The sequence below is a fragment of the Chryseobacterium gossypii genome (genome assembly GCF_041361455.1).
Lineage (GTDB): Bacteria > Bacteroidota > Bacteroidia > Flavobacteriales > Weeksellaceae > Chryseobacterium > Chryseobacterium gossypii.
The window spans coordinates 346029-461371 of sequence record NZ_JBGCUR010000001.1; the positions used below are offsets into that span (position 1 = coordinate 346029).

General features: G+C 41.0%; 93 protein-coding genes, 1 tRNA gene and 1 pseudogene. 68 read left to right on the forward strand and 27 right to left on the reverse strand.

Annotated elements, in window-relative coordinates; all coding sequences use genetic code 11:
• Window positions 1-32: 32 nt before the first annotated feature.
• Window positions 33-1061 (reverse strand): LacI family DNA-binding transcriptional regulator, encoded by a 1029-nt coding sequence (locus tag ABMQ40_RS01725; protein WP_370895884.1) that lies wholly within the window; start codon window positions 1059-1061, stop codon window positions 33-35.
• A 285-nt stretch (window positions 1062-1346) separates the two neighbouring features.
• On the opposite strand from ABMQ40_RS01725, the gene ABMQ40_RS01730 reads away from it, so the two are divergent.
• The 13 genes from ABMQ40_RS01730 (at window position 1347) to ABMQ40_RS01790 (ending at window position 24100) form a co-directional block, all read left to right on the forward strand.
• A complete protein-coding gene (locus ABMQ40_RS01730) occupies window positions 1347-2726 on the forward strand; it encodes a rhamnogalacturonidase (protein ID WP_370895886.1) in 1380 nt (459 codons plus the stop codon).
• A 9-nt stretch (window positions 2727-2735) separates the two neighbouring features.
• Window positions 2736-4058: a rhamnogalacturonan acetylesterase gene (locus ABMQ40_RS01735; RefSeq protein WP_370895888.1), complete on the forward strand. Its 1323-nt coding sequence runs from the start codon at window positions 2736-2738 to the stop codon at window positions 4056-4058.
• A gap of 16 nt (window positions 4059-4074) precedes the next feature.
• Window positions 4075-6849, forward strand: a complete 2775-nt coding sequence (locus ABMQ40_RS01740; RefSeq protein ID WP_370895890.1) for a glycosyl hydrolase — start codon at window positions 4075-4077, stop codon at window positions 6847-6849.
• A gap of 71 nt (window positions 6850-6920) precedes the next feature.
• The gene (locus ABMQ40_RS01745) at window positions 6921-8795 is read left to right on the forward strand and encodes a rhamnogalacturonan lyase (RefSeq protein WP_370895892.1); all 1875 of its coding nucleotides are present in this window, start codon (window positions 6921-6923) and stop codon (window positions 8793-8795) included.
• Between the two features lie 71 nt (window positions 8796-8866).
• Window positions 8867-10027 carry a glycoside hydrolase family 88/105 protein gene (locus ABMQ40_RS01750; protein WP_370895894.1) on the forward strand — a complete coding sequence of 387 codons (1161 nt, stop codon included), beginning with the start codon at window positions 8867-8869 and terminating at the stop codon, window positions 10025-10027.
• A gap of 401 nt (window positions 10028-10428) precedes the next feature.
• Complete coding sequence (gene rhaT, locus ABMQ40_RS01755; RefSeq protein ID WP_370895896.1) at window positions 10429-11517, forward strand: L-rhamnose/proton symporter RhaT; 1089 nt, start codon at window positions 10429-10431, stop codon at window positions 11515-11517.
• Between the two features lie 338 nt (window positions 11518-11855).
• Window positions 11856-15086 (forward strand): SusC/RagA family TonB-linked outer membrane protein, encoded by a 3231-nt coding sequence (locus tag ABMQ40_RS01760; protein ID WP_370895898.1) that lies wholly within the window; start codon window positions 11856-11858, stop codon window positions 15084-15086.
• Window positions 15087-15105: 19 nt separating this feature from the next.
• A complete protein-coding gene (locus tag ABMQ40_RS01765) occupies window positions 15106-17169 on the forward strand; it encodes a RagB/SusD family nutrient uptake outer membrane protein (protein WP_370895900.1) in 2064 nt (687 codons plus the stop codon).
• A 197-nt stretch (window positions 17170-17366) separates the two neighbouring features.
• On the forward strand, window positions 17367-19469 hold the full coding sequence (locus ABMQ40_RS01770) for a bifunctional aldolase/short-chain dehydrogenase (protein WP_370895902.1): 2103 nt from the start codon (window positions 17367-17369) through the stop codon (window positions 19467-19469).
• A 161-nt stretch (window positions 19470-19630) separates the two neighbouring features.
• A complete protein-coding gene (locus ABMQ40_RS01775) occupies window positions 19631-20911 on the forward strand; it encodes a sugar isomerase (protein WP_370895904.1) in 1281 nt (426 codons plus the stop codon).
• 95 nt (window positions 20912-21006) lie between these two features.
• Complete coding sequence (locus ABMQ40_RS01780; RefSeq protein WP_370895906.1) at window positions 21007-22392, forward strand: FGGY-family carbohydrate kinase; 1386 nt, start codon at window positions 21007-21009, stop codon at window positions 22390-22392.
• Between the two features lie 3 nt (window positions 22393-22395).
• Entirely contained in the window at window positions 22396-23544 is a 1149-nt protein-coding gene (locus ABMQ40_RS01785; RefSeq protein WP_370895908.1) for an alpha-hydroxy acid oxidase, read from the forward strand.
• 115 nt (window positions 23545-23659) lie between these two features.
• Complete coding sequence (locus ABMQ40_RS01790) at window positions 23660-24100, forward strand: nuclear transport factor 2 family protein (protein WP_370895910.1); 441 nt, start codon at window positions 23660-23662, stop codon at window positions 24098-24100.
• A gap of 90 nt (window positions 24101-24190) precedes the next feature.
• Here ABMQ40_RS01790 and ABMQ40_RS01795 read toward each other — a convergent pair whose 3' ends face one another.
• The 6 genes from ABMQ40_RS01795 to ABMQ40_RS01820 form a co-directional block, all read right to left on the reverse strand.
• The gene (locus ABMQ40_RS01795) at window positions 24191-25237 is read right to left on the reverse strand and encodes a GntR family transcriptional regulator (RefSeq protein WP_370895912.1); all 1047 of its coding nucleotides are present in this window, start codon (window positions 25235-25237) and stop codon (window positions 24191-24193) included.
• Window positions 25238-25516: 279 nt separating this feature from the next.
• Window positions 25517-26611 carry a glycoside hydrolase family protein gene (locus tag ABMQ40_RS01800; protein ID WP_370895914.1) on the reverse strand — a complete coding sequence of 365 codons (1095 nt, stop codon included), beginning with the start codon at window positions 26609-26611 and terminating at the stop codon, window positions 25517-25519.
• Window positions 26612-26771: 160 nt separating this feature from the next.
• A complete protein-coding gene (locus ABMQ40_RS01805; protein WP_370895916.1) occupies window positions 26772-28181 on the reverse strand; it encodes a pectate lyase family protein in 1410 nt (469 codons plus the stop codon).
• A gap of 242 nt (window positions 28182-28423) precedes the next feature.
• Complete coding sequence (locus tag ABMQ40_RS01810) at window positions 28424-30559, reverse strand: hypothetical protein (RefSeq protein ID WP_370895918.1); 2136 nt, start codon at window positions 30557-30559, stop codon at window positions 28424-28426.
• Window positions 30560-30567: 8 nt separating this feature from the next.
• Window positions 30568-34128, reverse strand: coding sequence for a DUF4450 domain-containing protein (locus tag ABMQ40_RS01815; RefSeq protein WP_370895920.1), 3561 nt, complete (start codon window positions 34126-34128; stop codon window positions 30568-30570).
• Window positions 34129-34130: 2 nt separating this feature from the next.
• On the reverse strand, window positions 34131-35546 hold the full coding sequence (locus ABMQ40_RS01820) for a glycoside hydrolase family 28 protein (RefSeq protein ID WP_370895922.1): 1416 nt from the start codon (window positions 35544-35546) through the stop codon (window positions 34131-34133).
• A 410-nt stretch (window positions 35547-35956) separates the two neighbouring features.
• Here ABMQ40_RS01820 and ABMQ40_RS01825 point away from each other — a divergent pair.
• The 3 genes from ABMQ40_RS01825 to ABMQ40_RS01835 all read left to right on the forward strand — a co-directional run bounded on the left by ABMQ40_RS01825 (window position 35957) and on the right by ABMQ40_RS01835 (window position 37901).
• A tRNA-Asp gene (locus tag ABMQ40_RS01825) sits at window positions 35957-36030 on the forward strand.
• 324 nt (window positions 36031-36354) lie between these two features.
• Window positions 36355-37491, forward strand: a complete 1137-nt coding sequence (locus ABMQ40_RS01830; RefSeq protein WP_370895924.1) for a hypothetical protein — start codon at window positions 36355-36357, stop codon at window positions 37489-37491.
• Window positions 37491-37901 (forward strand): hypothetical protein, encoded by a 411-nt coding sequence (locus tag ABMQ40_RS01835; RefSeq protein ID WP_370895926.1) that lies wholly within the window; start codon window positions 37491-37493, stop codon window positions 37899-37901. The genes ABMQ40_RS01830 and ABMQ40_RS01835 overlap by 1 nt, the downstream gene beginning before the upstream one ends.
• An 825-nt stretch (window positions 37902-38726) precedes the next feature.
• Here ABMQ40_RS01835 and ABMQ40_RS01840 read toward each other — a convergent pair.
• The 7 genes from ABMQ40_RS01840 to ABMQ40_RS01870 form a co-directional block, all read right to left on the reverse strand.
• Entirely contained in the window at window positions 38727-39347 is a 621-nt protein-coding gene (locus ABMQ40_RS01840) for a response regulator (RefSeq protein WP_370895928.1), read from the reverse strand.
• Between the two features lie 5 nt (window positions 39348-39352).
• Entirely contained in the window at window positions 39353-41080 is a 1728-nt protein-coding gene (locus tag ABMQ40_RS01845; protein WP_370895930.1) for a sensor histidine kinase, read from the reverse strand.
• Window positions 41040-42320 carry a two-component regulator propeller domain-containing protein gene (locus tag ABMQ40_RS01850; protein ID WP_370895932.1) on the reverse strand — a complete coding sequence of 427 codons (1281 nt, stop codon included), beginning with the start codon at window positions 42318-42320 and terminating at the stop codon, window positions 41040-41042. The genes ABMQ40_RS01845 and ABMQ40_RS01850 overlap by 41 nt, the downstream gene beginning before the upstream one ends.
• A 336-nt stretch (window positions 42321-42656) precedes the next feature.
• Window positions 42657-43493, reverse strand: a complete 837-nt coding sequence (locus ABMQ40_RS01855; protein WP_370895934.1) for an oxidoreductase — start codon at window positions 43491-43493, stop codon at window positions 42657-42659.
• Between the two features lie 79 nt (window positions 43494-43572).
• Complete coding sequence (locus tag ABMQ40_RS01860; RefSeq protein ID WP_370895936.1) at window positions 43573-44472, reverse strand: helix-turn-helix domain-containing protein; 900 nt, start codon at window positions 44470-44472, stop codon at window positions 43573-43575.
• A gap of 51 nt (window positions 44473-44523) precedes the next feature.
• Window positions 44524-45786 (reverse strand): phage integrase SAM-like domain-containing protein, encoded by a 1263-nt coding sequence (locus ABMQ40_RS01865; protein ID WP_370895938.1) that lies wholly within the window; start codon window positions 45784-45786, stop codon window positions 44524-44526.
• A gap of 275 nt (window positions 45787-46061) precedes the next feature.
• Entirely contained in the window at window positions 46062-47339 is a 1278-nt protein-coding gene (locus tag ABMQ40_RS01870) for a site-specific integrase (protein ID WP_370895940.1), read from the reverse strand.
• Between the two features lie 627 nt (window positions 47340-47966).
• Between ABMQ40_RS01870 and ABMQ40_RS01875 the strand changes: the two genes are divergently transcribed.
• The 20 genes from ABMQ40_RS01875 to ABMQ40_RS01970 all read left to right on the forward strand — a co-directional run bounded on the left by ABMQ40_RS01875 (window position 47967) and on the right by ABMQ40_RS01970 (window position 68419).
• Window positions 47967-48194 (forward strand): hypothetical protein, encoded by a 228-nt coding sequence (locus ABMQ40_RS01875; protein ID WP_370895942.1) that lies wholly within the window; start codon window positions 47967-47969, stop codon window positions 48192-48194.
• Between the two features lie 135 nt (window positions 48195-48329).
• Window positions 48330-48752, forward strand: coding sequence for a transposase (locus tag ABMQ40_RS01880; protein WP_370895944.1), 423 nt, complete (start codon window positions 48330-48332; stop codon window positions 48750-48752).
• 237 nt (window positions 48753-48989) lie between these two features.
• Window positions 48990-49316 (forward strand): helix-turn-helix domain-containing protein, encoded by a 327-nt coding sequence (locus ABMQ40_RS01885; protein ID WP_370895946.1) that lies wholly within the window; start codon window positions 48990-48992, stop codon window positions 49314-49316.
• Window positions 49317-49411: 95 nt separating this feature from the next.
• Window positions 49412-51277: a phage tail-like protein gene (locus ABMQ40_RS01890; protein ID WP_370895948.1), complete on the forward strand. Its 1866-nt coding sequence runs from the start codon at window positions 49412-49414 to the stop codon at window positions 51275-51277.
• Between the two features lie 305 nt (window positions 51278-51582).
• Complete coding sequence (locus tag ABMQ40_RS01895) at window positions 51583-53754, forward strand: phage tail-like protein (protein ID WP_370895950.1); 2172 nt, start codon at window positions 51583-51585, stop codon at window positions 53752-53754.
• 226 nt (window positions 53755-53980) lie between these two features.
• Window positions 53981-54472, forward strand: coding sequence for a hypothetical protein (locus ABMQ40_RS01900; RefSeq protein ID WP_370895952.1), 492 nt, complete (start codon window positions 53981-53983; stop codon window positions 54470-54472).
• Window positions 54469-55821: a peroxiredoxin family protein gene (locus tag ABMQ40_RS01905; RefSeq protein WP_370895954.1), complete on the forward strand. Its 1353-nt coding sequence runs from the start codon at window positions 54469-54471 to the stop codon at window positions 55819-55821. Before ABMQ40_RS01900 ends, ABMQ40_RS01905 begins: the two co-directional genes overlap by 4 nt.
• 148 nt (window positions 55822-55969) lie before the next feature.
• On the forward strand, window positions 55970-56992 hold the full coding sequence (locus ABMQ40_RS01910; protein ID WP_370895956.1) for a phage tail-like protein: 1023 nt from the start codon (window positions 55970-55972) through the stop codon (window positions 56990-56992).
• 392 nt (window positions 56993-57384) lie between these two features.
• The gene (locus ABMQ40_RS01915; RefSeq protein WP_370895958.1) at window positions 57385-58143 is read left to right on the forward strand and encodes a M23 family metallopeptidase; all 759 of its coding nucleotides are present in this window, start codon (window positions 57385-57387) and stop codon (window positions 58141-58143) included.
• A 100-nt stretch (window positions 58144-58243) separates the two neighbouring features.
• Entirely contained in the window at window positions 58244-58645 is a 402-nt protein-coding gene (locus ABMQ40_RS01920; RefSeq protein WP_370895960.1) for a bactofilin family protein, read from the forward strand.
• 82 nt (window positions 58646-58727) lie between these two features.
• Complete coding sequence (locus ABMQ40_RS01925; protein ID WP_370895962.1) at window positions 58728-59519, forward strand: ParA family protein; 792 nt, start codon at window positions 58728-58730, stop codon at window positions 59517-59519.
• Window positions 59488-59838 carry a helix-turn-helix domain-containing protein gene (locus tag ABMQ40_RS01930; protein ID WP_370895964.1) on the forward strand — a complete coding sequence of 117 codons (351 nt, stop codon included), beginning with the start codon at window positions 59488-59490 and terminating at the stop codon, window positions 59836-59838. The genes ABMQ40_RS01925 and ABMQ40_RS01930 overlap by 32 nt, the downstream gene beginning before the upstream one ends.
• Before the next feature lie 174 nt (window positions 59839-60012).
• Window positions 60013-60609: a porin family protein gene (locus ABMQ40_RS01935; RefSeq protein ID WP_370895966.1), complete on the forward strand. Its 597-nt coding sequence runs from the start codon at window positions 60013-60015 to the stop codon at window positions 60607-60609.
• Window positions 60610-60720: 111 nt separating this feature from the next.
• Complete coding sequence (locus tag ABMQ40_RS01940) at window positions 60721-61614, forward strand: Dabb family protein (protein WP_370895968.1); 894 nt, start codon at window positions 60721-60723, stop codon at window positions 61612-61614.
• 192 nt (window positions 61615-61806) lie between these two features.
• The gene (locus tag ABMQ40_RS01945; protein ID WP_370895970.1) at window positions 61807-62835 is read left to right on the forward strand and encodes a phage tail-like protein; all 1029 of its coding nucleotides are present in this window, start codon (window positions 61807-61809) and stop codon (window positions 62833-62835) included.
• A 257-nt stretch (window positions 62836-63092) separates the two neighbouring features.
• A complete protein-coding gene (locus ABMQ40_RS01950; RefSeq protein ID WP_370895972.1) occupies window positions 63093-64043 on the forward strand; it encodes a glycosyltransferase family 2 protein in 951 nt (316 codons plus the stop codon).
• 107 nt (window positions 64044-64150) lie between these two features.
• The gene (locus ABMQ40_RS01955; protein WP_370895974.1) at window positions 64151-64630 is read left to right on the forward strand and encodes a hypothetical protein; all 480 of its coding nucleotides are present in this window, start codon (window positions 64151-64153) and stop codon (window positions 64628-64630) included.
• Complete coding sequence (locus ABMQ40_RS01960) at window positions 64630-65994, forward strand: M64 family metallopeptidase (RefSeq protein ID WP_370895976.1); 1365 nt, start codon at window positions 64630-64632, stop codon at window positions 65992-65994. The genes ABMQ40_RS01955 and ABMQ40_RS01960 overlap by 1 nt, the downstream gene beginning before the upstream one ends.
• A gap of 251 nt (window positions 65995-66245) precedes the next feature.
• Window positions 66246-66995: a T9SS type A sorting domain-containing protein gene (locus tag ABMQ40_RS01965; RefSeq protein ID WP_370895978.1), complete on the forward strand. Its 750-nt coding sequence runs from the start codon at window positions 66246-66248 to the stop codon at window positions 66993-66995.
• Between the two features lie 401 nt (window positions 66996-67396).
• On the forward strand, window positions 67397-68419 hold the full coding sequence (locus tag ABMQ40_RS01970; RefSeq protein WP_370895980.1) for a L,D-transpeptidase: 1023 nt from the start codon (window positions 67397-67399) through the stop codon (window positions 68417-68419).
• Here ABMQ40_RS01970 and ABMQ40_RS01975 read toward each other — a convergent pair.
• The 3 genes from ABMQ40_RS01975 to ABMQ40_RS01985 all read right to left on the reverse strand — a co-directional run bounded on the left by ABMQ40_RS01975 (window position 68416) and on the right by ABMQ40_RS01985 (window position 71012).
• Window positions 68416-68940, reverse strand: coding sequence for a hypothetical protein (locus tag ABMQ40_RS01975; RefSeq protein WP_370895982.1), 525 nt, complete (start codon window positions 68938-68940; stop codon window positions 68416-68418). The two genes, ABMQ40_RS01970 and ABMQ40_RS01975, sit on opposite strands and share 4 nt — an antisense overlap.
• Window positions 68941-68943: 3 nt before the next feature.
• Window positions 68944-70269: a PDZ domain-containing protein gene (locus ABMQ40_RS01980; protein WP_370895984.1), complete on the reverse strand. Its 1326-nt coding sequence runs from the start codon at window positions 70267-70269 to the stop codon at window positions 68944-68946.
• 104 nt (window positions 70270-70373) lie between these two features.
• Window positions 70374-71012 carry an alpha/beta hydrolase gene (locus tag ABMQ40_RS01985; RefSeq protein WP_370895985.1) on the reverse strand — a complete coding sequence of 213 codons (639 nt, stop codon included), beginning with the start codon at window positions 71010-71012 and terminating at the stop codon, window positions 70374-70376.
• Window positions 71013-71270: 258 nt separating this feature from the next.
• On the opposite strand from ABMQ40_RS01985, the gene ABMQ40_RS01990 reads away from it, so the two are divergent.
• Both ABMQ40_RS01990 and ABMQ40_RS01995 read left to right on the forward strand, forming a co-directional pair.
• Window positions 71271-71693 carry a hypothetical protein gene (locus ABMQ40_RS01990; protein WP_370895987.1) on the forward strand — a complete coding sequence of 141 codons (423 nt, stop codon included), beginning with the start codon at window positions 71271-71273 and terminating at the stop codon, window positions 71691-71693.
• A gap of 139 nt (window positions 71694-71832) precedes the next feature.
• The gene (locus ABMQ40_RS01995; RefSeq protein WP_370895989.1) at window positions 71833-73521 is read left to right on the forward strand and encodes a tetratricopeptide repeat protein; all 1689 of its coding nucleotides are present in this window, start codon (window positions 71833-71835) and stop codon (window positions 73519-73521) included.
• Window positions 73522-73545: 24 nt separating this feature from the next.
• Here the strand turns inward: ABMQ40_RS01995 and ABMQ40_RS02000 are convergent, their stop codons facing one another.
• Both ABMQ40_RS02000 and ABMQ40_RS02005 read right to left on the reverse strand, forming a co-directional pair.
• Entirely contained in the window at window positions 73546-73773 is a 228-nt protein-coding gene (locus ABMQ40_RS02000; RefSeq protein ID WP_370895991.1) for a hypothetical protein, read from the reverse strand.
• Between the two features lie 17 nt (window positions 73774-73790).
• On the reverse strand, window positions 73791-74015 hold the full coding sequence (locus tag ABMQ40_RS02005; protein WP_370895993.1) for a hypothetical protein: 225 nt from the start codon (window positions 74013-74015) through the stop codon (window positions 73791-73793).
• Between the two features lie 304 nt (window positions 74016-74319).
• Here ABMQ40_RS02005 and ABMQ40_RS02010 point away from each other — a divergent pair, with 304 nt between their 5' ends.
• Window positions 74320-75342, forward strand: a complete 1023-nt coding sequence (locus ABMQ40_RS02010; protein ID WP_370895995.1) for a T9SS type A sorting domain-containing protein — start codon at window positions 74320-74322, stop codon at window positions 75340-75342.
• 307 nt (window positions 75343-75649) lie between these two features.
• Here the strand turns inward: ABMQ40_RS02010 and tyrS are convergent, their stop codons facing one another.
• The gene (gene tyrS / locus ABMQ40_RS02015; protein WP_370895997.1) at window positions 75650-76945 is read right to left on the reverse strand and encodes a tyrosine--tRNA ligase; all 1296 of its coding nucleotides are present in this window, start codon (window positions 76943-76945) and stop codon (window positions 75650-75652) included.
• A gap of 178 nt (window positions 76946-77123) precedes the next feature.
• Here tyrS and ABMQ40_RS02020 point away from each other — a divergent pair, with 178 nt between their 5' ends.
• Entirely contained in the window at window positions 77124-77684 is a 561-nt protein-coding gene (locus tag ABMQ40_RS02020; RefSeq protein ID WP_370895999.1) for an RNA polymerase sigma factor, read from the forward strand.
• Here the strand turns inward: ABMQ40_RS02020 and ABMQ40_RS02025 are convergent, their stop codons facing one another.
• A complete protein-coding gene (locus ABMQ40_RS02025) occupies window positions 77685-78323 on the reverse strand; it encodes a hypothetical protein (protein WP_370896001.1) in 639 nt (212 codons plus the stop codon).
• Window positions 78324-78438: 115 nt separating this feature from the next.
• Here ABMQ40_RS02025 and lipA point away from each other — a divergent pair, with 115 nt between their 5' ends.
• On the forward strand, window positions 78439-79305 hold the full coding sequence (gene lipA / locus ABMQ40_RS02030) for a lipoyl synthase (RefSeq protein WP_370896003.1): 867 nt from the start codon (window positions 78439-78441) through the stop codon (window positions 79303-79305).
• 77 nt (window positions 79306-79382) lie between these two features.
• On the opposite strand, the gene ABMQ40_RS02035 is transcribed toward lipA, so the two are convergent.
• Complete coding sequence (locus tag ABMQ40_RS02035) at window positions 79383-80237, reverse strand: AraC family transcriptional regulator (protein ID WP_370896005.1); 855 nt, start codon at window positions 80235-80237, stop codon at window positions 79383-79385.
• A 158-nt stretch (window positions 80238-80395) separates the two neighbouring features.
• On the opposite strand from ABMQ40_RS02035, the gene ABMQ40_RS02040 reads away from it, so the two are divergent.
• Complete coding sequence (locus ABMQ40_RS02040) at window positions 80396-81589, forward strand: MFS transporter (RefSeq protein WP_370896007.1); 1194 nt, start codon at window positions 80396-80398, stop codon at window positions 81587-81589.
• Between the two features lie 165 nt (window positions 81590-81754).
• On the opposite strand, the gene ABMQ40_RS02045 is transcribed toward ABMQ40_RS02040, so the two are convergent.
• Window positions 81755-82135: a SpoIIAA family protein gene (locus ABMQ40_RS02045; protein ID WP_370896009.1), complete on the reverse strand. Its 381-nt coding sequence runs from the start codon at window positions 82133-82135 to the stop codon at window positions 81755-81757.
• 105 nt (window positions 82136-82240) lie between these two features.
• Here ABMQ40_RS02045 and ABMQ40_RS02050 point away from each other — a divergent pair, with 105 nt between their 5' ends.
• Entirely contained in the window at window positions 82241-83446 is a 1206-nt protein-coding gene (locus tag ABMQ40_RS02050) for an NAD(P)/FAD-dependent oxidoreductase (protein WP_370896011.1), read from the forward strand.
• Between the two features lie 49 nt (window positions 83447-83495).
• Here the strand turns inward: ABMQ40_RS02050 and ABMQ40_RS02055 are convergent, their stop codons facing one another.
• Window positions 83496-84692, reverse strand: coding sequence for a VWA domain-containing protein (locus ABMQ40_RS02055; protein WP_370896013.1), 1197 nt, complete (start codon window positions 84690-84692; stop codon window positions 83496-83498).
• A gap of 18 nt (window positions 84693-84710) precedes the next feature.
• Complete coding sequence (locus ABMQ40_RS02060; protein WP_370896015.1) at window positions 84711-85385, reverse strand: SIMPL domain-containing protein; 675 nt, start codon at window positions 85383-85385, stop codon at window positions 84711-84713.
• A 314-nt stretch (window positions 85386-85699) separates the two neighbouring features.
• On the opposite strand from ABMQ40_RS02060, the gene ABMQ40_RS02065 reads away from it, so the two are divergent.
• From ABMQ40_RS02065 to ABMQ40_RS02145, 17 genes and pseudogenes are all read left to right on the forward strand, one after another.
• The gene (locus tag ABMQ40_RS02065) at window positions 85700-87472 is read left to right on the forward strand and encodes a histidine kinase (protein ID WP_370896017.1); all 1773 of its coding nucleotides are present in this window, start codon (window positions 85700-85702) and stop codon (window positions 87470-87472) included.
• A 46-nt stretch (window positions 87473-87518) separates the two neighbouring features.
• Window positions 87519-88253: a LytR/AlgR family response regulator transcription factor gene (locus tag ABMQ40_RS02070; protein ID WP_370896019.1), complete on the forward strand. Its 735-nt coding sequence runs from the start codon at window positions 87519-87521 to the stop codon at window positions 88251-88253.
• A gap of 245 nt (window positions 88254-88498) precedes the next feature.
• Window positions 88499-88678, forward strand: a pseudogene (locus ABMQ40_RS02075) (lipocalin family protein); the annotation flags it as partial.
• Between the two features lie 103 nt (window positions 88679-88781).
• Complete coding sequence (locus ABMQ40_RS02080) at window positions 88782-88862, forward strand: hypothetical protein (RefSeq protein WP_370896141.1); 81 nt, start codon at window positions 88782-88784, stop codon at window positions 88860-88862.
• Window positions 88863-89030: 168 nt separating this feature from the next.
• Window positions 89031-90284 (forward strand): CinA family nicotinamide mononucleotide deamidase-related protein, encoded by a 1254-nt coding sequence (locus ABMQ40_RS02085; protein WP_370896021.1) that lies wholly within the window; start codon window positions 89031-89033, stop codon window positions 90282-90284.
• A gap of 171 nt (window positions 90285-90455) precedes the next feature.
• Entirely contained in the window at window positions 90456-92513 is a 2058-nt protein-coding gene (locus ABMQ40_RS02090; protein ID WP_370896023.1) for a M13 family metallopeptidase, read from the forward strand.
• 248 nt (window positions 92514-92761) lie between these two features.
• Window positions 92762-94861 carry a M13 family metallopeptidase gene (locus ABMQ40_RS02095; RefSeq protein ID WP_370896025.1) on the forward strand — a complete coding sequence of 700 codons (2100 nt, stop codon included), beginning with the start codon at window positions 92762-92764 and terminating at the stop codon, window positions 94859-94861.
• 257 nt (window positions 94862-95118) lie between these two features.
• On the forward strand, window positions 95119-95565 hold the full coding sequence (locus tag ABMQ40_RS02100; protein WP_370896027.1) for a hypothetical protein: 447 nt from the start codon (window positions 95119-95121) through the stop codon (window positions 95563-95565).
• Window positions 95566-95586: 21 nt separating this feature from the next.
• Complete coding sequence (locus tag ABMQ40_RS02105) at window positions 95587-96948, forward strand: DUF5458 family protein (protein WP_370896029.1); 1362 nt, start codon at window positions 95587-95589, stop codon at window positions 96946-96948.
• Window positions 96949-97047: 99 nt separating this feature from the next.
• Window positions 97048-97494 (forward strand): hypothetical protein, encoded by a 447-nt coding sequence (locus ABMQ40_RS02110; protein ID WP_370896031.1) that lies wholly within the window; start codon window positions 97048-97050, stop codon window positions 97492-97494.
• Between the two features lie 30 nt (window positions 97495-97524).
• Complete coding sequence (mutY, locus tag ABMQ40_RS02115) at window positions 97525-98559, forward strand: A/G-specific adenine glycosylase (RefSeq protein ID WP_370896033.1); 1035 nt, start codon at window positions 97525-97527, stop codon at window positions 98557-98559.
• 43 nt (window positions 98560-98602) lie between these two features.
• On the forward strand, window positions 98603-99160 hold the full coding sequence (gene gldD, locus ABMQ40_RS02120) for a gliding motility lipoprotein GldD (RefSeq protein ID WP_370896035.1): 558 nt from the start codon (window positions 98603-98605) through the stop codon (window positions 99158-99160).
• A gap of 25 nt (window positions 99161-99185) precedes the next feature.
• Complete coding sequence (locus tag ABMQ40_RS02125; protein WP_370896037.1) at window positions 99186-100109, forward strand: PfkB family carbohydrate kinase; 924 nt, start codon at window positions 99186-99188, stop codon at window positions 100107-100109.
• 86 nt (window positions 100110-100195) lie between these two features.
• Complete coding sequence (locus tag ABMQ40_RS02130) at window positions 100196-101563, forward strand: peptidylprolyl isomerase (RefSeq protein ID WP_370896039.1); 1368 nt, start codon at window positions 100196-100198, stop codon at window positions 101561-101563.
• A 135-nt stretch (window positions 101564-101698) separates the two neighbouring features.
• On the forward strand, window positions 101699-102646 hold the full coding sequence (locus ABMQ40_RS02135) for an NAD(P)H-dependent flavin oxidoreductase (RefSeq protein WP_370896041.1): 948 nt from the start codon (window positions 101699-101701) through the stop codon (window positions 102644-102646).
• 11 nt (window positions 102647-102657) lie between these two features.
• Window positions 102658-103296, forward strand: a complete 639-nt coding sequence (locus ABMQ40_RS02140) for an alpha/beta fold hydrolase (RefSeq protein ID WP_370896043.1) — start codon at window positions 102658-102660, stop codon at window positions 103294-103296.
• A complete protein-coding gene (locus tag ABMQ40_RS02145) occupies window positions 103239-103424 on the forward strand; it encodes an alpha/beta fold hydrolase (RefSeq protein WP_370896045.1) in 186 nt (61 codons plus the stop codon). Before ABMQ40_RS02140 ends, ABMQ40_RS02145 begins: the two co-directional genes overlap by 58 nt.
• Here ABMQ40_RS02145 and ABMQ40_RS02150 read toward each other — a convergent pair.
• Together ABMQ40_RS02150 and ABMQ40_RS02155 are read right to left on the reverse strand one after the other, a co-directional pair.
• A complete protein-coding gene (locus ABMQ40_RS02150; RefSeq protein WP_370896047.1) occupies window positions 103419-104036 on the reverse strand; it encodes an HD domain-containing protein in 618 nt (205 codons plus the stop codon). The genes ABMQ40_RS02145 and ABMQ40_RS02150 overlap by 6 nt on opposite strands.
• Before the next feature lie 26 nt (window positions 104037-104062).
• Window positions 104063-104362: a rhodanese-like domain-containing protein gene (locus tag ABMQ40_RS02155; protein WP_370896049.1), complete on the reverse strand. Its 300-nt coding sequence runs from the start codon at window positions 104360-104362 to the stop codon at window positions 104063-104065.
• A 110-nt stretch (window positions 104363-104472) separates the two neighbouring features.
• Here ABMQ40_RS02155 and queG point away from each other — a divergent pair, with 110 nt between their 5' ends.
• The 8 genes from queG to ABMQ40_RS02195 all read left to right on the forward strand — a co-directional run bounded on the left by queG (window position 104473) and on the right by ABMQ40_RS02195 (window position 114946).
• Entirely contained in the window at window positions 104473-105402 is a 930-nt protein-coding gene (gene queG, locus ABMQ40_RS02160) for a tRNA epoxyqueuosine(34) reductase QueG (protein ID WP_370896051.1), read from the forward strand.
• A 467-nt stretch (window positions 105403-105869) separates the two neighbouring features.
• Window positions 105870-106547, forward strand: coding sequence for a TIGR02117 family protein (locus tag ABMQ40_RS02165; RefSeq protein ID WP_370896053.1), 678 nt, complete (start codon window positions 105870-105872; stop codon window positions 106545-106547).
• A 17-nt stretch (window positions 106548-106564) separates the two neighbouring features.
• A complete protein-coding gene (locus tag ABMQ40_RS02170; protein ID WP_370896055.1) occupies window positions 106565-107035 on the forward strand; it encodes an SRPBCC family protein in 471 nt (156 codons plus the stop codon).
• Between the two features lie 54 nt (window positions 107036-107089).
• On the forward strand, window positions 107090-107752 hold the full coding sequence (locus ABMQ40_RS02175) for a succinate dehydrogenase cytochrome b subunit (protein WP_370896057.1): 663 nt from the start codon (window positions 107090-107092) through the stop codon (window positions 107750-107752).
• 137 nt (window positions 107753-107889) lie between these two features.
• The gene (locus tag ABMQ40_RS02180) at window positions 107890-108219 is read left to right on the forward strand and encodes a DUF6660 family protein (RefSeq protein WP_370896059.1); all 330 of its coding nucleotides are present in this window, start codon (window positions 107890-107892) and stop codon (window positions 108217-108219) included.
• Between the two features lie 157 nt (window positions 108220-108376).
• On the forward strand, window positions 108377-112741 hold the full coding sequence (locus ABMQ40_RS02185; protein ID WP_370896061.1) for a CusA/CzcA family heavy metal efflux RND transporter: 4365 nt from the start codon (window positions 108377-108379) through the stop codon (window positions 112739-112741).
• A gap of 1 nt (window position 112742) precedes the next feature.
• The gene (locus tag ABMQ40_RS02190; RefSeq protein WP_370896063.1) at window positions 112743-113987 is read left to right on the forward strand and encodes an efflux RND transporter periplasmic adaptor subunit; all 1245 of its coding nucleotides are present in this window, start codon (window positions 112743-112745) and stop codon (window positions 113985-113987) included.
• 68 nt (window positions 113988-114055) lie between these two features.
• The gene (locus ABMQ40_RS02195) at window positions 114056-114946 is read left to right on the forward strand and encodes a cation diffusion facilitator family transporter (RefSeq protein WP_370896065.1); all 891 of its coding nucleotides are present in this window, start codon (window positions 114056-114058) and stop codon (window positions 114944-114946) included.
• Window positions 114947-115343: the final 397 nt, after the last annotated feature.

Below are 115343 nucleotides of genomic sequence, written 5' to 3' on the forward strand. Positions count from 1 at the left end.
TGCTTTCCACGTTTGAGGGAAGCATTTTGCTTTTACTTCCTTTTCGACGACTTCCTGATACAGATCTGCGGTGCCAGGACCACCTTCCTTTCAATAGAAACTCCGGAACCATTTTCTTTCACACTTTCCAAAAAAACCTGTCCCGCCATTTTACCCATGGTAACCGGGGTCTGATCTACCGAGCTCATCGAAAGCTCCATGAACTGAGTGAAAGGCTCATTGGAAAATCCGATGACAGCCACTTCCTGAGGAATTTTAATCTTACGCTTTTTCAGTTCCTGGCAGGCTCCCAGCGCTGCAAAATCACTCGAAGAAAAAATGGCATCCGGAACGGATTTTTTTTCCCACAGCTTTTTGATGGCTTCAATCCCTGCATCAATGGAACTTCCGGTTGTGATGATATTTTCTTCTTTTACAGGCAGATGATGATCGGTTAAAGCCTGTTTATAACCCTTCAGACGATTCTGATAGATTTCAAGGTTCAGATCACCGGAAAAATGGCAGATATTTTTGTAGCCCTCCCTTATCAGGTGTTCGGTGGCCATATAACCGCCACGGTAGTCATCGATGGTTACCGTACTGATGCCTGCAATATCTTTCTTACGGTCGAAAAAGATAATAGGCGTATTGCTTGTATCTAAAATATTCTGAATATGTTCCGTGTCAATAGTTGTTTTTGAAACAGACATGAAAATCCCGTCAACCTGAGCGTTCAGCAAAGTGTTTAAATGTCTTTTCTCAATATTGACATCCTCATGACTCTGGCAGATAATTACATGATAACCGTGCGGAGAGAGCTCTTCTTCGATCCCGCGGATCACAGATGAAAAGAAATTCGTATTAATGTAAGGAACAATGATTCCTACGTTTTTGGTTTCTCCGCTTTTTAAGGCTTTTGCAAGCTTATTTTGCTTGTAATTCATCTCTTTCGCCGTTTTCCGCACCAGATCTTTTGTAGCCTCGCTTATTCTGGGATGGTCATTCAGGGCTCTTGAAACAGTGGCCACACTTACATTTAACTTTTTTGAGATGTCGTATATCGTGGCACTTTTCTTATTCATACTGCTTTTCTGCTGTTTTTTCTTTGAAAATGGGAGTCAACTATTATGATGTAAATTTAATCAAATAAAGTATATCCATAACGGAAAAACCACAATTTATAAGTTATCCGGATTAATTCTGTGAAAGGCCGGATTCTTCGGAAAACGGTATAAAGCCTATTCCCAGATTGGGAGCATTTAAAATAATCAGCATGAAAGTGCAGGATACCATAAGCCCTCAAAATGTATATTTTTATTTTTGTAACCGTTTAATTAAATAATTCAGCATTACTGAATAAAAAAATTATGAAATTTCAAAATACATCCGATCTTCTGTTATCCCTGCTTGTACTTCTGTTCTTTTCATCCGGAATAAAAAGCCAGGATAAGTTTCCGGACGGAACACCCGTACCAAAATGGTTTAAAGAAACCAAGCCTACGGATATCAGCAAATTAGGGAAAAAATATATTCTTACGGATTTCGGAGTGACGAATGACAGTACGGTCCTTCAGACAAAAAAGGTTCAGGCAGTCATTGACCTGGCTGCAAAAAACGGGGGCGGTGTCATCATCGTACCGAAAGGAACATTCCTGATAAGCTCTGTCTTTTTCAAGCAGGGAACCCATTTGTATTTGGAAAAGGGAGCTGTTCTCAAGGGAAGTGATGACATCAGCGATTATCCGGTAGTTACAACAAGAATGGAAGGACAGACCGTAAAATACTTCCCCGCACTCATCAATGCAGATGGGTTGGACGGATTTACCATTTCCGGGAAAGGAACGCTTAACGGGAACGGGCTTCGTTTTTGGAAAGCGTTCTGGAAAAGACGCGAATGGAATCCCAAATGTACAAACATGGATGAAATGAGACCCCGTATTATCTATATTTCAAATTCCAAAAATATTCAGATTGAAGATATTACCGTAAAAAACTCACCTTTCTGGAGTACGCATTATTATAAAAGTGAATTTGTAAAGCTGTTAAATCTTACGATCTTGGCGCCAAAGGCCCCCGTGAAAGCCCCGAGCACGGATGCTGTGGATATTGATGCGTGTACGAATTTTTTAATCAAAAACTGTTATATGTCCGTTAATGACGATGCCATTGCCCTGAAAGGAGGGAAAGGCCCGAAAGCCGATAAAGCCCCCGAAAATGGTGAAAACCGGAACATCATTATTGAAGATAACAATTTCGGGTTTTGCCATTCTGCATTGACCTGCGGAAGTGAATCTATTCACAACTACAATATCATTTTCCGCAATTCAAAGGTGAATGGTGCCTCAAGATTGCTGCACCTGAAAATGAGGCCCGACACACCGCAACATTACGAATATGTTACCATTGAAAATATTACAGGAAATGTTAAAACGTTCCTGTATGTTAAAGGCTGGAACCAGTTCTTTGATCTGAAAGGCGAAGAAAGGCCGAGAACCTCTTTAGCCAATAACATCGTTCTGAAAAATATAGACATCAGCTGTGAAACTGCTTTTGCCGTTGAAGCTTCAGATCTGTACCAGCTGACCGATTTTACATTTGAAAACCTGAAAATAAAAGCTTTAAAGCCTGAAGAACAGAATTTGAATGCCATTAAGAATCCGAAGAAAACTAATGTAAGCGTTACCAAAGTAGCGTCTCTGAACCAATCATACGACAAAAAAGACGATTCTGACAAAGCCCGAAAATGATGACTCGTTATGAAGAACTGGATAGTCTTTTTTATTTGGATAAGTTGTCCGGCACTGTTTGGCCAGCAGAACACTTTCAAGTTTGATTTTGGAGGGAACAGAACTCAGGCTGGCTATATTGCCGTTACGGAACATTCCGGATTCAACCGGGAAACCGGATACGGATTCATGGATATTTCCCGTTTAAAGACAGTGGACAGGGGAGGAAATGCCTTAACAGGAGATTTTATTACCAGTGATAAGCCTTTTTACTTTTCGGTGGCAGTTCCTGAAGGGAATTATGATATCCGGTTAATTCTGGGTGACAGCAAAGGCACTTCTGAGACGACAGTTCGCGTGGAGAACCGCCGTTTGCTGCTGAATGATCTGGAAACAAAACCTGGGGAAATTGTGGAAAAAACAATAACCGTTCACGTGAAAGACAGCATCATCCGGAACCGGAACGGAGATAAGATCGGAGTTGTAAAACTAAAGCCGAGAGAAAAAAAATACCTGCACTGGGATCATTTGCTGACGATAGAATTTAATGATAAAGCCCCGAAAGTTTGTGCATTAACCATTCAGCCCAACAAAACAGCAAAAACCATATATTTAACGGGAGATTCCACCGTTGTAGACGCCCAGTATGAACCTTGGGCGTCATGGGGGCAGATGCTGCCTTATTTTTTTATCCCCGGTGAAGTAGTGGTTGCCAATTATGCGGAAAGTGGTGAAACGCTGAAAGCCTTTGAAGACCGTCACCGGATCGATAAGATCTGGAATAGGATCAGGCCCGGAGATTATTTATTCATTCAGTTTGGGCATAATGACCAGAAATATGGGGGCAGTAACAGATCCGGATACAGAAAAAGATTAAAAGAATGGATCCGCAAGGCAAGGCAACTGGGAGCTGTTCCGGTTCTGGTTACCTCCATGAACCGCCGTGTTTTTGATGAAAATAACAAGATCGTCAATACGCTTGATGATTACCCTTCTGCCATGCGTGAAATATCAGAAGAAGAAAAAGTATCCCTGATCGATTTAAACACGATGAGCAAAAAGCTGTTTGAAGCGATGGGCCCGGAGTTATCCAAGAAAGCATTCGTATATTATCCAGCCGGGTCCTTTCCCAATCAGCCGGAAGCTTTGGCGGATGATACCCATTTTAATACCTATGGTGCCTATGAGCTGGCAAAATGTGTGATAAAAAGTATAGCGGAGCAAAACCTGCCTTTGAAGAAGTTTATTTCAAAAAACTATACCGGCTTTAATCCGGAGAAACCCGATGCTGCCGAAAAGTTTCATTGGCCCGAAAGTACCTTCATGGAAGCTTTGAAACCTGACGGAAATTAAATAAAAGACTAAAAAAATGACTATTCGATCTATCATAAAGGTAAGTGTATTTTGCTGTGTTTTCGGAAACCTGTCCGCGCAAAATCCCTGGCCGGAAATAACCAATACGGCCCGGCCCTGGACACGATGGTGGTGGATGGGGAATGCCGTGGATGAAAAAGGATTGGATAAGCAGCTTAAAACCCTTTCTGATGCAGGCTTCGGCGGGGTGGAGATCGTTCCTGTTTACGGAGCTAAAGGATTTGAAAGACAATACATCAGCTATCTTTCCCCGGAATGGATGAAAATGCTCCGGTTCACCATAAATAAGGCCAACAGCCTGAATATGGGCGTTGATATGTCTGTAGGGACAGGCTGGCCCATCGGAGGGCCTCAGGTGAATGAGCAGGATGCGGCCACAAAAATGATCGTTCAGACCTATACAATATTATCCGGTGAAAAATTAGCGGAAAAAATTTCTTTGAAAGATGAAAAGCTTAAAAAATTAAAGACGGTAAAATTAGATATCATAACTGCCTACAATGAAAAAAATGAAGCCGTTGTGTTAACCGATAAGATCACCAATGGCGGTTACCTTGACTGGAGGGCGGGCTCCGGAAAATGGACGGTTTATGCCATCTTTACAGGCAAAACCCTTCAAAAGGTGAAAAGGGCCGCTCCTGGAGGTGAAGGATTTACATTAGACCACTTCTCACCTGATGCAACGGTGGATTATCTTAAAACCTTTGATCAGGCATTTGAAAATTCAAATGGTGGTATCCGTTCTTTTTTTAATGACAGCTATGAGGTTTATAATGCAGACTGGACTCCTGATTTTAAAAGTGAATTTGAAAAAAGAAGGGGGTATGACATAAGTCCGTACATCAGATATCTGATCAGTAACGAAGAAAATGAAATAACACGAAGAATAAAATCAGACTACAGGGAAACACTGAGTGAGCTGATCTTAAATAATTTCACCGATAATTTTACCCGGTGGGCGCATTCCAGAAACTCTAAAAATACCAACCAGGCGCACGGATCACCGGGAAACCTGCTGGATTTGTATGCGGCCGTTGACATTCCTGAATCTGAAACTTTCGGAAGCACAGTTTTTAATATTCCCGGTTTACGGAGGGATAGTGCGGATGTACAGAAATCTGATCAGCCGGATATCAATATGCTGAAGTTTGCCTCATCAGCCGCGAACGTTACGGGAAAACCTCTGACTTCCAACGAAACTTTCACCTGGCTTACCGAGCATTTTAAAACCTCATGGTCGCAGTGCAAGCCGGAAGTGGAGCAGGTTTTTTTATCAGGCATCAATCATGTATTCTATCATGGCACCACCTATACCCCTGCCGAAGTTCCTTTTCCGGGCTGGCTGTTTTATGCATCAGTTAATTTTGTCCCGGAAAATAGTCTTTGGCCGCATCTGAAAGGGCTAAATTCTTACATTGCCCATACCCAGAGCGTTTTGCAAAGCGGTAAACCGGATAATGAAGTGCTGATGTACTGGCCGGTTTATGACGCCTGGTCAAACCCCAAAGGAAAGGATATGGCATTTAAAATTCATAATATAGATAAATGGCTGCATCCGACCCCGTTTTATCATAACCTGATGAAGCTGGGCAAAATGGGTTATTCCTTGGATATGGTTTCAGATAAAATGATTAACGGAGCAGGATCCGAAGATCAGAAAATTCGGATATCAAAGGAAGGATCCCTTTATCAGGTTCTCGTCATTCCTGAGTTAACTTATCTGCCGGATTCCACGCTAAGCCATATTCTGAGATTAGCCCGGAATGGCGCTTCTGTGATTTTCCAGAATGAGCCGAAAGATATTCCCGGACTCTTTGAAGCGGAAAAAAGACGGAGTCATTTAAAATCATTGTGGAATTCCATTCCATTCCATCAGGAAGGGAAGTTACAGACCGCAATATTCGGCAAAGGGAAAATTATTTTGAGCTCGGATGTGGAGAATGGGCTAGAATACCTGAAAATACAGCGGGAAAAACTGGTGGAAACCGGATTGAAGTTTATAAGGAGGCAGTTTGACGAAGGGAAATATTACTATATTGTCAATCATACCTCAAAAGATATCAATCAGCTAATCCCTTTAAATTACACAGGAAAGCAAACCATCATAATGGACCCTGAGAGTGGTGATTTTGGAACTGCGCAAACTGTGAACAATTCTGTCAGGATCCAACTGAAACCGGGACAGTCCGTCATCCTGAAAAATACGGAGACAGCGGATGATTCAGTGCCCGGATGGAAGTATACGGAAAAGACGGATACTCCCTTAATTTTAAATCAACCATGGCAGCTGACGTTTAAAGAAGGAGGACCGGAGCTCCCGAAAGCCAGGACTTTAACCCATCCGGCTCCCTGGACCGGCTTTTCAGAAGATCCAGCAACCCAAAGCTTTTCGGGGACAGGCGTGTATACAACAACATTGGCGCTGAAGAAAAAGAATGCGGACGACTATGTGCTAAAATTTGATAAGCTGTATGAAAGCGCTAAAGTGATTGTTAACGGGCAGGAAGCAGGTATTGTCTGGAGCATTCCTTTTGAGATCAGAATCGGGAAGTACCTGAAAAAAGGGAAGAACACCATTCGGATAGAAGTTTGTAATCTGATGGCCAACAGGATCAGGTACATGGATCAAAATAAGATCGGGTGGCGCAATTACCATGAGATCAATTTTGTGAATGTGGACTATAAACCCTTCGATGCTTCAGGCTGGAAAGTTCAGCCTTCCGGTCTGGAGGGGCAGGTCCAACTGGTTCCTGTGCATTTTTCAAAATAAATTAAATGCAATCAAAATGCGGAAAATTTGCGCAATCGATTGAATTACCTTAAACTTAATAATTCGGAATTATGAATATAAAATTTAACCTTATTTCAGTTATCGTTCTTTTTTCACAGATACTTCCTGCCCAGAGACAAATGGAATATCTGAAAAGAGGGATCGTGGCCGTACCTTCGGCGTCAGGGGTTTTTGTGAGCTGGCGGCTGCTGGGTACCGAGCCCCGGAATACCCGTTTCGACCTGTACCGTATTGAAAACAATATAAGTAAAAAGCTGAATGATAAGCCATTGCTGGATGAAACCAGTTTTTTAGACAAAACCGCAGATAAGGCGAAAAATTATACCTATTACGTGAAATCCGATACTCCGGATCAGGAAATTGATAAGGATTCCGCAAAATATACTGCATATCAGAAACCCTACTTCTCCATTCCTTTAAAAACGCTGGTCGGGTATACGCCTAATGATGTATCGGTAGCGGATCTGGATGGTGACGGCGAGTATGAAATCATCCTTCATCAAACGGGACAATCCCGGGACAACAGCCAGAAAGGATTTACGGATCCTCCGGTTATCCAGGCGTATAAAATGAATGGTAAGTTTCTGTGGGAGATCAATTTAGGTAAGAACATCAGAGAAGGGGCACATTACACACAATTCCTGGTGTACGATCTGGACCAGGACGGCAAAGCGGAAGTCGTGATGAAAACGGCGGACGGAAGCAGAGACGGGAAGGGAAAAATTATCGGAGATCCTACAAAAGACTGGAGGAATGAAAACGGATTTATACTTTCCGGACCTGAATATCTTACCGTTTTCAACGGACAGACAGGAGAAGAGATCCACACCGTGGATTATATTGTCCCAAGATTTCAGGGCAGCCTGAACCCTACCCCTGAACAGCTCACGGAGACTTGGGGAGATGCCAAGGGAAACCGGGTGGACCGGTTTTTGGGTGCGGTGGCTTACCTGGACGGTAAAACACCAAGTGTGGTGATGTCCAGAGGCTATTATACCCGGACAGCGATCGCGGCCTGGGATTACAAAAACAGGAAGCTGAGCCTGCGATGGCTGTTCGATACCGAAAGTTCAGAAGAAAATAAGCAATACCGGGGGCAGGGAAATCACAATCTGAGTATTGCTGATGTTGATAACGATGGAAAGGATGAAATAATCTTTGGAGCAATGACTGTTGATGATAACGGAAAGGTTCTGAACAGCACAGGATATGGTCACGGTGATGCTTTGCATGTCGGAGATCTGGACCCTTCTCTGCCGGGGCTGGAAGTTTTTGATATACAGGAGAGGTTTGATGATGCCGGAGCACATTTCAGAGCGGCGGGCACAGGGAAAGTATTATGGAAACTGCCTTCCCTGGAATATAGTAAAAAAGGGAAATTTCAGGGCCCGGGAAGAGGACTTTCATTAAATATTGATCCACGCCATGAAGGTTCGGAATGCTGGGCGGCCGGAGCCGGAGTCAAAGGTCTGTATGATGCCAAAGGAAATAAAATAAGCGAGAAAAGCCCTGCGTGCAATATGGGAATATATTGGGACGGAGATTTTTTAAGTGAGATCCTGGACGGAACGACGGTTTCAAAATGGGACTGGAAGAATTCGGAATCCCGCTTAATATTTGACGCTAAAAGTTTCCAGTGCGAATCCAATAACGGGACCAAGAAAAATCCGTCTCTGGTAGCAGACCTCTTCGGAGACTGGCGTGAAGAACTGATCTACAGAACAGCCGATAATCAGGAACTTCGGATTTTCAGCTCGGCAATTCCCACAAAACATCGTTTGTATACCCTGATGCACAATCCCCAGTACCGTTTGAGCATCGTCTGGCAAAATGTAGGCTACAATCAGCCTCCGCATACGGATTACTATCTGGATGAATCTGTTTCTGAGATCCCGAACCCGAATATAATAACTGTCAAACGTTAAAATGCCGGAATGGATTTCACAGGCTTTAGCCAAAACTTAAATTAGATTATAATAAATTATACATAAGAATTATGAAAAAGGTATTAATGGGAAATCTCGTTTTTGCACTGATCTTTGGAGTTTTATCCTCATGCACGGTTCAGAAATCTTCTGTGAAGAATACTGATCTTCCCGATAAAAAAGAAGTTCTGGAGGTTGCCCGGCATGCAAACCATTATTTTATGAACAAATGGCCGGATCCGGGAAAGGAAGTTGTAGGCAAAAAAGTCTGGCCAAGCAATCTGTGGACACGGGCCGTTTACTATGAAGGATTAATGGCACTATATAAGATTGATCCCCAAAAGGAATATTATGATTATGCCGTAGACTGGTCGCAAAAACACAATTGGGATATGATGCGCGGAACCTACACCCGCAATGCAGATAACCAGGCTTGTGGACAGACCTATTTGGATCTGTATGAAATTGACGGCAGAAAAAATCCTGAGAGGATAAAATACGTTAAGCTTTCCATGGATAGCATGATCGCATCAAAAAAGTCAGATGACTGGTGGTGGATTGATGCGCTGCAAATGGGAATGCCGATCTTTGCAAAGCTGGGAAGGATCACAGGAGAGCAGAAATATTTCGATAAGAACTATGAAATGTACGCCTATACAAAATACAGGCACGGAGGAAACGGTTTGTACAATTCTAAAGACAAGCTTTGGTGGAGAGACAAAAGCTTTGTTCCTCCCTATAAGGAGCCCAACGGTGAAGACTGCTACTGGAGCCGCGGAAACGGATGGGTAGTGGCAGCTTTGGCTCGTACGCTGGAAGAGACACCGGAATCGGATCCTCATTATCAGGAATACTTACAGGATTACAAAGATCTGCTGTCTGCCCTGCTTCCGGTTCAGAGAGAAGACGGGTTCTGGAATGTAAGTTTGCATGATCCCACGAACTTCGGAGGAAAAGAAATGACAGGAACCGCACTTTTTGTATACGGAATGGCTTACGGGATCAATAAGGGCCTGATTGATGAAAAAACCTATTTACCCGTTGTCATTAAAGCCTGGAATGCAATAGTAAAAGACTCCGTTCAGCCGAATGGATTTTTAGGCTGGGTCCAGGGAACAGGGAAGGAGCCTAAGGATGGTCAGCCTCTTGCTGTAAATAAGGAGCCGGATTTTGAAGATTATGGCTTGGGCTGTTTATTGCTTGCAGCCAGCGAAGTTTATCAGTTGAAATAAAACAGCTGAATTTATTTTAATTGATTAGAATCAGGCTTTAGCCAAATATATAAATGTTGGTTAAAGCCTGAATTTTATATGCTTACTTTCTCAGATTGCGGTTTTTAAATAACCAGGCGGAAGAATCTGTAAACAGGCTTTCATGAAGCGAATATTTTAAAGTTCATTATCCGGTCTTTCTTGTAGCCGGAATTGAATCGTATGTAATTGAAAATCTTTATATTGGTATTTTTACGGCAGTACCAGCGCCTCCGATATCTAATTAGTATTAACAGATTTAAGAAAAAGCCTTAGTTTTATTACCGAAAAATAAATAATAAAATCAAGTGCATGACACTACAAGATGCGCAATCGATTTCATAGTATTAATTTTCAAATTCAATAATCCATAAGATAAAAGTATGAATGCATTATTAGGAGTTTTTTTTCATTTCTTAGGCGGCTTTTCTTCCGGAAGCTTTTACCTGCCCTATAAAAAAGTAAAAGGGTGGTCCTGGGAAACATATTGGCTGATCGGAGGGATTTTCTCATGGATCATTGTTCCGCCATTGGCAGCTTTTATCACGATTCCTGGTTTTTGGGAAATTATTCAGGGTGAAAGCTCTTCCATATTGGGACTAACGTTTTTATTCGGTGCCTTGTGGGGCATTGGTGGCTTTACCTATGGTCTGGGGGTCCGGTACCTTGGAGTAGCATTGGGAAGCAGTATTATTCTCGGGCTTTGCATGGTATTCGGCTCGTTGGTTCCGTCAATTTATTATGAATTTTCTCCGCAAGCGGGAAAGGATAATATAGGTTTAATGCTTTCCAGCAGATGGGGCCAGATGGTCTTGCTGGGGCTGGTGGTCTGCATCATCGGAATCATCATCAGTGGAAAAGCAGGTACGATGAAGGAAAAAGAACTCCAGACCGGATCAGCGGACCCGCACGGAGTGGAAGTAAAAACGGAATATAGATTCGGATTGGGGTTAATAGTTTCCATCATTTCCGGAGTTTTAAGCGCCTGTTTTAATTTTGGGCTGGAAGCCGGAAAGCCTATGGCGATTGTGGCCAATGAATTGTGGAAGAATACCCACCCGGGACAGGGGGAATTTCTCTTTCAGAATAATGTAACCTATGTTGTGGTACTTTGGGGCGGAATGGCCACCAATCTGATAGGCTGCCTGTATTTATCGATTAAAAATAAATCTTATACGGACTATTCAAAGAAAAACGTTCCTGTTTTGGCGAATATCATTTTTTGTGCGTTAGCCGGAACAATGTGGTTTTTGCAGTTCTTCTTTTACGGTATGGGGGAAAGTAAAATGGGAAATGGCCCAAGCTCATGGATTTTGCACATGGCCTTTATCATTTTAATTGCCAACTTATGGGGTGTTATCATCAAAGAATGGAAAGGAGTATCCAGGAAAACCATTGCTACAATCATCATCGGGATGACAGTGATGTTTATTTCTATTTTGATTGTAGGGTACGGAAATTCTTTACGATAAGATAATTGCGTTTCATGTATTATTGACAATTTTTCTCAAGGGAAAATATATAGTTTGTTTTTAAAGGCACTGTTTTTCAGTGCTTTTTTTACCTGTTTGGCCATATGCTTTTCAAAATGATGGTCATAACACTGTGAAATTGATTTTTTCAGATTGAAAGCTGAACAGGGAGCTATTCAATTAAATTACTAAATTTTATGTATAATAAAGTGAATGTATCTAACGGAAATCAATATGGTTTGAGTACTCTGTAATTAGGGCAGGATATTGCAGGATGCCAAAATTTTTCTAACAGTGTACATTGTGATGTGAAATAGAATGTTACTAAAATTTAATATATGTCTTTAAAAACTACTTATAAGCCACTGTTATTACCTGTCATTTTCCTTTCAACAGGCTTGGTCTGGGGGCAGGAAGTGATAAAGGGGGTTGTTTATGACGAAAGAGGTACGCCGATCAGTAACGTTACGGTAAAGCAAAAAGGAACCGATAACACCGTGAAATCTGACTCGAATGGCGCTTATTCCATCATGCTGCAACCTGAAGGAAAACAATCTTTATTGTATTCTTTTGATGGTTATCCTACTGCAGAAGAAGCGGTATCAGGAAGGAAAGTGATCAATTACACCTATAAAAGGGCTGAAAAACAAATAGAAGAGGTAGTGGTCATCGGCTATGGAAAAGTAAAAAAATCTGATTTGACGGGATCCGTTTCTTCGGTTTCCGCAAAAGACCTGGCCGCCACACCCGCAATGAATGCCTTACAGGCATTACAGGGAAGAGCTGCGGGGCTGAATATCGTTACGGCAGGCGGGGCTCCGGGAGCCGCCGCAAACATTACAATCAGAGGAGGTTCGTCAATTACTCAAAGCTCTGATCCGCTCTATATTGTAGATGGTTTTCAGCTGGATAACGCATTAAATGTTATTAACCCTAATGATATAGAAAGCATAGACGTTTTAAAAGGAGCTTCTGCAATCGCTATTTACGGAGCACGTGGTTCTAACGGGATCATCGTGATCAAAACTAAAAGCGGGAAAAAAGGAAAAACAATCATCAATTACAATACCTTCACATCATTCGATATGCTTTCAAAGAAGCTGGATATGGTTTCCAATTCGGAGCAGTATGTGAAATATCAGTATGAGATGGCGCAGCTTCAGTCAAAGATGACGCAATGGAGCAATGTTTTTGATAACAGTTTGGGGACAGATACACCTGGGTTTTATACAGGAGCATACAAAAGGATCGCCGACCGTTACGGATCTGCCTATGCCCTGGACTGGCAGGAAAGAATGCTTGGGGGAACCGGAGTGACACAGAGCCACAACCTCAATGTTTCTGCGGGAAATGATAAGACACAGGCATTCATCAGTTACAATTACAATAAGCAGGACGGCTTGCTTCAAAACTACAGTGAAACAAGAAATTCCTTGCGCGTAAATATCAATTCAGAATTGTACAAAGGGGTAAGAGTGGATTTTAATACCATGTTCAATTCTACTTCCACCAACGGAGGAGGAGCTTATTCAGGAATGAAAAAAATCCTTCTTCAGCCTATTAACGGAGGAACATTGTTCTCACAAGACCAATTGTTCAATACCCAAACCTTCCCGGATTATTCAGCCCTGGATTCAGGTTTCGATACAGAGAACCCTTATATAGAAACACAGGCCTCAACTTCAAACAAACGCACCAGAACATTTGTAGCCAATGCGGGGATTGAATTTGATTTCCTGAAAAACTTCACATGGAGAACGGCTGGGCAGTATAGCTGGACCAACAGTAAATCGACCTCTTTTTCAGATCAGAATTCCCGGGCCTACCTTACAGATCCTGTGAATACAGGAATCAACGGAAATATCGCCAATGCCGAAACATACCGTTATCAGATCACAAATACCTTGAATTATAATAAGAATTTCGGCGAAAAACATAAGTTGAATGCTTTGATCGGAAATGAAATATGGTATGAAGAATCTGAAGGAAACAGCATGAGGCTTACCAAGTTCCCTTATCCTAATTTCGGATTGGATGACATTTCCAACGCAACAGTTGCCGATAAAAATACGGACAGGTCAAGCAGCAGCCTGCTTTCCTATTTTGCCCGTGTGAATTATAATTATGATAACCGTTATTTAATTACGGGAACCATACGTGCCGATGGCTCTTCAAAATTTGCAAAAGATGTTCGCTGGGGATATTTCCCATCGGTAGCCGGTGCGTGGCGTGTTTCTCAGGAAAGCTTCTGGCAGGATCATAAGATCAATAACATCGTTAATGATTTTAAATTAAGGATAGAATACGGGGTAACGGGTAACAACGGTATTGCCAACAACTTATGGAGAACCAATGTATTGCTTACAGACTACCCGATGAATAATACTCCGGGAAATCCGGCATATATTACAAGTACCAATTGGGGAAATCCGGACCTTCAGTGGGAGGAGCTGAGAACAACAAATATCGGTGTGGATCTGGCCTTATTTAATAACAGGGTAAAATTAACTTCCGAATGGTACAACAACAATGTCAGCAAGATGCTGTTTGAGAGTGTACTTCCGGTTTCCACAGGATATTCAAGACAGTATCAGAATATCGGCTCTATGAGAAACAGAGGGATGGAATTTACATTGAATACGATCAACTTAAAATCAGATAATTTCAGATGGACAACCGATCTTAATATTTCCTTCAATAAATCCCGTGTGCTGTCCCTGGAAAACGGGCAACTCTCAAAGCCATTTGCTGTGGGAGGCAACAGAACGGGTACAGTGACCTATTATGCAACCGTAGGAGAAGAATTGGGAGATATGTATGGATATATTTACGAGGGAATCTATACTACGGATGACTTCATCCAAAATCCGGACGGATCACTGACCTTGAAACCGGGGGTTGTAAAGCCTGCTTCGGGAACCCCAATGCCGGGAGATATCAAATTTGCTGCGGATAATGAAGCCGGAGATCAGTTCACAAGAAAAATGCAGAAAATAGGTAACGGGACCCCTGATTTTATCGGAGGAATCAGCAATAACTTCTCTTACAAAGGCTTTGATCTGGCCATTTTTATGAAATTCAGTGTCGGAAATGATATTTATAACGCCACGAAACACAGTCTGAGTCCTTTTGCATTATATCAGAACGTTCCTTCGGAATTTGGGAACAATTATTATCATTTGATTGACCCGAATACAGGACAGGCCACGACCAACCTGGTAAGGTTAAAAGAGCTTAATCCTAATGAGGGATCAAGCCTTTGGAGCCTGAGCAATACAAATACAGGATATATTACTTATCCTTCATCCTATTATGTGGAAGACGGATCTTATCTGAGAATTGCCCAGGTAACACTGGGATATTCCTTCCCAAAAGAATTTTTGAAAAAAGTGATGCTAACCAATGCCCGTATCTACTTTACAATTAATAATTTAGCAACTATTACAGGCTATTCAGGCTATGATCCGGAAGTTACAGCAGGTGGAGGGGTTACGGTTACACCCGGATATGACAGTTCTACCTATCCGCGTTCAAGGAGCTATGTTCTTGGCCTTAATCTAACTTTCTAATATGTAATATTATATGATCATGAAAAAAATATATAAAACTCCCAGGTTTATAAAAAAATTAATCATACTTCCCTCAATTTTTGCCGCTGTTCTGTTTATGAATTCATGTAGCGATGATTTCTTAGATCAGCCAGCTTATAATTCTTTGGATACGGAATCGGTATTTAACAATTTAGATACTGCGGAAATGTTTGTTTTGGGATGCTACAGAGGGATCGTTCCAACCGAAATGTATTATCAGCTAGGAGCGGGGGATACCGTAACTCATTCTGCTGAAGACGGCTCAACAAATAACTCTAAATACAATATCTGTAATTACCAGTATGATGCTTATACTCCGAATACAGTAACAGGAATCTATTCAGCCATGTATGCCGTTATTGAGAGGACTAATATCGCAGTGAGCGGATTGAGCAAAATGGAGGCCAGCGCAAAACGTGATGCCTTATTAGCTGAAGTCAAGGCAATTCGTGCATTTTGCTATTATAACCTGATCCGTGTTTATGGAGACGTTCCTTCGGTTTTTAAACCTTTGGATGAGATGGATCCTAATGACCCGAATACTTTATACCCTAAACGTGCCTCCCGTGATGAAATTTATGATCGCATTATTGCGGATATCCAGGAGTCTGTTAATAATTTGCCGGTTTCCAGCCAATCCAACGAGCGGTTGACCCGACAGGCGACCTACGCTCTGTTGGCAAGAATCTCTTTATATGCGGCAGGATATTCCCTACGCTGGGACCTCAATACCGGAGGCGGTGCCATGATGTCGCGTCGTAGTGATAATAACAGGGTTCAGCAATTGTATCAGATTGCGGACAATGCTTGTGCTGCCGTAATTAACGGCGGGACCAACAGTTTGGTGCAAAGCCAGGGCGGGAAAAGTGGTTTTGAATATCTGTGGTATAATTTCTGTCAGCGAAACTTTGGAGTAGTCAATCAGGAAATACTTTGGCATATAGCGGAATACGGACCGAATACAAACTCCTCCTTTGGAGTATATGCGCATCCGGGTTCCCGTGGAGGTACTTATGGTTCCCGTAAAGCATTGCAGTTCATGCTGCCAAGCTATTACTTATCATTTAATCCGGGAGATACCCGTAGAGACGTTTCCTGTACCTCTTACAGTATTTATTTCCTGAATAACGGGTCGGCATCAGATACGTGGGTGGATGTCGGGACCACATATTCTTGTATCATGCCGGGTAAATTCAGATTAGGGTGGTGTGTAGAGCCGCAGGCGGCAGATGGGCGTAATCTGAATATTCCTATTCTGAGATATTCCGATGTATTATTGATGTATGCGGAGACACAAAATTACCTGAACGGAGGGCCTACCGCAGCCGCAATATCCGCTCTGATGCAAGTAAGGACCCGTGCAGGAATTGGAACGCTGCAACCGCCTTCCGGGCAGGATGCATTTGAAAAAGCCATTGTTCAGGAACGTAAATGGGAATTTGCAGGAGAATTTAATCTCCGTACTGATTTGATCAGAATGAACCGCCTGGCCAGTGAAATCGCAGCAACAAAACAGGCAATGAAAAACCTATCAAACCGTACAGGAGAATTTGCGAATGTTCCGGTTTACCGTCTTTATAAATACCACAAGAATGCACAGATTTACGGAGATCCGTTTTTAGCGGTTACTTATATCGAGCTGACGGATCCGGCAGAAATTGCCGCTGTTCAGAATGTTCCTACCAATTCAGCGAATTATGCTGCTTATCAGGAAACATTGGCAGGTATAGTTACAGCCCATGGCCAAACAGTACAGCAGGGAGATAAATGGTACCCCGTGAACATGTTCCAGGCTTATACCAGCACATTTAATGGTAATGCCAGAAAAGCGGTAGGATTTACAGGAGGATTTAATACCCTTCAGATCGGAAATATCATTTATACAAAACCAACAGGCTCTTTTGAGAACGGGGGAACTTACCCCAATTGGATCGAAGGGGGCGGGGACGGCCTTTTCTACGGATTCGTACCTAATAAAACGGAATTGCTTCCTTTCGCGGCAGCTTCCGCCGGCCATCCTCTGGTCGATAACCCGAATCTTACTCAGTTACCTGGATATTAACAGATAGCCATTAAACAACACAAATTATAATTATTAATTGTAATGCCCTGAGCCGGATTATTCTGAAGATCAATTGAACTGAAAAAACTCAGACGTTAATTTATCTTTAAATAAAGCATTTAGCAGTATAGTACGGGATGCTGTAAAAAACAGAACAATCTAATTTTGGGTTAAAATTTAGAAATATAAGACAAACAATGGAAAATGTAAAGACATTCAAATACGTAGACTATTTATGGGATGAAAACAAGGCGGCATCTTTGGGGGACGATCAGGTTGCTTTATTTTTATACCGCTCAAATATACTGGGGGCAGATTTAAGGATCACCAATTATGGAGGGGGAAATACGAGCTGTAAGACCATTGAAAAAGATCCGCTGACCAACGAAAATGTTGAGGTGATGTGGGTAAAAGGGTCCGGAGGGGACATCGGAACTCTGACAAGAAAAGGAATAGCAGGATTGTACACCGAAAGGCTACGGAACTTAAAAAATGTTTATCAGGGGTTAGCCGATGAAGACAGGATGGTAGGATTATTCAACCACTGTATCTTCGATCTGGATAGCAAGGCCCCTTCTATTGATACACCTTTGCATGGTTTGCTCCCGTTCAGGCATATCGATCACCTTCATCCGGATGCGTTGATTGCGGTGGCGGCGGCAAAAGACGGCGAGAAGATCACCAAAGAGATCTGGGGCGATACCATGGGTTGGGTTCCCTGGCAGCGTCCGGGCTTTGATCTGGGATTGCAGCTGGAAAAATGCTTGAATGATAATCCCGGCATCCGGGGAATTGTGTTAGGCAGTCACGGATTGTTTACCTGGGGAGATACTTCCTATGAATGCTACGTCAACAGCCTGGAAGTAATTGAGATGGCCTCTGAGTATATCGCTAAAAAAATAGGAGAGAACGGACAGGTTTTTGGTGGTCAGAAAGTAGAGCCTCTGCCGGCTGACGAACGTAAGAATAAAGCGGCTCAGATCATGCCTTTATTGCGTGGGTTGGCTTCGTCCGAAAGCAGAATGGTGGGGCATTTTACAGACAGTGATGCGGTTTTGGAATTTATCAACAGTAATGATCTGGAACGTCTGGCACCACTGGGGACCTCTTGTCCGGACCATTTCCTGCGTACAAAAATACAGCCCTTGGTGCTAACGTTGGATAAAAATGAAAACTTAGACGATTCTAAGGCTGTTCTTGAAAAATTAACACCTCTCTTCGAAAGATACAGGGAAGAGTATAAAGAATATTACGAAACCTGCAAACATCCGGACAGTCCTGCAATGCGTGATCCTAATCCTGTAATCATCATTTATCCGGGCGTGGGCATGTTCAGTTTCTCAAAAGATAAGCAGACGGCCCGTGTGGCAAGTGAATTTTATATAAATGCGATCAACGTGATGCGTGGTGCGGAAGCCATTTCTGAATATACGTCTTTACCACGGCAGGAGGCCTTTGACATTGAATACTGGCTGCTGGAAGAAGCCAAGCTTCAGAGAATGCCTAAAGAAAAACCCCTTTCAAGAAAAATTGCGGTTATCACCGGAGCAGGAGGAGGAATCGGACAGGCCATTGCAGACAAAATGGTTCAGGAAGGGGCCGTGGTGGTTTTCACAGATGTCAATCAGGAAGCATTGACTACCGCCGTATCAAAATACAATAAAGACCAGGCTGTTGCCGTTCAGTGTGATGTAACCGATGAGCAGACCATTGCCAATGCTTTTAAAGAGACCGTTTTAGCTTTCGGTGGAGTGGATATTATTGTTCACTCAGCGGGGCTGGCCATTTCCAAATCTCTGGAAGATACTACCACCAAAGACTGGGATCTGCTGGAAGATGTTCTGGTGAAAGGCCAGTTCCTGATGATCAAAAATGGTGTTGAAATCATGAAAAAGCAAGGTTTGGGTGGAAATATCGTAAATATTGCCAGTAAAAACGGTTTGGTTGCCGGACCCAACAATGTGGCGTACGGAACAGCAAAGGCGGCCCAGCAGCATATGACGAGATTATTGGCGGCAGAGTTGGCAACGGATAAGATCCGTGTGAATGTGGTAAATCCGGACGGCGTAATTGTAGGAAGTAAGATCTGGGAAGGATCCTGGGCGGAAGGGCGTGCAAAAGCAAACGGAATTACCGTTGAAGAACTACCTGCGTTTTATGCAAAAAGAAACCTGCTGAATGAAATCATCCTTCCGGAAGATATCGCCAACGGGGTTTTTGCCTGTGTTGCCATTTTGGATAAAAGTACCGGAAATATCATCAATGTGGATGGCGGAATGGCAAACGCTTTCCCAAGATAATTTAAAACATAATTATTAAATTGGAGATCTGTCCGGGAAAATAAGCCGGGATTAGAGATTCGGAAGTAAATCAGGCTAAGCCTATTTCTTCGATGCTGTCTTCACGGCTTTAAATTAATTTCTAAGGCTGATTTCCAATTTGAAAATTTAAAGATCAGATCATGATTATAGGAAAAGATATCATTGAACAACACAATAAAGGAGAAGTTGAAAACTTTAATGCGGATTTTGATTTTCTACAAAACAAATTGACAAAATCAGGAGTAAATGTTACTGAGATTGTTGACAAAATCGCCGATTTTCAGGTGGCTATACCAAGTTGGGCCTTAGGGGCCGGGGGAACCCGTTTCGGAAGATTTTCTTATGGCGGAGAACCCGCAACATTGGAACAAAAGTTAGACGATATAGGATTAATCCATGCGCTGACCCATTCAGCCGGAGCCGTTTCATTGCATATTCCCTGGGATATTCCGGGTGATGTGAAAGCCATCAGGGAAAAAGCCGTTTCTCACGGACTTGCCTTTGATGCCATGAACTCAAATACTTTCCAGGATCAGCCCGGAGCGGAGCATTCTTATAAGTTCGGTTCCTTAAATTCCGTAAATGAAGATTCAAGGGCGTATGCCGTTGAGCATAACAAGGAGGTGATCAGGATCGGAAAGGAACTGGGATCAAAAAGCCTAACGGTTTGGCTGGCAGACGGAGCAAGCTTTCCGGGACAGCTGAATTTCCAGACAGCTTTGTCCAAAACCGAACAGAGCTTAAAGGAGATCTATGCCGGAATGCCGGAAGACTGGAAATTATTCATTGAGTATAAGCCCTATGAGCCGAATTTCTATTCGACGACCATACAGGATTGGGGAACGTCTTTCATGCTGGCGAATGCTTGCGGGGAAAGGGCCTACACGCTAGTGGATTTAGGCCATCATTTACCCAATACCAATATCGAGCAGATCGTTGCAACCCTGATGTACAAAGGGAAGCTGGGAGGATTCCATTTCAATGACAGCAAATATGGAGATGACGATCTGACGGTAGGCTCAATTAAGCCTTATGCCTTGTTCCTGATCTTCAATGAGCTGGTCTACGGAATTGAAAATAACCCTCAAAACCCTTATCCTGCATGGATGATTGACGCGAGTCATAATATCAAAGACCCGCTGGAAGACCTGATCCAGTCTTTGGAGGCCATTCTGATCGCTTATGCGCAGGCTCTTTTGGTTGACCAGAAAGCACTGAAGGCAGCACAGCTGGAAAATGATGTGACACGTGCCCAGGAGATCTTGCAGAATGCCTACAGAACAGATGTCCGGCCGTTATTAAGAGCTGCAAGATTACAAACAGGTGCAGCTTTGGATCCGATCGGAGCATACAGGAACCTGAAGGTAAGAGAAAGCCTGATTGCCGAAAGAGGCTGGGAAACCAAGGCTACGGGGCTGTGATCGTCGGTTCCTCGGCCGATCCGGATGGGTCGCTTTGCCCCGGAACAATAAAATAAACCTGAAAAATATTCATTTCATACAATTAATTCATCGGAATGTCCAAAAAAAAGGTAACCATAGTATTTGATATTGGAAAAACCAATAAAAAGTTCTTTTTATTTGATAAAAATTATAGAGAAGTAGTTCGTGAGTATACGGAATTGCCGCTCACGACGGATGAGGATGGTTATCCCACTGAAGATCTTGCAGCATTGCAAAATTGGATTAAAGATAATTTCAATGCCATTCTGGATGATGAAAATTTTGAAGTGAAAGCCATCAATTTCTCTACTTATGGAGCCAGCTTTGTACATCTGGATCAGAAAGGAAATGTCCTGACCCCTTTGTACAATTATACCAAACCGATGGATCAGGAAATTTTGGATTTATTTTACGAAAAACACGGGAGCAAACTGAAGATTGCCCGTGAAACTGCTTCTCCGCAGGCAGGGATGCTGAACTCGGGATTACAGTTATTCTGGTTGAAATACAAGCATCCGGAAGTATTCAAAAAGATTCGTTACAGCCTCCATTTACCGCAGTATTTGTCATATTTGTTCACAGGGATCTGTGTGTCGGAATTTACCTCGATAGGCTGCCACACCAATCTTTGGGATTATGACAAAGCAGATTACCACGACTGGGTCTATGAAGAAGGCATTGATGCTTTACTGGCACCGATCGTACCGACATCGGCGAGCATCAATACCTCTTACAGAAATAAAAAAATTAAAATAGGGGTTGGAATTCACGATAGCTCTTCTGCATTGCTGCCGTATATTTTAAGTAAAAAAGAACCATTTTTACTGCTTTCAACGGGAACATGGAGCATTTCTCTGAATCCTTTTAATGATGAAAGCCTTACTGACGAGGATATAGAGAATAACTGCCTGAATTATATGCGGATCGATGGTAAACGCGTAAAAGCCTCCCGTTTTTTCATGGGAAACGAATACAAAATCCAGGTTGAAAAGCTATGTGCCCATTACGGAAAAGAATATGGCTTCCACCGGGAAGTAAGGTTTGACCAGGACCTGTATCTCCGTCTGATGAAGCATAAAGCGGTATATTTCCGTTTTGAAGGCATTGCCCTGAAGCGGAAAATGATCAGTGAAACCGATTTAAATTCATTCCCCACTTTTGAAGAAGCCTATCATCAGCTGATGATAGAATTGATGGACCTGCAGATTCATACCATTAAAAATGCCATAGGAAATTCGGAAATTAAAACCATTTATATTGACGGAGGGTTTACGGACAATGATGTGTTCATGAAGCTGATGTCCCATCATTTTCAGCATTACAACGTGATGTCCACACACTCACCGTTAGGTTCTGCTCTGGGAGCGTCTATGGTCATTTCCAACAGGGAAATAGATGAAACCTTTTTGCAGCAGCATTATCAGATGAAAGTGCTTCAACCTTTAATTCTTAATTTATAAACTATGTCATTCCCATTCGATACCCGATATCCATCCCTTGAGATTTTAATTGAGAAGGCCAGGAAAAGAATGCCCCGCTTCGCTTTTGAATATCTGGATGGAGGTTGCAATGAAAATATAAACAGGGACAGGAATACAAGCGAATTGCGGGAGGTTTTGCTCCGTCCGCGCTATCTTAATAACTACGCTGAAGCTGATATGGAAACCGAATTGTTTGGCGTGAAATATTCGGCACCCTTCGGGATTTCTCCTGTCGGTTTGCAGGGCCTGATGTGGCCGAATGCTCCTGAAATTTTAGCGAAAGCAGCATTCAAACACAATATTCCTTTTATTCTGAGTACGGTAACGACGAGCAGCATTGAGAGGATTGCGGAATTAACGGAAGGTAGGGCATGGTATCAGCTATATCACCCGAGGGAAGAATGGCTACGGGACGATATTCTCAGCCGTTGTGAAGCTTCCGGCTACGATGTGCTCGTTGTTCTGGCAGACGTGCCCACTTTTGGCTACCGGGCTAAGGAGATCCGGAATGGTCTGGCAATGCCTCCCCAGCTGAATTTCAGGAATGTTTCCCAGGCTTTGGCCAAGCCGCAATGGTGTTTGGAGATGCTGAAACACGGTGTTCCCAATTTTGCCACTATGGAAAAGTACATGGATAAGAATATGAATGTGAAGCAGCTGGGGCAATTCATGAATTCCACATTTTCCGGCAGGCTGAATCCCGACAGGATAAGGGCGATCCGCGATAAATGGAAAGGAAAACTGGTGATTAAAGGTGTTGCTTCCGATGAAGACGCCGAAGAAGCAGTGAGATCAGGATTCGATGGGATGATCATTTCCAATCACGGTGGAAGGCAGCTGGATGCGGGAGAATCTACAATCGCGGTTGTGAAGGAGATCAGCGAAAAATACAAAGGTAAAATAAAAGTAATGATGGACAGCGGTATAAGAACCGGTCCCGATGTTGCCCGTGCTTTAAGCTGCGGTGCGGAATTTACCTTTATGGGAAGAACTTTTATGTATGCAGTGGGTGCTTTGGGTGACAAGGGCGGTGATCATATCATCGGTATGCTCAAAATGCAATTCAGGCAGGTAATGGAGCAGCTTTGTTGTGAAAAGCCGGAAGATCTGCAGAAATTCAGGGTAAAATAAAGCTGTTACTTCGTAATTCATCAGGAGCAGACCTCGATCCAATGACCAAAGCTCATAAAATGCGTTTAAACGAAGATCAGTAATTAAAATACATTAGTCTTAAGGAAACACGATTATGATCAGAAAAATGATTTTTGCCATAAGCTTTTTAATGGCTCTCACCGTATCCGCACAGGTGAACGATAAAGATGCAGTTGCTGCCGCAGCTGAAAAACTGAAGTTAGCCATGATCAGCGGAGACCGGCCTGCGCTGGAATCTTTGATTTTACCGGAACTGTCTTACGGACATTCAGGAGGGCATATAGACGACGCAAAAGAATTTGTTGAAAAACTGGTCAGCAAAAGATCAGATTTCGTCACTATTGATATTACCGGTCAAACCATTGATATCGTTGGGAACACGGCGGTTGTCCGTCATCATTTATATGCCACAACCGCTGATCTTGGAAAAGCGCCGGGTGATGTGGCGCTGGATATATTATTGGTTTGGGCAAAAACCGGAGACAGCTGGAAATTACTGGCCAGACAGGCCGTAAAATCTGAAAAGAAAAAATAAAGATCTATCAGACCGGCTGAATTTTTTAACGCAAGAGTTATTACAATTATGACAGGAATATCTTTGCGCGGGAAAATATAAACTGTAAGTTTAAAGGGAATCCCTCTGAATAAACTTAAAAACGTTATTCACCTGCTCCTTTTTATTTTTCAGGATCATATAGGCGGCAGATTCTCCCATAGCCTTAAAATCTGTTGTAATTACCGTAATTCCCAGTAATTCTTTAAGCGGTGTTTCGTTGTAGGAAATAATTCCTATGTCTTTTCCCAATTCCAGGTTTTTCTGTCTGATCTGCTTGACCAGGTTCACCAGATCACGTTCACGGATGGTGATGAAAATATCCTTATCCTGTAATTCCATATCGGGATAGATCTCGTCAAGAATTTCATAATCAAGTTTAAAATCCATACAGAATTTCTCAAAGCCCCGTACGATACGGAAAGGATAGGGGTGGATGGATTTATCAGGGTAAACCAGAATGATCTTTTCGTATTTCCTTATCTTGTCCAGGCCTTCCTTCAGTGCATCATAGATATCATGCTCAAAATCCTGGAAAATGGAGCCGTATTCGCCGGAAATATTGGGCTTGGTATTATCAAGGATCAATAACTTATTTTTAGGAATCTTTTCGATGATCTCTATAACTTCTTTCGTTGAGCTCGTGTGCTTGGACTGCTCATCTCGAAAATGGGGCATGATCACATAATAATCAAATCCTCCCAGATTCTTTTTAAGGGAATTGATGAACAGCGTTTCGTCACAGTGATAAATATACATTTCAACATTTCCCTTGGTACCGATTGCATTGACAAAATAATTGTAGATCATCATTTTATACGTGCTCGGTTTATTGATGAGAAAGAAGATATTAATGACATCATTTTTATTAAAACGTGAAATATAATAACCTTTCCCCTTTACAGACTCAATGATCTGCCTTTTCCGAAGTTCCTTATAAGCCTTTTCTACGGTATCTCTTGAAAGAAAGCAGGACTCGCTGAGCTCATTTATGGATGGGATCTTTTCTCCGATCTTAATTTCTCCACTGTCAATCCCATTGAGAATAGAATCTACGATCTGTTTGTACTTAGGGACTCTGGAGTGCTCATTTATAATTATTTCGAATGTTTCTGCCATGATATTAGATAGAAGATATTATTTCAGTTAAAAAAAATCAGGATCACTAAGGAGATGAGACAAGTTACAAAAAATTTATGATAACTTGTTCCTGTTCTTTTTAACAGTTAAAACACATTAAAATTTTATTTTCAACGGATTATTCTTGCAATTATTTTGATCAGAGCTGCAAGAAACAATATAAATTTTAATATGACGGTATTCACTTTAAGAACCGGATCCGGCTCATGACCGGTAAAAGGTGCTGTATATTCGAAAATGAATGATGGGTTAAAGGATTTAAGTTCCGGTACTTATAATTTCAAACAGGAAAGGTGTGGAAGTTTCATATTTTCCTCCCTGGGTCGCTCCGAATAGGAATTTAGGTGTTTGGCTGTCCTTATCCATCAGGATCATTGGGCGTTCCAGCCTTCCGAACCGGTTCAAATGTTTGGGCGGGGCGGGCTCTTTAATGTAACTTCTCATATCAAGATAGGCGATTTCCGGTTTTGACCAGCTTAGACCGTCTTTAGAAGTTAAATGTAAGCCGTATTCATGGTTGAAAAACCCCATATCGCGTGCTATGATGTGAAATTTGTTATTTTGTTCCCAGATAAAAGCATCTTCCAACTGGGCATTGCCGGGTAACGATGAAAAATCGATCACAGGATTGGCCGTTATTTTTTCGTAAGGTCCTGAAGGGTGATCTGCCTTGGCCAGCCCGTATTTCCGGTTCCCTCTTATAGGTCCTTTCTGAGTTTCATATTCTTCTGTATTCCAGGATTTATAAAAAAGCCAGAATTTGCCGTCATTTCCTTTTACAAAGGCAGGATTTGTGGTGCAATGGTCATCCCAGGAGCCTTTTTCTCCGGGAAGCAGCAGAGGAGCGTCAGGCCTGGTCCAGTCTCCGTCAAGACTTTTGGACGTGGCAAGTCCGATTCTTTTGGTATTTGTTTTTCCGTTGCAATTCCCCATATAAAACAGGTAGTAACGGTCTTCTACCCTGGTGATCAAAGGATTATGGCAGGTGGTGGCATCCCAGAACCCGATACCTCTGGGAGCAAGGATGATCTGCTTATGCCGGAAATTATGGAAGGGAGATTCCGCTTCCGCACGGCAAATTTCAGAACCATTGAGCCAGCCGCCCATTCCTTTTTCTTTTTTCCATCTGGAATAAAAGAGATGAACCTTTCCATCCTCTCCCCAGATCGGAGAACTGCACCAGATATAGTAACCCTCCAATGAGAACGGTCTTCCGATTGGTTTTAAGTTGAAATATGGCCGATCAGAGAAAGAGGGAACGCTTGTAAATGACAACCCCAGAGCTGCAGCTGCAATTCCCAGGGCTGAGGTCTGTAAAAAATCTTTACGGGTGATAGATCCGGATTTGTCCATAATATAGATTTACTGCTAATTTAGTATGAACAGATAGATTAAGTATCCTGTACTTTCGGTTTATTCCTGATTGGGTACAGAAATGAAAAAAGCACTTGATATCAGTGCTTTTTTCCTGCTTTGGGCGGATATGAATGTCAATTAACGGTATGTATTAAGATTAATTCATTATATTGTTGATGTAGACCTCAATATTCAGATAATTTTTGCAATATTTATTCACTTTTAAAGCATCTGTGGCATCGCGGGGGTTGAGTCCCATCTTTATCTCAACACTGTCCGGTATTCCATCCGAATCACTGTCGCGGGCAACCTGATAGGCAGGGTAATTACCCAATCCGTTATTGGCAAGTGGAAGATCGTTTTCAGTATAGACGTATAATCCCTGTGTTCCCTTTGAGCTCACCTCGGAAATGATGAGGTCATCTACCTGGTCCCGGTGCGGGAAATTGGCGCCGGCGTTTTGGAGAACGTGATAAAAAGCCTGGGCGGCAGACAAACTAGGGGTAGAGAAAGGATATGCGAATGGAGCATTCATGAACTGAACCGGGGTATTTCCCGGAAATGCTGTAGTGTTCTGTGGAACCAGGCTTCCGTCCAGGGCCCCGTTTTTATTGTTATCATAATAATTACCCGACTGATACAGGTGGAATGTGCTGGTCCCCCTGCTGAAAGGAGTTGCCTGGTTATCAACATTCAATGGTCCGGCTACAAAATAGTTATTAATAATATTTACCTGGGATTCTCCGGCAGAATCACCCATGATATAGCCGTCTCCGGAGACCGTATGCCCATAGGTATTCCCCTGGTTACCGTAATTGTAGATAACATTATTGACGAACTCGTTCCTCCCTTTTACTTTAGGGTTTCTGGTCTTATTGCTTTCATACAGGGATTTTAAAATACTGATATGCCCGTTGGTTGTCTGGATCAGGCCGCCTGCCGAATGGTTATGCCGGTGTAAACCTTGCGCGATGATGGAATTCTGGATAGTGATGCTGTCAGGTTCAAAGCCTTTGTTATCCCAATTGATGGAAAAAACCTCATCCAGCCCCCATGAAAAAGACATATGATCCAGCATAATATGTTTACCATTGGCAATTCCTGAAGCATCTGTATTTTTGGATAGATTACTGGAATTTCCCAATCTGATTCTGAAATATCTTGCTATTGTATTATTGGCACCTGTAAATGAAACTTTCTGACCATAGAGCACGATTCCTTTTCCGGGTGCTGTTTGCCCGGCTATCGTAAGATTAGGCGAAATGGAAACAGGAGACTGCAAATTGATAATACCGCTTACGGAAAAAACAACAAATCTGCCCGGTTGGCTCACCGCATCACGAAAAGAGCCGGGGCCGCTGTCATTCAGGTTGCTGACAATATAAACTTCAGGATTAGCTACACCTCTGGCTCCCGTAGAGTATTTCCCGAAACCTTCAGCTTCAGGAAAAGCCAGGGCTTTCTCTGCATTGCATACCTCAACGGGTGGCGGGGTATCCGAAGGATCCCCATGGTTGCAGGATAAAAGGAAAATGGAAAGCAAAAGTGTTGTAGTAGTTTTTTTCATGTTTATAAATTTTAATTTGATTGGGTTAAATTAAAAGCTTGTCAATAAGAAATCATCCTGTACTATACTGTATTTTTAAATTTATTCGGATTATGTTGAAAATATTGTAATTTTATGATGCCATACATGAGCCTTATGGATTTGAAAACGGATAGGCGGCTGTCGTCTGAAAAGATGCAGGTGAGATATAAAAAAAGCCTGTCCTTGAAGGACAGACTTTACTAACTATATGAATGTGAAATTTAAGGCATCTTTTTGAATCCTTCCGCTTTTATTTTCCAGGAGCCGTCCTTAGGAAAGCCTGGGAAATCCCCTTGGGAGTCATCCCAGCCTTCAAGCATCATGGCAACGGTGGTCAGAACGCCGCCATTTCCGGGAAGGTAAATACGCAGGCGTCCATCCTGGTAATTATGGCCGTTTTTCAGGTAAGTATTGGTCTGCACATTCATAAAGAGCGCATCCAGAGCTTTGTGGGGAAGTCCTAATCTTGCGGCCGTCATTGCCGTCATCGGAAAATCCCAACCCCAGGTATGTTCCCAGTTCCATTTTTGCCAAACGACGTCCAGGGTATTTTTCATAATTTCTTTGTCCAGTTTTGTAGATTCGGGAACCATCCCCAATGCTCCCAGAACCGTAGGATGATCAGTCATCCATTTTGGGAATGTGTAGGAATCCTTTGCAGATTCGGTTGCCAGATAAACACCGTCCTGAGCGGGAAGAGGGGCCAGCTTTGCAATGACATCGTCCCACTTTTTGTCCCGGGGCTCATTTAATCTTTCCTTCCAGCGCTGGGCGGTTCTCAGAGCCCAATCCCAGTAGGCCACCTCATAAGTGGGATTATAGGTGTCTTTTGCCGGAAAAACCTCTTGGGCGGGAATGACTCCTTTTCCCAGGTTATAACGGTCTTTTTCTTTGTCATAGGTGGCGAAATCAGCCATAAAATCTGCCGTTGCAAAAACCAGATCCTTATATTTTTCCAAAACCTTTTTATCTTGGGCGTGGCGATACAAGAGCTCTGTCATGTAAATAATATGAGGCTGTTCCCAGATCAGAAATGCAGCTACGGAAGACGGGCTTTCATTTCCTTCATTATCCGACATCTTAATCCATCTTACCCCCTTGTATCCTTGTCGCTGCGCTAGTTTTTTAGCTTTTTCAAATGATCTGAAATAATAATCCAATTGTTTTTCCAGGATTTCCGGTCTTCCCCACAAAGCATAATGTACGCCGTGCCACCAATGCATTTCTGTATGAGGCTTACCGTACCAGCTGTTGAACGTCAGACCCGTTTCCTGTGGCGGATTGCTTCCTCCGCATTGCACTTTGGTTAAATATTCCGATAGTACAATTCTACGCTCCAGTTCATTGGCCCTCGGGTCTGTACTTCCTTCAAAATCAACGGCTGCACCGCTTTCCCAGAACAATCTCCAGCCGGATGAGCTTTCTTTTTCCGCCTCAGCGAATAAGCTTTTTCTGCTTTTCGGGTTTTTAGCTGAAAATTCAACGCTTAATTCTATGGTCTTGTTTTTAGAAGAAGGCTCATAGACGAAATAATGTTTGCCGGCTTCACTTAATTTCCCGTCAGTAAAATACAGTTGCGTGTAATAACCAGCACTTTGCAGCTGATGCTCGATCAGTCCCTGAGTGGTATCTGATGAAATGATTTTGGTTGAATGTTTATCCTCATTTCCGTAAAAAGCTGCCTCATCCAGGAATTGTCCGCTGGGATAAGGATAGCGTGCAAAAATCTTCAGCCTTTTCTGAGCAATTAAGCCGGATTCAATTTTAACGCCGATTTTATCTGAATTCTGAAAAGAGGCCGTCCAGACTTTTACGGGAGTTCCTTCAAGGGTAAATTCACTGGTGATGATCCCTGTCCATAAATCAATTTCCTGACTGATGTTTTTCAAATCCGAAATTTTTGCTTTCTGACCATCTTTTTTGTACAGCTCAATACCGATATTTCCCAGCTGGAGACGGTGTTGGTTGACACGGAAGTATTCCACTGCTTTCCTGTTGCGTTCAGGCTCCTTGATTTGAACGCTGTACAGGGCTTTCCGGCCGTCATTATTGAAGTCGTAGGGCCTTAAGGTCTCCTCAAATTTATAATTTTCCGTATTGGGGAAACTGTTCCAGCCCCATTCAGACTGTGTTCCCAAAGAGACTCCGTTTTTATAATATTCAGGAAACGACTGCATTCCCGTAATATCAACGGTGTATGCAAATTTTCCGTTTCCAACGGTCAGGGAAGACAAGGTATCCGCTTTTGTATTCATAATATTATGTCGCTGAACCACTTTTTTACGGTCGATTTTCTGAGCCTTTAACAAAGAAAGCCCCATCAGAAAAAGACTTAGATATAATGTTACTTTTTTCATATTTAAATTTATTTAAGCACAGTAGCACTTATCATTCCGATGACAACATCGTTGCTCACTGCCGTTAATTGTATGTTTTTTAGTTCCTTATCCGGGTCTATAGGCAAATCCAGGAGGGTTGCGGCACCACCTTCTACAGCGCGGCTGGTGAATCCTTTGATGCCTGAATACCTGGTGAGGCTTCCGCCTTTGTATAATTCTCCCGTTTTCAGTTGGATCCTGTACGGAATCTTATCATCCGGAATTTCGAAAGCATGATCATCATCAAATAAATCCTGCTCAATCGGCCACCAGTTGACCGGATTTTTCAGCTCCAGTTCTGTATTGGTACCGTCAGCATATCTGACTGTGATTTTTCCATTAATGATCTGAGACTGCATCGGGTTGGTGGATCCCGCCATCAGGAAGTAGATCTTCTTTCCTTTGCCGGAAACAGGGATTTCCACCGAATCAGGATAATTATCCCACTGGCTTGTAAATACAATATTCTTTTCGGTATTACCGACCAGAAAAGGAATTCCAAGAAACTCAACTTTTCCGTTCTTTCTTTTATCCATTAATCCGCTGTCATCAATCTCAGCCGTGATCAATGGATAGCACCAGTTCCCGATCCCCTGCCACGGAAGCTGTAAGGTAGGTACATTAAGTCTCGGCGAAAGATATTTTTGCCTGAAAATGTCGGTTATTTTTTCATTAAATTCTGTGGCTAAGGAAACAGGGCTAAATTCGCCTGTATGACCAATTTCCCAATCCGTGATCTCAATATCCTGCCTGATCCCGTTATATTCCAGCTCAGCGAAATTTGTTCCCTTGCTTAAGATATTTTCAGGGATTTCAACTGATGAAGTCTGATTTTCCTGGGCTGAGAAAGTTCTGATCAGTCCATTGATGCTTAATTTTCCATTGATCGGATGGGTTAAACCGGATCGGATCTGCAGTTTTTTATTCACCCATTTTATATCCAAAGGATAACGGATATCAACATTCACAGGATGCCACCAAAGGGTTCCGTTCTGCCCGAGCTGAATAAAGAAGGTGCCTTTTCTTTCTTCATTTACCAGCGTGAACTGATTATTGGTCCGTTTTTTTATCAGCCCCTGCGGATCATAGACCTGGTGTATCTTCTTTTGGGGATCAAAATTCAATTGAAGATCTTCGGAGATATGGCTCACGTAATCTGTTTTTTCACGTTTAAAAGCTTCTCCGGAATAACAGATCTCGATCCTGAACTCTTTCCCACGGGGTGTACCGAACTGTACGAAAGGCTGTAAAATAGAATTGGGCCTGATCTTCCAATCCACTTTTTTACCGTTTACTTTTACCGATTGTATGGGAGCATTCACCGGAATCTGAAGATCAAGGGAAACCCTGTCTTTAAAATTGGATCTGAACACATACACCGCTTTTCCGGAGGTTCTGTTGAACTTAAATTCCCAATCCGGGAGCTTCAGCTCGGCAAAATCCCATTCGTAGGGAAGGCCTGGTCTGATAGTGACCTTCTTTTCCAATAATTTCGGATAAACCCCGAACAGTCCTTCAGTCAAAGTTCGGGCTGCAACACCGATCGGGTCGGCAAAATCCCTGTACAATTCTCCACGAAAGGCATCATAATGCAGCAGCTGCCCAAAATTTCCCGGGCTGATCCCATGATACATACTTTCTATCAGATTGCTTTTCCAAAGCCTGAATGCGTCCTCATTCCTCCCGGCCTGCCAATACGCAAGGGCGGTCTGTAAATTCTCTGCCAGCGCTACATTGTTGATCGACCAGTCATAAGGTTGCCAATTGGTGGTAGAAAGCGTATAATAGCTTTTATCCGCTTCCCCCTTTACATGTACCGGAATTTTAGGAATATGATTATTGATGTATTGCAGGTTCTGGTAATCCTCAAATTCATTTAAAATATAAGCATCCGAAACATGATAAACCGACCAGACCGCTGGCCTGTCATGAAGCAGCTGATTGCCCAAAGCATCTTTATATTCAGCAAAATAGCCTTTGTTTCTTATCCAGAGCTGATCTTTCATGGCATTTAAAATCGCTTCAGCCTCTTTTTCATAAGGTTTCGGATCTTCACCGATCAGTTTGGCCAGTTTCGCCATTTCACGGTTAGCCCTGTAATTATAAGCGGAGGTATGGGTTACCTTGCCACCTGAATACTGCAGCGCATCACTTGCCCAAATCGCGGCATAGGCATCATAAAGGTCACCCCGCTTAAAATTTCTTTTTTCCCAGTCCATATGACGAACCATTGTGGGCCACATTTTCTTTAAAAATTCAACATCACCCGTATAGTTGAAATGGGTAAACATCTGGTCAAAGAAAACCAGGTTCATATCATAATGATGAGGTCGGGTATTGTCATTCGGGTTTCTTGAAATATATCCGCTTGAAAAGACGGAATTTCCCATCCTTTCCGTGTGCCTTGCGAGGTGGAGGCTGGAATCCATTTCAACAGGTGCGGCATCCGGTGTTAGAACCTGGGAATTTGAATAGCTTTCAAAATGTTCTTTAGCACGGTCATGCCAGCTCAGAACATCTGCAACATAAGCTCCGCGCCAGGCATTCAGCCTCATACGCCAGGCTACCGCCCCGTGAAGATAGGTCGGGCTTTCCCAGATTGCGTCTGCAGCCACAGCCAAAACAGCTCCGAAATTATTTAAATCCGGATCGGGAGTTCTTAATTGGACCCGGTTTGTCAATACCAAACGGGATTGCTCTGCCTCATCAAAGATATTTTTCAATTCCCCGTCCGAAAATCTTTTAGCTGATTTTCCTTTTGAAATCTGAATATAAACAGGGGTTTTACTTTCTGAGTAAGAAGCGTAAATAATCGGGGATCGGCCTGTTTTAATCTGTGTGAATTGTGATAGCTTTTCCAAAGCTTCAGCATCCGTTAATTGTAATGAACTGATATTTGAGAAACTTCCGTTAACACTCTGGATTTCCTTTTTTTTGTTGAAATAGGAGAGCTGAAACTGGTTTTTATCGATCCGGAATTGGTTATCGGTGCAATATTCGGGAAGCAGATAAAATCCGGATTCCGGATCAGCCCCGATATCGCCGTTTCTGCTGAATGTTTTTCCGCTTGCGCCTCCATAAACCGCGTAAATTCTTGTTTCGGGATCTATATTTTTAGTTTCCATTTTTACAACCAGGCCTTCTTCTTTCGATTGGGCTAAGACGGTCAGCTTTAAGCTTCCGTTTCCGAGGATCCGGTCTCTGATCTCGTAAAGCATAGATCCGGGATGGTAACGTGTTTCGATTTTATCGGCATGGATCAGTTTTTTGACGGAATCTCCTTTCCGGATAATGAACTGAAGATTTCCTCCCATTCCCGGAAGATATAATGCGAACTCCGGCAAATCTCCGGCTTCCACTCTTGAAGCGCGGTTGTCTCCATACAATGCCCGGTTGAAGCGGTATTTTCCATTGACCAATAAAAAATCGCCCTTATCTTCCCTGTAATGCAATTCTCTTTCATTATTCCGCCAATGCCCGGATTGGGAAAAGGAATGTGAAAATGCTGATAAAGCAATAAAGCCGGCTAAAATGTATTTTCCTGACATTTTTATTTGAAATTGGTTAAAGGTTGCCCGTTAACGAATACATTTTTCAGAGTGACATTTTTCAGGAAGTCAACCTTATAAGGGATTTCTACGCCGTCAATTTTAGCATTGATCATGGTAAAATCGGTTACGGGTGAAGATTCATAGGCATCGGAAAGCACCGCATATTTTCCTCCTTTTTTCACCTTCAGGTTTTCTACCCAAATATTTCTGATGGTTGGAATAAAGTTTCCGGGTTTTTCATAATGCATATTGAAACGAACTGCGGCTTCTCTATAAGTACCCACTTTCGTGTTGTAAAAAAATACGTTTTCAATGATTCCACCACGGCTTGAGCTGGTTTTGATGCGGAGTGCCCTGTCCAGGTTTTTACTGTCCATAAAATTTCCGATCGCATAAATGTTTTTTGCGCCACCTGCGATTTCGCTTCCGATGACAACACCGCCATGTCCATCCTTCATTTCGCAATTTTCAATAATATGGTTTTCTGCCGGTTTTCCGATGCCTCTTCCGTCTTCATCCCTGCCGGATTTGATGGCAATGCAATCATCTCCGGTATCGAAATAGCAGTCTTTGATCCAGACGTTTTTGCAGGCTTCAGGATCACAGCCATCGTTATTCGGGCCATGGCTGATTACCTTTACCCTTTCGATCAGAACGTTTTCGCAAAGTACGGGATTGAGATTCCACATCGGAGAATTTTTAACCAGGACATCTGCCATCCAGAAATTTTTGCATCTGTAAGGCTGAACGAAATTGGGTCTCAGATAATGCCCGTCCCCGAAAACCCTTTCCCTCGGATCTTTCTTCTGAGCCATATATTCATGCAGCTTGGCCCGTGCCGGGTTCTGTCTTCCCGGACGGGATTCGTTCCAGCCGTATTTTTTTGCGCCGCACCAATACCACCAATTATCGTTATTGGCATTTCCATCTAACGTTCCTCCGCCGGTAACGGCAATATTCTCTTCTTCATAAGCATAGATCAGGGAGGAATAATTCATGCATTCCATTCCTTCCCATCTCGTGAAGACAATAGGGTAGTCTTTACTGTCCTGGCTGAATAAGATGGTTGCTTCCTTGCTTACATACAGATTCACATTGCTTTTTAAATAGATAGCACCTGTTAAGAAAACTCCTTTGGGAACGACCACTCTTCCTCCACCTTCTGCATTGCACTTTTCAATAGCTTTTTTAAATGCGTCCGTATTTTTGGTCTTTCCGTCTCCAATAGCACCGAAATCAGTAACCAGATAGTCCTTGTCTCTGAAGCTGGGCTTTACAATTTGCTTTTTGAGCGCCCGGATTTCCTGTAAAGGCTGCTGTGCCGAGGTCCAGGCTTTATATTGAGCCGAAGCGGGAACTGAGATGAACAGTATAAGAAGGAGTAACACGAATTTTTTCATAATATCAAGAATCATTAGATGACGATTTATAAATTTCTTTTATTATCGCAATCTAAAATAATTGCGGGTAAAAATTATCCTGCACTGTCGGTATAGCAAAACATTATGGACTTTTATTACAGATATATGGAAATAAACGCTGTTCATATAAATATAATATTTTTTCACAAACCTGCATCAGCAGGGGGCGGATTTGTATCCTGACATAGAAACCGTTAAAATAATTTTTTTATTTGACTTTCTGATGTTTATGATTATTTTTAAAGGAAAAATGTCATTTTATTTGTAAGAAGTTGAAAAAATCATATCTTTGCACCAGTTAAAACAAACGCTCCTGATCTTGTTTGAAGTAACCCGTGGGGCTGTAAACAAGAAAAAGCAAAAAGCGTCCGTATCGCGGAAGTTTATCAGTTTGTTTTAAAATTGATCCGGTAGTTCAGTTGGTTAGAATGCCGCCCTGTCACGGCGGAGGTCGCGGGTTCGAGTCCCGTCCGGATCGCAACTATTTAAATAGTAAAAAAAGCTGTAAATATATTTACAGCTTTTTTTGTTTTCTACCTGTTCCAAATGGAGCTAAAAAACACAACCCTGATAGTGACTCATTCAATGACGTGTACAATAAATAAGAATTTTGCATTATGGAAAATATATGGTTGTAAATCAGTTGTTTGAGTAATATATTTCATAATGTCAAAAAATATTGGCGCAATTTATATATAAAAAAAGCCGAGCTATTTGTTAGCGGAAATGTTAAAAACAGACTGCAGAATATCAATTTTAAACAAAAAATTGTATCTTTCGTCCGAAAATTTGTTTAATAAAAATGTCCGAAAAAGTATTCATAGCGCCTAGACTTGTTGGTTCTCGATTTGAAGACCATACATTGCCTGTGAATATCTTAGAAGATTTCACTGCACTTGAAGATTTATTAATTGAAGTAGCAAAAGATATATATCTAACTGAAAATCCGAACAGAAAACGTGTTCCAAAAGGTTTTTCTGACGGTATCTATTTAAAATTAGTAGATATTGGTGAAGGAAGTGCTATAGCAAAATTTGCTATAGCTAGTGCTATTGCTTTAAATAGTACACTACCATTAGAAAACCTAAATAATTTTGCATATTTTGAGAAAGCCAAAAATAAAATAATTGAATTAATAGAGTCAGTTAATGATGGAAGTATACCTACGCAAGTAGATTATAAGTTATTATCTTATTTTAGTAAAATAGGTAAAAATTTACTTGACGATGAATCAATTGATTTTGGCTATGATTATAATTCTCGAACCCCTTCAAATGCTATCTTGAACAAAACAACTAGAAAAAAAATACTTTTATCTAGTGAACAAAAAACAGAATATGTTGATAGCATAAAACTATTTGCTTTAATTCCTGAAATAGATCAGAAAAATAATACATTTCAAATCGAAACTGATTTTGGAAATATTAAATGTCCATTAACTGAATCTGTTAAAGATTCCGTTTTCGTTGCATTTAATGAGTATGTAAATAAAACTTACATATCATTAAAGGGGACTGCTTTGTTCAATTGGAACGACAAAATTCAAGAAATTACAGAAATTGAATCTATGGATATTTTAGATCCATTAGATGTATCCTTACGCATAAATAATCTTTCTAAATTAGAAGATAATTGGTACGAAGGGCAAGGTAAAGCATTAAAGAAAATAGGATTGAATAAATTAGAAAATCTGTTTAATTCATATTTTGAAAATAAGCTACCTCTGCCTGCTATTTTCCCTAAAGTTGATGGAAATATACAATTAGAATGGAAAAACGAAGCTAAAAATGTTGTGATTGATATTGATTTAGATTCATTATCCGCTGAATTCTTTTATTATAATGATATTGATGATTCTGATGAAAGAGAAGAACAAATCGAATTAGGTAATAAAGAAGGTTGGATTCAATTAAATGATTTAATTAAAACATTTGTTTAATGGAAAGTAAAAAATTACTACATAGGCAAATACACCCGTCATTTGTTGTAAACGATATTGTTTCTAATCAAGCGTTTACAGAAGATTCATTAGTTGTTTCATCAGGTGCATTTAATCCAACGGAAAAAGATGAGGATAAATTATCAGTTTATAATGGTAATAAATTTTCTGCGAAAGAAGCTTATGAACATTTTGTAACAAAATATACTTCATATGGTGTTTTATCACTAACTGAAGAAGAAGTACTTTCTGTTACTCCTCTAACTACAAATGATGATGATATACAATTTGACGGGCATTCACACATCGACTTTAGTCAAGTAACAAGTAAAAATCAAAAAACTAAAAGAGCTGGTAAATTAAGAGATTTAGCTGTAAAAAGAAATTGGACATATAAACCAGAAAAATAAACACTTCCGCTAACATCGTATTGACGAAATGGCGATTTAAGAGGAGAAATTGAAAGTTTCTCCCTTTTTTTGTCAACAGCCTTTTATATTTCCTTTTTTCATAAATTTAAAAAATAATAAAAGGCTGTTGCTTAAGTTAGTGCAAGATTGAAGGTTTAGACTTTCTAATCCATTATTATCATCATTACGTGGCCCGTTAGCTGCAATTATACAAGAATCGTTATGCAAAAGACTTTATAAGATATTAAAGATCATTTTGGGATTACTAATCTTATGGTTTTTGCTTCATTCAATATATATAATTTTTAACGGTATAAATGACAAAAAACAAAGTATTGATGTTGCTGTTGTTTTAGGAAATTTGAGTTTGATGGCACATCCTCAAAAAAAGATTACAAACTCGACTAAACAAAAGCATCGAACTTTATAATGAAAATCGAATAAAAATGATTGTGGTTATAGAAAGGAAAAATTTTGGGAAAGAAATAAAATGAAAGAATATCTTCTACACAATATATTCCATCCAATAAGATAATTGTAGATAATTACGGAAATGTTACAGAAAAAACAGTTACAAACTCCATACAAATAATGGACAGCTTAATTATAAAATAAAAATAGTACAAAATGCTGTAAAATATCTATTTTACAGCATTTTTTGTTTTAATAATTCTGGAGAAAAGCTGGAATTACTATCTGAAAGTGGGCCATCCAGGCATTTTGAAAGGAATGAACTGGCCACTGCCGGACGTTTTGATTTTGATGTTTTTAAACGGGCCCGTCCGGAATTTTCCATTGTATTCAAAAAAAATACAATAGTTAACATTAATGCAATTCATCGTTGATACGGACAAGGTCGACCACGGTTTTGACATTCAATTTCTCAAGAATATTTTTTTTATGGGTACTTACTGTCGACATTTTTATATCAAGCAAATTTGCTATCTCAATATTTCCGTTTCCTTCAACAAGGAGTTTAAATATCTGTAATTCCCTTTCAGAAAGTATCTCTGTGGGATCATTCTTTTTCTCAGGGCATCTTATGATCATATTCATTATAGTTTCGGGATAATAATATCCCACTTCAAATAATAACGAGATTGCCCTGAGTATTTCTTCTTCTCCCGAATCTTTTTTTATATATCCGTCTGCTCCTTCATTGATATATTGAATACCAACCTGCGCGTTGTAAGCGGAAAAAATTAATATTTTAAGGTCTTTTTGAATACTCTTGAGCTTCTGGATCATAGCCTTATGAATAGTATCCGGCATATCAATATCCAGAATCAGCAAATCATAATGCTCCCGGGATAACTTTTCCAGTGTTTCCGTAAAGTTATCTGCAAAATCAGTGATACATGGATAGCAGAACTTTTGTTCTAACATAAACGAAATTCCAACACGGATAACATAGTGATCATCCGTAATAAGTATTTTCTTTTTCATGTTATCTATTTTTTTATTTTTATTAGAATTATTGTTCCTTTTGGCTGGTTTTTACTGAAATAAATCTGCGCCCCGATCTTTTTGATGAAGTGTATCACCATATGGAGCCCCAATCCGTACTTTTTTAAAGATAACTCTTTACTATCAAACCCTTCGGATAATTTCTTATAGTAATCTATTTGTTCGGAAGACATGCCAACACCCGTGTCGGATATCCTGATCTCAATGGTTTCATCCACTGTGTCACCTTCAATGGTGATGACGCCGGATTTTGTATTTTTTATTGAATTATCCAGAAGGTTATGGATAATTGCCAAAATGATATTCTTGTTGATATTAGTGGTTATATGCCGGTTTACTTTGTTGTGGATGACCGTATTATTAAACAGGGCCAATTCCTGAAACAGGTCTTTTTTAGTTTCTATCAGTTCAAAAATCAGGTATTGAGATTCTTCATGGATCTTATCTTCACGATACAGGGCGGAATATTCCTTAAGGTTTAATGTGAATTTGTAAACCTCTCTTGAAGACCTGTAGATGCTGTCCAGATATTTTTTTTGAGATTGTGTATCTTCCAGTTCATATAAGTTTTTTGAAAGGTTGGACAGATATTTTATGGGAGTAGCAATATCGTGGCTGATCGTTTCGATTATCGTTTTCTGATGCTCGGTTTCATTTTTGAGTATTTCCCGTATGGCTTCAAGATCTTCCAGGGTCTTTTTCAAAATATTTTCTTTTTCAGATACAATTTTTTCAAGAGACTGATTTCTGAATCTCAAGAAGTTGGTTCTTATTTTTATGACCCATATGATCATTACAAGGCATAGGATGATCGCAAGAACTTTAAAGAGCCTGGTCTGGTAAAACCGGGATTCAATGGTTATTTTTAAGGTCTGATATAAAAACTCCCCTTTAGGAGAGACCAATACCCGAAACTGAAGGTCATATTCCCCGGGAGAAAGACCTTTTATAACATAACTGTTATTCTTTAGCTTTTCCCAGCCTGAATATTGCGGAGCATTTAGTTTTGCTTCGATATAAAGATTATCCTGATTAGCATAATAGGGAAGTTCCGCAAAAATCACCGCTAATTTATAATTATTTTTTAAGGTTAGGGCATTTTTAAAATATACTGTCTGTGAATCATCTATTTTCGCTTTTTCTATATAAATATTTTGTTTGGAGGGATAATAAGTTTTTACTGTATCCGGATTAAAAAAAACAAATCCGTTCTTAGAAGGAAAAACGAAGTCTCCATTGTCTAAAATATGACCCGGACTGTTATTAAATTCATTGGTTAAAAAGCCGTCACTCTTTGAAAACCGGTAATAGGTTACGGGTGTATTTTTATTATTGGCATACTGGAGCAGCTGCCGTTTTTGAACCTTAAAAAGCCCGTTGCCTGAAGAGATCCACAAATATCCGTATTTATCTTCAAGAATATAGTGGGCGGACTTTAAAAAATTCTTGCCATCATTAGGCATTTTTATCAGTTTATTACCTTTGAAAAGAAAAAAGCCGCTTTTATTAGTGGTAATCCAGATATTACCGTCTGCTGTCTTTATTATATTCTTTACATAAATCCCCGGGAATATTTTTTGTTTGTTCCGCTCCAGCGTTATCTGATAAAGGCCATTGGTACATCCTACCAGTATATCCTGGCCGTACCTCATAAAGCTGTTGACTACACCTTCAAATCTGTAGATATAATCGGGTCTTTTTAAATTCATCATTTTTAAAAATGTACAGGAAATTGTTTTTTATGAAATCTGTGGTGGAATAACTATACAAACCATTGCTTGCAAAAACTTTGTCAAGGTCTGGATTAATATACAATGAATCGGCCTTCTGATAATGATATTTTCTTTTAATTCTGATAATATACGCTTTATCCGGGAACACGATATTTTTTTTACTGTCATAGAACATAAAATCTTTTCCGTGCTTTCCGAACGGATATTTTTTCTTGATTCCGGATTTATTGAATTCCAATCCGTTTTCTGTAATGATCGTATTCTTATTAAAAGGAACGGTGGCATGAAATATATTGTTGGCAAACGGAGTATTATCCCGGGTAATATAAAACTGATCCGGGTCAAGAATGTTCAGCCCGTTATTGGTGGTTCCGATAAAAAGCTTGTTGAAGTTTTCATCATAATAAAGTGCATTGATCGGATAATTCAGCAGTTCCCTGTAGTTTGCAAGAAACCTTATTTTATTTTCACCATGTTCTTTTACCAGAATATAGATGTTCATTTTGTTGATGAACAGGGTTTGTCCGGTGGTCTGGTGCCAATAGATCCTGGTATCGGGATCTTTCAGAAGATCCGGGCCCCGGAGAATGTTAAGGCGTCCCTTGGTTATGGCATAAACTTTATTCTTTTTCGGATCCGTGATATACAAAATGTCATCCTTTACAAAAATATTATCCAGATAATTATTCGCGAAGGGAATTGAGATGGTTACGGATTTATTCCTCTGAGTATAAATTATGGAATTTTTCCCGAAAGTATACGATCCGGACTTAAGCTTTATAAAATATTGAGTATTGCTTTGGTAGCTGTTTACCAAATCATTTTTGACAATTCTTTTTAAGTAAACTCCATTTCTCTTTGAAAGAAGTTTATAGTTGTTATTGTTTTTGGCGGTATAGACCTTAGGTATCCTGCCCCGAATAAGAATCTTTTCTTTTTCATAATTATTATAAACAATAATGCTGTCATTTTCAATATTCCCTAAAAAGTTGTCAAAGAGTAAGTTACTGACAGGAAATTCATCAAAAACAGTAAAGTTCAGCCCATCATATTTTACAAGCCCGTGATCTGTACCAAGCCATATAAAGCCATATTTATCTTTTATGATATCTTTAATACTGCTTTGAGGGAGATCATTATCGGTATTGTGCCAGGTAGATGAATATTGTGATTTAAATAATGTAAATAAAAGAAACGTTAATAAAATTAACCCCCTCATGGATATACTACTATTTTTCTGTAAATATAAGACTTAAAAAGCTGAAATTTTCTTTATTTCCTTATATAGAATCTAAAAAAATAATTGAGCCTGTAAAGGGATCATGGTTTCACTTATGTTTACCCCTTAAGCAAGTGCGGCCGGATGGTGGAAAATACAAAAATGCCCCTCTCCATCCGGGGGAAATTGGTCTTCGCCTTGTATATTTAAGTCTGAACCTGGAACATGAAGTACCTGCTTTGGGAAGTAATATCTGTTGAAGAGCGGAATTATGAGTACAAAAATCCACCTGTAGATGAGCTGCAGGTGGGATTTATCTTGGCATCTTCAATTAATTTAAAAATCGGTTGATCTTGTCAGTGCTTCCCATTGCTGATAAGCTGAGCTCAAAAGATCCAGTTTGGCAAATGCACGCGCATAGGCATCACTGCCTAAAAGTAAATATAGAGGAGGCTCTTCCATATCAGTAATTTCCATCATAACCTTTGCTGCTTTTTCCGGGTCACCTGCCTGGCTTCCGCTTGTAGCGGCAAAACGCTTATGCAAAGAGCGGATGTGAGAATAGGCATCAATCGTATTTTCGGCCAGAACAAGGGAATCCGGATTATTGAAGTTGGTACGGAAAGCCCCCGGGGCAATTAATGTCACTTTGATTCCTAAAGATTTCACATCTTCAGCCAGAACTTCCGTAAGGCCGATCACAGCATGCTTTGTGGCTCCGTAAACCGCCCAGCCTGTAGACGGAGCGATCCCTGCAATAGAAGATATATTGAGGATATGACCTGCTGACTGCTTCCGCATAACGGGTAAGGCATGCCGGATCACATTGATTGTTCCAAATACGTTGATATCAAAGCTGTCACGGGTTTCTTTATCGCTGAGTTCTTCGATGGTGCCTCCGATTCCGTAGCCCGCATTATTTACCACAACATCTATTCTGCCGAATTTTTCATGTGTCTGCCGTATGGCATCTGAAACACTTCTGTCATTGCCTAACTCTACCTGCAAGGGCAGAAAGTGATCTTCATTTTCCATGTTCACTGCGCTAATGAGATCTGCGGTATTACGGGAAGTTGCCGCCACCTGATGGCCTGCCACCAATAATTGTTTAGCTAAAGCAAGTCCCAAACCTTTTGAGGCTCCTGTAATAAACCATACTTTTTTATTTTCCATATTGTTTTATTTTACACCGCAAAGTTAGGGTAGGCCGGAGGGCTGGTCCTTACCTGAATCAAACGGGTACTATCAAAATTCAAACAAGCCGGATTGAGGTCGGGGTAACTTTAGTTTGTTTTTTAAAAAAATAAGTAAAATGGGAGGGATGTGAAAACCCCAGGCTATAGCTGATCTCGGAGATGTTCCACCGGGTATGTTTCAGCAAAGCAATAGCTTCCGCAGTGATTCTTTCGGCGATATGTTCTGTGGTGGTTTTTCCTGTCGTAAGTTTTACTGCACGGTTAAGATGGTTCACATGCACTGCCAGCTTTTTGGCGAAATCGCTTGCAGACCTCATTTCAATACACTGTTCCGGCGATTCTATCGGGAATTGCCGTTCAAGCATTTCAGTGAAGATGGAAGTAATGCGGGCATTGGTGTCGGGATGATGATAGATATTTTCATTCGGTTCCATTTTCATGGTGAAATGCAGCAGTTCGGAAACCTTATTTCGAAGCAGATCATATTTGAAACGATAATCCGAGCGAACTTCATCCAGCATTTCCTCAAACAAAGCTGCTATTTCCTTATCCTGGCTTTCGTTTAGGTGATACACGTGCCTGTCGCCCCGTTTAAACATCGGGATATCCTGAATTCCCTTCCTGAGATTTTCAAGGTAAAAAGAATCCTTAAAAAGACAGAAAAATCCGGTTGATCCATGATCCAGACGTTCAAAGCGGTAAGGTACCGCCGGATTGAAAAACAGAAGTGTACTGCCATCCAATTCAATGCTTTTATCTGCGTAATGACAGCGGTGCTTCCCACGGATCAGCATGATTTTATAAAAATCGTAGCGGGCATAAGGTGCGGGAGAAGCTGCTCCATTGGTGTCTGCCAGGCGAAAGACATTGAAATCTCCTGCCCCTGCCGGTGGAAGGGGAGGTGTTTCTTCAAATTTATGGGCATAAAATGCGTCCAGATTTTCATTTGCCGGCATAAAACAAAATTACTGAATTTAATTGCAAAAAAAGACTGAATCGGAACCATTTTAAGATAAGGCGGGCTGTTTGCCGTGGGAATTATGTATCTTATTGAAATAGTGGTTCAGGCTGGATATTCTGTTTTTATCAACCGGATTGATGTAGTTTAGGAACATCTGTTCGGTGGAATGCCCTGTAGCTTCCATAAGGAGTGGAGTCGGGATCTTTCCATAAAAAATGGTAGCAAAGCTTCTTCGTCCGATGTGGCTGGTTATGGCTTCCCATTTTTCCACAGTGGTGCTGTGTACCCTGTGTCCTTCTCTTTTCCTGGTTTTTACAGGCTGGGTGATGCCCGCTATCATGGCAATTTCTTTAATATGCCTGTTGTAGAGATTTTTAGAGATCTTAGGTGGGAAATTATTTCCGTTCCTTTTTAATACGTCGATTACGGCAGGATGGAGCGGAAGCAGTATGTTCTTTTTGGTTTTCTTTTGGGTGAAGGCAATACATGAAATTCCGTCCATATTAACGATCATTTCTTTGGTGTAATCCATAAAATCAGATATTCTTTGTCCCGTATAGCAGCTTATGATGAGCCAGTCTTTAGCTGGCATCAGCTCAGGAGGAAGCTGGATATTTTTTATGGATAAGATCTCCTCTTCAGAAAGAGTGACGAGTACCCTTCTTTGTCTTTCTCTGCGGATTTGCCATTCCCTGACGGTTGTTTTCAAGCCTTTTCTCTCGGCAAAGTTAAGGATGGTCCGCACAAAATGTATCGTTCTGTAAATCGTATTTTCGCTATACAGCTCCTGTTTTCCGAAAGAGATAAAATTATTAATGAAACTGCTTTCAAGAGTATTAACGTAGAGCCTTTCCATGCGTGCTCCCTCATATCTGTGAATAAGCTGAGAGAAAACATGGTACCGTTTGCGGGTGGACTTAGAGATGAATTCTTTTTTAGACTCAATATACATCTGTATGCAGTGTAATAAGGATAATTCCGGATAAAGAGCCTGTTCTTCGGTGCGTATTTTGTTGATTTCCATACCTATCGATCTCTGCGATACCGGCTTCTTTTTTTCTTTTTTATCCCTGATGTATTGGCTGATCCTGATCCTGAACTCATCAAGCAGTGAATTGATCTTTTTATTTTTTTTCAGATAAATGTTCTTCGGACGCTGTTTTTCAAAATCCCACTCTTCGGGAAGAATTTTGATAAAGGTGTTGTATGTAAATGTAACAGGAGCTTTTAAAGAAGGATCTTCCAAGGTTATGTTGATGTGTATGTTTTGAATATTATCTGTATTTGGGATGAAAAAATCAATAGTCATACTGTTGTTTTCGTATATTTTTTGGTCAGTTTTAATTTTGGTTAAAAATATCAACTTTACGTGATATACTGTATAGTATTAATTCTATCGTCTCCTAGAAAAAATTTGTCCGATCAATAGTAGTCAGCATCATATGAAACCGATATCCATATTATTTAAAGGGTAGTTGATGTTTGTACTGGAAGTCGGTTTCGCAACAGATCCTGTATCTGCTTCTTTAGAAGGGTGCTGATGATGAGGAAATAATGGGGTTGGGGGTAGTGGGGGCGAAGAGGTTATTCATTCTGTTTTGCCGGATCGGCTTCGTTTCCATTCTCAAATTCAATTTGCTGGAAATAGTTGCTCAGGCTGATCGCTCTGTTCATATCTGCAGAATTAATATATTGCAGGAACATTTTTTCAGTAGAGTGCCCTGTAGCTTCCATTAATAAAGGAGTGGGAATCTTTCCATAGAATATGGTGGCGAAACTCCGTCTTCCGATATGGCTGCTTAGCACTTCCCATTTTTGGACAAGGCTGCTCCTTGCCCGGTGTCCTTTTCTCTTCCTGGCCATGACCAGTTGTGTAATTCCCGCCTTCATCGCAATTTGTTTAATATATAGATTATATTGTGACGGGGTATACCTTGGCGGGAAATTATTTCCGTTCTTTTTGAGAATGCTGATCACCTGGGGATGAAGTGGCAGGAGTATATTTTTATTTGTTTTTTTTTGGGTAAAGGAGATGTAGGTCCTCCCGTCTATCTTTCTTAGCTGATCAGTAGTGAACTCCATGAAATCAGAGATCCTTTGCCCCGTATAGCAGCTGATGAGAAGCCAGTCCCTTGCCGGCTCGAGCTCTTTTGATAAGGGGACTTTTTTTATGGCCGATATTTCCTCCTCAGAGAGAGAAACAATTACTCTGTGCTGTTTTTTCCTTTTTATATCCAGCTGTCTTACCGTGGTTCTGATCCCTTTTTTTTCCGCGAAATTGAGGATCGTTCTGATGAAATGAATGGTCCTGTGGATGGTATTCTCACTGTACATTTCCTTTTTACCGAATTTAATGAACTGATTGAGGATACTGCTGTCAATGGAATCAATATATATCCTTTCCCCTGCAAATCCTTCAAATTTTTCCACCATGCGGAAGAATACCATATATCTTTTATATGTGGAATGGCTGATAAATCCTTTTTTGGAATTTATGTACTGGATCATGAAGAGTAGCAGGGATCGTTCGGGATATGTTATTTCTTTCCGGGTGGAGATTCTTTTGATCTCTCTATAGATCATTTTTTGTGAGATATCTTTTTTCTCCCTGCTCTTTTTTTTGATGTATTCAGAAAGTCCTATTTTGAGTTTGTCCAGTCTGGAATTAATCAGCTTGTATTTTTTCAGGTAGATATTGTCCGGGCGTTGTTTTTTACTATCCCAATGGTTGGGATCGATCTTTAAAGGTGTTCTGAAATTAAATTTTTGTCCTGACTGCCCATCCTCAACTTCAGCAGTAACAGTAATATAAATATTACTGATGTGATTTCCTCCTTTCGGGATATAAAATTTAAATGTCATTTTCCTGGATGTTAAAAAACTTATTTCCAGGCGAAATTATAAAAAAAAAGTAGTCCCTAAAAGACTACTCATTTATGGCAAATATATAATTTTTTTTTAAATAATCAAGATTTTTAGAAAAAAATCTACACTCAATATCAGTTTATTATCGTCTTGGACCTCATTATTTCCAAAACCGGCTTGTACAGGAGATTTCCTCAAAAATAACCATTTTTCTCATAATCGGGTCTGAAATTTATTGATTTACAAATCAATAAGTTGTAAAATAAGTCTTTTAGGGACTACTTTAATCAGGCGGATATGAAAACACATGTAATGAGATTCCGTTTCCCTCAATGGCTAAGCTCTCTTTCCTTTACTGGAAAGAGGTTTAGCTCTTTTTTATCGGGGGTTTTATGGTATGCGGGCATGATGTGGTTATGGTCTGATTATACATGGACAAATTGTAGTCCTGTTGCAGAAAATAGTTGCTGGTATAAATAAATGATGAGAATGAGAACTGATATAATATTCATGAATTGAAAGAAAGCCGGATAAGGCGGGCGGAACCTGTTACTTTCAGAACCCCGGAACAGATTGGTATGATGGGCTGGTGAGATCTCTGCAGGTATAGAAAAATAAAGACATATGACAAATAATAATTTTGATGTATTGCAGAACAAAAGCAAAAAAGAGGTAATAGAAGAATTAGGCGATGGGTTTAACTTCTATCCTGATCAGATATGGTATTATATTTTGTCAAAGCGCTGGTGGGGGAAGAAAGTGGTTCTGTTTATAGAATTTGATGAAAATGATGTCGTGTGTAGCCATTATGTTAAAACGGTATATGGGAAGGTCCGGTTATGCCGGATGTAGAGAATGGGTTTAAGCGAAGATGGGCCTATCAGTTTATTTCTATTCACGAACAAGGAAGCTGCGGCGGGGTGAAGATGAAGTTAATTTTTGTTGAAACAAACGTATCTGAAATAACCAAATTTAATAGATAAGAATATGAATGATTTTAAAGATATCCATATCGGGGAATATATCCGTCTTCGGGTAGAAGAAACCGGGGTAGAGGTTTCCCGTATATGCAATTTTATAAAATGCTCAGAAAAGGAATTGCAGGAGATTTATACATCAAAAAGTATAGACAGCTGGATTTTGCTGAGACTGAGCAAAATCCTGGAATATGATTTTTTCCGGATCTATACGCAGCATTTGATATTGTACGCCCCTCCCGGCGGCGGTGCTAAGGCCTTATCCGGCAAAAAAAGTAATCTTCCTCAGTTTCGTAAGAACATCTATACCAAAGAGATTATAGACTTCATACTGGGATTGATAAAAAATGGAGAAAAAACTGCTGGTCAGATCACAGAGTATTATGGGATACCCAGGGCCACTTTATTTAAATGGATGGCTAAAAATCCCTGATCTGCCCAACATTAAAAGACAGCTGTTAATAAAAACTGAAGAAAAGAGAAACTACTCTGTGCCCCGGTTTCTTAGTTGGCTGAGGCTCTTCCACCTTAGCCAGCCTCTTCAGTAGAAGTGTGTGACGATTTCCATCATAATAATCGTATTCAGGAAGATTTGAAACCGTATGACAATGATTGATCCGGACTTTTTTAGAAGAGATCAAGAAAAATATGATCAAAAAATAAGTAAAGTATGGGAAAACCAAATTACAACAGAATTTACAGTGATTTAATCAAGATAAAGTTTCCTGATAAGATAATGATGTATCAGGAATTATTGGATAAAAAGGAACTGGGGGTATTGGATGTGATAGAGCTCAACCGGGAGTTATTCGGGACCGGGGAATCATCCTCGGAAAAATTCAATCAGAAGTTCGGGTCTTATGACCGGGCCTCGATACTGAGGATATTGGATTATCAACGGGATCATAAATTGAACAATCTTCAGCTGGCCAGGCATTTTAACCTGAGCCGAAGCACGGTTGCCGGGTGGAAGAAAAGATTTTTAATAAAAAAATAAAAGTTGTTCAAAATGTTAAGATTATCAATCCAGCAGATAGAAAAGACCATTAAAATCATTATTAAACATTATTTAACCACTTAAATAGTTGAAAAGTGAGAAAACAAATTTTATTATTGGTGGCATCGGTGGGTTTTACCGCTGTGCTGCAGGGACAGGTGGGTATTAATACCGAATCGCCCAAGGCTACTCTGGATGTGGTGGCCAGGAATACGGACGGGAGCAAGCCTGAAGGCATCATTGCTCCGAGACTTACGAAGGATGCGCTCGTAGCGGCTTCCGGAACCGGTCAATATGGTACTCCTCAGAATGGAGCGATTGTCTATGTAACGGATGCGGTTGCAGGAGGCAGCAGCACGGGGCAGACTGCCTATGTGGACGCCCCGGGATACTATTATTTTGACGGAGTGTCCAACCAATGGAAAAAGATGGGGGAAAGAAGTAATATTTACAATGCTGACGGAACCTTAAGCAATCCCCGTATCATGACTATGGATGGAAATACCCTGGGCTTTGTAGGTGGAAGAGTAGGTATCGGGAGTAGTGCTTCGCATCCGTCCGCCATTTTAGGACTGGAAAGCACGACTTTGGGCTTTTTACCTCCCAGGATGACCAAGGCCCAGATGGATGCCATTGTAAACCCTTCTGTTGGGCTTATGATCTATTGTACGGATTTTGCTGGTGATCAGGGATGCCTTATGATCAATGATTCTTCGGTGGAAACCTCACCGAAATGGGCTTCTCTTTGCTCATCCAATGTAAGTTCCCCTATTGTGATGTCGATTGATTGTTCTTCGGCGGTGACCTCCGGGAATCTGTATTCGGGAGTAACAGCCAGCGGTGTTACTACTACGATCCCATATAACGGGGGTAATGGCGGAGCTTACCAGGCGGTTAACTTTTACTCCACGGGAGTACAAGGCCTTGTAGCGAGTCTTCCTGCGGGAGCGCTGAATACAGGTAACGGAAGCTTCGTATTTAATATCATAGGAACGCCTAACGGTACCGGAACGGCCAATTTTGATATCACAATAGCCGGTAAGCAATGTAGCTTCAGCATCCCTGTTACAACACTAGCCGCCTCTGTGGGATCATTAACCTGTGGATCTGTGGTTTTCTCTCCTGCAACCCTTACCCAGTGGGCAGCGTACAGTGGTACCTTAACGGTTCCGTATACAGGAGGTAACGGGCAGGCTTATCCTCAGGCGTCCTTTGTTAAGAACGGTCTTACCTTTACCCGTCCTGCAGGCACCCTGGCTACGGGTAATGGAAACTTCATATATACTGTATCGGGAACACCTTCGGCTTCAGGTTCAATGGATGTACCGATCAGCTTCACCGGTGCCACAGCATGTAATGTAACCAAGACGGTGGCTGCCGGGACTACGGTGGTGATGCCTGGGAATACGAAGGCTTGGATGAGGCATAACCTTGGTGCTGATACAAGCCTTAACCCGGATACTCCTATTGTTATAGGGCTCCATGGAAATTATTACCAATGGGGAAGAAAGGCAGCTGTAGCTACCTCAGGTACTGCTGCAGGAGCAATCAGCGGTTGGAATAGTACACCGGCTCCTGATGGATCATGGTCAGATACCACAAAAACAACTAACGATCCTTGTCCTACCGGTTTCCGTGTACCTACGAGACAGCAATGGATGAATCTGGTTAATAGTACTACCAGAAGTAACACGGGTTCATGGACGGATTCCGCTACGAATTTTGGAACTGCTCTAACCCTTATCGCTAGTGGAGGCCAGAAGCTGACATTCCCTGCTGCTGGTGGCCGTTACTATACGGATGGCTCCCTGCAAAACCGTGGATTCAGTGGTAACTATTGGAGCAGTACGATGGACACAGGTGCAGTGGGTTACGCGCTATTCTTTACCAGCACTACCCTCACCCCGTCAAACAAGCCTTACCGTCCGCGTGCCTTTTCTGTCCGATGTATTGCAGAATAGATGGTTAGTTATTGATATTATTAATTATTACCGGCGGCGGAGCCGCCGGTTTTAAAAGTCATCATTGAGAACCGGAATAATACCATAGCCGGATGATATACTATGCGGATATGGGATGTAACCCGGTAATAGTAACAAATATAAAAATTTTTATAGCCTGTCAGAAGATGAGAATAAATGGAGCCTTATGAGTTTGAAATTCTATCAGTTTAAAGTTGACCGAAGCTGAAGAATAATTAATGCAGGAAGAGAAAAAGACCATTAAAACCATGACTAAACATATTTAACACTAAATGTTAAAATAAATGAGAAAACAAATTTTATTATTGGCAGCATCAGTGGGCTTTACCGCTGGGTTGCAGGGTCAGGTGGGTATTAATACCGATTCCCCCAAGGCTACCCTGGATGTGGTGGCCAGGAATACGGACGGGAGCAAGCCTGAGGGATTGATCGCCCCGAGACTTACGAAGGATGTGCTTGTAGCGGCTTCCGGAACCGGTCAATATGGTACTCTTCAGAATGGAGCGATCGTCTATGTAACGGATGCGGTTGCAGGAGGCAGCAGCACGGGGCAGACTGCCTATGTGGACGCCCCGGGATACTATTATTTTGACGGAGTGTCCAACCAATGGAAAAAGATGGGGGAAAGAAGTAATATTTACAATGCTGACGGAACCTTAAGCAATCCCCGTATCATGACTATGGATGGAAATACCCTGGGCTTTGTAGGTGGAAGAGTAGGTATCGGGAGTAGTGCTTCGCATCCGTCCGCCATTTTAGGACTGGAAAGCACGACTTTGGGCTTTTTACCTCCCAGGATGACCAAGGCCCAGATGGATGCCATTGTAAACCCTTCTGTTGGGCTTATGATCTATTGTACGGATTTTGCTGGTGATCAGGGATGCCTTATGATCAATGATTCTTCGGTGGAAACCTCACCGAAATGGGCTTCTCTTTGCTCATCCAATGTAAGTTCCCCTATTGTGATGTCGATTGATTGTTCTTCGGCGGTGACCTCCGGGAATCTGTATTCGGGAGTAACAGCCAGCGGTGTTACTACTACGATCCCATATAACGGGGGTAATGGCGGAGCTTACCAGGCGGTTAACTTTTACTCCACGGGAGTACAAGGCCTTGTAGCGAGTCTTCCTGCGGGAGCGCTGAATACAGGTAACGGAAGCTTCGTATTTAATATCATAGGAACGCCTAACGGTACCGGAACGGCCAATTTTGATATCACAATAGCCGGTAAGCAATGTAGCTTCAGCATCCCTGTTACAACACTAGCCGCCTCTGTGGGATCATTAACCTGTGGATCTGTGGTTTTCTCTCCTGCAACCCTTACCCAGTGGGCAGCGTACAGTGGTACCTTAACGGTTCCGTATACAGGAGGTAACGGTGGCGCTTACCCTTCATCGAGTTTTACAGTGAATGGCCTTACCTTTACCCGTCCTGCCGGGACCCTGGCTACGGGTAACGGTAACTTTGTGTATAATGTTTCAGGTACTCCAACGGCTTCGGGAACGATGAGCGTACCGGTTTCTTTTGGAACCGTTTCGTGTAATGTGACCAAGGCAGTACAGGCTCCTGCAGGTGCTGTAACGGGTCTTACATGCGGCTCAGCCAGTTTCTCCCCTGCGACCCTTACCCAATGGATAGCGTACAACGGAACCTTAACGGTACCATATACAGGTGGTAATGGTGGTGCTTACTCCTCATCGAGCTTTACAGTGAATGGCCTTACCTTTACCCGTCCTGCCGGGACCCTGGCTGCGGGTAACGGCAGTTTGATGTACAATGTTTCAGGTACCCCAACGGCTTCGGGAACGATGAGCGTACCGGTTTCTTTGGGAACAGCTTCGTGTAATGTAAGCAAGACGGTTACAATCGGGACTACCGTAGTGATGCCTGGTAACTCACAGGCTTGGATGAGGCATAACCTTGGTGCCGATACAAGCCTTAATCCGGATACTCCTATTGTTATAGGGCTTCATGGAAATTATTACCAGTGGGGAAGAAAGGCAGCTGTAGCTAATGCAAGTACTTCAGCAGCAGCGATCAGTGGCTGGAATACTACCGATGCTCCTCCCAGCTCATGGTCCGATACCAGCAAAACAGCTAACGATCCTTGTCCTGCAGGCTTCAGGGTTCCAACGAGACAGCAATGGATAAATCTGGTCAATAATACTACCAAAAGTAACACGGGTTCGTGGACGAATTCTGCCACGAATTATGGAACTGCTCTGATCCTTACCGCTAGTGGAGGCCAGAAGCTTACTTTTCCTGCTGCGGGCTACCGTAGTAACATGAATGGTAGTCTGGCCGCCCGGGGCGCCTTCGGTGCTTATTGGAGCAGTACTTTTGACTCAAGTGCAAGCGTACATGCTCACTCCATGAACTTCGATAGTGACAGTGTCAGCTCGTCAATCAGTCAGGTCCGTTCAGGTGGCTATTCCATCCGTTGTATCTCAGAATAGATACTATTTATTATAATTTAAGTATTACCGGCGGCCCGGCCGCCGGTTTTAAAAAACAATACCATGGTTTTCCGGATTTTGTCCCGAAAGCTTGCATCCACTTCTTAAAATAAAAAACTGTAGTTGGAGTTAGGGTACATTACAGTTTAAGAATTAGATTATAAAAGCTGTTAAAAAAACAAAGATTTTGACAACATAGTTTAAAATAAAAACACAAAATATCCATATGCTAAAGATCAATACAAGAAAACGGGCACAGCTATGCCATGTACCTTTTTTGTTGGGAATCATATTTTTAATTGTAATCTATTTTTTCCTTTTCCATGCATCCCTTTTTCACCTGCCTCTTTCAAAATACAGGAAGGTTCTTACCGGGCTTATCATCATTGTAGTGGGAACAGGTATCTGGAGGGTGTACGTTAGTACCTATCTGGATATAGAGCTTTTTCCGGGGCATTTGGTGGTCCGGGAGTATTCCCTGTTTAAAAAAGCCCCTGCTAAGACTGTGAATTATCTTGAGATCCCTTCTAAAAACCTGGCGGGCTATTACTGGGATGAAAGAAAGCGGTTGTTATGCTTTACGATCCGCTCACCCAATAAGGAAAGAACCACGATAAGATTTTCCTCGGATTATCTGAGCTGGCATGAAAAGAAAGCTATCGTTCATTACCTGCAAAACCTTTTATTGGATAAACCTTATAACGATCATCAATCATGAAAAAGACGGTAAAGCTTCTATTTATTCTTTGGGTGGGACTGTTTTCAGCCCAGCGTATCAGCATGGAGTTCCCTCGTTTTGCAGGAAAAACCTACGATTTTATCCTGTTCCGGGGCAGCGAGCCCAAAACCGTTTATCAGGGAACGATCCCGCCGGACGGGAAATTTATCCTTAACGTTCCTGCCGAATATGCTCCCTATACAGGGATGTGCCGTTGGCTGATAACCGGTACGGAGCAAGGAGGAGGGCTGGATATGGTGATCCCCGGAGGTGACTTCTCCGTACGTTGTCTTTCTGAAAAGCCTGATAACGATAATATTGTTTATACCGGAAATGGAGAAACGAAAAAAATGAACCGTTATTCCCAAAGGCAGCAGGAGATCTTCATGCGTCATGATGCCATGCTGCAGGCCACCAGAGCTTTTCCCCGGTCAGATAAAAACTATGGTGTGTTCCAGCAGGAATATAAAGACCAGTTCAGGGCTTATGACAGCCTTCAGGCAGAGCTCAGTAAAGATAAATCCTACGCTGCGGAATTTCTGAAGATCGTGAATATTACGATGGGAATAGGAAAAAAGCTTGAAGAAACGGAGGAAAAACGCGCTGAAAGTATCGCTGACTACATCGCTGATGAGCTTAACTGGGATGTGCTTTATACCTCAGGGCACTGGCCGGGTGTTATTTCATCCTGGGTGGATATTCACCTGCAGGTGCTGAAGGATGATAAAAGATTGATAAGGGATTTTGGCAAGATAGGAAGTAAGATCAATAAAGGTTCCCAATATGCGGATTTTGCAGATCGTGTGGCTTTTCTTCTTACCCAACAGGGGGCGGACAGGCTTATAGATGCCATAGCGCCTGAAGTTTTAAGCTCTGGTAAAATAGAGAAATATGAAGGCCACCTTTCTGTATATAAGCGGTCAGGTGTGGGTGCAGTAGCGCCTGATCTGGTATGGGAAACAGGGGACGAAGGAAAAAAACAGACCAGGATCCTTAAAATCAGGGATCTTTTGGGTAGTGATCATAAGAATATATTATTGGTATTCTATAATTCAGGTTGCGGCCCCTGTGAAAAAACCCTTGAAGAGCTCTCTGTAAACTATGAAAAGCTTTCCCGGGATGGCGTCCGTGTGATCGGTCTGTCTTCAGATAAAGACCCTTTGGCATTCCGAAAAACCTCTGCCACTTTTCCGGGAAAGGAAGCGTATTGCGACTATCAGGGTTTGGAAGGTATTAATTTTAAAAACTACGGAGTGCTGGGTACGCCCACTCTGGTGTTGATCGGCCAAACCGGGAAGATCCGGTTTCTGGGCTCCGGGCTTGATGAAGTCCGGGCAGTACTACAATAATAGTCACTCTGATCCTGAAAGAATAGCTGAAATATGATCCAATAATGATGGAACATTGATATAGCTTACAGTTTGTCTGTTTTTTCGGGATACGGGGCAGTATAAAATTTATAAAAAAAGTAAATATTTAACAATAAAAAAAAAAGAAATGAGAACAAAATTTTTTTCTATGCTGGCACTGGCTGCACTAGGTTCATTCACCAATGCTCAGGTGGGGGTTAATACAAATACTCCGGAGACTACCTTAGATGTAAGGGCAAAAAATCATTTGGGAGCGGTAACGTCTACGGATGGGGTTTTGGTTCCAAGGGTTAATTCCTTAGCTACCGCTGGAACAGTAAACGGGCAATTGGTATACCTCATAGCGGATAATGGCGGTTTTACCAAGGGTTTTCATTATTGGGACGGTACGATGTGGACTCCGTTTATAGGTGTAGCAGCGGGTGATCCTACCAAAGATGCCTGGGTGGATAATGCCAGCCAGACCAGAATAGAAGTTGGAACCCTTTCTAATGGAACAACAGTGAGACCGGCAGGAACAGAAATGGTGATAAAGGATGACGGAAAAGTGGGAATAGGAACTGCAGCACCGGCAGAAAAACTGGATGTGAATGGGAAACTTATCGTGAGAGATATTCCTACTTTAACTAATAGCACGAATAATACCATACTTATTTCAGATACAAACGGGGTTATTTCTAAAAGAACATTAGCAGATGCGGGAATTGCAAGGCCTAGTGTTTTTGTGTTAACAAACACAATTAACGATTTTTTGAACGGAATAGCTGCCGGAGGTGCACAAACAGTACCTATGAGCCAGACCGTATCCTCACCGGGAAATGGTATTACCTATAATTCAAGTACTTCTACAATTACTTTTCAGCCAGGAACATACATGATCATTTTTAACTTCGAAGGACAGCATGTTTCTAGCTGTACCCTTTCGTCTTACTTTGTAGATTTCCCCGGCGGGGTCAGAGTCCACAGAACTGCCTCGCATTCGACCGGAATTTATTCCAGTCATGGAGGTAACATGGTTTATACGGCTAACTTAACTGCTGTTACCAACTGGCCTATTAGACTCGGAAGAGGACAATCAGGAAACTGTTATGGCTCGGGGGGAATTCTTCATAGCAATGCTACTTCTATTAACATATTAAGAATAAAATAAAGCATAATAGTCGGAAAGGGTCAACAGTTTATCATTCAGGTAACCCTCACCTTATCCTCAAAAAAAAATATCAGCAAATATGACTTAGCTGTTCTCAACCATGAAAATTTAAAAATGAGAAATATGAAAACAAGATTGTTTTTTTATGTATTACTGCTACTGGTGTTACATTTTATAGAAAGGTTGAAATTAACGCAGATGTTTCCAAAATATTTCTGGGTATCAGATGATGAAGTATGAACATGAGATCCGGGCAATCTGTTAGCTTGATAACAGGGTTCCCAGGCTGATTGATCTTTCTCTTTAAATAAAATAAAGTAAGATGATATGAAAGGAAAAATAACGGTATTATTGTTGATCCCGGTTCGGGCGCCGAAGTCAAGGCTCTATCCGTGCCAGGGGTACTGATCCGGTACTGGAAGGGTGTATCAGGCTTCTTTTTTCTGACTCCGGTTCTCCTCATTTTTATCGTATTTATTTATAGCTTCTATCTGCCTGAGCCTTCTACCGGACCAGGAACGTCCCCTGCTGTACACCCCCATACCAGAAAAGAAGATTCTGAGATAAATCAGCTGAGGAGATCCCTGAAATCGATAGACTCCTGCATTCTGAGGATCGATCGGTTTATGAAGCTACGCAATATAGAAGGCTTCAGCCCTAAACCTACAGGTTGGGGAGAAGGAAGAGAGAGGAAAGATCTGCAATCTCTTGTTACAGAATATAATCAATTGATCATTGAGCTGGATCAGAGGCTTGAGAGCCTTCCCATTGGCTTTCCGCATCCAGGTCCCCGCAGTTCAGGCTTCGGCCACAGGGAAAACCCTTTTGGAAAAGGGAATATTGAAGGGCATAAAGGGATCGACTTTAAAGGAGCAATGGGCTCTCCCGTACGCACTACGGCAAAAGGCGATGTGATTTTTGCGGGGGTAAAAGGCGGTTATGGCAATTGCGTTGTTATCCGGCATGGGAAAGAATTTCAGACCTTATACGGACATCTCTCATCCATTAATGTTAAAAAAGGAGAAGATGTGGAGCCCGGCAGTATAATAGGAAAGATTGGCAGTACGGGGCGGAGTACCGGCCCTCATCTTCACTATGAGATCATCCGTAACGGGACTAAAATAGATCCCGAGACCTACCTGAATTTGTAGCAGTATAAAGAGACGGGCGCCTTCATAAAGTATCCATTTATAATAATCTGATCCAGGTCAATATCCAATTTTTATGTTATCAATAAAAAAAACGGTTATCATGCTAAAGAACCTATTACAATCAAAAAAGCCGGATAAAAATATAGAAGAGCTTTCGGTGAGTACCTTATTAAGCTCCGGAGTACTTGTCCGGGGGGATATAAAAGGACCTGGCGTCGTCCGTATCGATGGAGAGGTAGAAGGGAACATATTGCTGGACGAAGGTGTTATCCTGGGTGAGAAAAGCCGGGTGAAAGGATCTGTAACGAGCGGTATTGTTGCTGTTTACGGACGGCTTGAAGGAGATATCAACTGTCATGTTCTTTATATAAAAAGCAGCGGGGTGGTAGAAGGAAAAATCAATACGGTCTCGCTTTCAGTTGATATGGGAGGGCGTTATAACGGGAGCCTGGTGATGAATGAAGCGGGTGCCATGAAGCCGGCGGATAAAAAAGCCGAATAAGATCATACTATTAAAATAACGATGAATACGAACAAACAGATATTCGAATACTAAGAAAAATAACCGTTAGCAAAATCAAGATATGGGAAAAATCATAAGCATTGCCAATCAAAAGGGTGGAGTGGGAAAAACAACAACAGCGGTAAGCCTTGCCGCTGCATTGGGGGTACTGGAAAAAAAGGTGTTATTGGTAGATGCCGATCCCCAGGCCAATGCTACTTCCGGCTTAGGCATTGAAGAATTTCAGTACTCTACCTATAATTTACTGGAACATAGTGTGGATGCTAAACAATGCATTAAAAAAAGAATGGCTTCCAACCTTGATATCATTCCTTCCCACATAGATCTGGTGGCTGCCGAAATAGAACTGGCGGATAAAAATGATAGAGAATATATGCTTAAGCGGTCCCTGAAAGAAATAGAGGACGATTATGATTATATTCTGATAGATTGTGCGCCAAGTCTGGGAATTATTACAGTTAATGCCCTTACGGCTTCCGATGCTGTGATTATACCTATTCAATGTGAATATTTTGCATTGGAAGGTCTGGGCAAGCTGTTAAATACAATAAAAAGTGTTCAAAAAGTATTCAACGCTCATCTGGATATTGAAGGATTGCTTCTTACAATGTATGATAACAGATTAAGACTGTCCAACCAGGTTGTAGAAGAGGTAAAATCCCATTTTCCTGAAATGGTTTTTAATACCGTCATCAGCAGAAATGTCCGTTTGAGCGAAGCCCCAAGCTTTGGGGAGAGCATTCTGAACTACGATGCCGAAAGCAAGGGAGCAGTTCAATACATACAATTAGCAGAGGAACTCATCTTAAAAAATGAATATTATGCAGGAAAAGACAATGAAGCCAGAATATAGAAAAATATACCATGATCTTCTGGCAGTGAAGTTCCCGGATAAACTGGACAAATACATACCTCTTCTGAAGAGGAAGAAAGAGCTTTCTGTGCTGGAAGTATTAAAGCTTAATGAGGCCATTTTTGGAAAAATTGAAAAAGAAAGCCAGAAATATCGCTCTTATGACAAGACCGCAATACTGGAAATATTGGAATATCAGAAAAAACACCGTCTGAACAATACACAGCTTGCGAATCATTTTAAGCTCAGCAGAAATACAATAACGGCCTGGAAAAAAAAGGTCATCATTTCTGAGAAAATGAACAATGATAAGGAATGAAAGAAAATGTTGTCCAATGAACCCTATGATCTTCACTTTAGTAAAGAAATCAGGAATAACACCCTTCTATCATTTTCATCCGGTTTTTGACCTGAGAATGTTTTTTAATCTACCTGAAAAAGTGTGAAATAAAATAAATCATTGCTTAATAAGCATTAACTAAAACTAAAAAGTATGAAAAAAATTTTGTTAATCTCCGTATTGTCAGCAGGCTCTTTTATGTTTGCGCAGACTAAGCCTGCATCGCCTGTAACGTTTGGTGCTAAGGCAGGCCTTAATATATCTTTCCTGGGAGGAGCTTCAAAAGCGGGCTTTTACGGCGGTGGCTTTGTGAATATTCCCGTATCCTCCAAGCTGAGCATCCAGCCCGAAATATTGTATAACGGATTAGGGGCAAAAAGTGTTATTGTTCCCACCGTAGCAGAAGCGGCTTCAAACCCCGGAAACAATGATGATGTAAAGCTGAGCCTGAACTATATCTCTGTACCCGTCATGGCGCAATACCATATAAGTCCCGGTTTTTACGTGGAAGCCGGTCCACAGATCAGTTTCTTGATAGACTCTGAAGTTAAATATCGGTCAGTATCTATAGATGGTAAAAAAGCCCTGGATCTGAGATCAATTGACTATGGCGTAGGAGCCGGTGCAGGTTATTATTTTACATCCGGAATCGGTATTCAGGCGAGATATATGGCAGGGATCGGAAATATATCCGCCGGCGGCCCGACTAATAGTGTGATTCAGATTGGGTTAGCATATAAATTCAAATGAGATCATCGTCACAGATCATCCTGATGGCAATATGCTGTCTGGATGCCTGTCCGAATACTACCGTATCAGGTTTTAAATCAAATACAACCTCTCACAAAACAACAAAAAATAATGAAAAAAAACTATTTAAAAAAGATGAGAAGCTTTATCAAAACCTTAAGCTTAGGGATTCTTCTCATTTGTGTGCTGGCAACTTTTACTTCATGTGATGATGACCCTGATGATCATCCGGAAGAACAAAGGATAGAACATCTGGTATTATTTAAATTTCGGCCGGACATTACCGTACAGCAGAAGCAGGAAATTATCAGCCGTTTTATGGCCTTAAAAAACTCCTTAAAAAATGGTAAGCCTTATCTTAATGTGGAATATGGCTTCCAAAATAGTATGGAGAGTGTAAAGGGAGATTATGATATAGGATTCAGGGTTACTTTTTCCTCCATAGAGGACCGGGATTATTATGTAGGTAAGCCTTTTCTGACTGCCCCGGGAACGTATGATCCGATGCATGATGATTTTAAGAACTTTGTAGGTCCCTACCTTGATTCTGACCCTGCGAACCCCAATAAAGGCGTATTGGTACTGGATTATAAGAGCAATGAAAAAGGTAATGGAAGCGTTCCGGCTACAGGCTACAGATTGGATCATTGGGTACTATTTAAATTCAAATCCGGGATAACGGAGCCGGAGAAACAAGAAGTGATCAACAGGTTTCTGGCGCTGAAGAACTCGCAGAAAAACGGATCTCCATACATCACCCTGTTGGAATATGGTTACCAGAACAGTAAAGAAAGTGTAAAAGGGGATTACGATATAGGCTTTAGGGTTTCTTTTACCTCGGAAGCGGATCGCGACTATTATGTAGGTAAGCCTTTTCTGACTGCCCCGGGAACGTATGATCCGATGCATGATGATTTTAAGAACTTTGTAGGTCCCTACCTTGATTCTGACCCTGCTAACCCTAATAAAGGCGTATTGGTTTTCGATTATGAGGTGATAAGGTGATTTTGTTCAGGTTTTTAAGCCTGGAAAATAAAAATCGATTTGGCTTTCGGCTTTCTTTTTCAGCCTTTACTGAACAGGAGAAGAAATTTCCTCTTTTAAATATCGTATATCCTCTCTAAGATACTATAAAGCCTGAAATTATAAATACCTAATTGAAATTCAAAGTTAAATAACAATTACAATAATTAAAAAATGAACAAAAAAATCTTCTGGGTTTTAATAACAGCCCTATTCAGCTCATCTGCCATGGGGCAGGTGGGTATCAATTCACAAAATCCCCAATCAACCTTAGACGTTACGGCTAAGGGTGGCGCGGGCGATATAGACGGCTTACAAGCCCCGAGGCTTACCAGGGCCCAGCTTGCCAGCAAAGGGAACACTTTATATGGCAGTGATCAGAGGGGTGCTTTGATCTATATTACTGATATATCAGGAGGTGACGCATTAGGTCCGAGAATCAATATTGATGCGGCAGGATACTATTTTTTTGATGGAGCCGTATGGCAAAAGGTAGGCAATGGTGCCGGAAGTTCAGCTATTAACATTTATAACTCGAATGGAACATTAGCGGCAGACAGGGTTGTAACCCAAGATGATAAAAGCCTGTCATTCATCAGTACAGCCACTACGGGAACCAGCCATTTTAAGATCGACGGTACTACCTTTAACGTAGATGCGGTTAATAACAGGATAGGAATCGGTACAGCAACTCCTACAGAAGCAATTGATGTAAACGGGCGGGCACGTATCCGGACCATTAATAGTACCGCCGGGGCCATCACTGATAATATAGTAGCGGCTGATCCCAACGGGGTTCTGAAAGTGGTATCGGATCTACCCAGGGTATTTAAATCCAATAGCCATATTGCCCCCGGTGCAAGCTACACTTTTGCTACAGGTTCCAATTTGGATTTTGCCCTCATCCATGTCAGCGAATATGATAACTGTGGAAAAGGGATGACCGCCACATTCGCCAGAAATGTTTTGACACTTAATTTTTTGGGAGGCCAGGCCGGAGCGGTTGGAGGTGAGATTACCGCAGTGAATAACTCTGCCAGCAGTATGTCCATTAGATTTCCCGGAGTTGCCAATTGCGCGGATGGCGGTAACTCAACCCAGTTTGATTTTGATATTTCTGTAAATGGAAATAATAATGTTACAATAACCAATAAAGGGAATGTTGCTAAAAATGTTTTCGTCAGGGTGATGAGTAGTATATAATAAAAATAAGATAGCACCTTACTGAACAATGAGGTAATATCTGACCATACTGCAGGAATTGGGAATACACGAAGTCTTGTAATTCTCAAATCCCTAGTACATTTTTCATAAGTTTTTTTTTTGATTACAGAAAGCAGAGTATTCTGCTTCTGTAATCTTTTCAATGACCTGTTTACGATGGCTCAAAGAGTATCGGTATAGTGGGTGCTTTTAACCAACTCAAATTATTTAATTATAAAAAAATATTTCTTAACAAAATGAGAATTTCTGTAGTTATTCCTGTTTACAATGCCGAAAAGTATGTTGCAAATGCAGTGGAATCAGCTTTGCAATTTATGGAGGTATGTGAAGTGATTTTAGTGGAAGACCGGTCACCGGATAATGCGTTACAGGTTTGTAAAGAACTGACTGCAAAGTATGACCGGGTAAGATTATTTCAACATGCTGACAAAAAAAATCATGGCCCGGGTGAAAGCCGAAACCTAGGAATAATCAATTCCACAGGGGATTTTATTGCTTTTTTAGATGCGGATGATTATTATCTGCCTAACCGTTTTGATGCAGAAAAAGAACTCTTCAAAAACCCGGACATCGAAGGTGTTTACGGGGCCCTGGGTGTGCATTATTATACCCCTGGAGCAAAAAAGCAATATTATAACGTTTTCCAAAATCGTCTGACCACTGTTTACAAAAAATACCATCCCAAAGATGTCCTCCGCGGCCAGATGAATATGCTGGGCAGCTTTGGGCTGTTTAGTCTTGATGCCCTGACTGTCAGGAAAGAATCTTTGTTACAAAAAATGGATTCTTTATTTAAGCCCGGTTTGATGTTTCATGAAGATACGGAATTTCTTTTCCGCCTGTCTTATTACCTGGATCTCTATCCCGGTATCCTGGATCAGGCCGTTGCGATGAGAGGTGTCCATGAAAATAACAGGATTACCCAGGTAGATACGGGAAAGATAAACCCTGCCTCTACAAGAATTATATTATGGAAGGAAATTAATGAATGGGCCCAACATGAGAGCGGGATCTCCGATGATATCAGGATCCATATCGAAAGAATGCACCGCAGTTTTGAAATTGCCAATGCTCCCGTAGGCAAAAAAATGAAAATGATCTTAAAGTATCTGCTTAAAGACTATCCCAGCATTCGCTCAGGCCTCTATAATATTAATTTCAGATATGGCATTTTAAATAAAATTTAAACAATTATTAAAGCTTAATATGAAAGTTTAGTATCAGCCGGCAGGTTTATGATGAAGTCCGGATGACTTCAGGTACCATAAAAAAAATTAAATTAAAAAATATCGCCATGAAAAATTTACTTATTCTTTTTGCTGTTCCCATGCTTCTGTTCTGTAATTTTTTACCAGCTCAGAACTCAGACAGTACCGGAATGGGTCTTGTAAAAAGCAACCCCCAGATTGTTTACCTTTTTTTCAAAGTTGAAAAAACAGAATCCGGATCCGAAAAAATCATTTTGCAGGAAAAAAAGATTACGGATGGAAAATTAAAATCAGTACCCGCGTATGATGAAAGCTTGCTGAAAACCGGAGATTTTGTTGTTTCCCTTACAGATATCAACGGCAAGTCCTTGGTGAAACAGGTAGTTGAAGACCCTTTGAATCCTGTTATGGAAGTATATGAGAACGGGATCAGCAGAAATAAGGTTACCCTTCAGGCAGCAGAATTTAGTGTGAGATATCCTGCCTCCGAAGCCATCCGCATTGTGAGCATTGAAAAAGTGACCGTTGACGGTCCTCAATTATTATTCACCCAAAGACTATACTGATGAAAAAAACACTATTCCTGCTGCTTATCAGCAGCTTTTGCTTTTCCCAGGTTTTTGTAACAGAGCCCGTTTTACAGAACGGCTCCAATGACAAGCGTATTAATATTGCTGTTTTAGGAGACGGCTTTACGGCCTCCCAGCAAAATAATTTCATAAGCTCTGCCCAGGCTACGTTAAATTATCTTTTCACGAAAAGCCCGTATGCGGAATACAAGAATTACTTTAATGCCTATGCCGTAAAGGTGATTTCTGCAGAATCCGGGACGAAGCATCCCGGTACGGCAACAGATGTTGCAGAACCCGTAATTCCGGTTTCCAATCCTAATAATTACCTGGGCTCTACGTTTGATTACGGAGTTCACAGGTGTATTTACAGTAGCGCCACCAATAAGGTGGCCCAGGTACTTGCCGCGAATGTTCCGGATTATGATATAGCCTATATTCTCGCCAATTCTACGGAATATGGAGGATGTGGCGGAACCTATGCGTTTGCATCCCTGAATGCCTCTTCCAATGAGATTGTGGTGCACGAATTAGGTCATTCCTTCGGCCAGCTGGCGGATGAATACTGGTTTGCAGGTTCAGGGGAATCGGCGAATAAGACCCAAAATTCAAATCCGTCCACTGTAAAATGGAAAAACTGGGTAGGACTGAACGGGGTAGGGGTTTATCCCCATGCTGAAAGCCCTAGCTGGTTTCGTCCGCATCAGAGTTGTGAAATGAGATACCTTAACCAGCAGTTCTGCTCTGTCTGCAAAGAAGCGATCATAGAGCGGATCCACTCGCTGGTTTCACCTGTAGATTCCTATACTCCGGGCAATGCCACTATGGTGAATGCAAGCTCGAATGTTACCTTCACGGTAAATGAGATCCTGCCGATTCCCAATACCTTAGTAAATTCATGGACCTTGAACGGAACCGCTCTTCCTGCAACGGGTAATTCCGTGACCATTTCCCCTGGCCAGCTGAATATCGGAAACAATATTCTTCTTTTCTCAGTGACGGATAATACCCCTCTTGTAAAGGTGAACAACCATAGCACCGTTCATTTTACCAATATTACCTGGACCCTGAATAAATCTACACTTAATGTTTCAGAAATCAGGACGGAAGAGAGAAGATATAGCATTTACCCTAATCCTGCCGGCCATGAGTTTTATATCAGAGGAAAACAGGATTTTTCAAAGAATCTGGAAGTGGCTTTATATGACGTTAGCGGAAAAATATTCCCTGTAAGATCTGAATTAAAAGATCCGGCCACAATATGGGTGGATGTGAATAATATTCCTGCGGGAACCTATATGGTGAATGTTACCGAAGAGAATAAAGGACTGATCATTTCCCAAAAGATCGTAAAAGAATGATTGATCAGAAGCAAAACAGATGGTCCCTGATTAAACAGATTCCTTATTCTCAAAGAGAGGGGAAGCCGAAAACCTGACAGAGTAGGCATTCATAGATTATTAAAAATGCAAAAATGTTAAAAAAATTACAAAAGCTACTATTTTTTTGTAGCTCCCGAAATCTTATAGCGGCTATTGTTTTAGTCCTTTTTTCTCCGGATTTTAGTTCACAGATCGTGTATACAGATGTTCTCCCCGATAAAATGATATACATGGTCCCTGGATTTCAGCCGGCAATTAATGCTAATATGATTGATTTCAATAATGATGGAATAGCGGAGTACAATTTCAGATCGGATGACTTTGGTTCTTCCTGGTTTATGCATATGGTATATGGTCCTGGAGGTTCCGGAGGATCTCCAGCCAATCAGATAGCGTTAAAAAATCCCTCAACGATATCATTTGCGCAGGTCGTTAAGCCTTTACAGCTCAACGATTTGATTGATGGAGATCTGACATGGGGGACCTCGTTACCTGAGCCCTTTATTGGTGTCACGAATACTCCCACAAATACGGATATTAATTTCCTGGGGTTGGGAGACCGGTATATCGGGGTGAAATTCCCTTTGAACGGGAATATACACTATGGCTGGATACTTGTGAATTTTGAAGACAGCCTTCCTTACCGAAGGTTGGTCATAAAATCATATGCCTATAATACAATTCCCAATGCATCAATACTGGCCGGACAAACAAATACCTTAGGTGTGGATACGATCAGTTCAAATAGAGCGGAATCATTTATATATCCGAATCCTGCTAAATATGAGATCATAGTACCTGAACACACATCTGAAATTACAGTGCTGGACATAACGGGAAAAGCAGTACTTCAGAAAAAAGTGCCTTCGGACAGGAAAGTTAATGTCAGGAGGCTTGAGAAAGGGAGCTATCTGGTAAGGCTTACTGATAAAAACGGTAACACCACATACTCAAAGATGATAAAGTCAGATACAGAATAAATAAATGCGGCAGGCTGATGTGCTTGCCGTATTTTATTTAATAATTAAATATCTGTAAATGAAATGTAAAGGAACATTGCAGCTACAAATTGAGTATGGATAATAGTCATTCCCGTTGCATACCATGTAGTTATAAAATAAACCCATTACCTGGTTGGAATGGGTTTATTTATTAATTTGTATGGCCACAACTAATGACCCCCGAGATATTTAATAAGAATTGCCTGTGACCAGCTTGTTAAGCTCTTTCTCCGGGTTCGTCATGGCAGGATCAGGATAAAGAGATCTGTCACCGTTTTTTTACGGTATTTTTTACGATCGCTTTCATTATTCAAAATTAGGTCTGATATTTGTACAATAGCAAAACAAACTGACTGCTTTTATTTATGAAAAACATTTTTGTGAAAAAAACATTTTTATATCTGTTTTTATCAGCATTATTTTTAGTTTCCTGTAAGAAAGAGATTGAGAAAATAAATGATACTTTTAAGGACACCGCGTCTGCCGGGGAAGTTCCCCCAGCTGAAAAAGATTCTGTGAAAAAGGATTCTGTGGTAAAAAAAGAATCTGTGCCGCCGGCAATGCAGGAGAACGGATTTTATAATGCTTTTATTCTCCCCAAAGATAAAAAACTGAGAGACTCCATGTTTTCTGTGTTCAGTAAAAAGTATACGGAAAAAGAGCGTTATGCCATTCTGGCTTTGAACAGACTGGACTCGAAGAATAAGTGGAATGCCGATACCCTGGTGGTTCCGGCAGAAATAGATACCACCCTGATGTCTTATTCCCCTTTTCCGATGCAGCTGGATGTATTGAGCAACGTGAAAAAGTTTGTGATCTTTTCCTATCCCATCCAGGCCTATGGAGTATATTCCAACGGGAGTCTTGTGAAATGGGGCCCGACGAGTATGGGAAAAAAGTCCGCCCAGACCACCAGAGGCCTGACATTTGCCAACTGGAAAAAGAAACTGGCTATCTCTACCGTAAGCAGCGAATGGAAATTACCTTATAATTTTAATATTTTCAACTCCGGAGGAATCGGGTGGCACCAATATGACCTCCCGGGATATCCGGCCTCGCATTCATGCTTGAGGCTGCTTATGAAAGATGCGCAGTGGCTGTATTCCTATGCTGATACCTGGATATTGAACCCCGGAGGAGCTACCACGAAAGCCAAGGGAACTCCCGTAATGGTATACGGAGATTATCCGTGGGGTAAAAGGAAGCCGTGGAGAAAATTGCTGGATGACCCGAATGCCAATAACATCTCTGTGGAAGATATGACCAGGCTTATTGAACCTCACATTGAAAGAATATTAAAAGAACAGGATAACAGGGATAGAGTGGTGGATTCCATTAAGGCCGCCAAAGCCCTGGAAGCGCCTGTTCCGGAGCCTGCCCCTGCCGGGGAGCCCGCCACTTAATCTTTCCGCTCAAACTGCAAGGTTGATTCCTCTGCAAACCTTCTCAGCATTTTCATTTCCTCCTTACCCTTATACTGGCCGAAGCGTGCGGCAGCATAGGTAAGCGCAATGCATACAAGCATTATGTAGGATGCATATATCGCCCAGGGAAACTCTTCGCTGTCGATCTGCTTTTCTACATAATACATGGAAAAGAATGTCATCCAAAGGATTGAAAATGAGAAGTAGAGGAACATGAAGAACGTCCATACTGCCGAGCTGGGTCCGAAAATGCCCCTGATAACTGTTTTACCATCCTCAATCTCCGTTCTTAAAGATAAGGTTGGCTTCCAGTAGCTGTTGTGTTCTGTTTCTACACAAATGGTAGCAACTTCCTTATTGACATTGCCCGAAAATTCACCTTTATGCTCACTAAGGTATTTTTTTAGATTTTCGGCATACTCTTCTCTGCTGAGATCGGTAAACATTTTGAATCTCGGGCGTGTTCTAATCCTGTCCAGGGTAGTTTCTTCGGTTTTCATATATTATTCTTGATAGGGAATTGGGTCTTCTAAAACGAAACTCAACGTTAATGACTGGCCTTTTCTTTTTACCACCATTTTAACGGTTCTTCCTTCATGTGATTTCATCATTTCCATGATCTGCTGTAAAGTCATGTCTGAAGCTTTGCTTCCATTGATGGTAATGATCTGGTCATCTTTTTTAAACCCTGCCTTATCCGCAGGAGAGCCTTTTCTGACGCCTGCAATGGAAAAAACGGGTTTTAAAACGAACTTATACTGAAATTTGTCGTTTTGGGCTGTATATTCACTGGTCGCTTTATTGGCTTTGGCGGTCTCTATCTTTACCAGGTTTTCCTGCCACTCAAGACCGTCCTGCTTAAAATCCAGTCCGCTCATATTGAAATGGAAAGGATCATCAAAATCTTTATTCGGTTTAAGGTAAAGCTTCTGATCAGGGTAGTCCAATGCAACGGTGAAGCGGCGCATGATTTCGGAACCTACGGAACCTTTCCTGTTTTCTACAAGATGAACATGCTGTATGGAAAATTCATCGGGCATTGCCGCGAGAGGCTTTTCAAATCTGAAATCTCCCAGATAAAAATTACGGATCCGGCTCCTTTTACCATAAATATCCCCGTTAAATCCCCTTCCCAGAAAATCATCAATATTAGGCCGGTTATAGACAAAATCTTTGATCAGGGTAGGGAAGAGCCATACAGGATCACTGTTTCCCAGGTCCAGCAAAAGCTTTGAGCTCTTTTTTTCATTGGTCATCACCACATCCCCGAAAATATATGGCTTTTTTTGCTCTATGCTGATATCGAAAGCTTTGAATTTCCTCGTTTTTTTCCTGAATAACCCCTTATCATTATATACAGTGATTTTTTTTGAACTGTAATCGATCACAATGGGATGATCTTTGAAAAAATGATAGCCAATGACCCCATTTACGGGGATCCCGACATGGGAAGAGATATTAAATTCCTGATCAAGAATAAGATAAATAACCAGAGAATCATTCACCAGCAGATCTCCGATTTTCCCCGTATTGCTCTCAGATCTGAAACCGTCTATACTGAGATCTCCCCCCAGCCCCGAAAACTTTATCTTCTCAACATTGGAAAGCCGTACCTGCTGATTGTCTAAGCTGAAAAGTAGAGTTTCGGCTACTCCCGTATCCAGCAGAAAAGTAAGGTCCGCACCATTTATGTTGATGGGAATAAAGATCAGATTGTTGATGAACTGGAAAGGAATAACGGTCTTTCTGGCATCTTTTACTGTAAATGAGTTTTGGGCATCTATAAAAATACTCAGAAAGAAAGTTAATATCAAAAACGGTTGTTTCATTTACTGAATTTAATAAAATAATTCATATAAAAAATAAAAAACATTCCCAATCCTGAGAATGTTTGTATAAATGGTAACAGATTTTAGAAAATGGTTTTTTTTAATTATTTAGACAGGAAGTCCATCAGATCAATATAATTTTTCTGATTTACGCCGTGTCCGCTCATGTATTCTCTGAAAGTAAAGTAACAACCGAGGTCATATAAAAGATCAGCGGCTTTTCTGCCCCAGTCCAGGGGGATTACAGCATCATCTGTCCCGTGTGATATAAAAAAGCGTAGCCTTTCCAATTTCTTTTTGTCCTTAACGATATTTTTTAACAGCTTTTCTTCCGGGTAGCTGCTCAGGCAGGCAACATTGTTAAACATTTCGGGATACGTTAAGGCCAGGGCATAGCACAGGATACCTCCCTGGCTGAAACCGCACAGATGCGTTTTGCTTTCGGTGAGCCCGTAATGGTTTATGATTTTCAGAATGCTTTCCAACACGGCGTTCAGGGATTCATTGGCCTGGGCTATATCTACAAAATTATCAGGGTTATTGAAATCTATATCGTACCAGGAATATCCTTCAAACCGGGTGCTTCGGGGTGCTCTGAAGCTTACAATAAGCCAGTCCGAAGGAAGCGTTTCCCTGAAACTGAAAAGGTCTTGCTCATTGCTTCCGTATCCGTGAAGCATAAAGAGGATGGGAGTATCCGGATTGATATTTTCGGGTTCCCTTACTAAATAATCTAAATTCATGGAACAAATATAAAAGATAATTGACAAAATCAGATAATAACTAAGCCCTATTGGCGCCGGATACCAGAATAATTTTATGCGGATCATTAATTGTCTGAAAATGAATGGTTTTATCAGCCCTGTGAGGCCGGGGAGCAGGCTGTGATCTTTTTATTGATTTGATATTACTTGGAAATCTTTATTGGAAATTTTACATAAAAATTATTTTTATATTGATAAAAAAGTTATATTTGAAACATAAAAAATCTATTTGGAGAAATGAAGCAATTTTACAAATCAAAAAATTTACTTAGACTTTCTTTTTTATTCATCGTATTATTTTCGGTAATTTCTGTAGTTAATTCTTGTAAGGATGATGACGATGATGATGAATTTACAGATCACATAGTACAGTTTGAGGCAAAGGGAACCACCGGAACTGTTTTTAAAACTGTAGTAACACAGGTAGGTACGAGCCAGAATACAATTTTTGATCCTACGGGGACTACGTGGACCAGCGGGGAAATGTTCGTAAACTCAAGCCAGTCGCAGCTGAATTTGGCCGCTAATGCAGTTTTACCCAATGCCGATTCAAAGCTGATCGTGAATATCTGGATTGATGGTGAAGTTGCCAAATCCGATACCGTTGAAGGATCCGGAACCAAAAGTGCAGCAGTAGCGTACAGCTTCCTGGAATTGTAAGAATATAAAAAACTATATATTAGGAAAAGAGAATGCTTCCGCATTCTCTTTTATGTTTTATGTCATCTGAATTCCCGGGCATATTTTTATTTGAGGTTAAGGATAAAAATAATTATCTTGGCAGTTAATTACAGAATCCATGTGGAGAAGAGTATTGGCATTCATCCTGCTTATTGCATCCTTACAGGTATTCCCACAAAGTCAGAAGAATATACAACAGTATAAGGATAAGTTCTTCATCTATCAAAAGATAGGTGTCGACAGTGCATTAATGTATCTGGACAAAGTCTTTTCGTCAAATAAAGATATTGATCAGGCCTTTGCCCGGGCGGCGAGACGGTATCTGCTCACCATTACAGGTAAAGATTATAACGGGAAAGAGGACCTTATAAAAATTAATTCCTATCTGAAAAAGATTCCGGAGACGGATGAAAACTATACAGACCTGTCCCATATCTATAATATTCTCGGAAATACGGATATGGCGGACCAGATGCCTAATGAAGCGCTGAGGAAGTTCATCAAAGCAGATCATTTTGCCCTGGAGAATAATGACGTTAAACAACATATTAAAATTAAAGGGAATATAGCTTTTGTAAAGCTGAATCTGAAGCAGACGGATGACGCGATAAAGGAAACCCGACAGACCCTCAGGCTTCTGGAAGAAAACAGGGATTTGTATCCAAAAGAAAATTTTGAGATTATTTACAACAATCTGTTTTCTAATCTTGGACATTTATATTCAGATAAATTTATAGCTGATACGAACAGGAATAAGAAATATGCGGACAGCGCATCATATGCCCTGAATCAACTGCTTGAGGTGGCGAAGGATAAAAAATTATTGGCCGGAACATACCTGATGCTGGGAACCCTTTATAATAAAAAAGAAAACTACAAAGAGGCCACCGGATATTATCAGAAAAGTTTGGATCTCTATAAATCCCTGCAGTTTAAAGATGAAATACTCAACCTGAAATATAATATAGGGGTCAATTATTATGAGCAGGGGGATTACAAAAGGTCCAAATCCAGCTTCCTCGAAATATCCCGTTTAATGGAAAAAGATGGTGTGGTGAATATCGATTATATATTTACCCAGGATTATCTCTCCAAAATTTATCTGAAAGAAGGAAAAACGGATTCCGTGGAATTTTACAGCAACAGGTTTGTAGATTTATATAAAAGAAATTCAGAAGCTGAAAAGAAGAACATTGCCGATCTTTATAAAGAGATCAATTCCAAAAACCTGAATGATGAGATTTCCAAAAATTCCTCTGTCCTGAAAAGCCAGTTGCTTCTGATCTTTGTCTTAATCCTCCTGCTAATCGGAATAACGGTTTACATGCTTTCCCAGGCAAGAAAAAAGAAACATACGGAACAACGGCTCAATGAACTGCTGTTGCAGGTAAAAAATGATACGGTGAATACCATGAGTCCCAATAAAAGTACTTTCACCATAAGCAATGAAAAAGAAGCGGAGATCATAAAGAACCTTCTTGAGCTGGAAGAGAAAAAGCTTTATCTGAAACAGGAATATAATCAGGCATATGTAGCTAAAAAATTGAATACCAATACCACATACCTTTCCCAGACGATTAATAAATACATGAAAAAATCTTTCAGCGAGTATACCAATGAGCTAAGGGTTAACTATATCCTCAAAGAATTATCGGAGAATAAAAAGATCAGGGGCTATACTACCCAGGCATTGGCAGATCTGGTAGGCTATAAAAGCGGTATTTCTTTTGCGAGGACCTTCAAAGAAAAAACGGGTGTTACCCCGTTTCAGTATATCGAAAAATTAAATGCGGAAGTATCTTCCTGAAGTGTTCTGTTTCACGGTTTAGCTTTAACAGTTACGTACATATTCCTGTGTGCATTTATTCTGAAAAAGGCACTCGGAAATAGGTATCAGGACACACGGGTCAATCACATTTCCGGATCCGCCGCCATTGTTTGTTCCGCCTCCTGTTCCTCCACGGGGGTCATTCCCGGTATTAAAAGAGGTTCCTCCGGCAACAATGGCAGATTGTTCTTTTCTGGATAATTTCTTTAAAGGGGTAATAGTAGTTTTCATTTTTTTGTTTTATTTAGTTAATTGTCCGCTGGTGGAGAAGTACAAGGGTTGATCGTAAGGTCATAGCATACTATATTTCCTGTCCCGCCTCCGTTATTGGTTCCTCCGCCGTGGGCTGTTCCGCCTCCACCGCCTTCCTCACCGCCTATGGCACCCGTACCTGCACCTGATCCTCCCAGAATGGACAGTTGTTCTTTCCTGCATAATTTTTTAAGCTTCGAATTAATTTCTTTTTTTTTCATAGTGTTATTTTTAGATTGTATTCTTCTTATTAAGTATGAATGATGTAAAATTAAAAATTAATGATTGTTCAGCATGCAATCCTCAGGGTAGCCTGTGTGGCTGGTCCTGGTTTTAGATGTAATTGTCACAGAATAAACGTTTTAAAATCTTTCTTATGGCAAACTTTTTATAAAAAGTTATATATGTTTTTATAAAATATTGTGAGATGTCCTTTTTTTATACTCCGGCTTGAGCAACATTTGCAATTAGGATTCCGGAAGAAAATAAAATATCATAACAATCGGATTATAAAAACATGCAATTATGAAAGCAAAATATCTACTCATTATTATTGCCTTTTTTTTCAAGGCCAAAGCGCAGCCCACCATTACCAGTGCGGATATTATTAATGGTGCCTTCCAGTTTACGGAGGTCAGCTTTAATCAGGGCGCCTATACTCCGGGTAACGGAGGAGCCAATGTAACCTGGAATTTTTCTGCCATACAGGGTACGGTGGGAGGTGTCAGACTGCTTTACGGGAACTGTTCTTCAGCTGTCCCCGAATGCGCATCCTTCCCTACCGCAAACCGGTATGTAGTAAGCCTGGATGCTAACGGGAACCAAAGTGATGATAAAAACCTGTTCAGAGTTACCAGTACACAGTTTGAAGCTTTGGGATCGAGAAATATAGCTAACAATTTTACCCTTACTTACACGGATACCCCCATCCAGCTAAAATTTCCAGCCACCTATCTGCAGTCCTTTACAGACACCTCTTCATATACGGTGAACGGTGTAACCACCAATACCAGTGATGTCATTACTGCTGACGGATATGGGACCCTCATAACTCCGGCGGGAACATATACCGATGTTTTAAGAGTGAAAAAGGAGAGTGCCGTCACTATAAGCATGGGTGGCTCTACAGTTTCAACAACACAGATTACAACATATACATGGTATAAAAATAACAGGGAACAGATCGCCGGATTCTCGGTAAGCAATATGATATTTCCGGTTCCGCAGGCGATACCGTCCACCTTCCGGTATACCACCAATACCAATTTAGCCGTTCAGGAAACTTCTGCCGGAAAGCCGGTGATGGTATATCCAAACCCTACCAGAGACGGTAAAATATGGATTGATACCGGAAACAACAAAATAAAATCCGCTTCCATCCATGATGCAGCCGGAAAAAAAATAAAGACCTTATCTGCAAGCCGGATGAAACAGGAAGGAGAGAAATATACCATTGATCTGCGTAACTATCCTGACGGAAACTACATCATACAGATGGAAACAGAACACGGCACAATTTCCAAGACCATACAATTGGTGCAAAAATAATATCTGGACTTTACGCTTCTTAAAACAGGAATGGGTAAACTCCGGACAGAATTAAGACTGAAAAATTTTACACCGGATATTAAAGCATACATTTGCCTTTGTATTAACAATATTGCTGTTGGGATTGATCGACGATGATGACAATAATGATGAAGATCCTTACAATATGATTGTTGAGCTGAAGATATCTATTTTGCTTGAATTACAGTAAATATGAAGTAGTTTTTTTATGCAGTAATTTTGTACTAAAAGAGAGACACCTGATCAAGGTGTCTCTCATTATGGTAATACTGTCCGAAGTTTTATCTTATTGAACCCTGATGATAAAGTAGCTTTTTTTACCTTTCTGAAGCAATAAAAACTTACCGTCGATCAGGTCACTTTCACTGGCAGTAAAAGTATCGTTCACTTTTTGTTTGTTTACCGAGATGGCATTTCCTTTTATTTCCCGCTGAGCCTCGCTTTTAGATTTCAGGAAACCCGATCTTTCAGAAAGAAGATCAGCCAGGCTTACTCCTAAAACGTCTGCCCGGGCGATTTCCTTTTGCGGAACCCCGTCAAAAATTTCTAAAAAGGTTTCTTCATCAAGGCTTACAAGATCTTCTGCCGTAGAACGCCCGAAAAGGATTTCGGATGCCTTCAGGGCTTTTTCGTATTCCTCTCTTCCGTGTACCCAGACCGTTACTTCTTCGGCAAGTTTTTTCTGAAGCTTTCTTTCATGAGGAACGGTTCTGTGTTCTTCAATCAGCGTTTCGATTTCCTCTTTGCCCAGGAAGGTGTAAAACTTGATAAATCTTTCGGCATCTTCATCCGTAGCATTCAGCCAGAACTGATAGAATTTGTACGGAGACGTTTTCTTTTTATCCAGCCAGTAGTTTTCACCGCTTTCAGATTTTCCGAACTTGGAGCCGTCTGCTTTTGTGATCAAAGGAACGGTTAAGGCAAACGCTTCACCCTGTGCCTTTCTTCTGATAAGTTCCGTACCGGTGGTGATATTTCCCCATTGGTCCGAACCTCCCATTTGAAGCTTTACGTTATTGTTCAGATATAAATGAAGGAAATCATATCCCTGAATAAGCTGGTAGGTAAATTCCGTAAAGCTCATTCCTTCCGCACCACCCTCGCCGGAAAATCTCTTTTTTACGGAGTCTTTAGCCATCATGTAGTTTACGGTAATGTTTTTTCCAACATTTTTGGCGAAATCAAGGAAGGAAATATTCTTCATCCAGTCGTAGTTGTTCACCAGCTCCGCTTTATTAGGCTCCGTGCCTTCAAAATTCAAAAATCGGGAAAGTTGTTTTTTCAGGCAGTCCACATAATGAAGCAATGTTTCTTCATCAAGCAGATTTCTTTCCGAAGATTTGCCTGAAGGGTCGCCGATCATTCCTGTAGCTCCGCCTACCAAAGCAACAGGTTTGTGGCCATGCTGCTGAAAGTGCGCCAGGATCTTTATCTGAATAAGACTTCCGATATGCAAAGAATCAGCCGTGGGATCAAAACCAATATATGCGGTAGTTACCTCTTTATTCAGTTGCTCATCGGTCCCGGGCATCATATCGGCAAAAAGACCACGCCATTTTAGTTCTTCAATAAAGGAATTCATCTATATTTTCTTTTAATTTAACCGTGCAAAGATAATAAATTCAGTGCTAAGGAGAAGAAAATGGTGATCCGTAAACGGTATAATTTTGAACCAGATGTGAAACGGTGAGGAAGAATTATTATAAAAACAGGAATGATGTCTTTTGCATTTTATCTGAAATAAATTATATTTGTTATACATGAACGACGAACAATTATTCCAGCTCATTCAAAAGGCAAAAGAAAAAGACCAGAAAGCCCAGACCAAGCTCATTAATATTTTCTGGGTGGATGTGTTCTCTTTTGTGATGAAAAAAGTGAAGGATGAAAATGATGCCGATGAGATTACGGTGAATGTTTTTTCCAAGGTACTCTCAAAACTGGATTTGTTTGATCCCCATTTCCAGTTTAAAACCTGGATTTTAACCATTGCCCAGAATACGGTAATTGATTTCTGGAGGAAACGGAACAGGGATAACCAGGATGCTACCGAAAACCTGGAGGAGGTCAGAAACCAATATGCCAAGTCCCCTGAAGAACTTATGATCTCTGACGAGGAACAGAAAAAGATCATCAAAACTATCGAATCCCTGGATGCCAATTACCAGGATATCATTAAGCTGAGATTTTTTGAAGAAAAAAGCATCAGGGAAATCGCAGAAGAGCTGGGAATATCGGTTGCCAATACCAAGGTAAGGGTGATGCGCGCCAAAAAGGTACTTGCCGAATTATTGAAAAACAATGAATTTGAAGATAATTGATCATATATAGATTTCCGTCTTTGTCCCCGGAAGTACAATTTTTCTCTGTTCTTTTCCGTTCCTGTTCTGCAGATTGATCTTTAAACCTTTTTTTATGAATGTTTCCTTCGTAGATTTTCCATAATCCGGATTGCCGGTATCCTCAACGTCTTTGGTATAGATCAGCCGTCCCGTAGAAAGATTGAAATCCACATTCTGAAAATATTCTCCGGGCTTTCCGTACGCGGAGGTATAGCCGATCAGCTCAAAATGCCCGTTCTGAAACCTGTATTTATCGGTATATCCCCACTTCCAGCTGCTCCCTCCGGATTGGGCGATAATCAGGATACCCTTTTCAATTTTGGTATAGGCGTAAGGGTCACCCATCATTCCTCCGCCATTACTTTCCAGTATTGCCTTTCGTGATTTTTCAAGCATGGTCCATTTTCCGTTGACTTTTTTCAAAATCTGGATTTCCCGGATGTTACCCAGATCAGTAGTGTCTTTTGTGTTGTAGATGATTACTTTTTCGGGGATCTGATCACCATCCAGATCTCCATCTGCAATTTCAATAACTTTTGACCCTTCCGGCTGAAATTCTTCCTGGGCAAAACAAAATATATTGAAAATAACGGATAACAATAATAATATCTTTCTCATCAGCAAAATTTTAAGATCATAAATTTACAATATATTTCCAATGATATGTTCCATCAATTTTTCCGGTAGATGGTTTCCATTAAAAATTCCTTAACTTTGAACTTCAACTTTAGAGATGGAAAATTTAGTTCAAGACACTACCGTGCAAAAACCAAAATGGATCCGTGTAAAACTTCCCACCGGGAAAAATTACAGAGAGCTCCGAACCTTGGTTGATAAATATAAACTTAATACAATATGCCAGAGTGGAAGCTGTCCCAATATGGGCGAATGCTGGGGCGAGGGAACTGCTACCTTTATGATCCTTGGAAATATCTGTACGAGGAGCTGCGGGTTCTGCGGGGTGAAAACCGGTAAACCTTTGGATGTCAATTGGGATGAGCCTGAAAAAGTGGCCCGTTCGATCAAGCTAATGAAAATCAAACATGCCGTTCTTACATCAGTTGACCGTGATGATCTGAAAGATATGGGATCCATTCTTTGGGCTGAAACCGTAAATGCGGTAAGAAGGATCTCTCCCGGAACAACGATGGAAACTCTGATCCCGGACTTTCAGGGCATTACCAAACACCTGGACAGGCTGGTGGATGTGGCCCCGGAAGTGATCTCCCACAATATGGAAACGGTAAAAAGGCTGACCCGGGAGGTAAGGATTCAGGCTAAATATGAAAGGAGCCTCGAGGTATTGAGGTATCTGAAAGAAGCAGGGCAAAGGAGAACGAAAACCGGTGTTATGCTTGGCTTGGGTGAAACCAAAGATGAGGTCTTCCAGACCATTGAAGATATCAGGAATGCCAATGTGGATGTCATTACCCTGGGGCAGTATTTACAGCCAACCAAAAAGCACCTGCCTGTTAAAAAGTTCATTACCCCTGAGGAGTTTGATGAGTTTGGAGATTTTGCAAGAAGTCTGGGATTCAGGCACGTGGAAAGCTCACCACTGGTAAGAAGCTCTTATCACGCGGAAAAACATATCCATTAATATAAAATCGCTCTTAGGGCGATTTTTTATTGCTGAGATCAGTAACAGGCGGTTTATATGGTAACCGATATTGAATATTACGCTTCTATTTTATTCAGATGCCTTTTTCTGAATTCAGAAGGTGTTTCCCCTACATGTTTCTTAAACAGCTTATTGAAATAAGAAAGGCTTTCAAACCCTACCTGAAAACAGACCTCTGTGATGGAAGCTTCCTTCAGTAAAAAGATTTTGGCCTGATTGATCCTATAATTGTTGACGAAGTCCGTGAAGGTCATATTGGTCTGTTTTTTAAAATAGCGGCAAAAAGCGGGGGTGCTCAGGCTTACGATCCGGGCAATATCATTTACATTAGGCTTCTTGTCATAATTTTCATCGATATAATCATAGATGGTTCCCATCCTGATTTTATCATTCAGGAACCATTTTATCCTGGTATCTTCGGAGTTGAGCTCCTTTACTTCAGTAGAATCGGCCAGTATCTGCAGGATCCCGATCAGTCCCATCAGAGAATCAAAACCGGTTTTGTCTGCCATGGCGGATAGCTTTTCCACAACAAGTCTTTTGGTTTCCCCTGAAAAAGACAGCCCCAGATAGGACCGCTCCAGGAGCCGTTTTATATTTCCAAATTCAGGAACTCTTGAAACCAGGTCCTGCAGGAAGTTTTCCCTCATTTGTAGGACCATCTGCCGGCACCCCGTCTGGATGCCGTAATCAAAATTAAGATGCGGAACATTTGAACCGATCAGTACCAGGTCACTTTCCGTGAAGCCGGAAATATCTTTTCCCACGTGTCGGATACCATTAATGGCCTCCACGTAGACAAGCTCTATTTCAGGATGATAATGCCAGAAGAAACAATTTTTGAGACAGGGTGAAAAGAGCTTGAAAGATCTGTCCTTTTCAAATTCTATAATTTCTTTCTGGATTTTCATTTGATTCTGCTTTGCTTATTTATGGCTTCAAAATTAAATAAAAAAGTTAATGTAGAGCAAAATTCTATCATTTCAGTTAAAGTATAACTGATAATTTCTATCGAATTTTGCATTCCAAGAGAAAACATTAATTAATTACAAAGGACTTGAATATGGGGATGATTGATAAAAGAATAATACCCTTGGCCGTTGGTGGCTTGGGGATCGGAACTACGGAATTTACCATTATGGGATTGCTGCCTGATATGGCCAGAAGTCTGAGCATTACAATTCCGGAAGCGGGGCATCTGATCTCCGCCTATGCTTTGGGAGTGGTGGTAGGAGCTCCCATTTTAATAGGCTATTCAGTAAAATTTGCACCCAAAAAAGTGCTTATTGCATTGATGATTCTGTTTACCTTATTTAACGGTCTGTCGGCTGTTGCTCCAGATTATACTACAATGCTGATCATCAGGTTTATGTCGGGCCTGCCGCATGGAGCCTTTTTCGGGGTAGGAACGGTAGTGGCCTCAAGGATGGCAGGAAAAGGGAAGGAGGCGCTTTATATCTCACTGATGTTTACGGGGCTTACAATAGCCAACCTTGCCATGGTACCTCTGGTAACTTACATCGGGCATGCCTTTCACTGGAGGTGGTACTTTGCAATTGTGGCGGTTATCGGTTTGCTTGCCCTGTTATTTTTAAAATTATGGCTTCCTTCGATGGAAACCAATCAGAATACCCATTTTTTGGAAGAGCTTAAATTTCTTAAAAGCAAGCAGTCGTGGCTGGTATTATTGATCACGGCAATCGGTTTCGGGGGGCTTTTCACATGGTTCAGCTATATTACCCCTTTAATGACGGTTATTGCAGGAATTAAGAGCAGCCAGATGGCTTACGTAATGATTCTTGCCGGAGGAGGAATGGTAGTTGGTAATTTGGCTGGCGGTATTTTGTCAGACCGGTTAGGACCGGAAAAGACATGCTCCCTGTTGCTTTTCCTGATGATGGCTTCCCTGGCCGGAGTATTTTTCCTTTCAGAATATCAGAATATAGCTTTGGCTCTGACCTTTGTATGCGGAGCTTTGTCAATGTCTGTTGCTTCGCCTATTAACATTATGATGATGAAAGCGGCACCCAAAAGTGAGATGATGGCGGCGGCCTTCATGCAGGCGGCCTTTAATATTGCTAATGCCATGGGAGCATTTTTAGGCGGTATTCCTTTAGAGCATGGCTTTTCCTTTAATTACCCTTCTTTGGTAGGGGTTGGGATGACCCTGATAGGCCTGATCATCAGCCTGAGGTATAAATATCTGTATAGTTCCGGGACCGTTGAAGAAATCACAGCAGAATGTGTCTCTTGTGATAAATGATCGCGGGTTCCTGATCTTTAATTGAATAGCCGGATTATAAAAAAGAGGCTGTCTCAAAAGTACCCCCTCTCTCGGACTCCTGTCTGACAACTTTTGTCATTTAAGAGATTCTCAGAGCGTTAATTTACCTTTTGAGACAGCCTCCTTTTTAGTTTATAAGACTGATCATGCCTCTACTTCATTGCCGTTTTTACACCAATAAAGGGCATTGTATAAATTACCTTTTGGGAAAGATTTGAATTCTCCCGGCATCAGGACACTGAAAACATCCGTGAAATTCTGAACCCCCTCCTTATCCGTTACAATAGCGGTGCGGTTCCATTTCGTCAGATTTTTCAGACCTAGAAGTGCATCTTCCAACCACGCTCCCATCGTGAATTTATCCAGATCGGTATCCAAATACAATAAGTAATTCAGCTCTCCAAACTGGTCGACTTTTTCTTTTACGCGTGGAATTACTAGGTTTTCAAAATCTTCTTTAGTTACTTCTCCGGTGGCATTGAATGCCGCAACATTTTCCGGAGCTTCTGGAATAATCGTTATCATATCGTATATTTTAATGTGGTTTGATTTTAAGTCCGACATCAATAATTACACCACAAATAGTTAAATAATCATAAATATTATTATTTTAGTTAAAGAAATGTGAATATGGATTTAAAATCGAATGAACCATTCTGGCTTTTGAAAAACGGGTTGATGGCATCCTATCCCTCCCTGAAATCAGATGTGGAATGTGAGGTGCTGATCATTGGCGGAGGTATTACAGGAAGCCTGATTGCCCATCAGATGATTGAAGACGGTTATGAAACAATCCTCGTCGATAAGCGTGAGATTGCTAACGGGAGTACCTCTGCCACCACTTCAATGCTTCAATATGAAATAGATGTTCCCCTTTTTGAGCTTACGGAAAAAGTAGGAGCAGGCGGAGCCGTGAAAAGTTACAAAGCCTGTTCGGATGCCATTGATAAAATTGAAGAGCTTTCCGGTAAAATAAAATCCAGATCCGGTTTCAAAAGAAAGAAATCCCTGTATTATGCTGCCATGAAGACAGATGCGGAATGGCTGAAAAAAGAATATGAAGCCAGAAAAAAAGCAGGCTTTGCCGTAATATGGCTGGATGCTGATGAAATTTCAGATAAATTCGGGTTTGAAAATACCTATGGAGGAATCCTGTCTGAACAGGGTGCCAGCATTGACGCCTTTCACTTTGCCCATGAGTTATTTATGCTCAATGTAAAAAGAGGGCTCAGGATTTTTGATAAGACAGAAATAATGAAGGTGGAATACTTTAAAGGATATAACCTGGCCTCAACAGATCAGGGATATCGGATAAAAGCCGGAAAGATCATATATTGCACAGGCTATGAAAGCAAAAGCCTGATCAAAGAAAATTTCGTAACCCTAAAAAGTACCTATGCCATGGTTTCCGAGATTGATAAGGACAAATTTAAGAACATCACCAATACCTTGGTATGGAATACTGATAAGCCTTATATGTATATGCGCAGCACTGATGACGGGAGATTACTGATAGGAGGGGGTGACGAAGATTTTTCTGATGCGGGGGAAAGAGATGCCATATTGGACAAGAAAGAAAAAGCAATTTTGAATATCCTCAGAAAGATAAAGCCTGGTTATCATTTCTATACCGATTTTGTCTGGGCCGGAACCTTTGGGGAAACCAAAGACGGGCTGCCTTATATAGGAGAGCATAAAAAGTTTAAGAACTCTTATTTTGTTCTTGGCTTCGGTGGGAACGGGATTACTTTTTCTGTCACGGGAATGGAGATGGCCTCTTTATTTATGAAAAGAAAGAAGCACCCGCTGTCCAGGTACTTCAAATTCGGAAGGTAAGTTATTGGCTCCGGCGGAGCCGGAGCCAATAACTGTGTGCATACTCACATTATACGTTGTATCCGCTTCTTTTTGCGAGTTCAAGAACGGACCTTTCAATGGCTTTCCCGAGATCATCCGAATCCTGAGAGCCCCGTTTTTTCATTTCTTTATCAATGTAATCCTGGCGCTTTTTAGAAAGCTCTTCAATCTCTTTCTGGATTTTTTCCCGTTCAGCAGATTTTATGGCTATCATTTTCTTGATTTCTTCCCTGCTTTTTCCTTTCAGTTCCGCAGGAAGCTCTTCTTCCGTTACAGAACTTATGAAGCCGGCATCCTTTTCAGCTTTATCTACCAGATCCCAGTGTTCGTTTTTATAAGCATTTTTCTTTGCTTTGGCTACCGTTCTTTCAACAGCGCTGGATACGGACTGTATTCCGGCATTCTTATCCTGTGCTACCTGTTTGCTTTTATATTCATAACCACGGTTTCCGTAATAGATGTAAGTATCATTGAGTTTTTCATTGCACTCAGAAATACGGATGTCATAAGGCGTTTCAATAGAGATCACTTTTCTGTCACTGTCAATATTAAAATACTTTCCCTCTCCCAGGGTAGCACCGTTCTGCCAGAAGGTCTGGATTCCCTCATTCCTTTCACCGCAAAAAATGGTATTGATATAGATCTTTTTACCTTTAGCTCCTGAAATGGCCTCCTTATAGCTGATCTTCCCCTGGTCGAAAGGTTCATTTCCGGCAATATAGATCAGCTTCATGCTTTTGTCATTGCTGTCCCAGTTCAGGTTCTGTGAGGTGTCACGGATCACTGCACCGCAGTATTCGCTTCCTCCGTTGGTCCTCAGCGCGAACAGCTTTTCCGAAACCAGGTCCAGGTCCTGGGTAAGCGGCGTAACCTGGCGGATATAATGTTCATCATGGATGCCGTCATTTCCGTATTCATACAGGGAAATTTCTATTTGTGGACTTTTTCCGTTATATTTCAATGTTGTCAGCGTATTCACGATATTCCAGAGCCTGGATTTTGCCTGATCGATCAGTCCGTCCATACTGTTGGAAGTGTCCAGCAGTAGGGCCACCTGGATTTTATTTTCTTTGGAGGTGGTTGAAGTTTGCGTACTCTCATTCTCAAGGATCATATTTCCGGAATTGCGGGAATAATTTCTTTCAATGCGGACTGCCTCCGAAGGAGTTTGCATGCTTAGCAGGGCAGCAGCACTGATTACTAAGGTTAACGTTTTAATAGCCATGATCTGATGTTGATTAGGTTAAAGAATTTCGTATTTTGTTCTGATGCTGTATTTCAGTTTGATGTTTTCAATATTGTCAAACGAATAGTCCATCCCTGCATCAGCGGCTTCCAGCTGTACATTGCTCATTTTGCTTTTATAGGAAACGGGGATTATGCTGTCGCTCATATAATCTTCTACTTCTATGATTTCAAGAGGATTCCCTGTTTTTTTGCCGATGCTCTCCAATAGATAATCGGCTTTCTCTTTTGCAGCCTTTAAGGCGTTTATTTTCACGGTTTTCCTGAAATCAGCAATTCGGGTATTCCTGACCTCTGCAATATTCATATTGGCGACCCATTTTTGGTTCAGGTCTTCAAAAAGCCTGCTCACATTGGTCTTGGCGTTCACCTTAAACTGATAGTTTTTGGTAAATTTGGTTATTTTGGAATAAAGATTCTGATACATGGATTTAAATTTGATGTCCTCATTCTTCACACCATCTTTTTTCAGTATTTCAAATAATTTCTTTTCATTATCTGCAAGCTCATTCTTGTTGTCTGCCTTGATGCCGATGTTAAAGGTGATTTCATCCGGTTCTACTTCCATTTCCGCGATTCCTGTCACTTCTATTGAATTTTTCTTTATTTCCTGGGCGTTTACCAGGCTTCCCAGGATCAATAATCCGGTTAATAAAAAATGGGTCAATTTCATAATTTTTTGATTTAAATTCTATGGTAAAGTTACCCGTATTCCCGGTGGAAAATCAGGAGACTTGGTAAAACGGAACTTTGACTTGGTGAACAGCGAAAAGCAAATTTCCAAATACATTCGGTGTCCTGAAGGGCTGTATTGTGTAAGGCAAAAAATAGCAAGATTAATCCCGGGGGTTTACCGTTAAACGGAGTGGCAGGATTGGATACCGCAATGCTGTGGTCTGATTATCACTTTAATATAAACTTGGTGAACCGGCAGGTTCACTTGGTGAATAGTTTTTAGATAAATATAGATATGTATATCTTTGTTTTATGAACATGCTCCGAATTTTTGCAGTCTTCCTTCTTATTCTTTCAGGAAATATTCTATATTCCCAAAAAACCATCGCGGACAAAGTAAAAATCCAGAGTAAAAGACTTGAAAAGGCCGTAGATAAAAAAGATGAGTCTGCACAAGCCGATTCTTATTACAATATCGGAGAAACATTTTTTAATGACGGGAATTTTGAGAAAAGTGAGGAATACTTCACCCGGGCCAAAAATATCTATGAAAAGCTGAACGATAAATCCAATATTGAAAAAGTAAGCCGTAGGCTGGCGCAATCCCAGGAGAAGCAAAATAAGATTTCCCCTGCGATAGCCAATTACAGCAGAGCTGCGGAAGTTGGATACTCTAAAAGCAGAGTCATTAATACCAATGATGTGGCAAGGCTTTCCTCCACATCCCCGGAAAAAAAAGCGGAAGCTATTCAAGACAATATCCGGATCAGTGAAAAGGAGAATGATCAGGCCGATCTTGCAGCAGGCTACAGCCAGATGGCTGATATTAACATTCAGCAGAAAGATATCCCGAAAGCGGAAGAAAACCTGAACAATGCCTATAAAATTTCAAAAGAGCAGGCTCCTCAGCAGGCGTTGGAAATCAATCAGAAACTGACTGACTTTTATATCGGGAATAAAAAATTTGATAAGGCGATCGAAGCCAAAAAGAAAGTCCTGAAAGAGGATTTCGTAAAAGAGAATTCAAAAAAAGAAGTAGAGCAGATCAGAGAGCTGGCAGATATCTATATCAGGAAAAATGATACAGATGAAGCCATTCGTTTATTGAAAAAATCTTATGGGATTGCCATAGAAAAAGGCCATACGCTGGAAGCCCAGAAAAGTGTCAGAAAGCTGGACAGCCTCTACAATATTTCAGAAAATACGGATGCTTCCGTTCAGCTTTACAGAGATTTTCTAGGAAAACTGCCCCGTCTGGTTGCCAGGGACAAAAGCCTTGTAGACAATAAGGTCCTGGAAGACACCGAACAAAGGATATTACAGCTGGAAAAAGAAAAAGAATTAAAAGACGAGCTCATCCGTAAAAAAAACATATTTAATTACAGCCTGATAGGAGTACTGATTTTATTGGCAGCCTTGGTAATCTTTATTTTCAGAACCTTGAAAAAAGTTCAGATTAAAAATAAGAAGATCGCATTGCAATCGCTTCGCCGGGAAATGAATCCGCATTTTATCTTTAACAGCTTAAACAGCGTCAACCAATTTATCGCTACTCATAACGAACTGGAAGCTAACCGGTATTTAACCCAATTTTCAAAGCTGATGCGCGGAATAATGGAAAATTCCACAGAAGATTTTATTCCTTTCCAGCAGGAGCTGGATCTGTTACAGAATTATCTGGCACTGGAAAAAACGCGTTTTTCAGATAAATTTGATTATGAGATCATGGTAGATGAAAATCTGAATATGCAGAGCCTTCAGGTTCCGGGAATGCTTGTACAGCCTTTTCTGGAAAATGCAATCTGGCACGGATTGCGCTACAGAACGACTAAAGGGTTCTTAAAACTGTATTTTGAAAAATACGGCCGGCATTTGAAAATTACCATTGAAGATAATGGAATAGGAATTGAAGAAAGTAAAAAACAAAAAACAAAACATCAGAAAACAAGAGAAGGCCGCGGAATGAAAAATACGCTGGAAAGAATCGCCTTGCTGAACGACCTTTACCATCATGATATCCGATGTGTAATTACGGATAAAAAAAGAGGACAGGGAGTTTTGGTGGAGATAAGCTATGCGCTGTAAGTTATGATGGCGAATAGTGATATATTTAATATACCCTATACCGGAAATGAAAATAAAAGCTGTAATTGTAGACGATGAGGTGATTGCGAGGGATGTCCTGAAAAATTATCTCACCAAATACTGCCCTCAGGTGGAAATTCTTGGTGAAGCAGAGAATATCAAACAGGCGGTCCCGCTGATCATGGAAAAACATCCTCAGCTGGTTTTCCTGGATGTGGAGATGCCTTTCGGGAATGCTTTCGATGTATTGGAAGCTACGAAAGATTTTTCTTATGAAACAATCTTTATTACGGCATTTTCCCAATATTCCCTGCAGGCGCTGAACAAATCTGCAAGCTATTATATCTTAAAGCCTATTGATATTCAGGAACTGATTGTAGCAGTTAATAAAGTAGCGGAAAGCATTGAAAAAAAAGAAGAACTGAACCGGAATAAAATCCTGCTTGAAAACCTTAAGCTGAAGCCGGAAAAGCAGCAGCTTATTCTACCCACTCTGCAGGGTTTCGATGTCGTGAAAACAGAAGATATCCTGAGGCTGCAGGCAGACGGAAACTTTACCCAGGTATACCTTACAGACGGTTCAAAGAAAATGGTATGCCGCTTTCTGAAACATTTTGATGACCTTCTGGAATATCCTTTTGTAAGGGTGCACCGTTCGCACATCATCAATACAGGCTTTGTAAGATCCTACCATAAAAGCGGTACGGTAACCCTGTCAGATCATACTGAGATAGAGGTCTCGGGCAGTTTTAAAGAAAATTTCCTCAGAGTTTTTTCATAGGATTTTTTTGTTTATCACCCGGGCATTGTTTTTGAACGTTTATAATCATCACAAACAATATTATTATGAAAACTTTTCAAAAAATTGCAATTCCTGTGTCTATAGGAGTTTTGGGGTTAGCGATCATAAGCCGTTGTTCGGTGAGAATCCCCAGGGGAGCAAAAGCAGTAAAGGGCTTTAATGCAGAAAAATATTTATGAAAGTGGTATGAGATCGCACGTCTGGATTATAAATTTGAGAAAAATATGGATAACGTTACGGCTGCCTATACGCAAAATCCTGACGGAACCATTCGGATAAAAAATAAAGGGTACGATTACATTAAAAAAGAATGGAAGGAATCAGCGGGAGAAGCCAGGTTTGTAAAAAATAAAACGGAGGCCCGGCTTAAAGTGTCATTCTTCAAACCATTCTGGACCGGCTATAACGTTATTGATATTGATGAAAATTACCAGTATGCATTGGTTGCCGGAAGCAGTCTGAAATACCTTTTGGATACTGTCCCGTACCACAGCAATTCCCGAAAGCATCAGGCAACGTTTCCTGGAGAAAGCGAAGAGGATCGGTTATAGCACGGATGAACTGATCTGGGTAAAACATAATCATTAAAATTAATCAGCAATTTTACTTTTCCTGATTTTAAAGTTTGCTTTTCAACGCCCTTCGGAATTATTCATAATGCATCATCCATAGCGGCATGATATAGAAAAAATCAATTTATATTGCCTGTCAAAGAGAATTTTCCGTCATTTGTATAAGAATTTTTCAAAACTATTTATGGATAAAGCTGTTCTGATCACTATCGGAGATGAAATCCTTTCAGGGAATACCATAGACACCAATTCCAATTTTATTGCAACCGAACTTAAAAACATAGGGATCTCCGTTTCACAGATCTTTACGATCTCTGATGAGGTTGAAACTATTAAGAATACTTTAGGATATGCTTTTGATATAGCAGACCTGGTGATTACAACCGGTGGCCTGGGCCCCACCAGGGATGATAAAACAAAAAAAGCGATTGCCGAATTTTTTAATGATGAAATTGCCCTGGATGAAGCTACTTTCGAGCATCTTAAGAAATATATGGAAAAGCGGGGACGCCTGGAGATCCTGGAAAGAAACCGGGAGCAGGCCTTTGTTCCCCGGAAATCAACAGTTTTCCAGAACCATTACGGTACCGCACCTTGTATGATGATGGAGCAGGATGGGAAATTGTGCTTCAGCCTGCCGGGTGTACCTTATGAAGTAAAGCCTCTGATCAGAGATCAGATTATTCCGTATCTGAAGCAGAAATACAGTCTCAGCCATATCGTCACAAGAATTGTTTCCGTGGTAGGCATCCCTGAAAGCATTCTTGCAGATACCATTGAAGACTGGGAACTTGCCTTGCCGGAGAATCTTGCGTTGTCATACTTGCCCGTCGGTACCCGTGTAAAGCTTAGGCTTACGGCAAAAGGTGAGAATGAAGAATTGCTGAAACAGCAGCTGGAAAAAGAAGTCCTTAAACTGTTTCCGTTGATTGGTGACCGTATTATCGCTACTTCTGAAGATAAGATCGAAAAAATATTGGCTGATATCTTGAACGAGAAAAAAATGACCGTCTCTGTAGCAGAAAGCTGCACAGGGGGAGAGCTGGCCAAAATGATAACTTCCAATCCCGGAAGCTCAAAACATTTTATTGGCGGAATTGTTTCCTATGCCACTGAAAAAAAAGTTGATATTTTAAAAGTGTCCCAGGCCACTATTGATAAATATACTGTTGTAAGCGAACAGGTTGCACAGGAAATGGCAAAAGGCTGTCAGAAATTATTTGACACCAATATTTCATTATCCACGACAGGAGTTGCCGGCCCCGGGAAAGGTGAAGACGGCAAAGAAGTAGGAACAGTTTACTATACCATCAGGATAAATGATAAAGAAGAAACATCTAGACTGTACCTCCCACATCTGGATAGAACTGATTTTATGAATTTTGTGTCTCAGAAAATTATTCAGGACCTGGCAGAGCTACTGATGAGTGATTCATAGGATCTAGTATCAATTTTTGGTTGCCGTAACGTATTGCTCAGAGGTTTAAAAAAAGTATTGAAAAAGAGCAGGTGTGTAAAAAAATAACGGCTTCCTGATATTTGTTTAAATTTATTTGTCTTAAGTAACAAATCAGAAAAAAGAAATACTTATTGTAAAATTGTTATTGTAATGAAAAAATTAACACTTTCTTTGTTTTTATTAGCAGGAGTTTGTTCACAGAATACCGTGATAGCTCAGTCTAAATCAAATAAAACAGCTATGAGCTTAACAGATAAAGGTCTTGACCTTAGCCTAATGGACAAAACAGTTCGTCCACAGGATGATTTTTATAATTATGTGAACGGAACATGGATGAAGACAGCTAAAATTCCGGCGGATAAACCTACCTGGGGTAGCTTCAATAAACTGGCTGAAGATACGGACAATAATTCAATGACCATTCTGAACTCTCTTCTGAAAGATAAATTTGCTGAAGGAAGTGAAGGTAAAAAAATCCAGGATCTGTATGCTACTTACATGAATATGGATAAGAGAAATGCAGATGGTATCAAGCCTATCCAGGATAATTTGAATAAAATTGATGCCATTAAAAACCTTAACGATCTGCAAAATTATCTTATTTCTGTAACTAAAGATGGAGAAAACGTTTTATACGGATGGGGAATAGATGCAGACCTTAAAGATTCTAAAATGAATGCGGTTTACCTCGGTAATGCCTCTTTGGGATTAGGAAGAGACTATTATCAGAAAGTAAACGAAAAAAATACGGAAACACTGGCAGAATACCAGAAGTATGTAGCCTCTATGCTGAAGGAATTAGGATATAAAAATGCTGATGAGGCAGCAAAGGCTATCGTAAACTATGAAAAAAGTATCGTCCAGACTTATCTGACCAACGAACAGATCCGCGATTCCAACCTTCAGTACAACCCTAAAACAATGGCTGAGCTTTCAGCTTTGGTGAAAAATGCTGATATTCCTGCATATTTGAAAAAAGTAGGCGTAAATACGGACAAGGTAATTATCGGGGAGATAAACTATTATAAAAACTTCGATAAGTTGGTAAGCAATGAGAACCTTCCTGTAATCAAGGATTATCTGAAATTCCATATGATCAACGGAAGCGCTTCTTACCTGAGCGAAAAGTTAGGGGATATGAAATTTGCTTTCTATGGTAAATACCTGAGAGGTCAGCAACAGCAGAGAGCGCTTAACAAAAGAGGATATGAGCTGATCAACGGATCCCTGGGAGAAGCTTTCGGTAAGCTCTATGTGGAAAAATATTTTCCGGCAGAAGCTAAAGCACAGATGGTCGAGCTGATCGATTATTTAAAGAAAAGTTTCGCGGAGCATATCAATAACTTGACATGGATGTCTGCCACAACGAAAGAAAAAGCGATGAACAAGCTGAACAAGTTTACTGTGAAAGTAGCTTATCCGGACAAGTGGAAAGACTATTCTAAATTAAATATCATTGCTGAAGCCAAAGGAGGAACTTTATATAAAAACCTTCAGCACATTTCAGAATGGCAATACCAGAGAGATCTGGATAAAATAGGAAAACCGGTGGATAAATCAGAATGGGGAATGACTCCGCAAACGGTAAATGCTTATTATAACCCGGTAAATAATGAGATCGTATTCCCTGCTGCTATCCTTCAGCCGCCTTTCTTCAATCCTAAAGCCGATGCTGCCGTAAACTTCGGAGCTATCGGAGCGGTGATCGGCCATGAAATGAGCCACGGGTTTGATGATTCTGGAGCGCAGTTTGATGCCGACGGAAATTTGGTAGACTGGTGGACTCCTGAAGATAAGGCCAATTTTGAAAAAGCTACAAAAGCATTGGCTTCTCAGTATGACAAATATGAACCTGTAAAAGGAACTTTCGTAAACGGAACATTCACCAACGGGGAGAATATTGCAGACTTAGGAGGGGTGAATATCGCTTATGATGCGTTGCAGATGTATCTGAAAGACCACGGAAATCCTGGCCCTATCAGCGGATATACCCAGGATCAGAGATTCTTCCTGAGCTGGGCAACCGTGTGGAGAACATTATCCAGTGAGAAATATATGATCAACCAGGTGAAAACAGACCCGCATTCCCCGGGATATTTCAGAAGCTTCGGTCCGTTGACAAACGTAGATGCCTTCTATAAAGCCTTTGATGTAAAAGAAGGAGACAAATTATACAAAAGGCCGGAAGAAAGAATCAAAATCTGGTAAATATATAAGCCGTTCAGCAATGAGCGGCTTTTTTATAGTTCGATCAGGCAATAAGTATGTCTGGTCACTGAATCTGTTATCCTTCTCGATACGCTCCACTTCGTTGCACTACTCGAAGTGACAGGCTCCTGTGCTAGCACCATTGGGAGATCACCATCAATTTACTTTTTAAATTAGCGATCATTTATAAACTTATGGATGAATTTTGTATATTTGATAAGTTTGTTTAAAATCAAAAATTATTTTTAATGAAAAAGCTAAATATCGGAATACTTGCCTTTTCAGGTATGGTATTTTTAAATTCGTGTGGTACAGCCAAAACAGCTGATACGGCGCCCAAGCCGGCGGCCGAAGCCACGGCAGCTGTTGCAGAGCCCGTGAAAGAAGTCAAAGAAGAAGGGATCAATTTATCTTATATGGATAAAAGCGTTCGTCCGCAGGATGATTTTTTTAGCTATGTTAACGGAAACTGGGTGAAAACAACCCAAATTCCTTCTGATAAGGCAAGCTGGGGTTCTTTCAATGCATTAAGAGAAAATGTGGATGATGCCTCTCTGGATATTTTAAATAAAATTTTATCTGAAACATACCCCGAGGGATCTGAAGGACAGAAAATTCAAAATCTGTATGCCTCTTTTATGGATACGGCTAAAAGAAATGCCGATGGCCTTAATCCCATCAAAGGAGATCTGGCTAAGATTGACGCAATCAGGAACCTTAACGATCTTCAGAAATACCTGCTGGAAGCTACCAGACTGGGAGATAATTCTTTCTACGGATGGAGAGTGGGAGCAGATATGAAGAACTCCAAAATGAATGCCGTATACCTTGGCGGTCCTGATCTGGGTCTGGGAAGGGATTATTATCAAAAGGTAAATGAAGCGAATACAAAAACCCTGGCTGAATACCAGAACTACGTAGCTAAGCTGTTCGATGTTTTAGGCTATAAAAATTCTGCCCAGACGGCACAGAACGTGGTAGCCTTTGAAAAGCAGCTGGCCAACTATCTATTGACATTGGAGCAAAACAGGGATGCCAATTTAAGATACAATCCTAAAAACGTTTCCGAGCTGTCCGGTCTTGTTAAAAATATCAACCTGGCCCAATATTTAAAAGATGCAGGCGTGAACAGTGATAAGGTGATTATCGGCGAACTGAAGTATTACCAGAATATGGATCAGTTTCTAACCCAGAAAAATCTTCCCCTGTTGAAGGATTACCTGAAATACCATATCATCAACGGTAATGCGAGTAATCTGGATGAGAATCTGGAGCAGATCAGATTTGACTTCTATTCAAAATACCTTCAGGGACAAAAAGAACAGCGTCCGATGAATAAAAGAGGTTTGTCTCTGGTAAACGGGGTACTCGGGGAGGCTTTCGGTAAACTCTATGTTGAAAAATATTTTACTCCGGAAGCTAAACAGCAAATGGAAACCTATATCGATTATATTTTGAAGTCGTTCAAAAACCATATTGCTGATCTGGACTGGATGTCTCCTGAAACTAAGGTAAAAGCCCAGGAAAAACTGTCTAAATTCACTGTAAAGATTGCATATCCGGATAAATGGAAGGATTATTCCAAACTAAAGGTTGAATCACCAAAACAGGGTGCAACATTATATTCCAATCTTCAGAATGTGGCAGCATGGCAATACCAGAGAAGCCTGGACAAAGTAGGAAAGCCGGTTGATAAAACGGAATGGGGAATGACCCCGCAAACCGTGAATGCATATTATAGCGGTTCAAACAATGAAATCGTATTCCCGGCTGCAATTCTCCAGCCGCCTTTCTACAATCCTAAAGCAGATGCTGCTGTAAACTTTGGCGGAATAGGAGCTGTAATCGGGCACGAAATTTCCCACGGATTCGATGATAGCGGCTCACGTTTTGACGGGGATGGTAATCTGAATAACTGGTGGACAGAGAGCGACCGTAAAAATTTTGACGCCAAAGTGGCTCAGCTGGCAGCCCAGTATAACAAGTATGAGCCCGTAAAAGGCAGCTTTGTGAACGGTAAATTTACAAGCGGCGAAAATATCGGGGATCTGGGTGGCGTTGCGGTAGCATATGATGCCCTTCAGATGTACCTTAAAGATCATGGTAACCCGGGACTTATCAGCGGATTTACCCAGGATCAGAGATTCTTCATGAGCTGGGCTACGGTATGGAGAACAAAATCAACCGATCAGTATATGGTAAACCAGGTGAAGATAGACCCGCATTCTCCGGGATATTTCAGGGCGTTTGGGCCGCTGGTAAACCAGGATGCCTTTATGAAAGCATTTGACATCAAGCCGGGAGACAAGCTATATAAAGCTCCCGAGGAAAGAATAAAAATTTGGTAATGGCCAAAAGTTGTTAGAAGGAAACGCATCGGAAAAAACGATGCGTTTTTTATTTATTTTTTTCATAGCTTAGTGACAACATAAAATGGCGGTTTCGGATTGATAGATAGCTATTTAAATTAAATATATCAAGAAAAATCTTAACAAAATTTTGTATGTTACAGTTTTTTTTTAAATTTAAACATTGGATTGGTCACTTGTTTGATGCAGGAAAGAGCAATTCACATCAATATGGTAAATCTCAAAATAATAATAATATGGCAATGTTTAATTATGGTGTTGGCGGAAACGAGGTAAAAGTAGACGCTAATGAAGCTATTCAGGAGATCCAGGAAAATAAAACACTGATAGTAAGCCAGCTTACAACAGATGAACCTTATACCCCTGAAATTGTAACAGGATTAAAGACTGTGGATGATGTCTTCAGATATTTTCAGCCTTCCGTAGCAGTACAGCATGAAACAGAAGATGGAAATATCGTGGAAGAAGAATTCCGTTTTCAAAATCTTGCAGACTTCACCCCAAAAAATCTTACCCAGAATTCAAATTATTTACAGCAGCTTAGTATGGAACAGGAGCAATATAATAAAATTGTCCGCCAGCTGAAAACCAATAAGATTCTGCGTAACATGTTGGAAAATGAGCAGACCAGAGCTGCTTTCGTAGAAGTATTGAAAGAAGTGGCACAAGAACTTGAAAAATAATTAAAGACTTTACATTAGATCATGGATAGTAAATTACAGCCAGCAGAAAACCAGCAACAAGGCCAGCAGCAACATTCGGGACAACCGAAAGGTAATCCGCTTGCCGAGCTCAACAAACTAGGAGGATTCGGCTTTGTTGAATCTGTTGTGGACGGTATCGCCAATATGAATCCTACAAGGAAGGCAAGGAAAGAAATTTTCCTTAATGATACCAATAAAGCCGACGAAAGAAAAGCATTGCTTCAGAAAATCAACCTGTGGGTCAATCTTCTCGAAAGTAACGAATCCGCAGATAAAATGGCGGAAACCTGTAAAAATAAAGCGCAGCAGGCCGACCAGAACCTAAAGAAAAATCTCAAAAATACACTGGATGCCGTTCGCCAGCTGGAAACCAATTACAGAACCGTAGCTCAGTTCTATAAAAACACCGAGCTTGATAAAGTAGATAACGTCAATATTATTAATGCCAGTCTGGAACAGGTTTCAGATCTGGATAATCCTTTGTTTATTGACGCGGTCGCTGAAGAATTCAAGAATTATTACGATCGCCTGGACCTTAGGGACAACTATTCTATACTTGCCATTCCGGGGTATTTAGGCTCAAATAAAGTGGTTGAGAAATGGGCTAAAATCTGTAACGAGAACAAAGTAATGATGGTGACGGATTTTGCAAACCTTGACAAGCCGGATGACGTTGTAGACTTATTCCATTCCGCGAATCTTACAGGTGGCGAATTGCACAGAAGTAATGTGATTATGACCTGCAACTGGCTGGTAGGACGCGGAAAAGCGGAAGAAGTAGGAGAGGAGGAGAATGTGGAGCTTCCACCTTCCACTTCACTGGCAGGAAAAATCCATAAAACACTGATGTCTCAGGTAGCCGCAGGTAAAAAACATGGGAACATTAACGAGGTGGATGCCGTGAAATTTGAACTGAAGAAAAGTGAAATTTCTCAATTGGAAAAAATGGGATTGGTTCCTATGGTCAATGAATATGGTAAAATCATGGCATTCTCAGCAAAAACCTTATTTACCGGAGACAATATCGGGCTTCAGACCTATTCTGTGGTCCGGGTATTCGACTATGTGACCAAAGTTTTGCTGGACTTCCTGAACAGAAGAGCTTTTGAAAACTGGAACGCAAGAAATGAAGACGACCTGAGAAGACAGATCGTTACTTTCCTGGATAGCATCAAAGGACCGGATAAACTTATTGAAAAATTCAAAATTGTCCGTTTCGAACAGGATAAAGTAAATAAAGACAGAGTATGGCTCGACATTCGCCTGACTCCTTATTTTCCTACGAAAAGCTTCGTGATTAAGCTTGACGGACATAAAGGTGACGATGGTAACGAATGGGATGCAGAATATACTCAGGAATAAATAAACCAAATTTTTAACAACTATGAACCGATGCAATTTTACATCGGTTTTTTTTCTACACCAGATCAGATGAGAATTTATATGAACAAACACAGGCTTATGTATTTCTTATTCCTGCTTCTTATCCCGTTAGCGGGTTGTGAAAAAAAGTACCAGAGGCCGGACCATTATAAAATAGATCTTTTTGCCGACGAGCGGCAGGAAGGAAGGGCTTATGTAATGGACAGGAACGAATGCTTCAGCAATAGTGACCTGGTGGTGGCCAGCTCAGATTTACGCCTTACGGACAGCTCTGCCGGACGTGGTAAGCCGGTTTTCATCTATAAGGTAGCTTCCGGGGAGGTACTAAAGACAACCAGGGATTCTGCAGTGGCTTATCCCTTTCAGTTTCTTTCCGGGCACAGGCTGAAATTAAGAAAAGATTCTTCAGTATACATTTACCTTAAAAAGCTGGAAGGCTACCGCTTTATCGCAGAAGAAAAAAAACTTAAATATCAATGGCTGAAAGGCGCACCTCTATATTCGGTTAAAAAAGAAAGTAATTAGTATCTTTGCAGGCATAAATAAGAAGGCTTTTTGGAAAAGAGTAACGGGAATTTAAACTTTCTTCACATAGGTAACCGGCTTCTTGACTGGTATAAAAAACATGCCAGGGATCTGCCCTTCAGGCAGACTAAAGATCCCTATAAGATCTGGATCTGTGAGATCGTTTTCCAGCAAACGAGGATCAGTCAGGGGCTTAGCCATTACAATAACTTTATCAAAAGATTCCCCGATGTAAAGACCCTGGCGGAAGCCGATGAAGATGAGGTTCTGCTATATTGGAAAGGCCTGGGATATTATTCCAGGGCGATCAACATACACAAGGCCGCCCGGCAGATCATGCATGACCATGGCGGTGTTTTTCCTTCCGGCTATGAAGATATCCTGAAATTAAAAGGCGTCGGGAAATATACGGCTGCGGCAATACTCAGTATCTGTTTTGGCGGTAAGACCCCTGCCGTGGATGGAAACTTCTACCGCGTCCTGAGCAGGATTTTTGCTGATGATTTTGATATTTCAGGTTCAGGAGCCTTTACCTATTTCTCAGAGCTGGCCAGGCTGGTGATGCCGGAAAATGTCGGAGATTTCAATCAGGCTATGATGGATCTGGGTTCAGAGATATGCAAGCCAAAAAATCCGCTGTGTCATCAATGTCCTTTACAGGAAGATTGTCTGGCATTTTCTCTGCATAAAACCGCTTTTTTTCCTGTAAAGACTAAAAAAGTAAAAACTGAAGACCTTTATCTTGAGTATTATTTTGTCCATAGGGACGGCAGATTCCTGATCAGGCAAAGAAATGGTGATTTCATATGGAAGAAATTATTTGAATTTCCGTCAGCTATCCCCGGAAAGCTGGAACCGTTTGTGAAAAATATGAAAACCACCGGCCATAAGCTGACGCATAAGAATTTAACCATCGGGATTTATGATGTGGAGGTTACCTCGGAAGAGATCTGGAATGAATTTATCGCTGAAAATCAATACCTCATTACAGATCATGAGCAGTCCAGGGGAAAATCTTTTCCTAAACCTTTGGAAAACTATATCCAAAACTCGCTGAAAGACTGAAATTTGTCTTCCGAAATCTGAATCTTATTTGTACTTTTGCAAAATGATTAAAAACGTCATTTTTATTTTCGTATCCTTACTTCTATTGTCCTGTGGAAAAGATCCCGTGCCCAAGCCTTACGGAGAGCTGCGTCTGGAATATCCCGCACCGAAATACCAGAAATTTGAAAACAACTGTGCTTACACATTCGAATATTCAGACTTTGCCAGGATCACAGATGCTAAAAAGCCATGCTGGTATTATCTGAGTTACCCTAAAATGAAGGCGAAAATCTTTGTGACCTATTATCCCATCAGGAATGATTTCGCAGACCATATCAGAGAAGCCGAGAAAATGGTGTATGAGCATACCATTAAGGCCAGTGCCATAGATACAAAATCCTTTGAATATCCCGATAAAAAAGTGTACGGGAATTTCTATGAATTAAAAGGGCAAAGTGCCTCAAACCTTCAATTTTATGTTACAGACAGTACAAGGCATTTCGTGACTGCCTATCTGTATTTTAATTCAAGACCAAAGCCGGACTCCCTGGCGCCTGCCGTGGATTATATCAAAAAGGATATGAAACATCTGCTCGACACATTTGAATGGAAAAACTAATTTTAAAAAATACTTTGAAAAAAATATGAAACTTTTAGTAGTAGGAAGTGTGGCATTTGATGCGATAGAAACGCCATTTGGAAAAACAGACAAAATTTTGGGAGGCGCAGCCACCTATATCGGGATTGCTTCATCCATTTTAGGCGTAAAATCGGGAATCGTCTCTGTAGTGGGAGGAGACTTTCCACAGGAACACCTGGACATGTTCACCGGCAGGGATGTAAATATAGAAGGAATAGAGATCATAAAAGATGGAAAAACATTCTTTTGGTCAGGAAAATATCATAATGACCTGAATACCAGGGATACTTTGGCTACGGAAGTGAATGTGCTGGAAAATTTTGATCCCAAGATTCCTGATTCAATGCAGGATTCCGAGGTTTTATTATTAGGGAACCTACACCCGGGCGTTCAGCTGTCGGTGCTTGAGAAAATGAATCAGCGTCCCAAACTTGTCATCCTGGATACCATGAATTTCTGGATGAATACCGCCTGGGAAACCCTAATGGAGATGATTTCCAAAACAGATGTGATCACGATTAATGACGAGGAGGCAAGACAGCTATCCGGAGAATACTCACTGGTGAAAGCAGCCAAAAAAATTCATACTATGGGCCCTGAATATGTGATCATTAAAAAAGGAGAACATGGCGCCCTTCTTTTCCATGACAGCAAAGTTTTTGCAATCCCCGCGCTTCCTTTGGAAGAAGTCTTTGATCCAACGGGGGCCGGAGATACCTTTGCCGGAGGATTTGCCGCCTATCTTGTTAAAAAAGGCAGATTCGATTTTGATACAATGAAGTCTGCGCTGATCGTTGGCTCCGCTATGGCTTCCTTCACAGTGGAAAAATTCGGGACAGAAAGGATACAGGAAGTTACAGAATCCGATATGTTCAGCAGATTAAGACAATTTAAAGAATTAACAACTTTTGATGTTGAACTACAGTAACAGATCTTTTTAAGAAATATTTATAATAAAAAATTTAGTGTAATTCATTAAGAATTCTAAATTTGCAACTTGTTTAAAATAGTAAAATGATAAATAGACTAAAAGTCACTTTTCTCTTTGGAATATTCATAATGTTGTTCTCGGGGCAGATAAATGCCCAGATAAAACAGGGAGATCTAGTGGATGGTATTGCAGCTGTAATTGGTGATGAGATTGTTTTGGAATCTGACGTAAATGAGCAGATGAACTATGCCAAACAACAGGGAGCTTCTAACATAAACAAATGTGAGTTTCTGGAAAACCTGCTTAATAACAAGCTTCTTGTTTATGAAGCTAAAAAAGATACCCTTATTGAAAACCGCTCTGCAGCGATCAAGGAACAGGCGGATGCCAAATATTCACAGTTGCTTTCCCAGTTTCCGGACGAAAAAACAATGCTGGCAACCTATAAATTCCGTACTGCTTATGAAATGAAGAATGCTATAGAAAAGATAGATACGGATACATATTACGGACAGGCCAAATATCAGAGAATTACCGAGAAGGCAGACGTTACCCCGAATGAGGTAACAGACTTCTACAATACCTATAAAATGCAGCTGCCGGAAATAAAGGATGAAGTTTCCCTGGCCCAGATCATGGTTTATCCTAAACTTACGGATGCCCATAAAGAAGAGCTTATCAACAAGCTTAAAAAAATCAAGCAGGATATCCTCGGTGGAGAAAGCTTCGAGAGCCAGGCAAGAATTTATTCCGAAGACACAGGGACAGCTCCCAACGGTGGTCTGATGAAAAATATTTCAAAAGGCCAGATGGTAAAACCTTTTGAAGCTGCTGCTCTAAACCTTCAGGAAGGAGAGATCTCCGATCCTGTGGAAACTGAATTCGGGTACCACCTTATTCAGCTGGTGAGAAAGTCAGGGAAGATATATGATGCAAGACACATCCTGTTGATGGCTACCCCTACTGATGAGGAAGTGGCATCAGCCAAAAAGAAGCTGGATAGCATCAGAACACTGATCCTTGACGGGAAAATAAGCTTTAAAGATGCTGCATTCAAGTTCTCGGATGACAAAAGAACCAAATTCAATGCAGGCGTGATCCCCGGGTCGGATGGCTCTAATAAGATCGAAAGAGAAAGTATTCCGGGAACGATTACCTATGAATTGGCAGGATTGAATAAAAATGATATCACAGCCGCTTTTGAAGATCAGGATGAAAGAAAAAGAAAAGTGGTAAAGATCGTGAAAATTGAAGATGTGATCCCTGCACACCAGATTACCCTGGAAACAGACTATGACAGGATAAAAGAGCTTGCTCTTAATAAAAAGAGGAGCGAAATGGTTGAAAAGTTTATCAATAAACAATTGCCAACGACTTTTATATCCATAGACGGACGTTACGATACCTGTCAGCTCAAAGGAAATTGGAAAAAGGAATCCTTAAAAAAATAAACAGAAACCTTCAGTGTCCTGAAGGTTTTTTTATGCAGAAAATTAGCCTTTGAACTTCCCTGGACTCTCTGTTTTTAGTATTTTTACAGCATGAGCAATTTTATTGATTTTAATTCAGCTAAAAAACTTCATGCAATGCAACAAAACCAGAACAGGATTACCCAGTTATTCAATATAAAATATCCGATCATCCAGGCAGGAATGATATGGCATTCCGGATGGAGGCTGGCATCGGCAGTTTCCAATTGCGGAGGCTTGGGTCTGATAGGTGCGGGAAGTATGTATCCCGATATCTTAAGAGAAAATATTCAAAAATGTAAGCAGGCGACGGATAAGCCTTTCGGGGTAAACGTTCCCATGCTGTACCCGAACCTGGATGAAGTGATACAGATTATTCTGGAAGAAGAAGTAAAAATTGTCTTTACATCTGCCGGCAACCCTAAGACCTATACTGAAATGCTTCAGAAAGAAGGGCTGAAAGTCGCTCACGTAGTTTCATCCACCAAATTTGCCATGAAATGTGAAGATGCAGGTGTAGATGCAGTAGTAGCTGAAGGATTTGAAGCCGGAGGACACAACGGAAGAGACGAAACCACTACATTCTGTCTGATCCCCAATGTCAGGAAACATATTTCCAGGCCACTGATTGCGGCCGGAGGAATTGCTTTGGGCTCTCAGATCAAAGCGGCTATGATCCTGGGTGCAGACGGAGTGCAGATAGGCTCCCGCTTTGCAGCGACCGTTGAAGCCAGCGCCCATGAAAACTGGAAAAAGAAAATTACAGAACTTCAGGAGGGTGATACCCATCTTACCTTAAAAGAACTGGCGCCCGTAAGGATGGTAAAAAATAAATTCTTCAGTGAGCTTGAAGAGATCTACAATACGGGGAGGAATACCGAAGCTCTGATAACCGCTTTAGGAAGAGCAAGGGCAAAACGGGGGATGTTTGAAGGCGATATGGAGGAAGGGGAGCTGGAAATAGGCCAGGTTTCGGCCCTGATTGATGAAATTTTACCTGTAGAGACCGTTTTTAATAATTTACTGAAAGAATTTGAAGAAACAAAAATGCCGGCTTTTAATTGAAATATCAGAGAATGGAGGGAAGGATCGTAGAGGTAAATGGAAAAAAACTTTATATAGAATACAGCAATTCGCGGGATAATAGACCGGTGATTATTTTTCTTCATGACTCTTTGGGCTGCGTGCAGCTTTGGAGGGATTTTCCGGCAAAACTTTCGGAGCTCACACAATGTAATACTTTGGTTTATGACCGTTTGGGGTATGGGAAATCTTATCCGATGCCTACCCATAAAAGAGAAAACAATTATATGGAGTGGGAAGCCGATCTGCTGAACGATCTGCTTGATGAGCTGAACATCACTGAAGCCATATTGTTCGGACATAGCGATGGTGGGACCATCGCATTGATCATGGCAGCCAGGCATCCGGGAAAAATAAAGGCCGTGATCTGTGAGGCAGGACATATTTTTGTGGAAAGTATCACGGTGAAAGGGGTCGCAGACGCTTTTAAAGCCTATAAGACCACCAATCTGCCGGAACGTCTGCAAAAATATCACGGTGATAAAGTTGAAATGATCTTCAAAGCATGGACTGAAATCTGGCTGAGTGAAAGGTTTAAAAGCTGGAATATCGAATACCTTCTGGAGAATATTACATGCCCCTTGCTGTTCATTCAGGAGAGGCAGATGAATATGGTACCCTGGATCAGGTAGAAAAAACTCTAAGAGGGGTAAGCGGGTCTGCAGAGAAGTATATTATTCCGGATATCGGGCACACACCTCATAAAGAAGCTCCCGAAGAAGTTTTACGGAGATCGGGAGATTTTGTCAGAAAATTATAAAGAAGCAAGCTCCTGCCTGATATTTTCCCTGGCCTGTTCTTCATACCTGGCCTTGAAATGATCAGTTTTAAAGATGCTTTCGAGTTGCAGAAAATGCCGGAGAACCTTCTTCCTTCCGGGCTTATAGAAGATGTCAGGATATATGGAATACTCTTTCCGTATCTTTTTTGTATAGTCAAAATAGACTGTGGTTTCCTTACCGAGAATTGAAAGATCAGCATCCAAAAGATAATTGGTATCTTCATCATCCGATCTCTGATGCGTTTTTGTCGCGATGATCTGCTGAAAAATCCTGATGACGGAATCCTGGCCCATATTTAATTTTTGCAGCCTTTTTTCTGCTAATCCGGCACTTTCTTCTTCGTTGGAACGGGAAGATGCTTCATAGATGACGTCATGATAAAAGACAGAAAAGCTGATGTCTGTGAAATCCGAGATCTTATCCTTCACCGCATCAAGTTCGGCAAACATATTTTCAAGATGTACCAGATTATGGTAATGCCTCTTTTTCTCAGAATATTTTTTTTCAATTTCAAGCCAAAGACTTTCGGCAAGATTTTCATCTTTCGTAAACAGGAGACAGTTATGGAAAAACCTTTCTTTCAGATTCATCAGATTTTGAATAAAAAAAGGAACTTTTAAAAAGTTCCCTGATTGGCTTCTATTGTCGCTTTCAGTTCTGCCCAGCCACCACCGTTGTATCCTTCCTTCAGGCCCTGGGAATTGAGATATTCCAAAGCCTTGCCGCTTCTGTTTCCGCTTCTGCAGAATAAAATAACAGGCTTTTCAACAGACAGTATCTCATCTTTTCTGTCTTCCACCTCACCTAACGGGATGTTTTTGGCACCATCTATATTTCCGTCCATTTCGAGCTCCATAGGCTCACGAACGTCAATTAATTCATAATTCCCTGATTTTAATACTTCTGCTAGTGACATAGTTTTAAGAATATTTAAGGTTAAAAAATGGATTGATGGATGTATGAAGCATTTCAGGCATCCAAACTTCAACAAATTTATAAAATAATCTTAGTTTTGCAATGTAAATCATGAATTCAAATGCCGAAAAATATTCCCATCTGGTCAAATCCAAAGCAAAAAGTTTTGGATTTCAGAGTTGTGGGATTTCCAGAGCGGATTTTTTGGAAGAAGATGCAAGGCACCTCGAGAGCTGGCTGAAAAGTAATTACCACGGTGAAATGAAATATATGGAGAATCATTTCGATAAGAGGCTTGATCCCCGATTGCTGGTAGAAGGCTCCAAATCAGTGATCTCGCTTTCGTACAATTACTTTCCCGAGGAAAAGATCCCAACTCTGGAGAATTATAAAATCTCCAAATACGCGTATGCTGAAGACTACCATGAGGTGATCAAAGACATCCTTCGTGAAATGGTGGCTGAGCTGCAGGAAGAGATCGGCGAATTTGATTTTCGTGTGTTTGTGGATTCGGCACCGGTTTTGGAAAGAAGCTGGGCCCGGAAATCAGGAATAGGATGGGTGGGGAAAAATGCCAATCTGATAACCAGGCAAAACGGTTCCTTTTATTTTTTAGCCGAAATCATCTGCGATCTGGACCTTATTCCTGATCATGAAACCACAGATCATTGCGGAACATGCCGCAAATGCATTGATGCATGTCCGACTGATGCCATTGTTTCTGAAAAAATCGTCGATGGCAGCAAATGTATTTCGTATGCAACCATAGAGCTGAAAACCGAAATTCCGGACTATTTCAAGGATAAAATGGAAGACTGGATGTTTGGCTGTGATATTTGCCAGGATGTATGCCCGTGGAACAGGTTTTCGGTACCCCACCGGCAAAGCAGGTTCAAGCCTAATGAGTCTCTCAGGAATTTTAAAAAAGGGGAGTGGCGGGAGCTTACGCAGGAGCTGTTTTCTGAAGTTTTCAGAAAATCTCCTGTAAAAAGGGCTAAATTTGAAGGTCTGAAACGGAATATCAGGTTTCTCGAAGATTAGTAGCCATACTTCAAAACAGCAGGCCTGCCGTTCCTGTTGATAATATGGTCTTTACTTGTTCTGACAATAGAAAGAGATCAGTACAATAATATAGATATGATTTTAAATAAGGTTTGGATTTTTTGGAGACCATCCCTCCTTCGGAATTTTTATGTTCCAAATTAAAAGAGGATAACCGACCATTCCTTAAATTTGATTTAAGGAGGTTTAAGATTCTTAGTGTAAGATGTCTGAAGTATCTAAAAAAAAAGATTTTCAGGAGATCAGTCTCTCAGAAAATCAATATTTTTTTTGTACTCTTTTTGGAGCTACTTTTACTCTTACTTTGAACCTTTTTTGTGATTTGCTGTTTTTACGCATATTATATCAATATTTCGTAATTAAATTTACATAAAAATCTGATAAAAACAAATATTTTTGTTGTAAAGTCTTATTAAATTTTATTAATTTTAATCAAAAGCATAAGTGTGAAAAAAATGCTGATCTTTCTCCTTAAAATCTTAGGAATTATTGCCGGAGTTATTGTCTTATATGTAATGCTGGGCTTTTTGCTGCCTTTTATCGAAATACCTGCTAAAGATGACGGCCAAAAGAAAGAGATCCCCATATACATATTTACCAACGGAGTTCATACAGATATTGTAATGCCGGTAAAAAATGACCTGCAGGACTGGAGCGTCAAAATCCCGTTTGCTAATACCCGGTCCCAAAGAACAAACTATAAATATGTGGGTATAGGATGGGGTGATAAAGGCTTTTATCTCGATACGCCCACCTGGGCGGATTTAAAGTTTTTAACAGCCTTTAAGGCGGCATTCTGGCTGAGTGATTCAGCGATGCACTGCACTTATTATGATGAAATGAAAGAGGGAACTGACTGCATTAAAATAATGATCAGTAAAGAACAATACAGAAAGCTGGTCCGCTTTGTGGAAAATAAATTCGACAGGGATCCAAACGGTGATTTCATCCTGATTCCTACCAATGCCGTATATGGTAATGATGATGCCTTTTATGATGCCAAAGGGAAGTACAATTTTCTGTATACCTGCAATACGTGGACTAATGACGCATTGAAAGCCGCAGGACAGAAGGCCGCATTCTGGACACCTTCAGACTACGGAATATTTTTGCATTACCGGTAAGCCGGATCCATCTGATCATGAGACACAGACTTTTTCGTGAACAACAGCTGAACTGTAATATAGACACTGCATGGAGCTTTTTTTCTTCGGCAGATCACCTTTCTGAAATTACTCCGGAAGACATGAATCTTACTATGCTATCGCAGTCCGGAGATGGTAGAATCTATGAAGGAATGATCATTGACTACCATATTTCCCCGTTATTCGGCATCAGAATGAGATGGCAGACGGAAATCACCAGGATAGTATTCCGGAAAAGCTTTACGGACCTTCAGAAAAAAGGGCCTTATAAATTATGGAACCACCACCATGAGTTCATTGAAAATGAGCAAGGTATTTTGATGAAAGATACTGTAGACTATGAGTTACCCCTGAGCTTTTTGGGGGAAATGGCCCACCGTCTTTTGGTTGAAAAAAAGCTGGAACATCTTTTCGATTACCGGTATAAGATTCTGGAAGAAAAGTTCAACGGAAAATTTCAAAAATAATGTCCAGAAATAAAAGTTCGATTGTTATCAGGCAGATACTGTTAACAATCGAATATGGCAAAACAATTCCTGAACTCATCAATTATCAGGAAGGTCGCAATGGGGCTTTCCGGCTTTTTCCTGATCACTTTCCTTACCCTGCATGTTTCACTCAACCTTACTTCGGTGATAGATGAAGACCTTTTCAACAGGGTTTCACATTTTATGGGTTACAACCCTCTCGTGCAATATATCGGTCAGCCGATACTGATCTTCGGAGTGGTATTCCATTTTATCATGGGCTTTGTACTGGAAATCCAGAACCGCAGGGCGAGACCTGTACGTTATGCCTATAATGCCGGTTCAGCCAACAGTTCCTGGAGCTCGAGGAATATGATCATTTCCGGTGCGGTGATCCTGGCTTATTTCTGCCTGCACTGGTATGATTTCTGGTTTCGGGAGCTTAATTATAAATTTATTGAAATGCAGGTGCCTGATGAGACACGGTATTACAGGGAGCTGGTTCATAAATTTCAAAACCCTGTGCGTACCTTTTTGTACTGCTGCGCTTTTGTATTATTGGGGTTTCATCTGCGGCACGGGTTCTGTTCCTCAATGCAGTCGGTGGGTTTTAATAATAAGTATGCAAGAGCAATGGCCGGATTCGGGAAATACTTTGCCATTGCAGTCCCGGCATGTTTTATTTTCATCGCTTTATTTCATCATTTTATCCGTTAGATGGGCCCGGTTTAAATCAGCTCAGCTGATAAGAAGAATTGGATTTCTGAAAAGTAATTAACATTATGGTGAATTATTTTAACTTTTTTTAAGGCTAAAAATCAGTTACATTTGAAGAAAATTTATACTTTTGTCAGGTGAACGTTCTGAGACTGTTATTGACAATTTATTTTATGGTGCTATCAATAGTACCATGCAGTGACGTTTATGCGCAGGCTCCGGATGTCAGCAGGAACTTAAGTATCACCACTGTTGGATCTGAAAATCACTCCAAAGATAAAAGTGATATCTGCTCACCTTTATGTACCTGTAACTGCTGCCAGATTACAGTGATCTCTTTCAGGGTTGAACCGGTTATTACCTTTCCTTTTCAGACTTCTGATCATTATTCCAAAAAAATTCTTTTTCAAAAAAACGACTTCGCTTATCTGGTTTATGACCAGATATGGCAACCGCCTAAGATTTAATTTTTATTGATTTTAATGAAAGGTTTTCCTTTCATTAACCCGGTCATGGACATTGCAATTTCATTGCATTGTACTCTTTTTCATTTTTGCCCGTCTGCTGAAGATCAGATTGTACTGATATGTACAGCAAATTGGGTTCAATAAAAATTAAATTTCAATGTTAGATAGAATCATAAGATTTAGTATCAAAAATAAGGTCGTCATAGGTATTATGACGTTAATACTAATTATTTGGGGAGTCTGGAGCGCAACCAGGCTGCCAATTGATGCAGTACCTGACATCACCAACAATCAGGTGCAGATTATTACGGTGTGCCCTACACTTGCCGGCCAGGAAGTGGAACAGCTGGTAACCTTTCCTATTGAGCAAAGTATTGCCAATGTTCCGGATATAGAAGAAACAAGAAGTATTTCAAGGTTTGGACTCTCAGTGATCACTGTGGTTTTCAAGGAAGATGTTGACATTTACTTTGCCCGTCAGCTGATCAGTGAACAGCTGAAACAGGCTGTGGAAGAAATTCCGAAAGGAGTGGGAACTCCTGAGCTGGCACCTGTGAGCACCGGGTTGGGAGAAGTGTACCAGTATATTCTCCATCCTAAAAAAGGAAGCGAGAACAAATATAGCAGCAAGGAATTAAGAACAATGCAGGACTGGATTGTCCGCAGGCAGCTTAACGGCACTCCCGGTGTTGCGGAGATCAACAGTTTCGGCGGTGAGCTGAAACAATATGAAGTAGCCATCAATCCCGACCGGCTTAAAGCTATGGGAGTAAGCATTACCGATATTTTTACCGCTCTGGAAAAAAATAACCAGAATACAGGAGGAGCCTATATAGATAAAAAGCCGAACGCGTATTTCATCAGAGGAATAGGCATTGTAACTTCCCTGGACGATGTGAAAAATATTGCCGTTAAAGATAAAACCGGTAGCGTTCCTATTTTTATCAAAGATGTTGCAGATGTCCGCCTGGGGCATGCCGTACGTTACGGTGCCATGACGTATAATGGAAAAGTAGATGCTGTGGGAGGAGTGGTAATGATGCTGAAAGGCGCCAACAGCAATGAAGTGGTAAACAGGATCAAGGAAAAGATCCCGACAATCCAGAAATCGCTTCCCGACGATGTGGTGATTGAGCCCTTCCTTGACAGGACCGATCTGGTGGGCAGGGCTATCAAAACCGTAGAAAAAAACCTTATAGAGGGAGCCTTGATTGTAATTTTCGTCCTGGTCCTGTTTCTTGGGAATCTCCGGGCCGGCCTGATCGTGGCGTCTGCCATTCCGCTTTCACTGCTGTTTGCGTTGGGAATGATGAATGTCTTTGGAGTAAGTGCAAACCTGATGAGTTTAGGAGCAATTGATTTCGGTCTGATTGTTGACGGGGCTGTGATCATAGTTGAAGCAACACTTCACCACCTGGGCATAAGGAAAAGTGCATCTGTGCTTACGCAGGCTGAAATGGATGAGGAGGTCTTCCTTTCTGCTTCTAAAATCAGGAATAGCGCGGCTTTTGGTGAGATCATCATCCTGATAGTATATATCCCTATTCTCACCCTGGTAGGTGTGGAAGGCAAAATGTTTACCCCTATGGCGAAAACAGTTGGGTTTGCCATATTGGGAGCGTTAATTCTGTCTCTCACCTATATCCCCATGATGAGCGCTTTGTTTCTTTCCAAAAAAATATCCCATGAAGAAACCTTTTCTGATAAAATGATGCACAGGCTCCAGGAAATTTACCGTCCATTGCTGGAAAAGGCCCTGAAGATCAAATATTGGCTGGTAGGAGGTACTCTGGCCTTATTTGCGGTTTCTGTATTGATATTCAGCAGGATGGGAGGAGAGTTTATCCCTCAGCTACAGGAAGGAGACTATGCTTTCCACTGTATCCTGCCTCAGGGAAGCTCGCTAAGCCAAAGCATAGAAACCTCCATGCAGGCTTCAAGGCTTATCAAGCAATTCGATGAAGTAAAAATGGTCGTTGGCAAAACCGGGGCTGCGGAAGTCCCTACAGACCCTATGCCACCTGAAGCAACGGACTTAATTGTAGTGCTGAAGCCGCAAAGCGAATGGAAGACCAAAAAAACATATAATGAACTGGCTGATGAGATCTCTGAAAAACTGGAAACCATCCCCGGGGTATTCTTTGAGAAAAACCAGCCTATCCAGATGCGTTTCAATGAGCTGATGACGGGTATCAGACAGGATGTGGCAGTAAAGATCTTTGGGGAGAACCTGGATTCTCTTGCGATCTATGCAGATAAAGTATCTAAGGTGATCCAATCCGTTGATGGGGTCACTTCCCCGCAGATAGAAAGAGTAAGCGGACTTCCCCAGATTAATGTGGAATATGACAGGGTACGAATGGCTAATTATGGCTTGAACATTCAGGATGTAAATGATGCTGTAAGTACTGCATTTGCAGGCCAGGCAGCCGGCCAGGTTTTTGAAAATGAAAGGCGGTTTGACCTGGTGGTGCGTTTGGACAGCCTTCATAGAACCAATATTGATGATGTCAATAACCTGATGATAACGACCAGCTCAGGCATACAGGTTCCGCTTTCACAGGTGGCTAACGTCAGCTATAAGCTTGGCCCGGCCCAAATCAGCCGTGAAGAAGGGAAAAGAAGAATTGTTATTGGTTTTAACGTTAAAAACCGTGATGTGCAAAGTGTAGTGAAGGAGATTCAGCAGAAGCTGGATCAGCAAATAAAATTGCCTTCCGGCTATTATTTTACTTACGGGGGGCAGTTCGAGAATCTGCAGGCAGCCAGTAAAAGGCTGATGATAGCAGTTCCGGTCTCATTATTCCTGATCTTCATGTTGCTGTATTTTACTTTCAATTCATTCAAACAGGCGGCATTGATATTTACGGCAATCCCGATGAGTGCCATCGGAGGTATATTGGCTTTGCTGCTTAGGGGAATGCCTTTCAGTATAAGTGCCGGAATAGGATTTATTGCATTATTCGGAGTAGCTGTTCTCAATGGTATTGTTCTGATAAGCACCTTTAATCAGTTGGAAAAAGAAGGCGAAACCAATATCCTTAAAAGGGTGATGGAAGGAACCAAAACCAGGTTAAGGCCGGTTCTGATGACGGCAACAGTGGCTTCACTGGGATTTTTACCTATGGCCATTTCAATGGGTGCCGGTGCGGAAGTTCAGAAACCTTTGGCAACCGTTGTGATCGGAGGACTGATAAGTGCTACTTTTCTTACATTATTTGTACTACCTATGCTATACCTCATTTTTAATACTAAGGTAAGGTGGAACCGCTTTAAAGGGAAACCGCTGGTTACCACTGTTGTTTTAGGTCTGATGATGGCCGCACCGGCCCTTAAAGCACAAAATACACAGATGCTGACCGTAGAAGAAGCCACCCGGATGGCCTTAAGTAACAATGACCTTATAAAATCCAGGGAGTTGGATGTCAAAGTATCGGAGGCCCTTAAGCCTGCGGCTAAAGAATTACCGAAAATGAATATCGATGCACAGCTGGGGCAATATAACAGCCGTAAATTTGATCAGTCATTTTCAATTTCACAGAGCATTCCTTTTCCAACCTTATTCAAAGCACGAAAGGAATTAATAAATGAGGAAATCAAAGGTAAGCAGATCAGCCGGGAGGTCTCAGCCAATGAACTGGCAAAACAGGTGAGAACCTATTATTATCAGATAGAATATTTACAGTATAACGAGTCCAAATTAAAAGACCTCGACAGTCTTTATCGGGATTTTATCAGGATAGCAACAGTAAGGTTTAAAGCGGGAGATATCAAAAAGGTTGAGATCAGCACTGCAGAAACCCAGCAAGGAGAAATCAATTTGCTGCTGAAACAGAACGAGGTATATCTGGATAATGCATATAAAAATCTGAAAACTTTATTAAATACATCAGAGCCTATTCGGATCCCACAGAAAACAAACTATCTGCCACTGAAAATTGATGATGTACTTGACAGTACCTCGGTGGCTAACCACCCAACAGTGAAAGCATTCTACCAGGAAATGGAAATCGCAGAAAAAAACAAAAATGTTGAGAAATCCATGGGACTTCCCGAGTTTACCCTGGGATATGCCAATCAGTCCTTGATCGGGTTTCAGACGGTGAACGGGCAGGAAAAATATTTTGGTAGTGGCAACAGGTTTCATTACGGAAACATAGGAATAGCCATTCCTCTTACCTTTGGAGCGACAAAAGCAAAGATCCAGTCCTGGGAATACCAGAGGCAGATGGCCGAATCCAATGCAAAATTACAGCAAAAGCAGCTGGAGGCGCAGCTGGAGAATGCGCTTAGCCAGTATCGGCAAAATCTGAAGCAATACGATTATTATGTAAGCCAGGCGCTTCCGAATGCTGAAAAAATAGCCAAAGCAGGGCAGCTGGGCTATAAAACGGGAGACATTTCCTATGTGGAATACCTTTTTGCTTTGCAGACCGCTACCAATATTCAGTTAAAATACCTGCAATCTATCCAGCAGGTTAACGAATCTGTCATCACCATCAATTCAATAATCAATAAATAAAATGAAAATTAGAAATAATATCGTACTCCTGATTTTATTCTCTGTTCTGGCAATAGGCTGCGGGAAAAAGGAATCGTCAGGTGAAGCTACCGGAAAAGAAAATAAAGAGCCAAAACACGAACATAATGAGGAAGCACCTCCAACCATAGCTGTCTTAACCGAAGATCAGATGAAGTCTGTGGGAATTACTTTAGGGAATATCGAGGTCAAAGACCTTACCTCGACCATCAAAGCAAACGGACTGCTGAGAGTTCCCAATGACAGGAAAGCAACTGTGACATCACTGTATGGGGGTGCCATAAAAACCATTAATGTCCAGATCGGGGACTATGTGAAAAAAGGGCAGGTAATCGCTACAATCAGCAACCCGGAATATATTCAGTTGCAGGAACAATACCTGACAATAAACAGCAGGATCACTTTTGCCGAACAGGAATTCAGAAGGCAAAAAGAGCTTTTTGATAATGATGCCGGAGCCAAGAAAAACCTTCAAAGCGCCGATGCAGAGCTTAAAAGTTTAAGAACCCAAAGATCATCGCTGCAAAAGCAGCTGCAGCTGATGGGGATTAGTCCTTCAAGAGTGAATAACGGTAATTTAAGATCAGGCTTAGCCATTACCTCACCGATTAATGGTACGATCAGCAATATCAATATCCAGATAGGAAGCTACGTTGATGTCTCATCTCCCGTTCTGGAAATCATTGATAACAGCTCCATACATCTCGACCTGCAGGTTTTTGAAAAAGATTTACCTAAAATGAGGGTAGGGCAGGTGATCCATTTTAAGCTCACCAATAATCCTACGACGGAATATGACGCCAGAGTGTACAGTATCGGCTCTTCCTTTGAAAATGAAAGCAAGACCATCTCTGTTCATGCAGCTGTTATAGGAAATAAATCAGACCTGATCGATGGAATGAATATTACCGGTATCGTAAGCCTTGAAAAAGCGACCACTCCGGCAGTGCCTGATGAAGCTATTGTGGAAGCGGATGGAAAATATTACATCTTTGTGCAGACGGATAAAAAGCCCGAAGAACATGAAGAACCGGAAAAGAACGACCCCGGTAAAAAGCCTGCCAAAACAATGAATTTTGAGAAAATTGAAATCGTTAAGGGCTCTTCCGATATGGGATACACTGCCATTACCCCTGTCCGCAAAATTGCGCCAGATGCAAAGATAGTAGTAAAAGGTGCCTTTTTTGTAAATGCAAAATTATCTAATGCCGGTGAACACGCGCATTAATAACTGAATCTATTGGACCCAATTATTAGACCTTTTAAGGTATTTATTTGAACCAAGACAATACAATTATGAGTGATACAGCTGTAAAAAAAGCATCAAACAGACATAAGAGAAACCTGCTTATCGTTTTATCCCTAAGCGGGACGTATATGATTGCCGAAGTGATCGGAGGTATGATTACCAAAAGCCTTGCCTTGCTGGCAGATGCCGCACATATGCTCACGGACGTTGCAGGATTATTTCTCGCATTTATTGCCATAAAAATCGGTGAGAGAAAAGCGGATTCCATGAGAACTTATGGCTATTACCGTACAGAAATACTGGCGGCGGTTGTCAATGCCGTGGTTTTATTGGGTATTTCCATCTATGTCCTCTATGAGGCCTGGCAAAGATTCCGGAACCCGCCGGAGATTCAGAGTGGCTCCATGATAATTGTTGCAGGAATAGGCTTAGTGGTGAATATAATCGGTATGATTATTATAAGAAAAGATTCCAACGAGAGCCTGAACATGAAAGGAGCATACCTCGAAGTGCTTTCTGATATGCTGACATCAATAGGGGTTATAATAGCAGGGGTTGTTATGCTGACAACAGGGTGGTATTATGCAGATCCCATTATCTCTGCCGCCATAGGGCTCCTGATTTTTCCCAGAACATGGCAGATCCTGAAGGAAGCTGTCAATGTTTTACTGGAAGGGACTCCGAAAGATGTAAATATTGACGACCTTCGCACGGCACTGGAAAATATCCCCGGAGTGAAGAGTTTGCATGACTTACATGTCTGGTCTCTTACCTCAGGGGTCAATGCAATGAGCTCTCATGTGGTGGTGAAAGAAGGTGAAAATATCAACGCTTTGCTCAAAGCCTTGTCAGATAAAGCGGTCACCGATTTTAAAATCGGTCACACCACCTTCCAGATAGAAACAGAAGGACATACAGAAGGTAAAGTACACCTCTAACAGGATATGAAAGTATCAGAATAATTTAAAAATATCTTAATATAAAAATGGATCATGGAATGCTTTATATAAGCAGTAAATAATATACGATCCCTGTTTTAATTCATGTAAAATCCTCTTAAGCAGCTGCTTAAGAGGATTTTTTATTGTTAATTTCTTTTTCAATAGAAATCAATGGCTGCAGATATCTTTTTCTGATGTGTTATTTTTTTGTAATATGAAAAAGTAAATCTCTTATTGTTGAAGTATTTTGTTATTTATTTATATATTTGTTTACTATTATTAATTATAAATATTTATAATTATAGATACTCAGATTGTACCACATTGTTTCTAAGAATAAAAATATAAACTACATATTTTAAGTAGTTGGATCAATAATAATTTTTCATTAAAA

Bases quoted from the DNA above. Each gene is read 5' to 3' on its own strand.
- ABMQ40_RS02050 (WP_370896011.1), top strand. From the start codon at position 82,241: ATGGATTTAAAATCGAATGAACCATTCTGGCTTTTGAAAAACGGGTTG.
- ABMQ40_RS02095 (WP_370896025.1), top strand. From the start codon at position 92,762: ATGAAAAAGCTAAATATCGGAATACTTGCCTTTTCAGGTATGGTATTT.
- ABMQ40_RS01920 (WP_370895960.1), top strand. From the start codon at position 58,244: ATGCTAAAGAACCTATTACAATCAAAAAAGCCGGATAAAAATATAGAA.
- ABMQ40_RS01945 (WP_370895970.1), top strand. From the start codon at position 61,807: ATGAACAAAAAAATCTTCTGGGTTTTAATAACAGCCCTATTCAGCTCA.
- ABMQ40_RS02155 (WP_370896049.1), bottom strand. From the start codon at position 104,362: ATGTCACTAGCAGAAGTATTAAAATCAGGGAATTATGAATTAATTGAC.
- ABMQ40_RS01780 (WP_370895906.1), top strand. From the start codon at position 21,007: ATGTCCAAAAAAAAGGTAACCATAGTATTTGATATTGGAAAAACCAAT.
- ABMQ40_RS02020 (WP_370895999.1), top strand. From the start codon at position 77,124: ATGAACGACGAACAATTATTCCAGCTCATTCAAAAGGCAAAAGAAAAA.
- ABMQ40_RS02005 (WP_370895993.1), bottom strand. From the start codon at position 74,015: ATGAAAAAAAAAGAAATTAATTCGAAGCTTAAAAAATTATGCAGGAAA.
- ABMQ40_RS01850 (WP_370895932.1), bottom strand. From the start codon at position 42,320: ATGAGGGGGTTAATTTTATTAACGTTTCTTTTATTTACATTATTTAAA.
- ABMQ40_RS01760 (WP_370895898.1), top strand. From the start codon at position 11,856: ATGTCTTTAAAAACTACTTATAAGCCACTGTTATTACCTGTCATTTTC.
- ABMQ40_RS02100 (WP_370896027.1), top strand. From the start codon at position 95,119: ATGGCAATGTTTAATTATGGTGTTGGCGGAAACGAGGTAAAAGTAGAC.
- ABMQ40_RS01935 (WP_370895966.1), top strand. From the start codon at position 60,013: ATGAAAAAAATTTTGTTAATCTCCGTATTGTCAGCAGGCTCTTTTATG.
- ABMQ40_RS02055 (WP_370896013.1), bottom strand. From the start codon at position 84,692: ATGGCTATTAAAACGTTAACCTTAGTAATCAGTGCTGCTGCCCTGCTA.
- ABMQ40_RS01775 (WP_370895904.1), top strand. From the start codon at position 19,631: ATGATTATAGGAAAAGATATCATTGAACAACACAATAAAGGAGAAGTT.
- ABMQ40_RS02175 (WP_370896057.1), top strand. From the start codon at position 107,090: ATGGCAAAACAATTCCTGAACTCATCAATTATCAGGAAGGTCGCAATG.
- ABMQ40_RS01895 (WP_370895950.1), top strand. From the start codon at position 51,583: ATGAGAAAACAAATTTTATTATTGGCAGCATCAGTGGGCTTTACCGCT.
- ABMQ40_RS02085 (WP_370896021.1), top strand. From the start codon at position 89,031: ATGGATAAAGCTGTTCTGATCACTATCGGAGATGAAATCCTTTCAGGG.
- ABMQ40_RS02140 (WP_370896043.1), top strand. From the start codon at position 102,658: ATGGAGGGAAGGATCGTAGAGGTAAATGGAAAAAAACTTTATATAGAA.
- ABMQ40_RS02070 (WP_370896019.1), top strand. From the start codon at position 87,519: ATGAAAATAAAAGCTGTAATTGTAGACGATGAGGTGATTGCGAGGGAT.
- ABMQ40_RS01990 (WP_370895987.1), top strand. From the start codon at position 71,271: ATGAAGCAATTTTACAAATCAAAAAATTTACTTAGACTTTCTTTTTTA.
- ABMQ40_RS01985 (WP_370895985.1), bottom strand. From the start codon at position 71,012: ATGAATTTAGATTATTTAGTAAGGGAACCCGAAAATATCAATCCGGAT.
- ABMQ40_RS01930 (WP_370895964.1), top strand. From the start codon at position 59,488: ATGCAGGAAAAGACAATGAAGCCAGAATATAGAAAAATATACCATGAT.
- ABMQ40_RS02125 (WP_370896037.1), top strand. From the start codon at position 99,186: ATGAAACTTTTAGTAGTAGGAAGTGTGGCATTTGATGCGATAGAAACG.
- ABMQ40_RS02060 (WP_370896015.1), bottom strand. From the start codon at position 85,385: ATGAAATTGACCCATTTTTTATTAACCGGATTATTGATCCTGGGAAGC.
- ABMQ40_RS01735 (WP_370895888.1), top strand. From the start codon at position 2,736: ATGAAGAACTGGATAGTCTTTTTTATTTGGATAAGTTGTCCGGCACTG.
- ABMQ40_RS01845 (WP_370895930.1), bottom strand. From the start codon at position 41,080: ATGATGAATTTAAAAAGACCCGATTATATCTACAGATTTGAAGGTGTA.
- ABMQ40_RS01865 (WP_370895938.1), bottom strand. From the start codon at position 45,786: ATGACTATTGATTTTTTCATCCCAAATACAGATAATATTCAAAACATA.
- gldD (WP_370896035.1), top strand. From the start codon at position 98,603: ATGATTAAAAACGTCATTTTTATTTTCGTATCCTTACTTCTATTGTCC.
- ABMQ40_RS01740 (WP_370895890.1), top strand. From the start codon at position 4,075: ATGACTATTCGATCTATCATAAAGGTAAGTGTATTTTGCTGTGTTTTC.
- ABMQ40_RS02190 (WP_370896063.1), top strand. From the start codon at position 112,743: ATGAAAATTAGAAATAATATCGTACTCCTGATTTTATTCTCTGTTCTG.
- ABMQ40_RS02185 (WP_370896061.1), top strand. From the start codon at position 108,377: ATGTTAGATAGAATCATAAGATTTAGTATCAAAAATAAGGTCGTCATA.
- ABMQ40_RS01745 (WP_370895892.1), top strand. From the start codon at position 6,921: ATGAATATAAAATTTAACCTTATTTCAGTTATCGTTCTTTTTTCACAG.
- ABMQ40_RS02110 (WP_370896031.1), top strand. From the start codon at position 97,048: ATGTATTTCTTATTCCTGCTTCTTATCCCGTTAGCGGGTTGTGAAAAA.
- ABMQ40_RS01995 (WP_370895989.1), top strand. From the start codon at position 71,833: ATGTGGAGAAGAGTATTGGCATTCATCCTGCTTATTGCATCCTTACAG.
- ABMQ40_RS02035 (WP_370896005.1), bottom strand. From the start codon at position 80,237: ATGAAAATCCAGAAAGAAATTATAGAATTTGAAAAGGACAGATCTTTC.
- ABMQ40_RS02065 (WP_370896017.1), top strand. From the start codon at position 85,700: ATGAACATGCTCCGAATTTTTGCAGTCTTCCTTCTTATTCTTTCAGGA.
- ABMQ40_RS02045 (WP_370896009.1), bottom strand. From the start codon at position 82,135: ATGATAACGATTATTCCAGAAGCTCCGGAAAATGTTGCGGCATTCAAT.
- queG (WP_370896051.1), top strand. From the start codon at position 104,473: ATGAATTCAAATGCCGAAAAATATTCCCATCTGGTCAAATCCAAAGCA.
- ABMQ40_RS01940 (WP_370895968.1), top strand. From the start codon at position 60,721: ATGAAAAAAAACTATTTAAAAAAGATGAGAAGCTTTATCAAAACCTTA.
- ABMQ40_RS02170 (WP_370896055.1), top strand. From the start codon at position 106,565: ATGAGACACAGACTTTTTCGTGAACAACAGCTGAACTGTAATATAGAC.
- ABMQ40_RS01770 (WP_370895902.1), top strand. From the start codon at position 17,367: ATGGAAAATGTAAAGACATTCAAATACGTAGACTATTTATGGGATGAA.
- ABMQ40_RS01810 (WP_370895918.1), bottom strand. From the start codon at position 30,559: ATGAAAAAAGTAACATTATATCTAAGTCTTTTTCTGATGGGGCTTTCT.
- ABMQ40_RS02040 (WP_370896007.1), top strand. From the start codon at position 80,396: ATGATTGATAAAAGAATAATACCCTTGGCCGTTGGTGGCTTGGGGATC.
- ABMQ40_RS01830 (WP_370895924.1), top strand. From the start codon at position 36,355: ATGTCCGAAAAAGTATTCATAGCGCCTAGACTTGTTGGTTCTCGATTT.
- ABMQ40_RS01725 (WP_370895884.1), bottom strand. From the start codon at position 1,061: ATGAATAAGAAAAGTGCCACGATATACGACATCTCAAAAAAGTTAAAT.
- ABMQ40_RS02010 (WP_370895995.1), top strand. From the start codon at position 74,320: ATGAAAGCAAAATATCTACTCATTATTATTGCCTTTTTTTTCAAGGCC.
- ABMQ40_RS01785 (WP_370895908.1), top strand. From the start codon at position 22,396: ATGTCATTCCCATTCGATACCCGATATCCATCCCTTGAGATTTTAATT.
- ABMQ40_RS01965 (WP_370895978.1), top strand. From the start codon at position 66,246: ATGGTCCCTGGATTTCAGCCGGCAATTAATGCTAATATGATTGATTTC.
- lipA (WP_370896003.1), top strand. From the start codon at position 78,439: ATGGAAAATTTAGTTCAAGACACTACCGTGCAAAAACCAAAATGGATC.
- ABMQ40_RS01790 (WP_370895910.1), top strand. From the start codon at position 23,660: ATGATCAGAAAAATGATTTTTGCCATAAGCTTTTTAATGGCTCTCACC.
- ABMQ40_RS01765 (WP_370895900.1), top strand. From the start codon at position 15,106: ATGAAAAAAATATATAAAACTCCCAGGTTTATAAAAAAATTAATCATA.
- ABMQ40_RS02000 (WP_370895991.1), bottom strand. From the start codon at position 73,773: ATGAAAACTACTATTACCCCTTTAAAGAAATTATCCAGAAAAGAACAA.
- ABMQ40_RS01860 (WP_370895936.1), bottom strand. From the start codon at position 44,472: ATGCCGGCAAATGAAAATCTGGACGCATTTTATGCCCATAAATTTGAA.
- ABMQ40_RS01815 (WP_370895920.1), bottom strand. From the start codon at position 34,128: ATGTCAGGAAAATACATTTTAGCCGGCTTTATTGCTTTATCAGCATTT.
- tyrS (WP_370895997.1), bottom strand. From the start codon at position 76,945: ATGAATTCCTTTATTGAAGAACTAAAATGGCGTGGTCTTTTTGCCGAT.
- ABMQ40_RS01800 (WP_370895914.1), bottom strand. From the start codon at position 26,611: ATGGACAAATCCGGATCTATCACCCGTAAAGATTTTTTACAGACCTCA.
- ABMQ40_RS02195 (WP_370896065.1), top strand. From the start codon at position 114,056: ATGAGTGATACAGCTGTAAAAAAAGCATCAAACAGACATAAGAGAAAC.
- ABMQ40_RS01855 (WP_370895934.1), bottom strand. From the start codon at position 43,493: ATGGAAAATAAAAAAGTATGGTTTATTACAGGAGCCTCAAAAGGTTTG.
- ABMQ40_RS01950 (WP_370895972.1), top strand. From the start codon at position 63,093: ATGAGAATTTCTGTAGTTATTCCTGTTTACAATGCCGAAAAGTATGTT.
- ABMQ40_RS02130 (WP_370896039.1), top strand. From the start codon at position 100,196: ATGATAAATAGACTAAAAGTCACTTTTCTCTTTGGAATATTCATAATG.
- ABMQ40_RS01750 (WP_370895894.1), top strand. From the start codon at position 8,867: ATGAAAAAGGTATTAATGGGAAATCTCGTTTTTGCACTGATCTTTGGA.
- ABMQ40_RS01880 (WP_370895944.1), top strand. From the start codon at position 48,330: ATGAATGATTTTAAAGATATCCATATCGGGGAATATATCCGTCTTCGG.
- ABMQ40_RS01820 (WP_370895922.1), bottom strand. From the start codon at position 35,546: ATGATTCTTGATATTATGAAAAAATTCGTGTTACTCCTTCTTATACTG.
- ABMQ40_RS01870 (WP_370895940.1), bottom strand. From the start codon at position 47,339: ATGACATTTAAATTTTATATCCCGAAAGGAGGAAATCACATCAGTAAT.
- ABMQ40_RS01805 (WP_370895916.1), bottom strand. From the start codon at position 28,181: ATGAAAAAAACTACTACAACACTTTTGCTTTCCATTTTCCTTTTATCC.
- ABMQ40_RS01900 (WP_370895952.1), top strand. From the start codon at position 53,981: ATGCTAAAGATCAATACAAGAAAACGGGCACAGCTATGCCATGTACCT.
- ABMQ40_RS01980 (WP_370895984.1), bottom strand. From the start codon at position 70,269: ATGAAACAACCGTTTTTGATATTAACTTTCTTTCTGAGTATTTTTATA.
- ABMQ40_RS01840 (WP_370895928.1), bottom strand. From the start codon at position 39,347: ATGAAAAAGAAAATACTTATTACGGATGATCACTATGTTATCCGTGTT.
- ABMQ40_RS01960 (WP_370895976.1), top strand. From the start codon at position 64,630: ATGAAAAAAACACTATTCCTGCTGCTTATCAGCAGCTTTTGCTTTTCC.
- ABMQ40_RS01835 (WP_370895926.1), top strand. From the start codon at position 37,491: ATGGAAAGTAAAAAATTACTACATAGGCAAATACACCCGTCATTTGTT.
- ABMQ40_RS02105 (WP_370896029.1), top strand. From the start codon at position 95,587: ATGGATAGTAAATTACAGCCAGCAGAAAACCAGCAACAAGGCCAGCAG.
- ABMQ40_RS01910 (WP_370895956.1), top strand. From the start codon at position 55,970: ATGAGAACAAAATTTTTTTCTATGCTGGCACTGGCTGCACTAGGTTCA.
- ABMQ40_RS01730 (WP_370895886.1), top strand. From the start codon at position 1,347: ATGAAATTTCAAAATACATCCGATCTTCTGTTATCCCTGCTTGTACTT.
- rhaT (WP_370895896.1), top strand. From the start codon at position 10,429: ATGAATGCATTATTAGGAGTTTTTTTTCATTTCTTAGGCGGCTTTTCT.
- ABMQ40_RS02150 (WP_370896047.1), bottom strand. From the start codon at position 104,036: ATGAATCTGAAAGAAAGGTTTTTCCATAACTGTCTCCTGTTTACGAAA.
- ABMQ40_RS01875 (WP_370895942.1), top strand. From the start codon at position 47,967: ATGACAAATAATAATTTTGATGTATTGCAGAACAAAAGCAAAAAAGAG.
- ABMQ40_RS01905 (WP_370895954.1), top strand. From the start codon at position 54,469: ATGAAAAAGACGGTAAAGCTTCTATTTATTCTTTGGGTGGGACTGTTT.
- ABMQ40_RS02090 (WP_370896023.1), top strand. From the start codon at position 90,456: ATGAAAAAATTAACACTTTCTTTGTTTTTATTAGCAGGAGTTTGTTCA.
- ABMQ40_RS02145 (WP_370896045.1), top strand. From the start codon at position 103,239: ATGCCCCTTGCTGTTCATTCAGGAGAGGCAGATGAATATGGTACCCTG.
- ABMQ40_RS02025 (WP_370896001.1), bottom strand. From the start codon at position 78,323: ATGAGAAAGATATTATTATTGTTATCCGTTATTTTCAATATATTTTGT.
- ABMQ40_RS01925 (WP_370895962.1), top strand. From the start codon at position 58,728: ATGGGAAAAATCATAAGCATTGCCAATCAAAAGGGTGGAGTGGGAAAA.
- ABMQ40_RS01795 (WP_370895912.1), bottom strand. From the start codon at position 25,237: ATGGCAGAAACATTCGAAATAATTATAAATGAGCACTCCAGAGTCCCT.
- ABMQ40_RS01975 (WP_370895982.1), bottom strand. From the start codon at position 68,940: ATGAAAACCGAAGAAACTACCCTGGACAGGATTAGAACACGCCCGAGA.
- ABMQ40_RS02135 (WP_370896041.1), top strand. From the start codon at position 101,699: ATGCAACAAAACCAGAACAGGATTACCCAGTTATTCAATATAAAATAT.
- ABMQ40_RS01885 (WP_370895946.1), top strand. From the start codon at position 48,990: ATGGGAAAACCAAATTACAACAGAATTTACAGTGATTTAATCAAGATA.
- ABMQ40_RS01955 (WP_370895974.1), top strand. From the start codon at position 64,151: ATGAAAAATTTACTTATTCTTTTTGCTGTTCCCATGCTTCTGTTCTGT.